This window comes from Solibacillus palustris (assembly GCF_022549215.1).
Taxonomy (GTDB): Bacteria; Bacillota; Bacilli; order Bacillales_A; family Planococcaceae; genus Solibacillus; species Solibacillus daqui.
The window spans coordinates 1-115343 of record NZ_JAKZFC010000002.1 but is presented as its reverse complement, the minus strand read 5'-3'; the positions used below and the strand labels follow the sequence as shown (position 1 = coordinate 115343).

Here is a 115343-nt window from a genome sequence, read left to right as displayed (position 1 = left end):
AGTTGTTTACTTCGACTAACTCACTGCCATCTGCTAACGCACGTTGCGCAGATGATTTTGATTGTACATAAATATCATATAAATGGTAATTGTACGTACCGATATTTTTTACTAATAGTTCACGGTCAAATGCACGTGTTAATAATTGGGGGCGCTCGGTTTCAGCTAACCCTAAGTTTAAAAACAATACAGCTGCCGCCATTACAAAGTAAGCTTTACGAGCATCTTTGCGCACCGGCTTATAGTTTTGTACTTTCGGTAAAAATTTCAATGCTATTAAAATGATGAATACATCTACAAAGTATAAAATATCCATCCAGCTAATAATTGCCGCAGCAGATGTCCCTAATTCCCCAAAGTTACTTGTTTGGAATAATACAGGTAATGTAACAAAGTCATTATAGAATCGGTAAAATGTTACATTCCCATAAAGGATAAACGCAAGTAAAATACTGCCGCCTACGATATAACGATTTTGTGCTTTTGGAGATTTTAAGAATAATGATAGGCCATAGAAAAATAATAAAAAGCTTAGCGGGTTAATAATTAAAATTAACATTTGCATCGCATTTTCTATATCCATATCAAAACTAGTTTCGTAAACAATAACCGTCTTAATCCAAGTTACTATTACAGCAATCGCTAATATCGAATGTTTAGGCCACTTAAGATTTCTCATATCCTATACATCCTCTCTATAGTAGTACTTTTTATTTTATATTAAAAAAATATATTTCTAATTGAAACAAAGTATATATTAGTCCTTTTTGATGCCCTGTGCAACATAATTTCTCACGGCATTAAAAAGTAAATAGTTTCAGGAAATTTATAAGTTACACATTATTAGTTAGTACGTTTGAATAAAAGAAAGGTTTCACAAAATAGTAAAACAGCGAATTTTCCCGCTGTTTTAAGGGAATATTTGTTAAACACATTTATATTCCTCGTAAAACAAACAGCGTAAAACGATTGAAATTATTGATTTTCTATTTTCAGTCTTTGCTCTTCTTGGCGGAGAATTAGTAATGCCATTTGGAAATCTTTTGTATCCATAAATTTTGATTTATACAATTCTTTAATTTCATCTTCCATTAAATTCAAATCACCAATTCGATCCTTCGTATAAATGTATATGCCATATTGTTTTAATAAGTGAATAATATCTAACATTGATTGCATAAATCAGACCTCCAAATCATTGTTCACAAATAACGCTCATGTGTTCTCCTACTAATATATGTACCGGCAGATCATGTGATTCTCGCGGTACTTTGTTTATCAATTGTTCATCAAATGCCAATGCTATTTTCATTCCATTATAGCCTTGTAAATATCGGTCGTAATAACCACCGCCAAAACCAATGCGGTAGCCTCCATCATCAAAAACAACACCCGGTACTACGATGACATCGATTTGTTGTTTTTCTACTGGGTCACAAAATTCTGGAATTGGCTCTAAAATATTTTTATAAGCACGTTCTGTTTGGGCAAACGTGTCAATTTCATAAAATTGCATGGCATGTTCAGGTACTGCACATTTTGGAACAGCAACTTTTTTATTCATTTTCCACAGTTGTTCAATTATAAAACTTGTATCCACTTCCGGTTTGTTTGATAAAGTAATACCAATCATCGTTGCATCAATTATTGCCGGCTGTTGCAATAAATTTTGCGCTATCGCATAAGAACGATCCCGATACTGCTGATACGACATGTCATTTAATTGCTGTAAAACTGTATTTCGAAGTTGTTTTTTATCCATGCAAATCCCCCGTTTCAAATTAGAAAAACACATTTCGCGCCAAATGATGTCTTTACTTGTGTGGATTACATTGAAAAACGAATATTTTCTTATCCACCAAGTTAAAAGCTATTATCATTTTTTACTGTAATATAAAAAATCATAATAAGTTTTAACAAAATGAATGTAAAAAGCCAAAACCAACAAGTGGCTTTGGCTAATTGAGCGATTATTACTTTGTTTCACGGTGAAGAGTGTACTTCTTCTCGCGAGAGCAATATTTTTTAAGTTCAAGACGCTCTGGATTGTTACGCTTGTTCTTTTTTGAAATGTAGTTACGTTCGCCGCAGTCTGTGCAAGCTAAAGTAATGTTTACGCGCATTATTAACCCTCCCACTCTAAATTAAGAATATAAATTTATTTGAGCATGATTTATACGACTTACCTATTATAACACACTCTTCGAAAAAATCTAGCATGATTTATTATTAACTTTTGATATGGTAAAATAAATTTAATATTAGCTGTTCAGGGGGACTACATAATGGAAATTTCATCAATCATTATGATTGTTGGTATAGTTTTTGTCGTTTTATCTTTGTTTTTCAAAGACAAGTCATCTAAATTGGAAAAAGAATTAGATGATTTATCCATTAATATCTATCAGGAAACAAATTCTTTAAAGCGACGTATTAAAACATTAGAGGAAGAATTACTTGTTGAACCAAACTTCCAAGTAAAATCACCAAACTTAAGTCAAAAAAAACAACAAGATGCAATGGGTTCATTTCAACAAGTAGCCGCGCAAGTAAAAGCAGCACAATTCTATGGTGCTCATTCTCAAAATACACCTAAAGCAAATAGTAAACCGATTAACAGTATTTTAGTAAGCCAAGTACTAGCACTTAACGGACAAGGTCTATCTATCGACGAAATTAGCAAACGCTCTACCCTTTCACATGCTCAAATCCAAACGATTATTGCAAATGGAGGCATTCAATGAAAAAGTCTATGCGCGCATTCGGTATTGGAGTTTTTTTAGCTGGTGCAGCGATCGCAGGCTACGATCAATTCTTTCCAGATCAACAAACTGCTGATACACGAGAACTTGAAAAGCAAATCAAAAATTATGAACAACAAATTGAACTATTAAATAATCAGCTCGCTAAGCAAGAGGCTACAGAAGTAGTAGCAACAACTGAAAATGATGAAAAAAAAACAACAGCAGCTTCACAAGAATCAACTAGCTTTGTTGAAACAGTAAAAGATTCATCAGAATCAACTGCGTCTAGTACGGATATTATTGAAGCGACAATCTACATATATGAAAATGTATCGATCTATACAATAGGTAAACAAGCAGAAGATTTAGGGATCGTCAAAAATGGGCGTGAATTAGAGCTTTTCTTAGCAAAACCTGAATATTCTCGATCAATTCAAAAAGGAGCATTCGATTTACACTCGGATATGACGATTGAAGAGATCGCGAAAACATTAACAGGAAAAAAGGTGGACTAAAAATGGGTGGTAGAATCTCAACATTCTATCACCCATTCCCTTTGAAGTATTGCTTAATGAAAGCGATAAACTGCTTTGTTGTCGTTGATAGCAATTGATTATTTACATGGGCAAACCCTACTTCACGTTTACAATTTTCAGCATCTACAGGAATCACGCGTACTTTATATTGTTCAATCCCTTTAATCACTGGGATAAGTGAGATCCCTAACCCACTTTCAACTAAGCCAGCTAACGTATGAACCTCCTCCCCTTCAAAAGCAACATTTAATTCAAAACCTTCTTGACGATACAAATCATCGACCGATTTACGTAAAGAATTTCCCTTTTTAATCGAAATAAACGGTCGCGCAGCAAAATCCTTTACCTTCACCCGCTCTTTTTCAGCAAGCACATCCCCCTCTGGAACAATTAAAAATAGCTCCTCTTCCCACAATCTCTCCCAATATATTGTTGACTTGTAATTTAATGAAGAAATTAAACAAATATCAATTTCACGCTTTTCTAGCTTCTCTAGTAACACCATGGTATTACTTTGTGTTAATTGAAATTGCATGTTCGGATAGACTGTGCGAATATCGTTCATTAGTGACGGAATAACCTGAAGTCCTAACGTATGCATAAAGCCTATCGATACTTCCCCGTGCCCCGGTGACACTAAACTCATTAGATCCTCACGCGCTTGATCATAATCATATAATATTTTTTCCACACGCTTTAAGAAAAAATGACCATAGCGGTTTAATTTAATCGATCGGCCATTGCGATCAAACAGTTCTAAACCTAAGCTCGCTTCAAACTGTGAAATCGACTTACTAAGCGCTGGCTGGGAAATATGAAGCTTTTCTGCAGCACGAGACATATTTTCTAACTGTGCCACCTCTCTAAAATACACTAACGATAATAGCTCCACTTCCAACACCTCTTATAACTTTTATTTATAAGGTACATAAAAACTATGAATTATCTTTATTATGACATGTCAACTATACTTGAAGAAAGTATTTGGACAATAAATAGTCACATTTTCAATGATTGAAGGGATATTTGTGGATTACATACAAAAAGGATCAAAGAATTTTACATTAACGAATTTGGCATTGTTTGCTGCCGGTTTTATTACATTTGCCAATCTTTACATTACACAGCCACTGATGCCGCAATTTACAAGAGATTACGGGGTTACACCAGCAGTAGCAAGTTTGTCCCTCTCTGTTGCAACATGCATGTTAGCATTTAGCCTAATTTTATTTGGTTCACTATCGGAAGCTTGGGGACGTAAAAAATTGATGACGGTTTCGATTTTTGCTGCCTCGATTTTAACCTTAACACTTGCCTTTGCTCCAAGCTTTGAAGTGTTATTATTATTACGTCTTGTTCAAGGCTTTGTGTTTGCGGGTGTACCTGCAATTGCGATGGCTTATTTAGGCGAGGAAATGGAAGCTGCTAGTTTAGGATCTGCAATGGGACTTTATATTAGCGGCAATGCGATAGGTGGACTATCAGGACGTGTCATTATGGGCACGATGACACACTATTTTAATTGGCATGTTGGCATGATTACCCTAGGTGTAATTAGCTTGATTATTAGTGCGGTTTTTGTATGGGCACTACCAGAATCAAAGCATTTTTCTGCGCGCCCACTTCAATTGAAAGCATTAACGAAATCATTAGTACAGCACATTAAAAATCCGGGACTTGTTTGTTTATTTGGCATCGGCTTTACGCTGATGGGGAGCTTTGTAACAATGTTTAATTATATTGGCTTTAAATTAGTTGAGCCACCATTCAATTTGAGTACCGCAATTGTCGGTTGGATATTTGTCGTGTATTTAGTTGGTTCATGGAGTTCAGCTTGGTTTGGTAGCTTGTCGGATCGTTTCGGACGCCAACATGTTTTATATTGTGGTATTGTGATTATGCTAAGCGGTGCATTATTAACATTACCAAATAGCTTAGTTGTAAAAATTATCGGGCTTGTCATCTTTACATTTGGCTTTTTCGGCTCGCATTCAACTGCAAGTGGTTGGGTAAGTGCTGCTGCTAAACAAGATAAAGCACAGGCGTCTTCACTTTATTTATTTGCGTATTACATTGGCTCAAGTATTGGAGGGACTGCTGGCGGAGTATTTTGGACAACATTTGGTTGGACAGGTGTAGTGCTATTTATGGCTAGTGCACTTGTCATTACATTTATTTTAGCTGCAACCATTCAAACGATTAAACATCGTCAAATTATTCATTCTGAAGTGACACCATAAAACTTTGAACAAAACCTATCATGTGAAAGTGCAAAAAATCGGAATTGCCCCTACCGCAATTCCGATTTTTTATTTGAACTGAAACTAATTCTGCCCCAACCCACTTCTATTCACGAACCCAAGTTAATCCAAGTGTACCTTCCCCCGCATGCACACCTACACATGCTGAAAGAGGAGTTGGTTTAAATGTAATGTATGGAAATAGTTGTAATAGCTCTTGCTTCCACTCATTTGCGCCTTGCTCATTATTACAGTTAATAATTGCTACTTCGTTCACTGGTGACTTTTCCATTGCACGCTGTAATTTTTCGATTACCGCCTTTTTTGCACGTTTATCTGCACGAACTTTTTGTACAACTTCAACGCCACCCTCCTTATTGTACTCAATTACTAATTTAATATTTAATAGATTACTTAAAAACATCGCTGTTCCGGAAACGCGCCCACTTTTGTTAAGTTGTTCTAAGCTTTCAGGAATAAATGCTAACTCAGCTTTTTCACGCATCGTTAAAATTTGCTCAACAATTTGCTCTGGCTCAAGCCCTTGTTTTTCTAACTCCATCCCTTTTTCAATCATTACCTGCATTGGGTACGAACCAATTAAGGAATCAATGGGATAGTTTTTAAACCCCGCTTGTTGTGCAGCCATAGGTGAACTTGCTACAGTACCTGATAAACGCTCAGACGTATGAATAGCAATTGCACAGTCATAGCCCTGTTGTTTTAATTGCTCATATAATGCCACATGCTCCCCAAAGGCTGGTTGTGATGTTTTCGGATGTGTATTGGCGTAGCGTAATTTATCATAAAATTCATCATGTGTCATATCTATTGTTTCACGTAATGCACCTTCTTCAAAAACAATATGTAATGGTAATACGTGAATATTATGTTCTTTAATGTAGTCCGGCGATAAATATGCTGCCGTATCTGTAACCCATGCAATCTTTATAGTCATTTAATAGCCCCTCAAGTTTTTTTAGTGGATATGAGCCTCATCAATTTTCCAGAGAAATCGACATAATACAAGATCATTTCACACTATTTATCTTACATTGTTTTTCTAACCTCCAAACAATGTAAGCGGATTCACATTAGGGACAAAGTGACAAATGTCATATTGTCGAAAAAAAATTATTTCATAGACAATATTTCGACACGCATTTTCAAAGTTCTTCAAATTTTAATAGATGACAATCATTTTACAGGCAATAATTTTTCTAGTACGATAAATTTAATTAGTATTTTTGCTCTAAATTTCTTCATAAAGGGGACTTTTTAATGAATATTTACGATATTTCAGTCAAGAATGAACAGGGTGATTCGTATCAATTAGATGCCTATAAAGGACAAGTAATGATGATTGTCAATACTGCGAGTAAATGTGGTTTTACGAAGCAATTTACTCAATTGGAAGCACTCTACGCAAAATATAATAAAGATGGCTTTGTTGTTTTAGGTTTCCCTTCCGATCAATTTAAACAAGAACTAGCAAACGGTGAGGAAGCGGCTCAATTTTGTCGCCTCGATTATGGTGTAACCTTTCCTATGCATGAATTGATTAAAGTAAATGGTTCAGAGGCACATCCATTGTTTCAACATTTAACATCTGAAGCGAAAGGATTACTCGGACAAGCAATCAAGTGGAATTTCACAAAATTTCTCATTGATCGCGATGGCAACGTCGTAAAACGATATGCACCACAAGACAATCCAATTAAAGCTGAACAGGAAATCTCAAAGCTTTTAAAGAATTCATAATTTCCAATGCTTATTAGATGACGGAATGATAGTTTACAGGTATACTATTATTAAGATGTACGCAATGACGTATGTTAATAATAAAATTTTGGAGTGTTTATTATGGGTCGTTTAGACAACAAAGTAGCAATTATTACAGGTTCAGCACAAGGTATGGGTGCAGCACATGCTAAACTATTTGTAGAACAAGGTGCAAAAGTAGTTTTAACAGATTTAAACGAAGAAAAAGGTAACGCATTTGCTGCAGAGCTTGGCGAAAACGCAATTTTCGTTAAACAAAACGTTGCAAGTGAAGAAGATTGGGCAACAGTTGTCGCAAAAGCAGAAGAAGCATTCGGTCCAGTAAACGTTTTAGTAAACAATGCTGGTATTACAATGGCTAAAAACATGTTAGACGTTACGGTTGAAGAATACCGTCGTATCGTTGAAATTAACCAAGTTTCAGTATTTTTAGGTATGAAAACTGTAGCAGCTTCTATGGCGAAAGCTGGCGGCGGTTCAATCGTTAACATTTCTTCATTAAATGGTTTAGTAGCTGGTGCAATCGGTTACACAGATACTAAATTCGCAGTACGTGGTATGACAAAAGCAGCAGCAATTAACTTAGCGCCTATGGGCATTCGCGTAAACTCTGTACACCCAGGTGTTATCGCTACACCAATGGTTGTTCAAGAAGATACAAAAGCGGCTGTTGAAGCATTCTCTAAAATGATTCCATTAAAACGCGTTGCACAACCAGAAGAAGTGTCAAACATGGTATTATTCTTAGCTTCAGATGAGTCTAGCTACTCAACTGGTTCTGAATTCATTATTGATGGCGGTATGTCAGCACAATAATAGTTAAAAAACGAAAGCAGCCGAGGCGATGTTCCTCTGGCTGCTTTTTTAAAATAGAGGTTTTTCTTCGCCTTCCAATTGTAAAAATAATGGAAGCAAGAAATAGATTACAGCTGCATACATCGAAACTCCACATGTAAAAGTAACCCAGAATGGAACCCCAAAATTTACAGGAATTATTAATAATGCACTCATTATACATGTAATAATCCCAGATGCTTGACTTGTCTTTTTTCCATAATACAATTTACCATTACATTGATGACAACGTAGTTCCATTTTAAAGTACATCATTAATTTCCGTTTTTCTTTCCGTGAAAATTCATGCTGACAATGTGGACAATAAGCTTTTTTTACGATATTCCGTGCACCAAATAAAATACTTAAATATGCAAACACGATAACCAATAAATAAATCATGATGATTTTCACTTGCTCTGACAGGATTACAAGTGAGGCGATAACGGTAAAGCTATATAACAAAAACGATACTAAAAATGTTAGAATATAACGCGACTTAATAATGATTTTGCGGATTTTTTGGATAATCGTTTGTTGCCAACGCTTTGTTTTCATAACGATGAGAATTGCCATAAATCCATTAATAATGATACCTATACTAATGGCTAAACTTAGACGCATATGTAATTGCAAATATTTCGAATGGTCTGTTTCTGGTAAGTTACTAGGTTGCAGGGACGCTTGATGAATGCGCGTTCCACTTGACGAATCTGTGAAAATTAACAGCACACAAAACGCAAGTAATAGTATAAAAGCTGGCGCAATAATTACTGGACAATTAAATGTTTTTTTCCGGGCTATGTATTGTTGTTCAAACACGCGTTCTTTTATAATCTTTTTTTGTTCTTTTAATAACTTCAGCTCTAGTAATTCCTGTTTCCACTGCTTGTTATTCATCATATGTCACCTCCCATTGTAACTTTGGCTTTAATTTTGCTCGTGCCCGTTGTAAGCGCGATTTCACCGTTGAAACCGCTACTTCTAAAACTTCAGCAATTTCAAATACTGTCATTTCCTCATAATAATAAAGCAGTAGTACTTCTCGGTCCTTAACTGGTAATGTTAAAACAGCTGCAGTAATTTCCGCGCGTAGCTCCTGTTCTACATATAGTTGTTCTGTCCCTTTTGTAGCACCTTGAAAATACTCGACCAACATATGCTTTTTATTTTTCCAACTGCGTAAATAATCATAACTACAATTGATTGTGATTTTAATTAAATACGTTTTTAATGATGCTTCCCCTTTAAACTGTTCGGAGGTATGATAATATTTCACAAATACATCTTGCACGACTTCTTCTGCTACAAGACGGTCTTTCGTATATATAAACGCTATGCGATATAAATAATCGCTATATGTATCAATTAATAGTTCAATGTCCATTTTGCTACCTCCCTTCACCCGTATAGACGGAGAATATTTCAATTTGGACGCAAAATATTAAAAAAAATATTTTAAAACAAAAACGCCTAACGAGTTTCATTAGGCGTGAATGTTTTATGGTTCAAAACTTCGTAAGGCTTCTTGCGCTAGCTCTATGACATCTTCATCAAATCCTCGCTGCCCAGATGCAATTTGCTCAACCGCCTCTGCTAACACAAGTTTTGAGTAAAACGGCAATTTCGGTACGAGTTCAACTAAACACCAATATACCCACATATCGTCATCACCCGCTAATACTTCATCTATTAACGGTGTAATTTCGGTTGGATACGTTAATAAAAGTTCTACTACAGATTTTGCGACCGGCCAATTCATATCTTGCATCCAAGTCATAAGTTCTGGAAGTAAAGGCACGACTTCATTTGCTGGCTTATTTCTTAATGTCTCGACTTCCTCAATATCAAATTTATTTTTTGGAGTCATACATGCGCCTCAATGTGCTGAAAAAACGCTTGAATCATTTTGTGGCCTTTCTCTGTTCCAATTGACTCAGGGTGGAATTGCAGACCGTAAATTGGGTAATTTTTATGCTGAATCGCCATAATTTCACCATCATCTTTACTCGTGGCAACGACTTCAAATTCATCGGATAATGTACGCGCTTCAATAATTAATGAATGGTAGCGCATTACTTCAATATCATCATTAAATCCAGCAAATAACCCCTTTGGCTCATACTCTAACTCACTTGTCTTCCCATGCATAATATTTTTTGCGCGGCTAACGGTTGCACCAAAAGCTTCCCCAATGGATTGATGACCTAAGCATATCCCTAACATCGGGAACTCCTTATATAGAGCTTGAATCATCTCAATGACAATGCCCGCCTCTTTTGGCTCACCTGGACCTGGAGAAATGACGATTGCTTTTGGCTGCAATTTGCGAATATCCTCTACTGTTAATGCGTCATTTCGAACAATTTTAATATCTTCATAAAACTGTCCAATTTGATGATATAAATTATACGTAAACGAATCATAATTATCGATAAGTAAAATCATTTTCGCACCTCCAATAACGCTTTTGCTTTATTTAGCGTTTCTTCGTATTCAGACTCTGGCACTGAATCATAGACAATGCCTGCACCTGCTTGTACATATGCTTTACCATCTTTTACAATCATCGTACGAATTGCGAGTGCCAAATCCATATTGCACGATGTTGATAAATAACCAATCGCCCCTGCATAAATGCCGCGCTTTCGTTTCTCCAATGCATTTATAATTTGCATGGCACGAATCTTCGGAGCACCCGATACCGTTCCTGCAGGTAAGCTTGAGGCTAATACATCGACTAAATGGGCATTATCACGTAGCGTTCCAATCACTTCTGATACAATGTGCATCACATATTTATATTTTTCAATTTGCATATATTTTTTCACTTCAACCGTGCCAATTTTTGAAACACGACCGACATCGTTTCTACCTAGGTCTACTAACATTTTATGTTCTGCAATTTCCTTAGCATCTTGCAATAACATTTGTGCTATAGCCTCATCTTCCTGAGATGTTTTTCCACGCGGTTTTGTACCAGCTATTGGATTTGTTGTGACAATACCATTTTGCACTTTTACCAAGCTTTCTGGCGATGTTCCTAAAATCGTGTACGGACCGAAATCCATGTAAAACATATATGGCGACGGGTTAGTTGTACGCAATTTTCGATAAAGTGCAAATGGATTTTCATTAAAATTTGCTTCAAACGTCTGTGATAACACAACTTGGAAAATATCGCCGCGTCGAATATGGTCTTTTGCTGTTTCAACCATATCAATGAAACGCTGTTTTTCAATTGTCGGTTCAAAATTTACTTGACTTACTTCTTGTTGTTGAATGACATTTGCAGTCATTTGCGCTTCAATTTGCCGTATTTTTTCGAGCATTTCTTGTTCACTACGCCCTTGTTGCAATAAATCAATCACAACAATGGACACTTGCTGCAGTAAATGATCCATCACAATAAATGTGTCATAGAAAAATACATGCACATCCGGCATATTGTAAACATCACCAATTATTTCACCAATCTGCTCAAAGTGAAAAGCGGTTTCATAACCGAAATAACCAATTACTCCACCAAAAAATGCAAATGGCATTGCTTCCTTTCTAATTGGCAATAGCTCTTTTAACATGGTTAGAACCGGCTTTTCTACCGTTTTTTCCACTTCTTCGCCCAACTTATACGTACTAGTTTTGGCGCCACCTTTTAACTCACCAATTGGGTCTAGTGCAATAAATGAATAGCGCCCACTATCTTTAAATTTCGCATTCGATTCAAACAATACTTTTTGCTTTGCTTGTAATGCCTCATAAATAGCAATCGGCGTTAATGTATCGCCGTTCAATTGCTTCATTACATAACCCTTCATCTCAACTACCATACTCATCTCTCCTCAACTCATGCTTTTGCGCACACAAAAAGGCCCTTTCGTTTGTAAAGGACGAAAGAGCCGTGGTGCCACCTTTATTGACTATACTAAATATAGTCCACTCATTTCTCGTAACGTGAGAGCTACGGCATAGCATTTCCTCTATGCAGCTAGAAAGTCCATTTCGTAAAGTGCATTTACTAACTCCCACCAACCGTTAGCTCTCTAAAAAACACAACCTCACTACTTCTCTTCATCATTGCTTTTATATTAGTTAATATTGTATAACGACTTCGATAGTTTTTCAAACTAATTTAAATACACAGATATTTCTAAACAAAAATCCCCACTTCACAAAATGCAAAATGGGGATTGAGCGTTATTAATTATCACGTTGACAAATCATATCATATATATATTTCGCTTGATCAAACTCAGGCTGTAATGTATACGCCTGCTTCAAGTGGTACTTCGCTTTTTCTGTATCTGTCGTTGAAACCGCATATAACACACCTAAGTTGTAATGTGCATCTGCGTTATTCCAATCTTCTTCAATAACAAAATCAAGCTCTGCTTTGGCATAATCGAACATTTCTAACGTACATAATAATATCCCGTACGTTAAACGAATTTGAATATCCTTTGGCGCAAGTTCTGCTGCACGTTGCATGAATGGTAATGCTAATTTGTACTGCTCACCGCGCTCAAAGCATTTTGCGAGCATATAATAGGCATCTGCACCTTGAATTCCGTGATCAATTGATTTTTGATAAAGCTTTGCTGCTTCTGTATAGCGCTCTGCTTCATAATAAAGATTCGCTAAGCCGTAGTAAGCTGTTGCAGCTGTCTCATCAACTGTAATCGCTTTTTGGAAGAAACGTTCGGCACGTTCAATATCGTTCATTGCTGCAAGTAAAGTACCAAAGTTGACATAGCCTACTGCATCTTCAGGATTCAATTCAATCGCTTGTGTGAATGCCTGTGCAGCATCCTCATAGCGCTTTTCTTGAAAAGCCTTTATGCCAATTTCATTGTAATTTGTATCCATTCTATTCACCTCTAAATTAGAAAAACACAAATCGCGCATTGATGATTGCGCGATTTGCTGTTTTTACCCAACGTACGTTAGTTTTTCACTATTTTTAAATACTTCATTAATTGTACCGCCACCTAGGCACTCTTCACCATCATATAATACAACAGCTTGACCTGGAGTAATGGCACGTACTGGCTCTGCAAATTCAATATAGGCTGTACCGTCGTCACGCATCGTTACTGTAACTGGCGAATCTTCTTGACGATAACGGAATTTCGCCGTGCAATTAAATGTGCCAGTTTTCACCTCTGATGTAAAGCTCATTTTCACTGCCGATAATGCATCTGAATATAACGCATCATGGTGGAACCCTTGTCCTACGATTAATACGTTGCGCGCTAAGTCTTTACCAATTACAAACCAAGGCTCCCCGTCTCCACCAATTCCTAAGCCGTGACGTTGTCCTAATGTATAGTACATTAACCCGTCATGCGTGCCTTTCACTTCGCCATCAAATGTTTCCATATTGCCTGGCTGTGCAGGTAAGTACTGACTTAAAAATTCTTTAAAGTTACGCTCTCCGATGAAGCAAATCCCTGTTGAATCTTTTTTCTTCGCCGTTGCCAGACCTGCTTGCTCCGCAATTTTACGCACTTCTGGCTTTGGTAAATGTCCGATTGGGAACATGACTTTTTCTATTTGTTGTTCTGTTAATTGATTTAAGAAATATGTTTGGTCTTTATTATTATCAATGCCACGTAGCATGCGCACACCGTTTTCATCACGGTCAACACGTGCATAGTGACCTGTTGCTAAATAATCTGCGCCAAGTGCCATTGCATGCTCTAAAAACGCCTTGAATTTAATTTCTTTGTTACACATAACATCTGGATTTGGTGTACGACCTGCTTTGTATTCTTCAAGGAAGTACGTAAATACTTTATCCCAATATTGCTTTTCAAAATTAACTGCATAATATGGAATGCCGATTTGGTTACATACAGCGATTACATCTTCGTAATCTTCTGTCGCTGTACATACACCGTTTTCGTCCGTGTCATCCCAGTTTTTCATGAAAATACCGATAACATCATAGCCTTGCTGTTTTAATAAATATGCGGCTACTGATGAATCTACACCACCACTCATCCCTACTACTACTCGAATTTGTGATGGATCTCTTGTTTCTACCATTTACTATTCACCTTTTCTTAGACAAATCGCGTAAAAGGCGCGAAGTCTTTCTTAAATTTTCTGAGTTAATCGCTTCACAATTTCTGCAGTACGCTTCCCTGCTTCACGAACAAGCTCATTGGTTAATCCTAACCCAAAACTAAAGCGAATGGAACTACGAAGTTCTGGGGAATTTTCACCAAACATTGCTACTAGGACATGGGATGGATCAATCGAACCCGCTGTACATGCCGAACCACTTGAAACTAGCACGCCTGCCATATCTAAATTAATTAAAAAGGACTCGACATTTGTTCCTTTAAACGTCACATTAAACACATGTGCTAACACATCTTTTTGATGACCATTCACTTTAAAATCAATGCCTGCTTGTTGAAATTCTTCCAATAAAATCATTTTGAATGCATTGTACTGATTTGTACGTGTTTGTGCTTTTTCAGCAGCAAGTTCCGCAGCTTTTGCGAATGCAACTGCTGCTGGTACGTTTTCTGTACCCGCACGACGTTTTTTCTCCTGAGAGCCACCATACATAAGGTTTGCTAATTTTACGCCTGTTTTTGCATATAAAAAGCCAATTCCTTTAGGTCCATTGATTTTATGGGCAGACACACTTAATAAATCGATGTTCAATGCTTCAACATCGATTTGATGTAAGCCAAATGCTTGTACCGCATCTGTATGGAAAGTTGCTGGATGATTTTTTAACAATTCTCCAATTTCAGCAATCGGTTGAATAGTTCCTACCTCGTTATTGCCAAACATAATTGTTACTAAAATTGTGTCTTCACGCAACGCCTTTTCAATATCAGTAGTAGCAATACGACCTGTTTCATCAACAGGTAAAAAGGTTACTTCAAAGCCTTCACGTTGTAATTTTTCACACGCATGAAGTACCGCGTGATGTTCGATTTGTGTCGTAATAATATGCTTTCCTTCATGTTGACGTGCATATGCTGTACCGAAAATCGCGTTATTATCAGCCTCTGTACCACCACTTGTGAAAATGATTTCCGTAGTTTTAGCATTAATTTTTTTCGCCAAAGATGCACGAGCTTCGTCTAATGCTTTACGAGCTCGACGTCCTACTGTATGAATACTTGACGCATTGCCACTATCTTCTGCCATTGCTTTTGTCATTACTTCAATCACTTCTGGTGCAACGGGAGACGTAGCAGCATGATCAAGATAAATTGTGTTGTTCAACGTCTTTTTACTCCTTTAATACAAACTAAATATAGAACATATAGCCGTCTGTTACTTCGTTGTTTGTATATTTTGCTAAGTCTTCGATTGTTGTTGTATCTAGTACATTTTTTACTGCATCTCGAATACGCATCCATAGCTCACGTTGAGGTGCTTCTTCATTTTCAATTCCTTCGACTGGCTGAATTGGCCCCTCTAATACGCGAATCACATCGGCTGCAGAAATTTCGGCTGGCTTTGATGCTAGCATATAACCACCATACGCTCCACGTACACTTTTCACTAAGCCTGCATTGCGTAGTGGAGATACAAGTTGCTCTAAATAAGCTTCAGATAAATCTTTTTCTGCAGCGATTTGACGTAATGGAATTGGTCCTTCTCCATAATGCTTTGCTAATTCAATCATAATCGTCAGACCATAACGTCCTTTTGTTGAAATTTTCATTAGTTACACCTCAAATTATTCTAGTCCTTTACTAACATTTATTATAACATAACTCCTTTTAAACCACTCGGAAATACTTTATCATATATTATACAATTCAAATAAAGGAGCGAAATCCCATGCAAAATGAACCGCTCGCTTATAAAATGAGACCGAAACGTATTGATGATATCGCCGGACAAAAACATATTCTTGGTCCTGATACGCCGCTTTATAAAATGATTGAAAAAGGTCATGTGCCTTCCATGCTGCTATATGGGCCACCTGGAGTTGGTAAAACATCGATTGCTAATGCAATTTCCGGCAGCTCAAAGATACCTTTTTTTGCACTAAATGCCACACATGCAGGGAAAAAAGATATCGAACAAGTCGTGATGGATGCACGGATGAGTGGCAAAGTAATTCTGTTCCTAGATGAAATTCATAGGTTTAATAAATTACAGCAAGATACCCTTTTACCTCATGTTGAAAATGGCTCCATTGTATTGATTGGAGCGACTACCGAAAATCCGTTTCATGATGTCAATCCTGCTATTCGTTCACGCTGTGGGGAAATATTGCAATTAGAGCGGCTAACAGAACAAGATGTATTACAACTACTAAAAAAAGCATTAGCTGACGAAGAAAGAGGTTTAGGTAGATTAGCAATTCATGCAACTGACGAACAATTAGAAAGAATTGCAAATGCTGCAAATGGAGATGCACGAAAGGCGCTGACCCTCTTAGAATCCGTTTATTATGCATCTGATGAAATCGACGGTACAACACGATTAAATGACAATGCAATCGAAACACTCGCGAAACGTATCGGAGTATTCGGAGACAAAGGCGGCTCAAACTTTTACAATTTATTATCTGCATTACAAAAATCAGTTCGCGGCAGTGACGTAAACGCCGCACTGTATTATTTAGCGCATTTACTTGAAAGTGGTGATTTAATTGCGGTTTGTCGCCGTTTACTTGTGATGGCTTACGAGGATGTGGGGCTTGCAAATCCAGCAGTCGGCGCACATGTACAAGCAGCTACAGAAGCTGCTGTAAAACTCGGGCTTCCAGAAGCGCGCATCCCACTTGCCGCTGTAGTTGTAGAAATGTGCTTATCCGATAAATCCAATTCAGCCTACCAAGCACTTGATGCTGCAATCCATGCTATTCATGAGGGCAAAACTGGAAATATTCCGAATCATCTAAAGGATGCCCATTATGCAGGGGCGAAAGAGCTAGGTCATGTTGGCTATCACTACCCACACGACACCCCAATTGGAACATTTGGTGGCTGGGTGAAGCAGCAATATTTACCAGATGAGCTAGAAGGAATAGAATTTTATAAACCGGTTATTGCTGGTGAGGAAAAACGAATGGCTGCAATTTATGAAAAACTAAAATCGTTTAAATCCTAACGTAAGAAAGGGGGGTGTCCGAGAAGTGATTCTGGGACACCTCCTTTGCGCCGAGGATGGAGGCCAGCACGATGCTGGTCATGAATGCGTTGTCACACGATGTGACGGTTTTAGCATTCGTTCCTATTTCGACCACCGCAGAAGCACCGCCTGCAGCGGATAATTAATACATGAACGAAGCACTGCGCGAGAAGTATTTACTTTTCGCGCAGCCCCCTTTATTATTTCACAGATAAAAAAGTGCCTGAAACAAGTTGTTCAGACACTTTTGTTTATTCCATAGTTTTTGATAATGCGTAAAACTTTTCAATACATGTATCTGTTTTCTCAGATGTCAAGAGTTCAATTTTTTGACCTACTAGTTGGTCAAGACTTTTTTGAACTTCTGAAAGAAACTCTTCATTATCTTCTATTGAAGCATTTGGTAAGCAACTAGCACTTGTTTTATATAATTCAATAATTTGTGCTGTCGCTTCTTGATCTTCAATAGCAATTAAATGAGATTTTGCTAGACCTGTAAAATACAATAGCTTTGCTACGATATCCATATACAAGACCCAATACGTAGACGCTTTAGGTAACGCACCATCATTTCTTGCCATGTAGCCATTGAGATTTTGCGCACATTTTTGCAATAATGTATTTAATTGCTCATAGGCTTTTGACCAATTTGGTTTCGAATCAATATAATCGAATACGATTGTATCGACCTGTAATTGTAACTGCGGTAAATTTAATAAATCATTTTTTAACTCAATTTTCATCTTTAAAATTCCTCCTTACATCCCCAAACGTATTACAAATACGTACCCTTACTATAGCAAAAAAAAAACGCCTTTCTGTGAAAACGAAAAAATCACTAGAATTCCGCCATATTTTTGACATATTCATCCCTTTAATAGAATATTCTGCAATACGGTGCCAGATTATTCCTTTTCACTTCAGACGATTCACATATTTTGAATAGTATTTTTGATTATATGTGTCAGACTGCACTATCGATGAAAATTGATCTCTATGAATAATATGAAATTGCCCCTGTTCATATTCCTTAATCTTTTGTTTTGAACAATAAAAAACCCAACGATGCGCCTCAACCCATTCGAATAACATTAATTCCTTGTGAGCTAAAAATAGAGGCTTCGCTTGAATAACACCTGCCATTTTGTAAAATCCTTCACTTAATCGATAGCCTTTTGTGACAAAATCATATTCTGGCTCAACGACTTGCTGAGTATCATATACATGCACTGTATTTCTCATGGCATCAATTGCAATTTCAACTGTACTAACAACATCCATTAAGTTGAGACCTTTGTATTCTAACTGTTGAATTTGCATAAGAATCCCCCTTCTAAGCGTTCGTGTTATTATACCATAATAATATTCACATAAAGATAGTGAATAGCCATTCAAAAAACCGTGACAGTCATTTGAAAATAATGTATAAATTAATATATATTGTATATTTTAATTATTTTATCACAATAGCAAGGGAGAGGTTAATTTAATGATTAAGCAGTTAAAAGCAAAAGATTTAATCGAAAAAAACACTATTTTAATGCTTGTTTATGGTATCGCGGCTGTATTAGGAACAGTAGCACAATTATTTATTGACCGCCCTATTGGTGTAGCGCTTTCACTTTTCATCCCTGTCAGTTTTACGTTTGTTTTTTATGGAATTCAACGCAAATTACCTGTGCTTCATGCCTACTTTCCTTATGTCGTGATTGTAGCTGTTGTATTAACTGTTTTAGGAACAATCGTTACAAACAAAGTAACATTAGCAACGATTATTTTAAGTATTTTCGTGTTAATCTTATCAAGTGTGCACAACAAAATAACTGTACTAGTTACTGGATACATTGGCTCAATATTAGGGCTACTTTTTAATTTCATGCTTGACACAGGCGGCTATGCCGTGGATCCAGCAAATGTATTTGTTACACAAACACTTATGTTCGTAGCGATTTTACTTCAAGTTCGCCAAAATCGTTCTTTGCTTAACAATGTCGAAATGCTAATGATCGAGGCTAATGAACATGTTGTACAAGAAGGACAATTACATGATCATCTTGAAAATTCGGTACAATCTATTACATCGAAGCTTTTGCTTATTACCGATAGTACGAATCATTCGAGTGCAGCACATCAGCAAATGCTCGCTTCATTGAAAGAAGTAAGTATTGGCTCGCACAAGCAATCACATTTTGTTCAAAATATTGTGCAAAGTACCGAGCAAACGAATCAATCCATTCATTCCATCGTTTCTGAATTAACAAATATTGTTGATCGTGCAGAACAAGCAAGTACCCGAGCGGTAGATGGCGCAAATTCAATGTCCAAGCTTCAGCAAGAAATTAATAGTTTTACGTCTTTCTTTAACGAATTAAATACGACCTTTCTTTCATTATCAGATAAAATTTCAGAGACAAATGATTTTGCCAATTCGATTCATCAAATTACCGAACAAACGAATTTATTAGCACTTAACGCGTCGATTGAAGCAGCACGCGCAGGTGAACACGGTAAGGGCTTTGCTATTGTTGCCGATGAAATCCGTAAACTAGCTAGTAATACCGACAATATGGTACTAAAAATCGATCAAAATTTAGCACACGTAAATAGCTATAACAAACTTGCCCTTAGCCGATTACAGAACGGGCTTATGCATGTCTCAAACCAAGAACAAACAGTTCAAGACTCAAGTGAAACGTTTAATAATTTATTTGGTGCTATGAAAACTTTGCAGCAAAATTTACAACAGTTTTCTACAAATGTTCAATCAATTGAGCACAATGCAGGGGCAATTGAAATTGCGACGAATGAATTTGCTGCTATTATTGAGCAAAGTACCAATTCAATCGACCAGCTATGTCTGGTACTAGAAAATATCAACGAAGATCAACACAATGTTACAAAAAATATTGAAGAAACATACAAACAAGCTGTACAAATTATTGGTTAATAAAAATCAGCTGTTCTCTACTTTTGAGAACAGCTGATTTTTATTAACCTTGTACGCGAGTAATTTTCACGTCTTTTAAAATGGTATTGATTACCCAACTTGCTGCAATTAAGCCCGCTACAGATGGCACAAAAGCGTTTGACGATGGTGGTAATTGCGCTTTACGGATTTCCGCTTCTGGTTTTCCAACATACTGCGCTACATCAGGACGTACAACGATTGGTGATTCATCTGAAAATACAACTGTTACACCTTTCTTAATCCCCTCTTTTCGAAGCTTAGTTCGAATAACCTTTGCTAAAGGATCTGTATGTGTTTTTGAAATATCAGCAATTTGAAAACGCGTTGGATCCATTTTATTAGCCGCGCCCATGCTTGAAATCATCGGAATATTACGTTTTAAACATTCCTTCATAATATGGATTTTGTACATTACTGTATCTGAAGCGTCAATGACATAATCGATACCTTGCGCAAAAAATTGCTCATACGTTTCTTCCGTATAGAACATATGCATATCAATCACTTCACATTCAGGGTTAATGTCAGTGATCCGTTCCTTCATGACACCCGATTTGGATTGTCCAACTGTTGATAGGTACGCCACTAATTGACGATTGACGTTTGTAATATCTACATTATCTTTGTCTACTAAAATAATACGGCCTATTCCGCTACGTGCACATGCTTCTGCAGCAAATGAACCGACGCCACCTACACCTAAAATGGCAACTGTTGTGCTTTTTAATTTTTCTAGCCCTTCTGAACCTATAGCTAGCTCATTACGAGAAAATTGATGCAACATCTATTTGTACCCCTCAATCTTTATAATTCTACTAGGAATTATAACGACTCCACCCAGTACATGCAAGTAACAATCTAATTTACATTTGAAAAAGCAATTATTTCCTTTCCAATCAATTGCGCCTCGGCGCAATTGCGTCCAGATTTTTTCAAGTTCACTTGAAAAACTCCTCTAAAAAATCTGTGACATCCGCCGGGGCTTGGGCCAACACGATGTTGGTCACTCAGGCGTTGCCGCACGACGCGGCTTTCTTAGCCTGAGTTCCCCCATTCACCCCACTTTTAGAAGTAGGGGACTTTTCGTACCTGTCGCTTCGCTTTCGGTACAAAAAGAATTTGCTGAATCAAGTAAAAAAACTCCTCCACTTTTAAAGTAGAAGAGTAAGAAAATGAATAGACGAACCCCAAATATGCCGTCTTGCTAAAAACATCGTTTTGATCCCGCATCATTAGCAAGGGGGTGCACTAATCGTAGTGTTAAACTTCCCGCTCTAAATGGGGCATGTTTGCTTCTACGGTAATAAGTTGCTCCCGACGATTAAATGTTCGGTCAAATGTGTTTAGTAACAATTTACGTGACAAACATCTTAGGATTCGTGTTACCATCATATTATCATCAATATTCTGATAATTCAAATAAAAATGATATATTACTCGAAAATATTGTTTTTGAACTAGATACATGGAAAAAACTATAAATAAAGCATGACTCACTCTCAGAAATACACAGTTCACACGAATTAATGTATTTTCATATAAGGACCACATTGAAAAGTTAATACATTCCTAACCATTGAAAAAAGCACTAAACGAAATAAATCGCTTAGTGCCTTTTGAACCTTTAATTATTGCTTTGTAACCGCTACTCGTAAGCTTAATTCTTCAAGCTGTGCGTCTGAAACTGGTGACGGTGCGTCAGTTAATAAGCAACTAGCCGTAGCTGTTTTTGGGAACGCAATTGTGTCACGTAAGTTTGTACGCCCCGCAAGTAACATGATTAATCGGTCAAGACCCATTGCTAAACCACCGTGTGGAGGAACTCCGTAGTCAAATGCTTCTAATAAGAAACCAAACTGTGCACGAGCTTCTTCTTCAGAGAAACCAAGTAATTCGAACATTTTCGCTTGTAAGTCTGGCTCATAAATACGTAATGAACCACCGCCTAGCTCATAGCCATTTAATACGATATCGTACGCTTGTGCACGAACTTCTTTCGGATTAGTATTCATTAATTCTAAGTCTTCATCGAATGGACGTGTGAATGGGTGGTGCGCTGCATAATAGCGACCTGCTGCTTCGTCGTATTCGAATAATGGCCAGTCTACAATCCATAAGAACGCAAATTGTGATTCATCGATTAAGCCTAATTCTTTACCCAGTTTTAAACGTAATGCGCCTAATGCATCTGCTACTACAGAAGATTTGTCCGCAACAAATAATAATAAGTCGCCTGCTTCTGCTTCTGTTGCAGAGATAATTGCCGCTGCTGCATCCCCTTCGAAGAACTTCGCGATTGGGCCGTTTAATCCTTCTTCTGTTACTTTTAACCAAGCTAAACCTTTTGCACCGTAGCGACCAGCGTATTCGCCTAACGCATCGATGTCTTTACGAGAATAGTTTGCCGCAGCACCTTTTACATTAATAGCTTTAACTTCGCCGCCATTAGCTACAGCACCTGCAAACACTCCGAATGATGAATCTTTTACGATTTCTGAAAGTTGCTTTAATTCTAAGCCAAAGCGTACATCAGGCTTATCTGAACCGAAACGATCCATCGCTTCTTTATAGCTCATACGTTGGAATGGCGTTACAACGTCGATTCCTTTTACGTCTTTCATTACTTGCGTTAGTAAACGCTCGTTCATTGCAATGATTTCGTCCATTGATAAGAATGACGTTTCGATATCGACTTGCGTGAACTCAGGTTGACGGTCAGCACGCAAGTCTTCATCACGGAAGCAACGAGCGATTTGGAAGTACTTCTCAAAGCCACCCACCATTAATAATTGTTTAAATAATTGTGGTGATTGTGGTAATGCATAAAATTCACCATCATGGACACGAGAAGGTACTAAATAGTCACGTGCACCTTCAGGAGTTGATTTCGTTAAAATTGGAGTTTCCACTTCTAAGAAGCCTTCTGTTTGTAAGAAATTACGAATTGTACGTGTTACATCAGAACGTAATTTAAATGTGTCATACATTACTGGACGACGTAAATCTAAGTAACGATATTTTAAACGTAACTCTTCTGAAACCTCTACGTTATTATCAATCGCAAATGGTGGGTTTTTCGCTTCATTAATAATTGTTAATTCAGAAGCTACTACTTCGATTTCGCCTGTTTTCATGTTTGGGTTTATTTGAGAAGCGTCACGTAAAACAACTTTCCCTTTAACTTCAATAACATATTCACTACGAATTTTTTCGGCTATTGCTAATGCATCTTTTGCTTGATCGCCAAATACAACTTGTACGATGCCTTCGCGATCACGCATATCTACGAAAATAAGGCCACCTAAATCACGACGTTTTTGTACCCAACCTTTTAATACTACTTCTTGTTCTACTTGTGCAGCCGTTACTTGACCACATGCATGTGTTCTTTGTGCCATTGTTTATTCCTCCAACTATTTGTTTTCTAAAACGTACTGTACTAAGTGACCGAATTCTACTTTTGATCGGTCGCCTGTTGCCATTGTTTTCACGTTTACTGCTTGCTCTTCTAATTCTGTCTCACCTAACACAATGACAAATTTTGCATTAGCACGGTCAGCCGCTTTCATTTGGGCTTTCATTTTGCGCCCTGCATAATCAATTTCTGCTGTAATGCCTTTTGCACGGAAAGAGCTAAGTAATTCTACAGCTTTAAGCTTCGCCTCATCATCCATTGCAACAACATATAAATCAAGTGTATCTTTAGTTTCCAGCTCAATACCCTTTGCCTCAAGCGCTAAAAGTAATCTCTCGATGGACATTGCAAAACCAATACCAGGCGATTCTGGGCCCCCAATATCTTCTACTAGGCCGTTATATCGACCACCGCCACAAAGTGTTGTAATCGAACCAAAGCCATCGCCTGTAATCATTATTTCAAATGCTGTGTGGTTGTAATAATCTAACCCACGCACTAAGTTCGGGTCGACTTCATAAGAAATCCCTAAAACATCAAGGTAGCCCTTCACTTTTGTGAAATACTCTGAAGAGAATTCCGTTAAATAGTTCGTCAACGCTGGAGCAGTTGCCATTGCAGGGTGCTTCGCGTCTACTTTACAATCTAAAATACGTAAAGGATTTTTTTCTAAACGACTTTGGCAATCACTGCAAAGCTCGCCAATTACTGTCGTAAAGTGATTCATTAACGCTGTGCGGTGAGCATCACGTGTTTCTTTATCTCCAAGTGAGTTAATCACTAGTTTTAAATCTTTTAAGCCAAGTGATGTGTATACGTCCATCGCAAGTGCCATTACTTCTGCATCAATTGCTGGATCAGCCGAACCAATTGCTTCTACACCAAATTGTACAAATTGACGATAACGACCCGCTTGTTGACGTTCATATCGGAACATTGGACCTGTATAATAAAGCTTTACAGGCTGGTCTGGGTAGCCGAACATTTTGTGCTCCACATACGCACGTACTGCTGACGCTGTACCTTCTGGACGTAATGTTAATGAACGATTGCCTTTGTCGATAAATGTGTACATCTCTTTTTGCACGATATCTGTTGTATCGCCTACACCGCGTTGAAATAATTCTGTCGACTCAAACATTGGTGTACGGATTTCTTTATAGCGGTAAACATGACATAGTTCACGAATTGTTTGTTCTACTTTTTGCCATTTTTCCGTTTGTCCTGGTAAAATGTCCTGTGTTCCTTTAGGTACTTTAAAATTCATGTAAAGCACTCCTTTCATAGCTGTTTAAACCAAATTAGATTTGACAACGGTTTACGTGCCTGTACAACTTTGACAATCATTGAAGGGACCGAAATGGCCGAGGAATTAGCGTAAATGCCGAGAAATTTATTTTGAAAATAAAAAAAGCTTTCGTCCCCTGCAAAAATTTTGCAAGGGACGAAAGCTTAATAGTCTACTTCCGCGGTTCCACCCTAATTGATGTATACGTACATCCTCTCGAACTCGGATAACGGCCGATTCCGTTTTCCCCTACTAAAAAATTTTTTCGAGGAAACGCCTCTCAAGTGTTGTTCACATGTTACATACTGTAGGAAAGATTTCAGCCTGTGTCTTTCCCTCTCTTGTCAGTAGTGGCAACCGCTACTTATTTGGTCATTGGCAATGTTACTTTTTTTAAATTAACACTAATGTTAATGATGTCACTCGCCCTTGTCAACTATTTAAAGAAAAAAAACAAAACTCGCACGAAAATAACATGAGTTGGTGTATTACTTATTTAGATTTCGTTGGAAAATTAATATTATTACACCATCAAAAAAAAACGCTATATTTTTTTCTTATAAATCCTTTTATAATAGAAGCGTATACAATTTCTATAGTTACTTATCAATTTATTACTAAAAAGGAGGCGCCTATGTACAATAAGCGTTTGGCGATTATACTTTCGCTACTTTTAGTATTCACAGCAATTTTTACACTCCCTATAAGTAAAGAGCCTGCTCATGCTGAAGGTGAGCAACTTTATGTGAATGCAGAAATATTATATTTACGTGAAGGTCCTGGCCTTTCGTATCCTATTTTAGAAACATTAAAAGATGGTACAGCCGTTACTTCATTAGGGAAAGATGGTGACTGGCAAAAGGTTCGTGTAGGAAATCAAGAAGGTTTTGTTGCATCTTGGCTCGTAGAATCTGCCAAAAAATCATCTGCTGCAACAAATCAAAAAACTGTCGTTGCTCGAGTTAATACATTGAATTTACGTGCAGAACCATCATTATCTGCAGCTGTTTTGGCAAAAATATCTTCTGGCACTGAAAGTACATTTTTACAGCAAAAAGGGGATTGGATTCAAGTTCAATTTGATGGAATGACCGGCTGGGTATTTGGCGATTACGTTACTATAAAAGAAGCAACTGTTTTGCAAGACCCTTCAACTGATGCCAACGATGACAGTGAAGTAAAAAACATACAGTCCTCCGAAAATGACCCAAACACATTTACGATAAATGTGAGTGCTGTAAACATTCGAAAGAAACCAGACTTAACCGCCAAAAAGTTAAAACTAGCTACAAAAAACGAGCAATTTACGGTAGTAAGTCGTGATCATAATTGGGTGCAAATCGAATATGAAGAAGGTAAAAAAGGGTGGATTTATAGCTTTTACGGGACATTTACAAAGCAAAAAACGACTACAAAACAAAAAGAAACAACAAGAAGCGAAGAAAGCGTCACAATCATTTATAACGGCACAAACTTACGTGAACAACCAACTACCTCCTCCAATGTTGTAGCACGTGTCGATGCAGGAACTACATATAAAATCATAGAGACTGAAGGTGAATGGTACAAAATCGCATTAAACGATGATAATACGGCGTATGTTGCCGATTGGGTTGTGACGAACGATCAAGGAACGGAAAAACCTATTAGTGCAAACAAAGAAAAACGGAAAAAAGGCACATTAAAAGGCTTAACGCTAGTAGTTGACGCTGGGCATGGTGGTAATGACCGAGGTACAACAGGTGTCCGTAATACGGATGAAAAGGATATAACCATTTTAACAGCTGAATTGTTACGTTCAAAATTACAAGCAGCCGGTGCAAATGTTATTATGACACGAGAATCAGACGTTTACGTGGATTTACGAAAACGTGTAGCCGTTTCGCACCAATCAAATGCTGATGCTTTTATTAGTATTCACTATGATGCATTAGAAGATAGCTCGGTACATGGCTTTACAACCTATTACACGAACAGCTATCAACAAGAATTAGCGGAATATATAAACGCTGGCATTGCCGAAAAAATATCATTAAAAGATCGTGGCGCACGCTTTGGTAACTATTTGGTATTACGTGAAAATCGTCAACCCTCTGTACTATTAGAACTTGGTTATTTAAGTAATCCGACAGAAGAACGAACGATTACAACGGATTATTTCCGTGAACAAGCAACACTTGGTATCTATCAAGGATTACTCGATTATTTTGATGATCAGTTAGAGAAATAATTTCAAACAAGACAGGGCATGTTCGGATAATAATTTCCGTACATGCTCTTTTAATTTCCTAGTAGATTACAATTTTTTGATCCCCTCAACAATGATTCTATTTTCTAAATGCTACCGAACTACTCGTGCTAATATACAACGTTTAATTAAGCAGTTTAAATCCTTTGTTACAAAAATAGCCACGCACTTTATTAGTACAATATGTGCTCCATGTGCAGATAAAAAAGCGTAATGTTCACAATATAGCAACATTACGCTTCCCCTTTATTGTTTTATTAGTTGATACAGATAAAACATTTCATCTTTATTCACTATTTTCGGTACCGGATAGAGTGGATTTGCTTCTTGTAAAGCACGTTCTACCATTAGCGGTACATCGTGATTATCGATACCTTGAATTTTATTTGGAATATTCATTTTTGCATTTAGCTGTTCGATTGCTTCGATAAAGAGCTGTGCCTTGCGTTCATCACTATCAGATACTTTGCCAATCCCTACTAAATTGGCTAGCTCAGCTAACGGTTTTGCCACGCTGTCCCCATAATACTTCAAAACATGCGGTAAAATAATGGCATTAGCATAACCATGCGGAATTTGATAAAAACCACCTAATGTGTGCGCAATTGCATGCACGTAACCTACATATGCACGAGTAAAGGCTAGTCCTGCTAAATACGAAGCGCGTTGCATTTGAGCACGAGCTTCAATATCTGTACCATCTTCATATGCTCGGTATAAATATTTGAAAATCAAAATGACTGCTTCTCGTGAATATTTACGAGTTTCCTTCGTATTACTACGGCCAATATAAGCTTCAATTGCATGCGTTAAGGCGTCCATGCCAGTAGTTGACGTAATATGTTTAGGTAAATTTATTGTTAATAATGGGTCCAATATTGCATAATGAGGGATTAATGATGGGTCCATAATGGCAAACTTTTCAAGGGTTTCACTGTTTGATACAACTGCAGCAATCGTCCCCTCACTCCCTGTCCCAGCAGTAGTCGGAACAGCAAAAAAAGGTGGTATTTCTTTACGTACCTTAAATAAGCCCTTCATGTCAGCTAATGATTTATCTGGACGTGCTAGACAAGCTGCAACTGCTTTTGCACAATCTATCGGTGAACCACCACCAAATGCAATAATCCCCTGGCAATTATGTTCGCTATACAAGGCAAGTGCCTTTTCAATATTCGTGAATGTAGGATTAGGAACCGTTTCGTCATAAATAACAAATGAAATATGAAGTGCTTTCAATTGTGTTAATAAGGGATTCATTAAGCCAATCTTTTGTATGCCATTATCTGTCACAATCAGAACTCGTTCAAGTTGTAAATCTTGAATTAGCTCTGGTAGTCTTAATAAACTATTTTCCCCTTCTACAATCTGCGGCGTTCTCCAATTAAGAAATTTCATACCCAAACGCATTGTTCCTTGAAATGTCCGACAATATGCGGTGTACATAATAACACTCCATTTCTCTCTATTTTAACTGGATATTATTAAATGATTCGATTAAAAACAGAAAAGTCCTTTAAATACAAAAAAACACCCCTATTAATTGTGTTTATCCATCGAGGGGCATTTCAGTATGAAATTATCGTTATTATTCATTGGCAAAGTATACTTTTTGTGCAAATGGAATGGGTTGTGCTTCAAAATCGATTTCACTCATCGCAATAACCGAAATATCAATGTCAAGTTTCTCAAAACGTGCGGCATAATCTTCTTGTATTAGCGATTGGTAGTCATTAAATAGATTATCTGTAATGATTAAAACATCGCGCTCATTACACGCTGTATCCGCTTTAAAAATTGCTAAAACTTGCTCAATCGCAGGTACAATTGTAGCTTCGTTATCCATATATTCATTTATAAAGCGGTCAAATAACCCTAATTGAAGTGAACCTTTTATAAAAATCATCGGCTCTTGTACTGTTTCACTAAACGGAATAATAATTAAATCACGCTTTTGTGTCGCACATAAATGAAAGAATGGCATAATCGTCCCTTTACAAAAAGTTTCGTATGCCTTCAAAGTTTCTGATTGTTGCATTAGGATAATCATTGGTGAAAAGATGTTTTCATCTTCATTGAATGGAACAAAGTAGACATTGCCCTTAACAACACTACGTTCTTTTAATAAGTGTTTTTGCTGTTCTAACGGAAGTAAATAATCATTCTCTCGCATTTTTGGCATTGTTGCCTCAACTTCTTGAATAATTTCCTGAAGCGACATGGAAATTTCCAAAATCTCTACAAAATTTTCGTCTTGACCGAAACGCTCTAATAATTGTTGCTGCTCGGTTTTACCTAAACCTTGAAAGGATGCATTTTTATATAAGAACTGAAGAATTTCATCGCTTAAAAGGGTCTTTTGATCTTTTGCCATGTGAAATCCCTCCTTAATTTTTTTCGATAACGCTAGTATAGCCAAAACTCATATAGAAAAGTAGTAACATGATTTGAGTATAATTTCTTTACTCGCAAAAAAACGACATCCCAATTCGGAATGCCGCACCATACAAATGTATGTAATTAAAGTTTTTCAGTTAAGCCGTGTAATGTATCTTTTAATTCACGGTCGTGGTTCGAAAGCTCGATTAAGTTTTCTAAACGCTCATGTAAAATTGGACGCTCGATTACTAATTGCTCATCTAATACTTGTACGAATAATTCTAAAAGCATACGGTTTTGAATTAATAATGCTTCTTCTACACGCTCAGGAGCGATTGTTACTACTCTCTTTTTTTTCGCCATTGTTAAAACAGCCTCCCTTTTGATTATACAACGTTATTTTAGCACAAGGAGGAACAACTTTGTGAAAATATTTCAAATTCATCATTAGTTTTAAGCAAATCTCGTCAATTATACATCTTTTTTAACATTATAATAACAAATTTAGCGCATAGATTCCCGAAACATAGTCTTTATCTTCTATATAAAAGTAAATTAGTTCGTTGAGTCAAAATCATTGAGAAGCACAGATTGCCCCAAGATAGCGCGGACACCATTTCGTATGTAAATATACAAGAAAAATTCACACTTAATCATCCACAAAAAATCTCTTTTCAAGATAGTTCATATGTTATAATCATTTATACCTAGTATTACAATTCAATTTGAATTACTGTTTTACTATTTCTGAAAGGAAGATTCTATTGCAAACAATAATATCACAAATAGACTATGAAATTCGTTTAGTACGGTACCTACTTTCGAATCGTTTTTTACGTACTGAAAATGGGAAACTTGTAACATCTCGTTCGATTTCAGATGAATCAGTTGGATTTGAAACAGAGGATAGCTTATGTCGTGAATGGTTATTATCTATCTATAATAGTTACCACTTTTATAGTGGCTTCGAAACGCTTGAATTATGTCATCAATATATCAAATCTACTAATTATGAGAATAAATTGTATCGAATCGTTCAATTTAATAATCAGTTTTATGCTGTTGTTTATGAAAACGCACAACACCAACAAGTAATCGGAAAAGAATTATCTTATTTCACAAAAAACAATATGTTTCTTTGTGCCAAACGTCCTCCATCAAATTTAATGATTAAAGATCGTAACAAAATACCACCGATTCCACTGATCTATTATGAATTACATGCGTTTGATCCAACTTTAATAATTTATCAACTGCACGTAGAATCCAATTTATATATGGAAGTTCCAATACTAGAAGCTTTTGAATACGCTGTGCTATTGGGGATTAGCTTTAAAGACATTTGGTATGTATGCGATACGCCACATGCGATTGCTCACAATCGAGCTTTACTGAATTTATACTTCAGCCAAGGTCATAATTTAACATTGTTCGGTAAATATTCAAAGGCAATTGCTATTAACCCCTTTCAACGTCTAGTCTATTTACAAAAAGGTAGAATTAAGCATTTCCAAATGGACGTAGAAAACCCTCATTCACTGCAACGCATAATTCCTTATCGGGAAGTCCGACGTCTTCAAGAAAATATGCGTACACGTCCCGTTCATTTTGAAGATTCGCAGCAACCGTTAAAAGAAAAACACATTTTGCGCCAAACAAGTAAGGTTTGATGTCTTTAATTATTTGGATTACTTTGAAATCTCATCTTAATTAATTGCGATTCTTAGATTTAATTACATATTAAAAGTCGATTCACACTAAAATAGTATGAATCGACTTTTTTAGTGCCCTTGAAAAGTTTAGGTCACTCTTCTTATTCTATAGTTAGATTTGCTGTTCTTTTATTTTGGCTAGAATTTTTTCATATACTGGAATCATGTGCTGTTCAGTACATTTTTGTTGAATTTCATCCGTTTGAATCCAGCCAACCGCGCTATTTTCATCTAACTTTGCTTTAAATTGCACATCATCCTGCACTTCAAAAACATATGTCGCATTTAAATGTAGATGTGGCGCTACGTATTTACCTTTTTTCATATGACCGATAACGGGTAATATATCGAGCGAAATCATTGCCTCTTGAATAGCCATTACTTCACTTAGCCCAGCCTCTTCCTTTAACTCCTTCTCAGCTACTTGAAGTAAATCAGGGTCACCATCGGCATGTCCACCTGTCCAACTCCACGACTTATAAATATTGTGGTATACCATTAATACTTTTGAACGATCTGGGTTGACAGCAAACGCAGAAGATGTAAAATGCAAAATTTCATTATTGCGCGTCAATACATCGGATAATGTGACCATTGCACGCAAAATTAAATCACGGTCTTTCTTTTCTTGTTCATTGTATGGTTTGTATAACGTAATTTGATCATGTAAATTCATCGGAAATCCTCCCTATGTACCCATCGATAACTAAATTGTACCGTATCGGTTTAGAAAAATATAGAAAAAAAGCTTTACAAAATGGGTCATTTCGTAAAGCTTTTTTGAACTTAAGAGATTAATGCTTTAACAACTTTCGACATTGTCGCGCCATCAGCCTTACCGTCTAATAATGGTTTCGCAATTTTCATCGCATCGCCCATATTCATGCCGGAAGTAACACCCGCTGCTTGTAATTCTGCCGCGATTTCTTCTTCTGATAATTGCTTTGGTAGGAAATTTTTTAAAATTACTAATTTTGCTTCTTCTTTTTCGATTAAATCCAAACGTTCAGCTTGCTTTGCACCGTCTAAAGCTTGATTTGTTTGTTTCACTTCACGATTAATAACCGCGATTTCTTCTTGTGGTGTTAGCTCTGCACCCTTTTCCTTTTCTGCAGCATCAAGTGCTGACTTAACAAGAGTTAATACACCTTTTGCTAGTACATCTTTATTTTTCATCGCTTGCTTTAGTTGATCGAATACAACTGTTTTTAACATTTTAAAAGCCCCTTTACAAATGAATAAGCATCGTAACTTATTCGAGTTGTTCTTATTGTAACATGTATACAGGGCTTGCATAAATTAATTTGTCACTAATTGTAATAGGAAGCTTTCGATTTTCCGCCACCTTTTTATATTGTAAAAGATTCCCAAATACAATATGTTTCAATAAAACAAAAAGCTACACGAATTTTTTCGTATAGCTTTCACATTAATTATTTAGTTCATAGTGCTTGCCTTTTACAAGATAAAACAAATGCTCGGCAATATTCGTCGCATGGTCGGCTGAACGCTCAATACAGCGGCAAATGAATGATAAATTCGTCACTTGTGCAACATGCTCATTTGAAATCGAAAGCTTCATTAAATTACTAATCGTATTGCCAGTTAATTCGTCAACCTCATCATCTAGCTGAGCGATTGCCTTTGCCTTCACTGTATTTTCTTCGATAAAAGCTTCAACAATTTGACGTAGCATCGAAATCGTTTTGTGGAACATTTCTTCAATTGGCTCCATACTCGTAATAAACGGCTCCTTGCCAATTCGAATCGTTTCTTTTGCAATATTGACCGCATAATCACCGATACGCTCCATATCAGTTGCTGCTTTAATGACTACGATTAATCGACGTAAATCAGTCGCAACAGGCTGCTGTTTAGCGATTAACAAAATAACACGATCATTAATTGTTTCTTCTAGACGATTAATTTTTACATCCTGTTCAATTACTTGAAGCGCTAAATCAACATCCTTTTTCATTAACGACTCAAATGATAGTTTTAACGCGCCAATACTTGCATCACAGAGCTCCATTAAATCTTGCTGGACACTGATTAAATCATGTTCAAATCGTTCTCTTATCATATTTGACATCTTGCACTCCTTATCCAAATCGCCCTGAAATATAGTCTTCTGTACGTTGATCAGATGGTGTTGAGAAAATAACATCTGTTTTATCATATTCCACAACCTCACCATTTAAGAAGAAGGCTGTTTTATCAGAAATTCGCGCGGCTTGTTGCATATTATGCGTAACAATAACAATCGAATACTGTTCTTTCAATTCTTGTACAAGCTCCTCTACCTTTAACGTAGAAATTGGGTCAAGTGCACTTGTTGGTTCATCCATTAAAATGACATCTGGCTCAATTGCTAAACAGCGCGCGATACAAATACGTTGTTGCTGACCACCAGATAAGCCGTACGCATTTTGGTTTAAACGATCCTTCACTTCATCCCAAATAGCTGCTCCACGCAGAGATTTTTCAACAATCTCATCTAAAATCTTTTTGTTTTTGATTCCATGAATTCGTGGACCATAGGCAATATTATCATAAATTGATTTTGGGAATGGATTCGGCTTTTGGAACACCATCCCTACTTTTGTACGTAGCTCTTCCACTTCATAACCTGCTCCAAAAATATTGCGTCCACGGTAATTTATTTCACCCGCAGTTTTTACGATTGGTACTAATTCAACCATACGATTTAGTGCCTTAATGTACGTTGATTTCCCACAACCAGAAGGACCGATAATCGCTGTTACTTCATTTTCCTTCATATCTAAATTGATATCCTTTAACGCATGGTGCTCTCCGTACCATAAATTAAATTGATTCGACTGCATCACGATGGCTTTATGATCAGCTGTTACTATTTGCTGTTTCGCCTCAATTTGCTTTGATAAAACTTGAACCATATTTTTCACTCCTAGTATCGTTTTTGGAACTTATTACGAATGAAAATCGCAATTGAGTTCATCGTTAATAACACAATCATCAACACAATAATGCCGGCCGAAGCTACATATTGGAACTCTTCTTGTGGACGTTTTGCCCAGTCAAAAATTTGCATCGGTAATGCTGTAAATGTATCTAAATAGCCAGTAGGTAAAAACTGTAAAATCACTGGAATACCGATTACTACAAGCGGTGCCGTTTCACCAATTGCACGAGATAAAGCTAAAATACTCCCTGTCAATATACCTGGAATCGCCGCCGGTAACACAACACGTACTATCGTTTGCCATTTCGTTGCTCCCATGCCGTACGAAGCTTCACGCTGTTCTTTTGGTACAGCACGAATTGCTTCTTGTGAAGATACAATAATGACCGGCAATATTAGTAAACTCATCGTTAAACCCGCAGCTAAAATACTTTTGTCGAAACCAAACAGACGCACGAAAATTGTTAAACCAAGTAAACCAAACACAATTGAAGGTACACCTGCTAAATTCGAGATATTCATGCGAATAAAATCATTCAATTTATTTTGCTTTGCGTATTCCTCTAAATAGATTGCGGTACTAACACCTAAAATGATAGATACCGGTGCAACGACACTCATTAACCAAAGCGAACCAATAAGTGCCGCTTTAATTCCAGCGTTTTCGGGAATACGTGATGCAAAGCTCGTTAAAAACTGCATATCAAAGTGACTAACACCTTGCGATAAAATTCGTCCAAGTAGCATTGCCAATGAAACAAGCGCAAAGCTCGTCGCTAAAATGAAGATTAATTTCCATATTTTATTAGCCGAAAGTCGCTTCGACATACGTTTCATAATTACATCTTCCTGAATATAGCGCATGTTAATACTCCTCTCGGAAGCGTTTTGAAATATAGGTTGCTAGTAAATTCATCGTTAACGTAAAAATGAATAGTGTAAAACCTACTGCGTAAATTGAGTAATAAATCGTTGTACCATAACCTGCATCACCTGTCGTAACTTGAACAATATAAGCAGTCATCGTTTGGATTGAATCCGTAAAACCAAAATCAAATTTTGGTGTGGATCCTCCCGCAAGTGATACAATCATCGTTTCCCCAATTGCACGAGAAATACCAAGAACAACTGATGCCACAATACCTGATAGCGCTGCTGGTAATACTACTTTTACGGCAACTTCAAATTTCGTTGCCCCTAAGCCTAGTGCACCTTCACGAATCGAGCGTGGTACAGAGCTCATTGCATCTTCAGACATCGACGTAATCATTGGTAAAATCATAACGCCTACAACAATCCCGGGACTAATCGCATTGAAGATTTTTAAATTTGGAATTATGACCTGTAATAGTGGCGTAATAAACGATAATGCGAAAAATCCATATACAATTGTCGGTACTCCTGCAAGCACTTCTAAAATCGGTTTTACTACTTTTCGAACACCCTCTGATGCATATTCACTTAAATAAATAGCTGCCCCTAAACCAAATGGTACTGCCACGAGAATAGCTATAGAAGTAACTTTTAGCGTTCCTAATATTAATGGTAAAACTCCGTACAGTGGCTCTTTTCCAGAAAACGGTAGCCACTCCTTACCAAATAAATAATCTGTTATAGATACACGAGTAAAAAATTCAACCGTTTCAAAAATAAGCGTAAAAACAATTCCAAATGTTGTTAATACTGAAATCGTAGCAGCTAAAAATAATAAAACCGGAACGCACTTCTCTATGATTTTCTTTCCTTTGCGATTGCGTGCCTGTTCAATTAAATGCTGTACACTTTGTCGCTCCTGTTGTTTGAGCGTCATAGGAAAACCCCTTCCACAAATAAATAAAAATCGTGCATGGTGCGAGGCCCACACACGATAACATATCAATTACACCTCGGCGAAATTGCGTCCAGATGTTTTTTCGAGCTGGCTCGAAAAACTCCTCTAAAAATCTGTGACATCCGCCGGGGGCATTAAGTCAACACGAAGTTGATCACGAATGCGTTGGCAAAGGACGTGACGCTTTTAGCCTTCGTTCCCCTATTCAGCCGAGGTTCCCCCCAAATGAAAGACATACTTGGGCATTCATCCCCCACTTATAGAAATGGAGGACTTCAGCTGAAACAAGTTAACTTACTTTAAGCCTTCTAATACTTTTAAGCTAGCTTCGTATTTATCAGCAGGTAAGCTTACATAACCTACAACTTCTGCCATTTCACCAGCATTCTCAAGTGTAAATTTCATAAAGTCATATGTTGCTTCATTGTCTTTTAGTGCGCTGTTTTTCACGTATACAAATAGTGGACGTGATAATGGTGAGTATTCACCTGATTCAATTGTTTCATTTGTTGGCTCAACACCATCTACTGAAACAACTTGTAATTTATCTTTATTTTCTAAGTAGTAAGCATAACCAAAGTAACCAATTGCGTTTACATCACCAGTTACACCCTGTACTAAAACGTTATCATCTTCTGAAAGCATAGCGTCTTTTGCGATATCTTCACCATCTAAGATCACTTCATCAAAGTAGTCATACGTACCAGAATCAGAACCTGGTGAGTAATAAACGATTTCTTCAGCTGGCCAAGATGGGTCAATATCAGACCATTTTTTCTTAGTACCATCTTCAACCCAAATTTTCTTTAATTGATCAACTGTTAGATTTTTCGCCCATGTGTTATCTGGGTGAACAACAACCGATAATCCATCATAAGCTACTTCAAATTCCGTGTATTCTATGCCTGCTTTTTTTAATTCTTCCGCTTCTGTTTCTTTAATTGGACGTGATGCGTTTGAAAAATCTGTTTCACCATTGATGAATTTTTCGAAACCGCCGCCTGTACCAGATACACCAACTGCTACACGCACATCTTTTTGTACTGCTGCATATTCTTCAACTAATGCTTCTGTAATTGGCGCTACTGTTGATGAACCATCACCTACTACATCGCCTGTTAATTGTGCTGTACCAGTCTCAGCTTGCTCTGTGCTATTTTCAGCTGATGTTGATGAAGTATCTTCACTGTCGCCACATGCTGCTAAAAATAATGCCGATCCTAGTAATGCTGTTGATGTTAAGTACTGCCACTTTTTCATTTGTTTTTCCTCCGCTTGTTTAAAGAATTGTTTTCCTTACAATTCAAACTATAAAGTGAATTTATTGAGTTCATATATTCGATTGGTAAAGTGAATGTAAATGATTGTAAACAAAAAAGACAATTTGCAAATTTCTTTAGCAAATTGTCTTAATCATTTAATAGTTTATCGTTTATTGTAAATATTTTAATAGATTGTATTGTTTTAAGTTACATAATCCTATTACTGAATCTTCTTCACGTCTTTTATATCGATTAACTTTACTTCATGCTCCGTAACAGTTGATGCAACTTTTTTAGTTTTTACTGTATGTACGTTTAATAAGATCGTTTTAGCATCTCGTTTGTTAGCATAGCCTTCGAATGTTACGTTGTAATAAATAGTTCCATCACGTAATGTAACAGTTGCTTTTTTTGCATCTTTTAAATCCCTATAAAATGAATATGCCTGAACATTTCGCTCACGTTCAGCACGTACAAGTCTTGGCTCTAGCACGTATAATAGAACTTGGAAAATAGCGACATAAAGTATCGTCATCACGATTATTAACCAAATCGACATTTCCATGACAGCTAAAATAATCGCATTACTAAGTGCACCAATAATAACAATTCCTTGCATTACCTTTTTACGCATAATACTCTCCTTAAAAAAGCTCCTGTAGCATATTCACTACAGGAGCCCTGTTATTTATTCAGTAACTTTTTCTACTTCTTCATCCTCAGATAATTTTTCATCTGAATCTTTAATAATTGGTTTTTCAACTTTACTAGTAGAAATACCTTCTTCTACATATTTATTTTTCAATTCAAAATACGCATCTAAAAACTCTCTTGCTGTCAAATTCGCATGAGGTAAGTAATTACTATCACTAAAATTCGTCGTTGCCCACGGATAAATAATCGCATACGCAATTTCTGGATCCTCAAACGGTGCATATCCTACATTAACGATATTAATCGTATCCGTACCATATTTCTCTTTTTGAGGTCCATAATAAACTACTTGTGCTGTACCAGTTTTACCGGCGGCTGTGTAATCTGCAGTTTCAAATTGTCTACGTGCTGACCCTTTTGAGCCAAAATAAACGCGACGTAGGCCTTCTTGAACTTGTTGAATTTCTTCTTCACTATTTTCAATACGGTTTAAAATTGTAGGTGTTACTTCATCAACTACTTGACCTAAATTTTCACCATCTGGAGAAGGTTTACGAATTTCTTTTAGCAAGCGAGGTTGAATGCGATAGCCTCCATTGGCAATCGTCGAAATATACTGCGCTAATTGCATCGTTGTATACGTATCAAACTGACCGATTGCTAAGTTTAATAATTTTACATCTGTATCTGGATCAGCTTGATAGCCGATTGCTTCACCAGGTAAATCAATACCAGTAGGAACACCTAAGCCAAACTGTGCATATTGATTTCTCATTGTTTGCAATGTACCTTTATCTAAACTAAAACGTGCGCCAGGTGTATACGTACGCCCCCCTATACCCATTGCAATTTTAAACATGTAAACATTTGATGAACGCTCAAGTGCAGTTAAATCGTCCACCATCACACTGCCTGTTTTGTTGAATAATGAGTTTAATGTTATATTCCCGATATGCATTGGAGCATCGAGCATGACAGAACCTGGTTTAATCACGTCTTCATTATACCCCATTAATACCGTTGCAGCTTTAACAGCAGAGCCCGCCTCATAAGCAGTTGTAAAAGTACCATAAGAATAGTCGACAATATATGGCTTGCCAGTTTCTTTATCCTTTTCGATTTTCTTACCCACTACTGAGAGCAGTTCACCCGTTTTTGGATTCATAGCTACCATAAAAGCACGATCTAATAAATCGGAGCCCCCTCTAGATTTTAATTCTAGTAATTGGCGCTCAACAATCTCTTCCGCTTTTTTTTGTAATTCATTGTCAATTGTTGTAACTAAGTCCTTGCCTGGTTCCCCTTCGAACGTCGTCATCGTCTCCACAACTTGACCTTTTTTGTTTGTTATGTTCTTTACAACCGATTTTTCACCTTGTAAAATCTCTTCGTATTGTGCTTCAAAATAAGATTCTCCAACACGATCATTTCGAGAATAATCGCGTGCTAAATAGTGATCTAACTGCGATTTAGGAACCCCTTTATTTGGGGTTGTTGTACGCCCTAAAACTGCAAGTGGCGTTAATCGAACACGCTTCCAATCCGTTGTTGTATTGACACCTGGTAATTCAGAAAGCTGCTCAGAGACACGTGCAAACTCTTCATCTGATACATTTTCACCTTTAATAATCTGTGGTGATAAACTGTAACCTGTCATCATTTCACGATAAATGGCTAACACTTCTAAATCAAAATCAGATAACTGTGCAAGCTCTGTATCAGTAATACGTTCACGAATACGTTTGTCATATTCCTGATTGATTTCTTTTGTTTCCAATTCTTCATTTTGATTTCGGAATTCCGTCATTTCTTGTTCTGTTACCTTCGCCTTGGCATCATCAGGGTTGCGTAAAATCCAAAAATCCAGTTTATCACGTTGTGTTACTTTTTCAGTTGGCTGATCGATTAACTGTGCAAGCTGTTCTGCGATTTCAAGCATTTCAGATGATTTTGTCGATTGCATTTTTGTGTAGGTAATAGCATTTTCGGGCTGATTATCTACTAAAATACGGCCATAGCGGTCAAAAATACGCCCACGCGGTACACTTGTATTGACGCGCACTTCTTCTTTACGCTCAAGTTCGAGCACATAATCTTCACCTTTTACAATTTGTAAATATCCTAAACGGAAAATTAAAATAGAGAAAAGGACAAATATCGAAAAGAAAAGGACGTTCATCCGAAATGTTAGACTAGCACGTTGTTGCGCTTTTGGATTCGGCTTACGATTTTGCGTTATTTTTCGCAAAAGAAACTCCCCTTTCTTAGTTGTGTATTAGCTGTTTAATACTTAGTCATACCTTTAAGTATAACACCCGAAACAGCTTGAAAAAAGAGGTGACTTCGCAAATGTTCACCTTTTAGACGGACTATATAAATAAAAGTTTCCATTTTGAATCAACTTGCGAGAAAATAATCATAATGAGGTGATTAAATTGAATAGTTTCGCTGTTGGAATTGGTGGTATGCTCGGCTCCATGACACGTTTTATGCTTAGTGACATCTTTCCGTCAAATGGAGGATTTCCATACATAACCATGCTCATTAACTGGAGTGGTAGCCTGTTATTTGCGTTTATTTTTGTAAAACTATCTACAAAAAAGGAATGGCTAAAGCTCGGTGCTACTACCGGCTTTTTAGGTGGCTTTACAACTTTTTCGACGTTTAGTGTTGAGACAATTCACTTAGTAGAGCAGCAGTTACTTGGACAAGCACTTTTATACTGTTTAGCGAGCATAATTGGTTCAATTACTTGTTGTTATTTTGCTTACTGCTTCGTTACTAAAGGAGTGAAAACAGATTGATTGCAGTAGCAATTGGTGGATTTTTTGGCGCTATTTTACGTTTTAAAGTGAGCCAATGGAATCAAAAGAAATTAAAGCAAGAAAAGTTTATTGCGACATTTTTGGTGAATATCATAGGCTCTTTTTTACTTGGGATATCCGTTGGAGGGGCATACAATAATTTTATTACACAGCTCATTGCTATTGGCTTTTTAGGCGCTTTTACAACATTTTCAACTTTTTCATTTGAGGTCGTGCAATTACTAGAAGCACGGAGAGTGAAAACCGCGCTTCTTTATGCTATTAGCTCGTGCATTGTGAGTATTGCTTTTGCAAGTATTGGATATCTATTTTAAAAAAGGAAGTGACATTTACAAAAGTCACTTCCTTTTTCACTATAAATTACGTACAACAAGTACATCGCATTTTGCCATATGAACAATCGATTCTGAAACAGAGCCCATTAAAATTCGTTCTACCCCACCTTTTCCTGTTACCCCACAAATGATTAAATGGATTTGCTTTGCCTTTGGGATATCTCTCGCAATAATTTGGCGCGGGGCTCCGAATTCTATAATCATTTCCACATTTTCTAAACCTGCTTCTTTTGCCATTGCAATATGCGAGTTTAGCAATTCAGTCGCAATATCGTATGCCCTGTCGACCATATTTAAGTTGTATGATTCATAGAAAGCAAAAGACCTCGTATCAATGACATGGACAACATATAACTTCGAATTGAAATTATTAAGCGCAACTTGAATTGCACGCTTAAATGCAAGCTTCGATTCATTTGATTCATCAACCGCAACCAAAATATTTTTGTATGTCAAGCTCATAAAAACGCCTCCTTTTACTCAATACTAATTAAGTACCCTATGAGATTTATATGTGAAACGTTTATAAATTACGCCTCGGCTAACTTTTGTCCAGATTTTTTCAAGTTCGCTTGAAAAACTCCCCTAAAAAATCTGTGACATCCGCCGGAGCTTGGGCCAACACGATGTTGGCCACTCAGGCGTTGCCACACGACGTGGCGTTTTAAGCTTGAGTCCCCTTATTCAGCGCTGAAACAAGTATTAAAAAGAAAAAAATGCTTGTCCAGAAGTGATTTCTGAACAAGCATTTTAAGCCGAAGTTGGAGACTAGCATGAAGCTAGTCATGAATGGATCGTCACAGGAAATGAGGATTTTTGCATTCGTTTTTTTACTTACTTCTACCGCGAAAAGCAGCCTACATCGGATAATTAAAACATGAATGGAGCACTATCCAAAAAGTAATCACTTTTTGGAAGTACCCCTCTTCAAATAATATTAATAAGTTGTCCAACCTGCATCGGCAGTAATGATTTGACCGTTAATAAAGCTCGAATCGTCAGAGCCTAAGAATACTGCTAATTTCCCGATTTCTTCCGGTTGACCAACACGTGGGATTAATGCAGAACCTTTTTGCTGCTGAGCTGCACCATATTGACTAATACTTTGCATCGATTGTTGAATATTTGTCATTACTGCACCTGGTGCGATACCGTTTACACGAATACCAGATTGAGAATGCATGAATGCTGTATTTTTCGTTAAACCAACTACCGCATGTTTTGAAGCTGTATACGCTGCACCCGCACGACCACCATTTAAACCACCAGCCGAAATATTGTTTACAATGACACCTGAACCTTGTTGTAGGAACATATCCATTGCAATACGCATTGATTTCATTACTGCAGTTGTGTTCACTGCAAAAACTAGATCCCAGCGCGCGTCAGTAGTTTCGTTTACTGGCTCAAAACCATCCATAATTCCTGCATTGTTTACTAAAATATCTAATTTTCCATAGTTTTCAACCGTAGCATCGAATAATTTTTGCAAATCTTCGTCTTTTGCTACGTTCGTTGTGATTGCAAATGCAGTACCACCGTTTGTAACAATTTCATCTGCAACAGCTTTTGCACCTTCTTCGTTCATATCAGAAACTACTACTTTTGCCCCTTCTTTTGCATAGGCTTCTGCAATTGCTTTTCCCATTCCAGATGCTGCACCAGTTACGATTGCTACTTTATCTTGTAATTTCATGTAAATATTCCCCTTTTCGTTGAATTTTATTGTACAACTGTTCAATAAAAATTATAATCGAAGCAATATACTTACACAAACAACATAATATTTGATTTATGTTCATTATTAAACACTTTTTCTAACTTCTGTACAAAAAGGAGAAAAATAATCTTTATGGATTTACGTGTAAAAAAGACACATTATAATATTCAGCAAGCCCTTCTCGTTTTATTAAAACAAAAGTCACTCGAGGATATTTCAATTGCAGAACTTTGTCGCATCGCTGAAATTAATCGCGGGACGTTCTATTTACATTATAAAAACGTTCATGCTGTATTTGAACGCTATTTTAATGAAATTGTGGATGATTTAAAAACATCGTATGAGCTGCCATACGATTTAACACGAGATAACATTTCAAATATCACACCTGAAATGATAAAAATTTTTCACCATGTGAATAAGTATGAAGCCTTTTACCGCATTGTATTTGATGAAAAAATTCCGCTGAACTACTACAAAATGCTTTTTGAAACAATTCGTTCGTTTATAAAATCGTATCACAACCATCATTTAATCAATTTAACCGATGATGAGCTTGATTTTTTCTTAAGCTTTACTGCCAATTCAATAATAGGGGTTATTTTACAATGGCATAATAATGATTACAAGCAATCACCAAAGCAGCTAAATGAAATATTAATGAAGCTTATAAAACTTAAACAATTTGATTTAAACTAAAAACAAGTCGCCTAATTTTTGGCGACTCGTTTTTGTTTAACGTGCAAGTTCTTTTTCATACAATGTAATCCATTGCTCTAGTGTTATCTTTTGACAAAGTTGTCCGATTAATTCATACGGAATATGCTTTGTTGATGTCCAGCGAATACAGCTTTTTCCCATATTTAACTTTGTCGGAACTACTTTGGCATATTTCTCTTGAAACCATGTAAGCAATTGTGGGTCACTATAGATTCCCATATGATACAACGCAATATGACGTTTCTGTGGTGCAATCGCTAAAAATGGTAGTGGTGTATTTGGTGTACAGTGATAACCGTTTGGATAAGTAGCAAGTGGTACACTATAGGCCATCATATTCCGATCCAATGATTTTTCAAAGCCTTGTGGTAAATTTTCTTCAATTGTTATCATTAGTTTCACGAAGGCATCATGCCATTTTTCATCAATTTGCGCAATAAATTCATCGAACAATTTCAACACCCCAATTCTTATAGTAAATTGAGCGTATCAAAAAATTTGCATTCTGAACAGAAAAAACGCATGAGAACGAAATGTCTCATGCGTTTTGAATAGGTGTTATTTTGCACCTGTCATTTCAGCTCTCGGTACAAAACTACATTCATTTTGCACCTGTCGCTTTGCTTTCGGTGCAGAAATAATTACATTTGAAGTTTCAAATATAATTATTTAGCAGCGTTGAATTTAGCTTCAACAACATCCCAGTTTACAACGTTCCAGAAAGCACCGATGTAGTCTGGACGACGGTTTTGGTAGTTTAAGTAGTAAGCGTGCTCCCAAACGTCTAAGCCTAATACTGGCGTTTTACCTTCCATTACTGGAGAGTCTTGGTTTGGTGTAGAAGTTACAGCAACACCGTCACCGTCTACGATTAACCAAGCCCAGCCTGAACCGAAACGAGTAGTTGCAGCTTTTGCGAACTCTTCTTTGAAAGCGTCGAAAGAACCGAATTTAGCATCGATAGCAGCAGCAACGTTACCTACTGGTGTGTTAGAACCGCCTGGAGCGATTACTTCCCAGAATAATGTGTGGTTAGCATGTCCGCCACCATTGTTACGTACAGCAGTTTGTTTGTCAGCTGGTAAAGCGTTGATGTCAGCGATTAATTCGTTGATGTCTTTGTCAGCATATTCAGTACCTTCTACAGCAGCGTTTAAGTTTGTTACGTAAGTGTTGTGGTGTTTAGAGTGGTGAATTTCCATTGTTTGTGCATCGATATGTGGTGCTAAAGCATCGTATGCGTAAGTTAATTCTGGTAATTTGAATGCCATAATTTATTCCTCCCTGGAACAATAAGTTTAATGTTGATTACAGTACTAGGTTATCAAAAACTGACATGGCATTCAATGAAAAAATAAACAATTCAGCCTTTTGACCGAAGAAGCTTTTTCATTAAACCCTTACCCGTTAGTAATCCTTTCCATACCTAGTGTATGCTAAGTATCAACTACTTTTCAAATAATAGGCTCACATTATATGGCAATAAAGAAAATGACGAGCATAATCACCTGTAAAATCCCTTTTGTTGCAACTGAGGTCAGAAAACCAACAACCGATCCTACCCCAACCTTTACTGCCTTCTTAAAATCCGTACGATCTACAATTAATTCGCCAATGATTGCGCCAAGAAACGGCCCTGCAATAATCCCAGCAAACGGAATTACAAATGGACCGATAAGTAATCCAATAGTTGATCCCCACATTCCCGCCTTGGAACCACCGAATTTTTTTACCCCAACTAAATTAGACACTGTATCTGCCACAAATAATAGAGCGACAAACAGTAATTCAATTAGCCAAAACCACCATGGTAGCTCACTAAAACTATTAAACAATCCGTACACAATAAATCCACCTAATAAAAACAGTACAGATGGAATAATCGGATATATTAAACCAACAAATGCAATAATAAACAGCCCAATGATGAGTGTCCATGAAACAATCTCCAAAACAACACTTCCTTCAATAAATAGATTTCACTTACTATACGAAAATCGAAAAGAAAAGATTCAATTTTCATGTCTTTTGTTTAATTGGCGAATTTTTCATGTTAAACTGTTTGTTAAAGGAGCTCGAGAATACATATGAAAAATATTTCGCACATGCAGCTATTCCTAGATAGTTTAACCAACCCTAAAAAATTAGGTGCATATCGCATCCTTTCAATCGGAAAAGTGATGCAATATGCATTTTTAATGATTGCTTTACTTACTGCATTTTCTTTTGGCCAATTTGTCAACGGCGGGACGGATGCAATCTTTGGCTATTCAGAAATAGAACAATACGCAGCCGATATTCAATGGATTGTATATCCTATTGCCGTAGTCTTTTTATTTGTACTTAATTCGAGTGTATACTTCATTAAAGTGAGCTTATATGCACTTGCTGGACAATTTTTCGTCAAACCAATGAAACGCCGTGGTGAATATCGTCAAGTATGGCGAAGTGCAGTATTTGCCTGTACTTGGGCAACATTATTAACGATGATTGGAAATCTATTTCCGATTTCAGCAAACATTATCACGCTTATTAGTATTTTTATCACGATGTTATTTATTATCATCGCGATTACAAAATATCCACTTACTAAATAATAATACGCTTTCCTCCAACATATGATTGAATTATAGATGCATATATTGGAGGGATTTTTTTGCGCTTTTTCATTGTGTCAGTCATTATATTAATTCTTGCCTTTGTGATTAAAGTTGATTTGCAACAAGGTACAATTTCTATGGCTTCGTTTTATCAAAACGAGGAAAAATGTGAGCAACAAGAAGAATTACAATATGTAGCGGTTCAAATTCAGCAAGATGATACCATTTATAGTCTATTTGCAGCAACACCCTCTCCCGTTAAAACAACATTTCCAGAACGATTATCCCAATTTTACAAACTAAACCCTCATTTACAATTACAAACGCTCATTCCCGGAAATACTGTCCTTATTCCGCTTATCTCAAATACAACAAAAATATGTGCAAATTGATTTCCTAGCGTTTCTTCCTTGTTCTTCTATTAAGACACTGATAAAATAAGGAACAGTGACGGCTTACATATCGTTTATATCTATGAAAGATAAAAACAACATTAAAAGGCCTGAAAAGGAGAGAATTTTTCATGAGTGAAATCGTTCACCGCACAAAAACGCGTCCAGTACGTGTCGGTAATTTAACAATTGGTGGCAATAACGAAGTCGTAATTCAAAGTATGTGTACGACAAAAACACATGATGTTGAAGCAACAGTTGCAGAGATTTTACGTTTAGAAGAAGCAGGTTGCCAAATCGTGCGTGTTGCCGTTCCTGATGAGCGTGCAGCATTAGCAATTCCAGAAATTAAAAAACAAATTAATATCCCATTAGTTGCGGATATTCATTTTGACTACAAATTAGCATTAAAAGCCATTGAAGGCGGTATTGATAAAGTACGTATTAATCCAGGAAATATCGGTCGTCGCGAAAAAGTAGAAGCGGTTGTTAATGCAGCAAAAGCAAAAGGGATTCCAATCCGTATCGGCGTCAACGCTGGTTCGTTAGAGCGTCATATCCTCGAAAAATATGGCTACCCTACAGCAGATGGTATGGTTGAGTCTGCATTGCACCATATTAAAATTTTAGAAGATCTAGACTTCCACGATATTATCGTATCGATGAAAGCTTCAGATGTAAACTTAGCTATTGAAGCATATGAAAAAGCAGCAAAAGCTTTTGATTACCCATTACACTTAGGAATTACAGAATCAGGTACATTATTTGCTGGTACTGTTAAATCAGCAGCTGGACTTGGTGCAATACTTTCTAAAGGTATCGGGAATACATTGCGTATCTCATTATCTGCTGACCCAGTAGAAGAAATTAAAGTTGCTCGTGAATTATTAAAATCATTCGGCTTAGCTTCAAACATGGCCACATTAATTTCTTGCCCTACATGTGGACGTATCGAAATCGACTTAATTTCTATTGCCAATGAGGTAGAAGAATATATTTCAAAACTTAATGTACCACTAAAAGTAGCTGTACTTGGCTGTGCGGTAAATGGCCCTGGTGAAGCGCGAGAAGCAGATATCGGTATCGCAGGCGCTCGCGGTGAAGGTCTGTTATTCATGAAAGGGAAAACTGTTCGTAAAGTACCCGAAGAAACAATGGTAGAAGAACTAAAAAAAGAAATCGATAAATTAGCAGCTGAAATGGCTGAAAAGCGTGAAGCCGAAGCAAATGCTAACGCCAACGCGTAAAGAAATGGAGTAATGGAAATGACGAACTTAAAGCATCGATTTGGCATAGATATTGATGGAACAGTTACATGCCCTGCTACATTGATACCTCATATAAACAAACAGTACAATATAAATATGAAGTTAGACGATGTAACTGAATACGACTTTTTAAGCGGCTTTCCATATCCGATAGATCGCAATGAATTCAACATATGGTTTAAAAAAAATGAACCGCATATGTATGAAGTGAGTGAACTTGCAGCTGATGCACAATCTGTATTAACAAATTGGCAAAAACAGTACGAGTTATTTTACATTTCTGCTCGCGGTGAAAACGTTTTTGACATTACAAAAAATTGGTTTGACACTTATAATGTCCCGTATGACCATATAGAATGTATCGGTAGTCATAAAAAAATTGAAATTGCAAAAAAACATCAAGTAGAAGCCTTTTTTGAGGATAAGCATGATAATGCGGTGGAAATTGCTGAGGAACTAAAAATTCCAGTTGTACTATTTGACACACCATATAATCGATTATCGGTTCCTAATAACGTCATCCGCGTTGCAAACTGGCAACAAGCCAATGAATGGATTCGAAAAAATTTCTAAGTAAATCAATTACGCCTCGGGGTAATTTCGTCCAGATTTTTTTCGAGCCAGCTCGAAAAACTCCACTAAAAAATCTGTGATATCCGCCTGGGGCAATAACTTGATGCAGCCCGGATTGACTCCCCACTTTTAGTAGTGGTGGACTTCTATACCTGTCGTTTTGTTTAAGGTACAAAAAAAATTTGCTGAAACAAGTTAAAGGTGATGGAATCTTATTGAATCCATCACCTTTCTTCATTCATGAAAATAAACTTCCATAGCCCGAAATCGTCGTTGCTAAATCTTCTCGATAATGATCATCTAACGGGTTAAAGCTATTCACATTTACTTCATTGCCACCCAATGACGAATGAATGTATTGCTCATCCCCAATATACAATGCTACATGCCCTGGGAAGAATATCAAATCCCCCCGTTTTAAATTTTCACGCGCAATTTCTCGCAACGGAAATCCTTCCATTATATTGGCATCGCGGTATATATACGAGCCATTTAACATATATGCCATCGAGCATAAACCTGAGCAATCAATACCAAGTGGCGACTTTCCACCCCAGCGATACGGTGTTCCTAAATAACGAAACGCGGTTTGTACAACTTGTTCTCGAAATAGGTCTTCATTAGCGGTGTAAACTTTTACACGCTTTTGAATCCAACCAGTACGTACATAGCCAAATTGCCCTGTAACAAGCTGCACTTTCGTCCATGATGGTTCTAATCCTGCTTCTTCAACTATCTGAATAAATGCACCGCGCGTCAATGTGATGATCTTATCGCTTTGAATTTCTGGTCCTGTTAATACATCCGCAAAGCTTTGGATCACTACAAAATTCGCATCTGCAATCCAGCTTGTAACGATTTCTGTACCAATTGCAAAATTTGATTTTAACATGTAACCTTCATAGCGATAAAATGTGCGAACTTTTACCCACGATTCATCGATATCTTCCAAAATCTCTACCGGCATGCCGAATAGTGCTTCATCAACTAATTCAGAATGGCTATCCGATTTTTCATGTAAATTGGCAATCATTACTTTTACAACTGCATTCATTTACTTGACCTCCATTTGACTATTCGCCTCATAAACTACTTTTGAAATTTGACCTATTAAACGCTTTGCTTGCTCATTATCAGTTACTTCCGTAATGAAAACCCCGATAAAGTATGCACCTTTGTTATGGAAAACTATGCCACAATCATGATCTACCGAATCTAGCCCTCCTGTTTTATGGGCTATTATTACATCGTCCACAATATAACGTTTTAATGATTCATGACTTCGCTGACGACATAAAATATCGAAAGCGACAGCCGTCCATGTGGCGTCTAACAATTTTTCGTAATAAAGCGCTTCAAAAAGTTTTTGCATATCACGGGCTGTTGTTTCGTTATCAAAGCCTTGCTTTTGCCGGTCGAAGTCCATCATTTTACGCTGCACTTTTGTATCATGTAAACCAATCTCTTTAAAATAAGTATTGCACGCATCCATACCTAAATAATCAATACATGCATTCGTAGCTGTATTATCACTTGTGATGGTCATCCACAATAGCAATTCATGTAGGGATACATGATTTTGTCGTTGCTCTGTAAGTACACTAAAATCCACAAAATTTTCATCAGTAATGGCAATCAGTTGCTGTAAATCGCCTTTCGTCATTTGTAAATGCTTTAAAACGGCGATTAAAATGGGCACTTTTATGACGCTTGCACTACTAAAAACATCTGAAGCAAGCTGCTCAAATAATTCGTCATTTTCATAGTGTTGCACTGAAATATGAACTTTAAACGGGCATTTTTCAATGATATTTATTAATTGTTCCATTCCCCTTACCCAACAACTTCAATCGTTTTATTTGTCGTATTGATTGTTACTTTTTTCCCTAAAGGAAGTGACATTGTCGGTAATACGTGCCCACAAGTGACATCAGCTAATATCGGAATATTTAGTGGCGCTAAAATTTCATCAAATACTTGCTGAAGCGATAAGTTGTTTTCAGGAATTTTCGTATCAAGTGGTCCACAATCCGTCCATGCACCTAAAATAATACCAACACACGCATCTAATTTACCCGCTAGCTTTAACTGTGTTAGCATTCGATCAATGCGCTGTACATTTTCATCAATATCTTCTAAAAATAATATTTTTCCGGTTAAATCAATCTCGTAAGGAGTGCCTAGTGATGCTGTAACTAAAGTTAAATTACCACCGGATAATATCCCTGTTGCATTTCCAGATGTAATGGTCCTCATCGCTTCTCCTGGTTTATTTTCCAGGAAATAATGCTTCCACTCTGTATTTGTCACACTGTTCACAAAATAGTCCCACGTGTATTCATCCATCGCCGGTTTAATAAATTCTGTTGAAGGCATCGGTGTATGATACGTTACAAAGCCACATTGTTGATTGAACACAATATGTAATGCTGTAACATCACTATAGCCAGCAAATACTTTTGGGTTGTTTTTAATCATTTCTAAATCAAGCATCGGCAAAATACGTGTTGCGCCATAGCCCCCACGAATGCAAAAAATACCGTCAATTGCTGGATTCGCAAACATATCATTTAACTCTTTTGCACGCAGCGCATCACTACCAGCTAAATAGCCGTGACGTGTGCGACAAGTTTCACCGACAACTACGTTATATCCTAATTTTTCTACCGCTTCAATCGCAGGCTGCAAACGCTCTGATGGTGTAGCTCCTGAAGCACTAATTAACGCAACGGTGTCACCCTTTTTCAATGACTTTGGAATAACTAAACTCATACTTTTGCCTCCTGACGTTTGATAACTGCACGGTACTGTGCTTGTTCCTCTTTATTCGCTAATACAAAATGTCCTTCCTCAATTTCAACAAACTCCGGTGGGTCTGTCTCATATTGGTGTACAGTTGGATCATATACTTGTAATTTTTTCTGCCGTTCTTTAATTGGGTTGGGTTCTGGAACTGCCGCTAATAACGCCTTTGTATACGGGTGAAGTGGGTTATTAAATAGCTTTTCCGTTTCACCTAGTTCAACAATTCTCCCTTTATAAATTACGGCTGTTCGATCTGTAATAAAGCGTACAATAGATAAATCATGAGCGATGAATAAATAGGTTAAATCGCGCTCTTTCTGTAAGCTAGATAGCAAATTCAGCACTTGCGCACGAATCGAAACGTCTAATGCTGAAATCGGCTCATCAGCTACAACAAATTCCGGCTCCATTACTAATGCACGCGCAATTCCAATACGCTGACGCTGCCCACCTGAAAACTCATGCGGGAAACGTGAAGCAAACTCTGGCAACAAGCCTACTTCTAGTAATGCTTTTTTTACTTTTTCAATGCGCTCTTGCTCATTACTAAATTTCTTATTATTAATGATGCCTTCTGAAATAATGTAATCTACTTTTGCACGCTCATTAAGTGACGCACCTGGATCTTGGAAAATCATTTGAATTTTTTGTGTAATTTCTTTATCCCATGCGCTTGAAATACGACCATTTATTTTTTTACCATGGAATAAAATTTCACCATTTGTTATCGGGTTAATACGCATAATGGCACGGCCGATTGTCGTTTTACCTGAACCTGATTCTCCTACTAAGCCAAACGTTTCCCCTTTATAAATATCGAAGCTGACATTATCAACAGCTTTGAATTCCTTTTTACCGCTACCAAAAATAATATCAATATTCTTTACTTCAATTAGTTTTTCGCGTTCATTACTCATGCATATATCGTCTCCCTTCCTCGAAAAATGCTTGTAACACTTCTGGAGGCTCGACTTTTGGTGCTTTCGGATCAAGTAACCATGTACGAGCAAAATGCGAGTCAGTCACTTGGAAAAATGGTGGGCGTTCAACAAAATCAATTTTCAATGCATATTGATTGCGTGGAGCAAATGCATCACCTTTAATTTCTTTAAACAAGTTTGGCGGGGTTCCTTTAATAGAATATAACTCCTCGCCTTTAACCCCAAGCTGCGGTAATGAAGAAATTAACGCCCATGTATAAGGGTGCTTCGCATTAAAAAACACTTCATTCGTCTCTCCCACTTCAATAATATCCCCGGCATACATCACAGCAATTCGGTCTGCCACTTTAGCAACAACCCCTAAATCATGCGTAATGTAGATCGTTGTTAATAAATATTTTTCTTGTAGCGTCGTTAACAGCTGTAAAATTTGTGCCTGAATTGTTACGTCAAGCGCAGTTGTTGGCTCATCACAAATTAATATTTGTGGATTACATGCAACTGCAATGGCAATAACGATTCGTTGACGCATCCCACCAGAAAATTCATGTGGAAATTGCTTGTATCGGCGCTCTACATCATGAATTCCAACATCACGCAAAAGCTGTAATGTTGTTTCATAGGCAGCCTTACCTTTTAACCCTTGGTGAAGCACGACACTTTCTTCGATTTGCTTACCAATTGTTTTTAACGGATTTAGTGATGTCATGGGATCCTGTGTGACCATCGCAATTTTTTTGCCACGAATTTTTAACCAATCTTCTTCGGTTTTAAACTGCGCTAAATCATGACCATCATATAAAATCTTGCCTGAATCGATATAACCGTTTTTATCAAGTAAACCCATAATTGATTTTACTAATACCGATTTCCCAGAACCAGATTCCCCTACAATCGCAAGACTTTCCCCTTTATACAAATCTAGTGAAATATCACGAATGGCCGTTAATGTTTGGCCGCGCAATTTAAATTTAATAACTAGATTTTCAATCGACAAAATCTTTTCTCGTTCCATATAACGCCATCCTTCCTACACGTGGTTTTTCGGATCCGCCGCATCAGCAAATGCATTTCCGATAATATAAAAGGCAATTGTAATGACACTTAGCACAATACTAGGGAAAATTAATTGATAACGTAAATCTGGTGACATCATCAACACGCGACCTTCGTTAATTAAGTTTCCTAATGACGGTTCACTTACTGGTAAACCTAAGCCGATATATGTTAAAAAAACTTCCGCACCAATCGCAGCAGGAACCGCTAAGCTCATACGCAGCATAATGACTGAGATTAAATACGGCAATAAGTTTTTCAAAATAATTTTATAGCCTGGTGTACCTAATGTTTTTGATGCTAAATTGTACTCTCGGTCACGCAAAATAACGATTTGGTTCCTTAAGAAACGCGCCATCTCAACCCAGCCGGTAATACACATCGCGATAATTATTGTCGAAATACCCGGACGTAAAATATAAGCCATTAATATTAATACAATCGTCGTTGGTATATTATCAACAATGTTATACAGTTGCGTAATCGGCATTTCTAATTTTCGTGAATAGCCCCATAAAGCTCCGACAGTAAAGCCGATGATAACTTCAATAATAGCAACTGCAAAGCCGATAAATAGTGAAGTACGTGTACCTTGCCAAATACGCGACCATAAATCTTGACCAATCGAGTTTGTTCCGAAAATATATTCTTCATTTGGGGCTACATTTCGGTCCTGCATACCCGTCTCTGAATTAAGATAAATTTGCGTTGGTGATTTTTGATCTGGTAAATAAGGTTGGATAAATGTAAACGCAATTAATAACACTACAAAGAATAATAAAAATACTGCAATTTTATTTTTTGTAAAGGAACGGAACGTCGAACGCCAATATGAATAATTCGAATAGGCTGTTTCTTCTGCTTTCGCATCGTCTACACCAGCAAATTCAAATAAGTGCTCGTTCGATTTATCCGAAATATTTTGAATTTCTTTCGTAAATAAGCCCATTAGCGCACACTGTCTCCCTTCCCTAGCTTAATTCGAGGATCGACAACTGCCATCAATAAGTCCCCTAAAATAAGCCCTATAATCCCTAACGAAGAAAACACAAGAACTAATCCTTGTACGACATTATTGTCTTGACGTTGAATGGCGTCAACTAATAATCCACCCATACCAGGAATAGAGAATAACGATTCAATGTAAATCGAGCCTGTAATCGTAAATAAAATTGTTGCTGGTAAATATTGTGCCATCGGAATAAACGCATTTCGCATGACGTGGCGGAACATGATGGTACGTTCCTTTACCCCTTTTGCGCGCGCCAATTTAATGTAATCTTTGTTCAATTCATCCACCATATAACGACGCATCCACATCGAATATGACGCAATCGGTCCAAGTGCAAGACAGATTAATGGTAATATAAAGCTTCTCGAATCGTATTCATCAAATAACATCGGTAATCCGAGCCAATCTGAAATATACATTTGAATCATTAAGAAATACACCATTGCCGGTACCGCTACAATAATAACGATATAACCCGTACCCAGACGATCTAGCCAGCGCCCTTTAAATTGCGCCATTAATATTCCAAGTGGTACTCCTACTAACAGCGAAAGTGCTACTGCCCCTAACCCAAATGAGATAGAATACATCATTTTATCTGCAATAATATCTACTACTGGTACATCCGTACGATATGTAATCGACTTCCCTAAATCCCCTTGGAATAAATTCACGTAAAAGTTTTTCAGCTGTACAATGAGTGGATCACGTAGACCTAAATTTGTTAAATAAACTTCTTGTTGTTCTGGCGACATTTTTTCTGCCGCTGACCCTAAATAACCTTCATCTGGCATTAGGCGTAGCAGGGAGAAAACAATCGTAATAATAATAAATAGCGTTAAAATCGATTGAGCAATACGTTTGGCAAGATACTTTAACACGCGATTCCCTCCTTACATTTAAAATACGAAAGGAGATGCAGAAATAATTCTGTCATCTCCTGACGTTACTACTGGTTAAAGCCCATAAAAAACTTACTTTGAAGCGTTCGCTAAAGCTTCAGCACGTTCTTTTTCCCATGCCTCTTTAGCTGATTTATACTCTTCATTGCTCATTGGCTTTTCTAGGATTGACTGACCTTTAAATTTCTCAGATGTTACACCAAATGGCGAATATTGTGATTCAAATGGATTTAATTTTGAAGCAACATAACCTCCACCGCCAACAGCGTAAGGAATTACGAATGCTTCTTCAATTAAGAATGCTTCTGCTTTTGCAAATAGTTCATAGCGTTTTGCTGAATCAACTTCTGCTTTTGCAGCTTCTACTAACTTATCGTATTCACCGTTATATCCTTCAGCTAACTCAGGCTTGTTGTAAGTACCACCTGCAGTGAATGGATCTGTGTACGTTGATGGGTCAGCAAAGTCTGGACCCCAGTTTGCTTCGATCATCGCGAATTTACCTGGACGACGAACTTCACCTAAGAAGCCTGTCGCTGGACCAGCATATAATACTATATCGATGTAATCTGCACCTAATAAGTTTTCAAGTTGTTGCTCTACTACTTGCGAACGGTTTGCCCATTCAGGTGAACCAGAATTGTATGGTAGTACTAATTTTACTGGGAATGTTGCTTTTCCAGCTAAAGCAGTCATTGCCGCTTCTTTATGCTTGATTGCTAAATCTTTGTTAAATGAATCTGTTTCAGTAATTGCTTTTAAAGGCTCTAAAACTGTGTAATCTACACCTTCAACGTCTACGAAGTTTTTCGGTGTAATTGTGTTTGATAATAAATCTTGTGGGTTGTATGGCTCAATTGTTAACATCGCCGATACTCGGTCTAACGCATGGTAAAGTGATTTACGGAAATCTTTGTTGTTCACTGCTACTTTCCAGTTTTCTGGCTGATTCTCTGCATCAAATTGTGGATCGAAGTTTAATGCATAGAAGTATGTGTAGAAGTTGTTTGTATTTTGACGAACTAAATCTTTTTTGTCATCCGCATTTAACCACTCATCTAAAATAGATGTTGGGATGCTTGCGCCGTCAATTTCGCCACGTAAGAATAATTCAGGTGCAACTGTTGCTGCCTCTTTATTATACTTGTAACGAATGCGGTCAATTTTTACATTATCTTTATCCCAGTACGTATCATTTTTCACAAGTACTCGCTCGTTTTGTGGCTCGAATTTGTCTAAAAGATAGGCACCGTTATATAAGAATGCTTCAGCAGTTGTACCGAAAGTTTCTCCTTTTTCTGCTAAGAACTTTCCGTTAACCGGGAAGAAACATACATAGTTCAGCATTGATAGGAAGTAAGGTGTAGAGCCTTCTAATGTGTACTCTAACGTATACTTATCTATTGCCTTTACACCAACTTGTGAGAAGTCTGTTACTTCACCGTTGTAGAAAGCATCACCGTTTTTCACAACAGTGGCAATCCATGCTGTTGAAGATTCATTTTTTGCATCAAGTACGTAGTTTAAACCGTCTACGAAGTCTTGTGCCACAACATCAGCAACTTCTTTCCCTTTATTGTCTACCCACTTCACGCCTTCGCGAAGTTTGAATGTCCAAACCGTTGCATCTGCATTTGGCTCCCAGCTTTCTGCTAAACCTGGTTGTACAACACCGTATTTGTCATACTCAATTAAGCCGTCTACTAGGTTTGCAGCAACTGCAAATTCATTTGTTTCTGAAGTTTTTAAGTAGTTTAATGTTTTGATTTCACCAGAATACACTGTGCGGTACTCTTGTGGTTTGCCTGAATCGCCATCTTTACCTGAATCCGCAGAATCATCGCCACAAGCAGCTAAAACTAATGCAAACATACATGCTAAAACTAATAAATATTTTTTCATGTACTTTTCCCCCATCCTTTTTCTTTTTCTTGGCTGCTTTTAGGAGCCTATAGTTAAAATCCTAAGCCTGCGCGCTCAATCATTTGAATGGTTTCCCCTTCAAAAATCGGCCCACCTACTATCGGATCTTTAACACAAAGACTAGGTCCATCTAAATCGACCTTTGTAACGATTTTGTGAGCTGCCGCAAAATGAGCTGCCGCGCTAACACTAATTTTCGTTTCTAACATACAGCCAATCATACATTCCACACCACTAGCCTGTGCAATATTGGCAATTTGCAGCGCCTTTGAAATGCCACCCGTCTTCATAAGCTTAATATTTATTAAATCCGCAGCACGCTTTTCGATGACTTCGATTGCCTGCTTCGGTGAAAACACACTTTCATCTGCCAAAATCGGAGTGAGTGTATGATTTGTCACATACTGCATACCTGCCAAATCACTATAATGTACAGGCTGCTCAACTAACTCCATTTGCACCCCTGCATCTTCTAATTGACCAATTATGGATACTGCCTGTTTCGGAGTCCAGCCTTGGTTAGCATCAATTCGAAGTACAATATTTGGACCTACTGCTTCGCGAATTTTTAGTATGCGGTCTACATCTCCAGCTGGATCTTTTCCTACTTTTACTTTCAAAATTGAGAAACCGCGCTTTACTGCTTCTAGGCTATCTTGAACCATTTCTGCATGATCATTTACGCTAATGGTAATGTCTGTCGTTAACGATTTTTGATAGCCTCCGAGCAATTCATAAAGTGGCGCATTGTATTTCTTCGCCCATAGATCATACAGTGCAATTTCAACAGCAGCCTTTGCACTTGTATTTTGATACAAACAACTATCTACACGGTCACATATTACCGCAATTTCTGCAATATCCATGCCATTGATTAGCGGTGCAATTACTTGTTCAATTGCAAATTGGATTGAACTAATTGTTTCACCTGTAATCACATGTGTCGGCGCTGCTTCACCAATGCCTATTTGGCCATTATCCGTGTGAATTGTCACCATGACATTTTGTATACTATGTACCGTTCGTAAAGCCGTCTTAAATGGGGTAATAAGTGGTGCTTCTACTAAACCTACTTTGACATTTGTAATTTTCATGCTGCCACCTACTTTATGTTAAAAATTGTAATAAGCGTAACACTTCGAAAAAATCATCCGTTTCAAACGCTACGGTATTATGTTCCTTAAATGTTGCACCTGGATAAAACGAATTGCGGTAGGCTTTAATATGATCTTTATAAATAATTTCTACGTTAAAATGCTTCGGCAATTCGAGTTGAAGTTGTTGTCGATCTATTTTCATAGCTTGCTCGATTAGTGCTTTTGTTTCTTTTAAGGTCTTCTGTGGACTAACATTTATCGTCGCATGCCCCACCCCTTCTTTTGTTGCAAACGTAACGATGGTTTCATTATAGCGAGCGATATGTTCAGTCAATGCTTGATCACCACTTACAAAGGCAACTGGCACATTGTGAAGTGCTGCTGCATAGGCATTAATAATAAATTCACTTGCATACTCACCATTAATTTTCACATCGGCTAATAAGCTTAGTGTATGCGCAAGCGGATTTTTTGCACTGCCTCCTTCACTGTGATATCCGATAAAAATAGCTCGGTCAAAGCTTTCATCTAGACCCGCCACCATACACATTGGTTCTTGTGTCCATCCGCGAATAATTTTCACATTCTCCGGCAATTCTTCTATTAAAATATTACGCGCTGAATCATGTGCATCTTTTAATAAGATTTCAGTAGCCCCACCTGCAACCGCGCCTTCAATTGCGGCAAGCACTTCCCTTGTCATTTGCTTTTGAAACTGTAAATAGTCAGGTGAATTTAATTCCGTTTCACTCCAAACAGTCGTTCCTGTAATCCCTTCGATATCTGCGCTAATGTATACTTTCATTTGTATCGATACTCCTTTAGCTCATGTTTTTTAATATTAGCAATGATTGGTCCATAGATTGCATTTGGCAATTTTGATTTTCTAGCCCATGTCACATTCCCAAAATCATAATGCCACCATTCTTCTTCATAATTGTGAAAACCTACATTGGTCATGCTATGAAATAAGATCCGACGATTATTAAGGGCTTCAGTATTTTCTGCTAAATGACTTTCGAAATAAGCTGTTGCTGATTGAGCAGATGTTTCATCAAATGCCGTTCCTAAATCAAGTGGATTTCCTTTTGCATCGCCTAATGTCAAATCAATTGCTCCTCCAGTTAGATGGGGGGCGGGATATTGTGAATCCATACTTGGAAATGCTACATATTTTAATGTTTCTTCTTCAATTTGCTGCATGTTCCAGCTCGGATATTTCTTCGTTATTTCAAGCTTAATTTGATCAAACAGTACTTGCTGAACTTGTAGTGGTCTGAAACCGTCATAAACAATCAAGCTATATGCTAGAGGCAAATGATTAAGTGCTTGTAACAATCGATTCAATGCTTGCTCTCGTAAATATATGTCTTGCAAACTATTGGCAATACCTTGATTAAAATAACTAGATTCGATAAAAAGTCGATTTTTTATTGGCACAAGCTTTACCAATGGCTCTTGATTCTCAATAATCGGTGGTCGCTCACCTGCACTAGCTGTTATTGTAATAGGCTGTAAATATTTTTCTAAAATCGTTTTGCACCTCTTTATATGTAACGTGGAATAACATCAGAAGAATGCTAACATTTTGATTTTTCAGTATATTCATATAAAATACCATATTTTTTTCCAATGAGGAAGTTTTTTCTTGGGAATTCATTGCTGTTTATAAAAATAAAGTTCTATTTCTGGTTTCCACTAAAACTCAAAAGTTACATTTATATAAAACAATTAAATTCATAATATTATGAATAAAATGGATATTTTTTTACGCAATTACCTTGTCTTCCGATCGTTGTTTCAGATTGCACAAGTGAATTAATAATGGCTTCTTCGGTAGCTTCTGCAGCTGCAGAAAATAGCAAATTCATAATCGGCTGATCATCTCGTAATTGCATGCGTGTTTCGAGAATTGCTTCACTTTGATGGGAGATTTTATGAGCTATTGTAAATCCAATCACTATATCGCCACTGCCATTTGAGAAATGACTACCAGTACGTCCAAGACCAATTCCACATCGCTTTATCACACGTTTCAATTGGCGATCACTTAACGGTGCATCTGTCGCTAACACAATAATGATTGATCCATCTGTTGGCGCAATCGTTGAGTCCTGTGCCTGTGTGTTTACCTGATAACGTTCCTTCATAAATTCCTCACTCGTACCAAAATTACTTAAAACGAGGCAACCTACTGTATAGCTTGCATGTTCACATTCAACAATTCGCGAAGCACTGCCTATTCCGCCCTTATAACCAAAACAAACCATTCCCTTTCCTGCTCCGACCGCTCCTTCAAGTGCAACATCTGTCGTCGCATTTTCGATTGCTTCTATGGCATGCTCTGGCTTTACTGCGCAATGTCTAATTGAATTCAGATGGCTATCATTACATTCCCCTACAACAATATTTACCGTTCCTGTCGACAAGCCAATTTCTTCATTTTGCGCTAACAAATATTGTAAAGTCCCTTGTGTAACAGCTGGCACACTAAATGTATTCGTCAACATAATTGGTGATTCTAGGACACCAAGTTCATCGACTTGTACAAGCCCAGTTGTCTTCCCAAAACCATTAAGAACATAGCTAGCAGCTGTCACTTTTTCGCGAAATAGGTTACCTCCATGCGGTAGAATAGCCGTTACACCTGTGCAAGCAACATCTCCGTCATTATTTAAAGGATAATCCAATGTCACATGCCCTACTTTGACACCTGTTACATCCGTAATACAATTTTTTTTACCTGTCTTCAAATTGCCTAACTTTACGCCTAATTGTTGAATTTTCATATAGTTCTCCTTTTAATATGTAAATTAAATCCATATCCATCTTAATCAACAATAGCTAATTTGAATAGTGATTAGAAAATACAAAATACATTTTTCACCAAATCACGAAACATGATATCTTTTCATATGTAGATTTCCTTGAGAAATTTATTCTTTTCCGAACTAAAAAAAGAATTTGCCCAAAAATAATTCAGACAAATTCCTTTACGTTTCTAGAAATGTTATTTGATTCAATGCCAACATCATCATAAATTAAATTTCCAATATCCCTCTCGACCAACGATCTACAAAACTTTCGAACGTAATGCCGTATTTGTTATACACTTCATGATATACAAAATAAATGCCTAGTTTATCTAATAATTCATCATTAATTTTCACCGTAACAACTCCTTTAACTTTTCTTATGAAAATGATGATTTTTTCCACTTCTTTGCGATACAGTAATACTTCATTTTTACCCCAAAATTCAATTTATTATTCACTTTAAAAAGTCAGTAATAAAAATTCATCATTTTCTATCCCCCCTTCTCCTCGTTACAAATTTTTCACATTCTACCCAGAAATCCACCACTTAAAGTGCTTGCATTTTAGTATGATAAATTTATGGATAATGTTTATTTGGAGGGACTGGAATGAGAAAGTTAATTCCGCTGCTACTGGCAGTCATTTTATTAATAGGATGCAGCAATACGATGGAAGATATTAAGAATGCTGCTTCTGGTATTAATTCTAAAGCAAATGAAGCAGCAACAGCCATTTCGATTGATGTACATACAATTCGAGCAATTGAGTTAGAATTTGAAGACGAATATGTGACAATTAACGACTTATTTAAAACTATTTTACGTGATGTTCAATGGCATTATGACGAATCGATGAACACATTAAAAATTACAGGAACATGGAAGGACAACCAGCTATTTTCCGAACAAGGTTTTACTGAACAGCAAAAACAGGATTTAGTTGAAAACGGTAAAGTTACGATACAATTAAATTTTGTCGACAACAATTTAACTAAAAACGATACAACCGCACAAATGACCTTACATAACAAGCTGTTAGTAGATCAGCAAGGCGAACAATTATTACAACATTTTTATGATGTTTTTAAAAACTAATGCATTAGGTGAGGTAGAATCCATCATCCTTTTAACCCAAAATTGCCACTAAAAGGCGACTTCGTCTATGTGCATGAATTTTTTCCTAAAACTTTAACAGACCTTTACAATTATCTTGGAGATTATGTAAGAAATAACAACGGAATTTCAACTGTTTTAACAAAATAAAAATTATAGTGGCAAAAGATCGACCGTTATACCGGACTTCATTTCAGTTCTAAAGTATTATATTCATATCTATCAACCTATTATTTTGATAATAATTCCAAAATACAAACATAATTTATACCATTTTTTACTCACTATTAGGTATTTAGACCTTTTATACGTAATTTTTTTCAAATTCCCATAAATTTTGTTTTAATTTATAGTAATTTTGTTATACTTTAATTAATTCCAACATTTTATTAAGGGGGAAATTTTATGCAACTTAATCAATTACCGCCCCTATCAAAAGATCAATTACTACATTGGCTCATCACCTTCAGTAATCAGCTTTCGAAAGGAACGTTCATTGTTGATATTCATGATCGTAATCTATCAATTTTACACGCAAATGACTATCTTCTTCGTTTAACAAACTATGAGTTGCATGAGCTTATCAATCTAAATTTATCGATTTTTAACGGTAGTCGCACGAACAATGATTCCATAACGGAATTAATAACGAATATTCGATTAGGTCTCGCAAAAAAATTTACGGTTTTACATTATACGAAAAATGGTTCAGCTTTTTGGAACTCCATTACCATTCACCCTATTAAAGATTCAGAACAAACGATTCAATATGTATTATTAACATGTGAAGATACAACCGAAGCAGAATTAAATAAAATGGTTTACAAATTAGAACATGAAGTTTACGAAGCGATTGACAATGAAGATAATTTACAATCGATTTTGTCACTCATCTCAAAAAAAATTGAAAAATTCTATATTTATGATGTGTATTGTACAATTCATATTTACGATAAAAATTACGAAATTAAATCACTCGGTTCATATAACTTACCAGTTGATGTTATTCATGAACTTGATTTATTAACTGTAACACCTAATATGAGCCATAATCCACGTGCTGTTTATGTGAAAGATATTTCAGCTAAAAGCACGGAAAGTAAGGATATAAATTTTAATATAATAAAAGGTTCATGGACAAAGCCCATTTTAACTTCACAAAATGAAACAATTGGGATATTAACATTGTTTTTACAAGATGATTTAGAATTAAAGCAATCCGATACGAACTATTTAAATCGCCTAGCGCTATTAATTCAACTTTCAATTAAATATGCCGAACAAAAAATCGAGCTGAGTTACCTTGCTTTTTATGATATAGAAACAAAATTGCCGAATTTACAGTTCTTTAAAGGTGAGTTGGCGAAATGGATTGACGCGGGATTTACGGGCTATGTTGCAGTTATTCACCCTACAGAGTTCAACAAAATTATAGATTTATATGGACGAAATGCTGGAGCTGAGTTATTACGACAAATGGCTGATCGCATGTGCAAATTTTTACCCAGTGGAGATGAAATAATAGCACGGTTTTCAAATTCCATTATTTTGGCAAAAAAGGCGCCACTAAATTCCTTCCATTCGCATCGCAAACATGTCGAACCATTGACACAAGTACCTTTCGTCATTAATGGTGAGGAAAATTATATAACATTAAAAACTGGCTATACAACATTTACCTCCACAATGACAGTTGAGCAATGTATCCACCAAATAGACATTGCATTAACAAATGCGAGAAAAATCAATGGTACGAGCTTTTCTATGTACGAGGAAAACAGTATCAATCAACTAACGGAAGAAATGAATATATTCAATCAATTGACGTATGGCATTAATAACAAAGAATTTGAAGTGTATTTGCAACCAAAAATTAATTTCAAAACAAATGAGGTTGAGGGCTTTGAAGCTTTATCTCGCTGGAATTCTAGCAAACTTGGCTTCGTTTCACCTATCAAATATATTTCTATTGCTGAACAATCGGGTAAGATTAAAGATATCGATCTATTAAATTTAACTAACATATTACAATGGTTACAACAACGTATCGATACAGGTAAAAAAATTGTACCTATTGCATTGAATATTTCACCTGATCATTTCTATGAGCCTTATTTTTTAGATAATATAATCCATACATTTAATCAGTTCCGAGTACCACCGAAATATATTAAGCTTGAAGTTACGGAAAGTATTGAACTTGTAGACTTTATTAAAGCAAAGTCGATTTTAGAAAAATTGAATGAACTGGGCATTGAAAGCTCGATTGATGACTTCGGTGTTGGTTTTTCATCATTAAGTTATTTACCTAAGCTTCCTTTTTCTGAAATAAAAATTGATAGAAGCTTTGTCAATTCGATGAACGAACCCGGAATGTATGCTGTCGTACAAACTATTATTCAATTAGCCAATAATATTAATATGCGCCCGATTGCAGAAGGTATCGAAACTAAAGACCAGCTAGCAATGCTCCAACAACTAGGCTGCCCAGCAGGACAAGGCTATTATTTCTATAAGCCAATGACAAAACAAGACGCCGAAATATTACTCGATCAATCCAACAGCTAACCTATTGTTAGCTGTTTTTTCATATGTATAGAAAAGGAGGAAATTTTATCTTTGTAACGAAAGTAATACGTAATCCCATTTTTTACAGTCGATACAACGGTGGTTTACTTTTTATCGATTTAAGAAAGGGTTAACGGAACTCTACCTATTTAGATTGGGGGATTTAATAATGAATTGGGATTTAGAATATGATGTTGTAGTCGTTGGTTCAGGCGCATCTGGTTTTGCTGCTGCCATTACGGCTAAAAACGAAGAATTAAATACACTATTAATTGAAAAAGAAACATATTTCGGTGGTGCTTCTGCTCTTTCTGGTGGTGGTATTTGGATTCCAAACAACCGTTATTTAGTGGAGGCAGGTGCTGCTGACAGTTACGAAGAGGCCAAAACTTATTTAGATGCTACTGTTGGTAATGCTGTAGCTGAAGATGTTAAGGAAGCTTATTTAAAACGTGGCATCGAAATGTTAGATTACATGCATGACCTTAGCCCGTTTATGCGTTTTTCATATGCAAAAAATTATTCTGATTACTACCCTGCTCTACCAGGTGGCAAAGGGACAGGGCGTTCGATTGAACCACTATTATTTGATTTAAATGAATTAGGAGATTGGAAGGATAAGCTTCTTCCCCCTACAATTGATACAAAAGGCTTTGTCATGACTGGTCAAGATTTCGTAAAAGTAAATATGATTTCCCGTACTACCGTGGGGAAAATCCGTTCTTTACGACTTGGCTGGCGTTTAATGCAACATTTAGTGATGAAAAAGAATTTTGCCGCGCTTGGTCAAGCATTAATTGCGCGTTTGGCATTAACATATAAAAAAATTCAAGGCGAAATTTCGCTATCGACTGCGTTTGTGGACTTCGTGTATGATAACGATCAAATTGTTGGAATTGAAGTAATTAAAGACGGCAAAAGTCTATTCATTAAAGCCGAACATGGTGTCATTTTTGCTTCTGGCGGTTTTTCACGCAGCCAAGAATATCGCGAGAAGTTTTTACCAGCGCCACAGAATGCTGACTGGACGAGCTCACCAGAAGGACAAACTGGTGACATTATTGCTCCTTTCGGAAAGCTCCATGCAAAATTTGGACTTATGGACAAAGTTTGGGGTGCCCCGACGATTATTGATCATACTGGAAGACCATTTTTCTTAGTTGCTGACCGCGGAATTCCAAACATGATTATTGTCGACCAAGATGGCAAACGCTATATTAACGAGCCGACACCATATCATGAATTTGTCGACAAAATGTATGAGCATAATGAAGCAACAGGTGGCAAAGCGATTACATCTTGGATTATTTTAGATGGACGTGCAAAAAGTCGCTACTTATTTGCAGGGTTATTCCCAATGCAGGACTTCCCAAAAGATTATTACAACAATCAGATTGTTTTCAAAGCGGAAAATATCGCAGATTTAGAGCGTCAATTAAATATTCCATTTGGTAACTTACAAAAAACAATTGAACGATTTAATGGATTTGCCCGCAATGGTGAAGATTTAGACTTCCACCGAGGCGAAACACCTCACGACAAATATTACGGTGATCCAACCCTTAAGAATCCGAACTTACTTGAAATTAACAGCGCGCCATTTTACGCACTAAAGGTGTATCCTGGTGATATCGGTACGAAAGGCGGCGTTGTCATTGATCGTGATGGCCGCGTGATACGTGAAGACGGTACTGCGATTGAGGGTGTTTATGCTTGCGGAAACTGCTCGGCATCCGTAATGGGGACGGCTTATCCAGGACCAGGTGCAACGCTTGGCCCAGGCATGACATTTGGCTATTTAGCTGCCCTTGATTGCAAAGTTAATAAAGCACTAGCTAAATCAAAAATCAATTATGCCGAGGTTTGAACCCCAACTCTATGAAGGACACAATTAACACTTATAGAAGGGGAGGACTTCTCCTAAAGCAAGTAAACTTCACTGTAAGAAAAATACCAGCTGACATTTTCACGTCAGCTGGCTTTTTAATTAGTTTAGTGTTGTCGGTAAATCTTCTGCTAAGAAGGCAATTAAATCGCGTAAGTTTTCTGAACTCACACCATGCCCTACTGGATAGGTTCTAAAGGATACATTAGTTCCATAATCATTGAAGAAACGTACCGCATGCTCTGCCCATTCAATCGGGAAATCATAATCATATTCACCATGTGAAATGAAGATTTTTGATGCATCCATTGTTTTTTTACTATATTCTAGCGCTGCAAACTCCGGTAAATATCCACTTAATGCAGCTGTTCCACGTAATTTATTACCCATGATCATTGCAAGTGACTGAGCCACTGCTGCCCCTTGATTGAAACCAACTACATAAAGCTGTTTTTCATCCAAATCAAATTCTTTTACTGCCTCAGCAATAAAATTTTCTACACCTTTTAGCACTTTATCAAAGATATGACGCTCTGGTTTACCCTCTTCTTCAGCAAACGTATAAAATGCATAACCGGGGCGATGCTTAATCGGACCTTGCAAACTGAAAATATGGCATTGCGATGAAAATGAATCTACTAATTGAAGTAAATCTTTTTCGTCACTCCCTAAACCGTGTAACAAAAAAATAGCAGGTTGCTTTATCCCTTGTACAGCTGGTGCTTTGTGTAAGTAAATAAATGGTGTATTCATATAAAAACTCCTTTTTAAGAAAGCGTCATTTTATTCACGATCTGATCACTATGATATGCAATATAACCGTCAATTATTTTTAACGTTTCTTCGATATTTCCTTGTGTTAAAATTGTCGCATTTTTTGAAGTTACTAATGTGACGAAATCGACACGTAATGCATGGTCAACAGATGCATATGCATAATCGTAAATAACATCCTCGTCCTCTACTTCCAATTCCTCATACCGCTTATGGAAATCGGCTGTATAGGCATCCATATTTTCTGCGACATTGTTGCGAACACGCATTTGCTGCGCCATTAATTCATTTTCTAGAAAGCTGATTTTTGGCACTTGACCTTTGCCGTATGTATCACGAACAATCGTTTCCCATGCCATCTTATTTTCAACGAAGTATGCCATATTTAACATTAAACGATCATAAAATTCGACTGTTGATGTTGCAGATTCTCTTTTTTGGCTCACGTTGTCTTGAAGAATCTTTTGAAAGTTATTAATATCTACATTTTTAGTAAGTAAAAAAAGGGTTTGTTCAATAAATTTGGTAATCTCTTTTTGTAATTGTTCTGTTGTCATAATTGGTTCACTTCCTTGTATTTTTACTTTCTTTGCCACTGTCTATCGTACCATTCATTTTCTAAGAAAGCACGTACTTTAGAACAGTTGAATTTATTGATTACAAGTAATTTTTGTTCATTTATCAAATATGGAGCAGTTCTAAAAGTATTTACTTTGATATTCTCCATTCCATATGTAATTCCCCCGCTATAGTCGATGCTTTTGCGGTAGCCGCAAGTAAAGAACGAATGATAAAAACGTCACGTCCTGTAACAAATTATTAATGAAAATTTTCGTGCTAGCCACCATCCCAGACAAAAAGGACTTGCCCAGAAATCACTTTCCAGTCAAGTCCTTTATTGATTGAATTATAGTGCTTTTACTTTCGCTACTACGTTTTCTACTGAGAAGCCGTACTCTTTTAATACTACTTTTTCTGGAGCTGAAGCACCGAATTGATCGATTGCTAATACATCCCCCTCGAAGCCAACGTATTTATGCCAACCGAATGATGCACCCATTTCGATTGCTAAACGTTTTGTTACAGCTTTCGGTAATACAGATTCTTTGTATTCTTTTGATTGCTTTTCGAAACGGTCCATTGACGGCATCGATACTACTGAAGCGTCAATTCCATCTGCTAATAGTGCTTTTTGTGCTTCTATTGCTAATGAAACTTCAGAGCCTGTTGCGATTAATATTACATCTGGTGTTGCTTTAGTTGCTGGAGAAACAACATAAGCACCTTTTTCTACACCTGTATAAACCGTTTCAATAGAAGCGTCTAATACTGGTAAGTTTTGACGAGATAAAACTAATACTGTTGGTGTTGAAGTGCTTTCTACTGCTAATTTCCAAGCTGCTACGGATTCGTTTGCATCTGCAGGGCGAATGACTGATAGGTTTGGCATAGCGCGTAAAGAAGCTAAATGTTCGATTGGCTCATGCGTTGGACCATCTTCACCAACAGCGATTGAATCGTGCGTGAATACATACGTTACTGGTAAGCCCATTAATGCTGATAAACGCATCGCTGGACGAACATAATCAGAGAATACGAAGAACGTACCACCGAAGACGTTTAAACCACCGTGTAATGCCATACCGTTCATCGCAGCTCCCATTGCGAACTCACGTACACCGAACCAAATATTACGGCCTTCTGGAGTTTCTGCAAAGAAGTCTCCTGCGCCTTTGATTGTTGTTTTGTTTGAACCTGCTAAGTCAGCAGAACCACCGAAGAATGATGGTGTTGTTTTTGCGATTGCGTTGATTGCATCACCTGAAGAAGAACGTGTTGCAACTGATTTACCGGCTTCATAAACTGGTAATTCTGATGCAAAGTTTTCTGGTAAGTTGTTGTCCATAGCATTAACAAATTGTGCTGCTAATTCAGGATATTCGTTTTTGTAGCCTGCGAATAATTCGTTCCAAGCATTTTCAGCTTGTGTACCTTGTACATCAGCTGCCGCTTTGAATGTTTCGTAAACCTCTGTTGGTACGTGGAAAGGTTCATGCTCCCAAGCATAAGCTGCTTTCGTTAATGTCACTTCGTCCGTTCCAAGTGGAGCACCGTGAGAATCTGATTTACCAGATTTGTTTGGAGAACCAAAGCCGATTACAGTTTTCACTTCGATAATCGTTGGGCCACCTGTATTTTGTTTTGCTGCTTCGATTGCTGTATTAATCGCAGCAATCTCTGTACCATCTTGAACTTTTAAGTAGTTCCAACCATATGATTCGAAACGTTTTTGGATGTTTTCTGAGAATGACTTTTCTAAATCACCATCTAGTGAAATATCATTTGAATCGTATAACACAATTAACTTGTCTAATTGTAAGTGACCAGCTAGAGAAATTGCTTCTGCTGCAACACCTTCCATTAGATCACCGTCTCCACATAGTGCAAATGTATAGTGGTCTACTACATCATAGCCTGGTTTGTTGTAAGTAGCTGCTAAATGACGTTCAGCCATTGCCATACCTACAGACATTGCAATACCTTGACCAAGCGGACCTGTTGTTGCTTCAACCCCTACCGTATGACCGTACTCAGGATGACCTGGAGTTTTTGAACCCCATTGACGGAAGTTTTTAATTTCTTCCATTTCTAATCCGTAGCCACCTAAGTGAAGTAAGCTATATAGAAGCATAGAGCCGTGCCCCGCTGATAATACAAAACGGTCACGGTTATACCAATTTGGATTTTGTGGGTTATGACGTAATTGCTTTGTCCATAATGTATAAGCCATTGGAGCTGCACCCATTGGTAAACCTGGGTGACCAGAATTTGCTTTCTCGATTGCGTCGATTGATAATGTACGGATTGCGTTAATTGCTAACTGATCCATTTGTTGTGTCATTATGTGACATCCTTTCTCGTACTTAATTTATACAATGTCTAGTTTAGACAAAATCATCAAAGAAAACAATGGTTATTCGCAACGTTCTTCAGAATATGTCATACTTAATGATAAATGTGACATATTAATCAATTATCCCTCTTCGTAATTGTGTCTAGATTTATTCGAGTCGGTTTGAAAAACGCCTTTAAAAATTTGTGACATCCGGTTGGAGGAGTAGGTCAAAACGAAGTTGATCACGCAGGCGTTGTCTCAGGACGTGATGTTTTTAGGCTTCGCTACCTATTCATCTTGAGCCCATGCCGAATGAAAGACATACTTGTCATTCATTCCCTCCTTAGAAATGCGGAGGACTTTTGCTCAAGCAAGTTAATCAAATTAATTCAAGAACCCTTTTTGTGCCTTCACTTGCTTTAATTTTTCTGGTGTTACGTCGTTACCTTCTTCATCTACTACTTTTACATGTTCAATTGTGTCACGCATTGTCGAACGGAACACATCTAAATATTCCTTGCGTAGTGCTGTACGCTCTTTCGCTAATTCCTCTGTTAGTTTTCCTTCTTTAGCTAATTTTGATAACTCATTTATACGAGCGATTTTTTCTTTTGATAACATGTTGTTCTCACCTTTCTTATATCCAATACTACAAAGGTATAAAAAAACGACTTGAAGGGCAAGTGATTACTCTTCAAATCGTTCCATATATTCAATATAACGGCGGTGAACAGTCGCTTTACTGATAGGGATACCAAGACCCTTTAATGTCATGGCAATTTCAGCAAATGTTAGTCCTTTTTGACGCAATTGCACAATTTCTTCGATTGGTACCTCTTTTCGCTCTCGCCCTTCAATATTACCTCGATTTTTTAAATTATTTTGAGGCATGTAACCATTTTCAACTGCACGGCGCATACCTCGACGTATTTTGGCATTGTGCATACGACGTTGATATTCTTCAACGATCGCTAATATTTCAAGTAGCATCGTATCCATTTCATTTAATGCAATTGGGCCAGCATCATTTAATGTATAAACTGTTGCTTCATATTTTTGAATTAAATGAAGAACTGCCATTCGTGCATTACCTCGACCTAAACGGGTTTCATCTTGCACAAATAAGACCTTCACCTGTTGGTCTTTCATAAAATCGAGCATATCTAATAAGCCATCTCGGTCTACTTCATAGCCACTATGCTGATCTTTGTAAACGCTAAGTTCTGTATAACCTAACGATTTGGCATAGCTCGTTAATTCTTCCTGCTGGCGAACTAACGATGTTTCTTGCGTGTCTTTTTCGGTGCTAACACGACAATATAATACTGCTTTAGTTTGATCCATTACTTCTCGCTACCTTAACTGTCTTTTCGTTCGTTGAATCGTTTTGATTTAAATTGGCAATATAGTATGATTCCTTCTCCACAGGTACTACTAATACTTGGCCGTATAATACCTTTTCATCTTGTAAGCCATTTTCTTCTTTTACAAAGTTAATCCAATCGTTCTTAGCCATTTTACCACGATATGTTTCTGCTAACGACCATAAAGTATCACCTTGTACAATTGTCACTTGTTCGTATTTTTCGATTTTCTCATCTTCAAAAATTAAAAATGTAAATAATAAAATAGAAAATGCTAATAACATTGATGTGAAGCTGTTTAGTTTGAATTTTTTCATCGTAGAAACCCCTTTTAGAGAATATATGTTCGCAATATTTGCCTTAATAGTAATACGAACATATGTTTTTGTCAACTCTTTTTCGAACCTATGTTTGCATTTTTGTTCGCATACTGATATAATGTATCTAAGAAAATAGCATTATAAAGAGGTGAGTTCGTTGACACAAAAAATTTCAAAAAGGCAGCAAGCTATACTAACTTTTATTAAAGAGGAAGTTCGTGCTAAAGGTTACCCACCATCAGTTCGTGAAATTGGAGAGGCTGTTGGTTTAGCTTCTAGTTCAACTGTCCACGGGCATTTAGCTCGTTTAGAAAGTAAAGGGCTTATTCGTCGTGACCCTACAAAGCCACGTGCAATTGAGGTATTAGATCAAGAAGAGTTAACTATCCCAAAATCAGGTGTTATTCATGTTCCTTTAATCGGGAAAGTAACAGCTGGATTACCAATTTCAGCAATCGAAGACATCCAAGAATATTTCCCACTTCCTGATACGTACGGCTCATCAGAAGACGAATTGTTTATGCTTGAAATTATGGGTGAATCGATGATTGAAGCAGGTATTTTAGATGGGGACTATGTCATTGTCAAAAAAACAGCTACAGCCAATAACGGAGAAATTGTTGTGGCAATGACAGAGGAAGATGAAGCGACCGTCAAACGCTTCTTCAAAGAAAAAACACATTTCCGACTTCAACCTGAAAACAGTTCAATGGACCCTATTCTTGTCAACCAAGTTTCGATATTAGGTAAAGTAGTAGGATTGTATCGTAACGTTCATTAACTTTAAAATCCTCCATCAACTACATGATGGAGGATTTTTTTATCCTTTATATTGAACAGCAGCTTCGATAAAGCTTTTAAATAGTTTTTCTGAAGGTTGATCATTTTGTAGCCCTTCTGGATGCCATTGCACACCAATACAGTATGGATGCTCTGGATGTTCAATTCCTTCGATAACACCATCTTTCGCTTGGCCATTTATTAAAAAACCTGGCGCAACGATATCAACTGCTTGATGATGAAAGGAATTTGTTAAAATCGTTTCTTGTCCGATAATTTCCTGTAATTTGGATGGGAACAATTCAACCGTATGCGTTAATTCATGACGCATAGACGCTTGAGTATGCTTCAAGACATTCTTTACTTGAGTATCTATATCTTGAAGTAACGTCCCTCCAAAAGCAACATTCATCACTTGTTCTCCTCGGCAAATTCCAAGGATAGGCATATTGCATTCAAAAGCTTTTTTCGCAATTAAAATGTCACTTCGATCGCGCTCATCAATAACGGTTCCCAACTTATAATGTGGTTCTTGATTAAAAATGAGCGGGTTAACATCATATCCTCCAATTAATAATATTGCGCTTAAACCATTGAGTACCGTGTCGACTGTTTCTTCATCCATATAAGGAACACAAACTGGGATACCCCCAGCGCGTTTAATCGCTTGAATATACGTATTATTTATTTCCATTTTCCCTTCGACTGGATGCATCGTTAATCCAATAATTGGTTTCATCGTTTTCCTCCAACAACAGTCGTTTTGCATGCCTCAACAAAACTTTTAAATAATCGTTGTGCGTGAGTATTACCAAGTGGAGCCAATTCTTCTGGATGCCACTGCACTGAAATACAATACGGATGACCCTCGTGTTCAATTGCCTCAATTATGCCATCCTTTGCAATTCCCGATAAAACAAGCCCTTCTCCTAGCATTCCAACGGATTGATGATGAAATGTATTTACGCGGAACATGTCATCTTCAAAAATAGCTTTCATTTTTGGTGTTAGCACTTCAACACTATGTGCCAATGCACCACGCTTTGATTGCTGCTTATGGCCAATTGCACTTTCGATTTGGGTTGGAATGTCTTGAATAATCGTCCCACCAAAAAAGACATTCATAATTTGCATACCACGGCATACACCTAAAATCGGCATACCTCGTTCAAATGCGCGCTTCATAAACAATAAATCACTATCATCACGCTTCCGTACAACGCGACCTATATTTTGATGTGGTTCCTCACCAAATAGCTCTGGGTCAATATCTTCTCCACCAATTAAAATAATGCCATCCACACGATCTAGAAGCGCATCCACATGCTCCTCTGACGCATTAGGCAAACAAATTGGGATACCACCTGCAATTTCCACCGAATCTAAATATGCATTATTAATATCCAATTTTTTATCAATATCATACATTGTTAAGCCAATAACTGGTTTCATCTCACTATCCCCTTAGAAATATAATAATAATTCTAACTATTCAAATTATAATACTATATCACTATGAATTACTAGTATCTTAATAGTAGATGATGAGACATATTTTAGATGGTAGCTACATTTATCATGGTTTTCATTTAATACCTTACAACGTCAACCCATTGATTAAACGAATGAAAAAATCCAAACCACTTTAAGCACAACTTTAGAAATCAAAAAACCACCCAATATTTAGTAGTTGGGTGATTTTTTTATATTATTTTTTTTATATTATTTTTTTTATATTATTTTTTTGCTAATAGCTCCATAAAATACGCTTGAATTTCTCGCCAATTGTGAACGCGTTTATAGCCATCTTCTGCCGCATTATACGGCATTGAGTAAAGCAATCCCGTACCACTAAAGGCTTCTAATTGTCGTGGGCTATCATCGATTAAAAAGTCCGTATGTATTACGGCTTTATTGCCACAGAATACGATGTTTTGCGTTTTTATAAATGGCATATGCTCCATTAACCAATCATACTTCGCATTAAATGAACCCGGCACATCCATTGCAGCTGTGGCAATATAAATTTCAAAATGTTCTTGTAGCCCTTTTATGACCTCAATACAATCTGGATCTAGTACTTCTAAATCACGGAAGAAATCTGGCTCATTTAATAGCCCAAATAATTTTTTAGCATCTTCTTGTGATAAATCACGTTGTGTTGTTAATAAAAATTCGTCTTTTGTAAAATTCGCCCCAAAATTTTTATTGTATGTGTCGCATAATTTTAAATAAAAATCTGCTAACACTTGGTCCATATCAATTGCAATACTCGGTTTCATCATATGCCTCCTCAAACATTCCCTATTTTTAGTTTATACAAAGCACTCAAAAAAAAACAAGTGTTAGCCTTAGCAGCGAACATGTTTACGCTTAAAGCCGATTCGGTCCTTTTCTATTTGCTTTTCAATTTCTAATGCAGCATGTAAAATCCCTGGTTTCTTACCTTCACGTTGCATTTCAACAGGGCCAATTTCATGTGCGATTTTTAATGCTTCCTCATGGAGTGGTTTAAACGAAACGCCAACTGTCATGACAAAGTTATTCATTGATGCTTGTGTTCTTGGCGGCGCATGGTGAATCTCTTTCTTTACTTTCTCAAGCATGCCCTGAATTTTCTGAGCTTCAAAATATTCATCTTTACGATTTCCTAATAGCCAACAATAACAACTCCAGCCAGCTGACATTTTCAATTCATGGCCACTTGCAATCCATTTATCACTTACTTGCTGGGCAATATCCGATTCTGCCAGTGTTACCGCCACAACATAATCTGAAATCATGTAAAAATAAGCGCCGTCAATCCAGCGGTCATAATCTTCCTCAGTCATCGCATTTGGATCTGCAATTACCCCTGCAAAATACATCGCATCATAATTACCCGATGCATATAATTGTTCCGCTAATTGTTGGTCAATTCTAATTTGCTTTCTATATGGCTTCATCGACCCTGTTGTTACACCGAACACAGGCTCCACAGCTCCATTACCCATATATATCTTTTTTGTCCGCTCTTTCCCGAGTGCCTCTAATTCTTGCATCATCGTTTGAAATTCCATCTATAGTCCTCCATTCTGCTTATCTATTTAAATAATGACACCTTATTTTAATACAATAATCTATTTTTTCCATTCTGTCATTTTCATTACGTTTACAAAAGATTAAATCCAAATACTAAATTTCTCACAGTTAAAATAAAGAGGTTATCTCAATCGATATGCACTCAAGATTGTCCAAACTTTTAATTTTGATTGCTCTCATACTTTATACTCTAAAAACTTTTTAAGGATAACGAGCTAACATTTTCTCATACTACTTTTATAACTAAGTTAGGATGTGATCAATTTGGTCAAAACAAAATTCGCAAATCTTGGACCTGAGCAGCTAAATGAATTAAAAAGTCTTGAAGAAAAATTAGGTGTAACTTTACTTGCATACGACCACTTCGCCACTGAGGAACAATCCGAAGAAGAAAATAATTCGAGTACAATAAATCCTTCGTAAAATTAGAATGTCGACACAAAATATTGTACTGAATTAGTTGTTTAAAACACACATATTCACCTAATTAGGCTACTTATTTCCCGATTTCAAGGAAAGTTAAGTAGCCTAATTTATCTTGTATCCATTCTCCATTATAGTCTCCCATATATTCTCTTTCATGTGATCTTGTCACTTCATTGGTGAAAGAATGATGCTTTACTCATGTTTAGAAAGTATAGCATCTTGTTTATTGGTTAATAGTAATAATGGTGTAATAACACCAAATAACTACGATGGAGGGATTTTATATGAACAACATTCGTGAAGGTTTAATCCCAGCTATTTTAGGTTCTGCTGTTACAGTGACTGGACTTGCTCTAAAGCAAAAAAATGGTCCTAATAACATGATTGCACACACTGTATTTGGATTCGGTTTAGCCCATATCTTGTTGGGTGCAATTGACCTTGTAGAACACCGTCGTTAGTAATTGAAGAGCACAATTTTGTGCTCTTCATTTGTTTCAAATCATATTAGTTAGAAGAAAGTAAAATGTGATAAAATCCCTAAAGGTTTTACAGGCAGTGTTACGGTTGATAACATAGACCGCGTTTATTACGTAATACACTTTAATTATAGGCTTTGTTAAATAGTATTGTTGTTTTTCAGGCAAAAAATATGGGAACGTCTGATTTGGACGTTCCCGTTCTTATTCCGTTAAAGCACCCGTTAATGAAATAAGGTAATTTATTTATTATAATCTTACCAGTGTACTTGAAGTTTATTACCATTTGGGTCATAAAAGTGGAAAAAGGCATGACCATTATCTTCTTTTATATCCTCAACCTTAACTTGATTATCAATTAAGTGTTGATGAAATTTAGATAATTCTGGACTTGTAAAGCCAATGCTAAATTCTTGTTCATTATCAATTGTAAAATGTGCAAATGTTTCATCTTCGGTAGGAACTAAGATAAGTAAGAAAGGTCCTTCATTTACTTTTAATATTGCAAGTTCCTCAGTATTGTTTAGTAACTGGAGCCCTAATACATCTCTATACCATTGTGCAGACAGTTCTAAATCTTTTACAGGAATTCTAATATAATGTACTTGTTCAATAAATGATTTACTCATAGCCTTCACTCCTTTATTTAATCCGGTATATCAAATAGTTCCCTTTCTATCTACCTTTTTCCTTCCGATTATTGAATTAACCTGCCCTTAAGTTACGTTAACTGAGAAAGAACAACTGTCTAAAACCATTTTGGTTATTGTAAAGTTATCTTTTATATGTTTGAAGGTGTCTAAGAATTGGAACCAGCTCAAATAATGGTCTAGATATTTAGTCGCTACACCATTAAAACGTCCATCTAGCTCTTTAAACGGCTTTGATAACTATTCACATTCCGGATATGATAAATCTCTTTAAGAGAAAAAACAATAAAAGCACTCCAATGAAGGTACTCATATAAAGTAGCTTTTCATTGTATAGTCAAGTATAATTATATCGACATAATTATACTTATTAGTATTTCAAATGAGTAGAGTTACTTAAAGCAACAAGAGAGAGTCTTAATATACATTTTAAAAGTGGGGAATTTTATTTTGACTGAGAAGTACTTTAAAATAATCGGATTACTTGTTTATGGCTTAATTCTAAGTGGGATAATTGGTTCTATTTCTTCTGTTTTTTTAATTTTAGTTAATGGGTTGACAGATTTTTTATGGACTGACATATCCAATAATTTAAATACACCCTTCATCTATACATTATTTTTATGTATTTTTGGTGGTATTTTAGTAGGTTTTAGCAGGTATAAGTGGGGAAATCTGCCTAAAACAGCTAATGATTCTATTATTGAATTAAAAACAACTCAAAGAATTGACTATTCATATGTATGGCTCAATTTTTTAATTGCTTTTTTTATTTTAATCTTTGGTGCAAGTGTAGGTCCCGCAGCAGCCATATTAAGTTCTGTTATTGCGTTATCGGTATGGCAGGGAGATAAAATGCGTTACTTTTATTTTTCATACAACGAATGGAAAAAGGAATCTTGGTTAATTAGACTGAAAAAATTAGCATTACCTCATAACTACCTCATTTCCTATGATCCTGATCGGGCTCCTAAAGAGAAAAAGCTGCTTTTATTTAAAAAATTTTTATATATGGTATTTATTGTTAACGGTATGGTTGCCTTTATGTTTTTAATAAAAATATCAGACCAACCCCCTTTTGTGACAAAATTAGGGGAAACTAATTGGGGTTTGGATGAATTGGTTCTTTTTATTCCTTTAATATTGTTTGGTATTTTGTTTAGTAAACTATATGAACTAATAGAAAGAACATTGAATAAATTCTTTTCTAAAATCAAAAATAAAATTATTTTATGTGCTTTTATCGGTGGTATTGGTATTGGTTTGATGTCTTTAATTGCTCCTAATCTACTTTTTTCCGGCCAACTTTCTATGCAAGCTTTGCCTAGTTTAGTACCGACACTTTCGATTGCTACATTAATTTTGGCTTCTGTTTTAAAACTGGTTTTAATGGAGTTTTGTTTAAAGTCAGGTTGGGTTGGTGGAAATATTTTACCAGTAATATTCGCTTCCATATTACAAGGCTACGCTATCGCGACGCTGTTTCCACAACTAGATATGCTCTTTATCGTAGCTGTTATAGGTAGTAGTGCTTCGATCTCTATTTTAAAGACACCTTTACTAGTAGGACTGTCTCTAATGCTATTTTTCCCGAAAGAGTTAGCCCCGATTATATTAATCATTGTGATTATATTTATTGGGTTAAGTAAAATGAGTAATAAACTTCCACAAAAAATAACTGCTTCATTTTAGTTAGAGACGCTGGGTAGTTAGATATTTGTGGAATAAAGAGATTTAAAATAATCAATCTTTTTTATAAAAAACAGTTATTAAAAATAAAATAAAGCTGTCATTTTGATTAATCTTTATTCAAAACGACAGCTTTTTTAAGTAAAATTTATGCAAAATAAAAATGTGAAACATTATATATAAGCCATTATTTAATAAGGTTTAAAGTACAATTACTTGTACTTTATCTTACAGAGTACCCCTCATTTCTCAAATATAGCTTTGGTTTTGCTAAACGGGTGGAAGGAACGCCTTTTTCCTACTTATATCTAGACCGTTTTTGAGCCTCGCGAGACCCGCAGGCTTTTTATATTTCGCTAGGAGAACCTAAATTTATTTCTATAGAATAATAAATGCAACAAAAAAGACGACAAAGCATGAGCCACATCGCCTGTCGTTATGTTGTTTGATAAATATTGCTCTAACACAATTCCCCTGGTTTACACATTAAATATCATATACATCACATTTACATATCTCATATTCTGTTAACCTCTACTGCACTTTACAAATTCAGTAATACCAACTCTTTAAGATGCTTTATACTTTTGAGATTTACAAGTTCAAATTGAGTAAATGTTATTCGCGCACTAAAGTGTGAAATCAATGTGAAACGTTTTTCACTTCCTAAAAACAACAAAATAAAAGCACCCTGAAAATTACAAGATGCTTTACACATTAACATATTCACTTATTAATTTTAGGCTGATCCTTGTTACAGAATTGCGCCCGATTGTTGAAGATCACAAAATATAAAAAGTAACGAATGCATACATACTTTGTAATGAAATAAACTAAACTAATAAAGAACAACTGACTTTGTGCTTTGTTAGTTTAGTTTGACTCACTGACTTTTAACAAAAGTGAATAAAACAACTCATAAACAATGTTCATAAGAAAAGCCACGAACGCTGATTTAACAACATTCATGGCATTTAAGTCTGTTTCCTAACTTCGATTTGGGAACATTATTTCTATTGTATATGTATATTTAATCAGTTTTATTTAAGTTCTCCCATTCACTTAAATACATACGGTTTGTGATATTACGGGGATTCGGTAGTTTACAAATCAACTCAATACTGTTGCCATCTGGATCATCAAAATGTATTTTAGCATGAGCATAATCATTACGTGCCATAACGAAGGGTTCTACAGGCTTAAATCCGAATGCTTCTCTTGCATATATATCCTTTTCTTTTAACCATTCAACAACCACTTTCAAATCCTCTAGTTCCACTTGAAAAGCTAAATGTCTAATAGATGGGTGGTATTCGATATTTACTTTATCTGTTTCCCAAAGTCCTATCCAACTTTTGTTTTCCTCAACCCAAAGAAAGGCAATTTTATTATCTACAATATGGTCTAAAATCAAACCTATTTTTTTATAAAAAGCGATAGACTTTTCTAAATTACTTACTGGTAAATGTGCTTCATAAAGTCCCTTAATCATTTCATCAACCCCTTTAAATTAAATATACATTAAATGCAAATAAGAAAACCTCATTCATTTGACTGAAAATTTTTAAGTAAGCATTCCAATAACCTTCCCAAAGCGTCGTTTGGTAAAATTGCATAAAAGACTGTTACTCCACAATATGGCCCGATTATTGAACACAAGTTAAACAACACTATAAAACTAACCTGCCCCTTTAGTTCAATAAGAAAAAAGAGCTGCCTAAGCAATTCAATGATCTTCAAGTAAAGCTCCCGTTAGCTTAATTAGTTAGTATCAAGTAATAGTATTTTGTATCTTGTAATAATCCAATTAAATCAAATGATGATTTGAAGGCAATATATATTGCAATACCTGATAATATAGTTATAACTACACCGCTATCTTTAAGCGTTTTTCTATTTTTCTTATAAAGGAAAAGCGTTGTTATAATAATTATTAATAAGTATGATACCGATGTAATTAGTTTTGCCAATACCAATTTACTATCATTTACAGCATTCATGTAATTTACTAAATCTTCTTGATTGGCAGCACACTCTTCGATAATAGATATATCTCCTTTGTAGCCAATCTCCCAAAAAAATCTATTTTGTTCTTTTGATACTGTGTACTCATAACCCAAAGTTTGTTCATCACCAATAATCCCTGCATATTCCTCTGTGTCTTCCTCAGTTTGGGAACAAGCAGATAAGATTAAGGTGAAGCTAAATAACATTAGCAGAATACATTTTTTCAAATGAATATCTCCCATCTTTCGGTAAATTCATTATTGCCTTCTTCAACTAAACTGCCCCGTTAGTTCAATAAGAAAAAAGAGCTGCATATGCAACTCAATGATTCTCAAGTAAAGCCCCCGTTAGTTAAATTAGATACAGTGTATCGAGACTCATTTTTGAATTTTCACTACCGAAACCCCATCTGTTGTTACATGAAAGGTTATTGTAATAGGACCTTCAGGTGGATTAAAAGGACCTGTATACGTATCATATTTTACTTTCACAGTAAAATCATATTGAGAATACCCGCCAGTTAGTCGCTTTACTTCTAATATTTCTGCATTCCAAAGTGCATAACTACGATTTGGGAATTCCTTATTAATTACTTTTCTTGCTTCAGGGTCTAATAAAACTAATAATACATCATATAAATCAGAGTGTTTTTTTTCAGCACCAACATTCTCAGCTTCAGCTGTATCTTTGTTCGATAACATTACTCCCGTAGCAAATAACGTCAATAACACAACGAATAAAGCCAAAATAAAGATAAACTGTTTGTTTTTCATATTATTAATTACCACCTTATTTAATCACTTAAGGTAGTTTGCCCAGTTTATAAAAGTTATCTATTTGTTTAACTAAACTGCCTCTTTAGTTCAATAAGAAAAAAGAGTTGCCTAAGCAACCCCACGATCTTTACTAAAGCACCGATTACGGAATATTGGTAATTGCAAACAAAGTAACTATTTTAATCCATTTGAAATATGTTCAGTTAATAATTTCGCCCTTGTTTTTGGCTAAATTTTTGCGCCATTCACTTCGCTCCGTAGTTGTCAGTTTCGTCCACTCAGTTTCTTCACCAATAATTCTTAAAGGTTCTTGAGAACGATAAGATCGTGTTAAGTTACCCGGGAACTTTTTGTCAGTAACATTTGGGTCGTTTTCAAATTCACCTGTTGGTTCTATTTTATAAACGCGTTCTCTTCCTTCTCCTTTTGCTAATGCTGCTGCAAGTCCTGCACCATTGGCATTAGCAGTGAAATAAATGTGGTTCATTTTAAGCCCAGGTTTGTAATTTGAATTTCCACCAGCTGTCAGCAAATCACCAACCTGTAAATCTGCCTTTGTCCCATGATAAAATGGTCCTTCATCAGAAGGTGTACCGTTATATGAGTTTGACAATTCATAATTTCTTTTTGCATTATCAGAATCACACAACTCCTCATAGCATTTGGCAATGTTTAAATATAACGTTGAGTATGCACTCTTAACATTATCATCATTTAAATTTAGTGCACACTGTAAAGAGGTTTCCATCCATTTCAATTTGTCTGTAATACTCTTTTGTTTACGAGCCAAATGATAAGCTGCAATAAACCTTTCATAGTCGTCTTTTGCTTCGTGCCATGCTTGATGAAACATCTTGGTTGCACCTTCAACATTTCCGCCATCTTCCATGTTCATCCCACTCATACAGAGTTTAATAACGACGTTGTTTTGGTCAAATTTTATATTCATCTAATCTTACCTCCAAATTAATGAAATCACATTTTTGAACTACATTTCTCCAAAACCCTTTATTTAAACGACCATGCCTTCCCTGTGAAATTAAAAAAATAAATTTCTTTCACTAAATGTCCCGTTTGTTGAACAAAAGTTAAGCAATTCTTTACCTGTATTTTACCATAATTATAGCTTATCCTTCTTGCACTAACCTGCCCCGTTAGTTCAATAAGAAAAAAGAGCTGCATATGCAGCTCAATGTTCTTCAAGTAAAGCCCCCGTTAGTTGAAGAACTAAGCTTATTTGTGTTCCTCAATAGTTTCAATATCACAAAGAAAAATTAAATCATTTCTTTTTATCGTGTATCTTACGAAGTATGTCTTATCTTTCTGAATTAAATTCATTACCATTGGTTCCCTAACAATTACTTTAATCACTTCATGATGTCCCACTGGGGCATTGGGGTTAAATCCCTTTATCCATGCTTCATTGTTATCGTTAGAATACCCTTTTTCAGTGACAGTAAAATCAGTTACAGTTAACAAAGACGAAAAAGAATTATAAATTAAAAAAACAATCAAAAAGGCAACAGAAATTGTTATAGCCGACAATAAAATTCTTTTACTCTTCATAAAATTCCCCTTCCTTCACTATCCTGCCCCTTTAGTTCAATAAGAAAAAATAGCTGCCTAAGCAACTCAATGATCTTCAAGTAAAGCCACCGTTCGTTCAATAAGACATATCCAAACAATCTCCATAAAAAGCCAACTTAATAAAAATCCACCTTAATGCAGGAGTGACTTCATTTTTTATTGTACTAATGGGTACATTTTATCTATGGCTAGTATAATCATAAATGAATCGGTGTACTTTTTTGTTTGTCATTTTTATTTCTCTTCTAATGCTTTTTGAAATATGGAATTTAACTGCTTTACTTCTTCCGAAGATAAATTTCCCCAAAGTTTTTTGATGATGTCTTCCCCCGTCTTATCTATCACATTTAAGAAATGTAGTCCCTTTTGAGTAATTTGTAATAATATGAGGCGTCGGTCTGATTCAGAGTGAATACGCTCTATATAGCCACCGTCCACTAGCTTTTTTGATAAATTTGTAACAGCGGGCAATGTAATTTTAAAGAATTGAGCCAACTCAGTACTACTCTTTTTGCCTTCATTTCTCAGAATCTCTAGAATTAAATATTGGGAATTAGATACCCTAGCTTCTTTGGCTTCCGGTGGTGTAGTATAAGCCATTGTGAATTTTCGCAGCACCAGCAAGGATAATTCCTCAAGTTTTTTAAAATTTAAATCTTCATCATGGTACATTGTTCTTCACTCCTTATAAAAAATCATTAAGAAATTATTGTTAAAAGATATTAATTGTTAAAATCACTTAACTAACATGCAATTGATTTTACAATTATGCAATTAAAATATGAAAAGGTGATATTATGACAAAAAGCTTTAAAGTTGAAATTCCAAGAATCCCATCAGATTTAGAAAAAGCAAATTTTCAAGATATTTATTATGAAGAAGAACCATATTTATCGAACTGTATTATTACTAACGTAATAATTGATAATGAGGAAATTGATAAAGTAGTTCTGTCCAAAGTCATTTTTAAAAATGTTACATTCGTACATGCTCATTTTAAAAGAATTGATATGACAGATATTGTTTTTGAAAACTGTGACCTGTCTAACTCTTGTTTTAACGAAGGTATCATACACAGAGTTACTTTTAAAGGTTGCAAATTAATGGGTGTAGATTTTTCTGAAGCCACTCTTGGTAATGTTTCGTTTGAAAATTGCATGTTAAATTTGAGTGGTTTTGTAGATGCTCGTTTAAAACAGGTGATATTTAATCATTCGTCTTTGCAAGGTGCTAACTATTACGATTGTAAATTTAACAAGGCAAAGTTTGATCAATGTGATATTAACGAAGTTGATTTTTCTGAAACATCCCTTAAAGGAATAGATATTAGTACATGTAAATATGACCGACTCAATGTTGATTTGGAAAGTTTGGACGGTTGTGTAGTTTCTGCTCAACAAGCAATTGGATTTTCAAAGTTAATAGGTTTGGTAGTTAAACAATAAATGTAAATCAAAATAATCTGCTCGAAAATCAGGTATATGAACAAAACTTGTATCGCAATTGTTAAAAGAACTTTCTCACTGTTGGATAAAAATTAAAAAGAATCAGGAGGAGTTTAAGACGAAAAGTGTTAAAAACGTGTAAAAAAACTTTTCGTTTTAAATTTCTTATCCTTAAAACCATTAATTAAGCCTAAAATCACAGTCAAAACAGGTAAATCTGTGATATTCATACGCCTTAACCTTCTTTTTTATTTTCAGCATAAGCGAAAAAAATTTTATTTCATATATATAATATTCTCACCGTATAGAACTAATCTGCTCCGTTAGTACAAGAAGAAAATGGTACCCGGCATAAAAGACAGGTGCCATTTATCGTCAATGCTAGATTGATGTGGACCTAGTTTTTGAATGCTTGAAGGCTAATTTACGTTTCACTCGAATTACTGTCCGAGATAAATGGAAGGTTGAAAACGAAATGAATAATGACCATGAATTTACAAACATTCATGGTCAACAACTAAAAGATATGAAGATGATTATAGAAATATCGCCAAAAGTGAAATGGAGCTCTTTGCGTTAGTTGAAGCAAGTTTTGTCCCAGCCTCAAAATTTAGATTAAAAAGTTTTTTGCGTGTTTGATAAATTTAATACTTCATTTTCTGATACATCTGATTCTACGTTATATTTTGGTTTAAATTTAATAGCAATGAAGAATAAGGTAAATTCTATAACAGCGAACACAATTAACATCTTAATTAATAGCTCATATGAGTGATTAATATTATAAATCAATCCCGCCACTATTGGGGCCAAAGCTGCACCTAGAGAAATAAATAAAGATATTGTTCCATATTTTGAACTGTAGTCTTTTTCGCCAAAAAGCACTCCTGTAAGATAAGCTGGTGTTACTGTAACAGCTGTAGAACCTAAGGCTGAAAATACCGCAAACAGTATTCCAGGAATTAATAAGTTCCCTTTCATTAAAAATAAGAAACAGATTATATCGGATGCAACAATAATAGCTAAAGTTTGGATTAATCCTAACTTATCATATAGTCTTCCCACTAATAGTTTCGCAACAATTATCATCATAGCGGCCAATGATAATAGCATTGCTGCTCGCTGGGCTGTCGAACCTATATCTGTTAAATAAGGGACCAAATTAAGCATCATACTATTAACTACAATCCCACCTACAACGATCGCTAAGCAAAGGCTCCAAAACGATACCGACCTAAATGCTTCCTTTTGAGTTACTCCTTGTAACCCTTTCATTGCTATACTTTTTGAAATATTTCCTTCACCTAATGGTAATAGGCCTTTGTCAGCTGGGGTTAATTTTATAACAAATAAAACCAACGGAAGAATTATGACAAATATTAAAATTGCAATAAATAGATAAGCAGTTCTCCACCCGTATGCTGTTATGATCCAAGTAACTAAAGGATTTAGAATCATACTCCCAAAACCAGTTCCGGATAAAGCAATCCCTAAGCTTAATCCACGTTTTACATTAAACCAGTTTGTTATTAGAACGGAAACAGGAATTAATCCAGCCCCTACAAGAGCCATCCCCATTGGTACTGCAAATATAAAGAAATGAGATAGCTTTGTTGCAAATGAAAACCCAATATATGCCCCTGCACCTAGGAGAGTGAATAAAGTCATATATATCTTTATATTCATTTTTTTCATTAATACTCCAGCGATTGGAGCTATAATCATTCCTGAAATCGCACAAACCGTGAAATACATAGTAAACTCAGCTCTGCCAATTCCAAGGTCCTCTGTAACAGGTTTAATAAAAATTGAGACTAGGTTTGCAATTGGAGCGTACAAAAAAGTCATAATCAAAAATCCCGATACCAATATCCACCATCCATAAAATATATTCCGGCCTTTTTCCATAAACAACACCCTTTTCTATTATATTTTTAACTGAAAACAATACAAAGACAGTCATTTTCGCAGTAATTACAACTAGGAATTTTGAAATTGTAAGCTTAGAATGGTACACATTACAAAATCGCTTTTCAGCAAGGTAGAACTTAATAAATGTACTGTTCTCCATCCAACCGTTCTTTCCATTCAGCTTTTGCCTTCTCTATTATTTCTGGGTTCTCCATTATTTGAATGGCTGTAGATGCAATAATTTTTCCCGCATGAAGCATACCTTTATGAGCAATAGGCATTCCACCTTGTGATACTACTTGCCAAGTGTGTAGTGGTGTTCCAAGTGCCCAACACGCTGTGACACATTGCATTGTCGGAACGAACCAACTAACGTCCCCGACATCAGTGGACCCTGACAAAGTAATTTCTGGACCAAGAAGTGGAATTTCATCTGCAATGTCTTTATCTATTAATTTCTTTGCTGTCTCTTTATCTACATCTACTAAAGCAGCCTTAAGCTCCTCTGGGGTAAGGGTAGCACGAATTTCTTTTGCAAATTGATAGTCAAATTCATCATAGGTTGGAACTTCTAGAGCAGTTAAATTCTCGTACATCACATTCGCTAATGTATCATTTGAAACTAAGTTTGAAACTGAGCCCTCAATTGTATATTCCATTGTAGTGCCAGTCATTAAGGCTGCACCTTTAGCAATATCATTTACACGTTCTACTATTTCCTTTGCTTGACTCTTTTTGGGAGCACGGATAAAATAAACAACTTCTGCATACGGTTGAACAACATTTGGTGAAGTACCGCCTGTGTTCGTTACAGCATAATGAACTCTTGCCTCAGGAATAATATGCTCTCTTAAATAATTGACACCTACGTTCATAAGTTCTACAGCATCTAAAGCACTTCGACCTAAATGAGGAGCAGCTGCTGCATGTGCACTAATTCCTTTATACCGATAAGTAACACAATAGTTTGCAAGTGAACTAATATTCCAAATTCCAGGAGTTGTTGAAGGATGCCAAGAAAGTGCTATATCTGCATCTTCAAATAATCCAGCACGAGCCATAATTACTTTTCCTCCACCACTTTCTTCAGCAGGGCAACCATAGTAACGAACCGTACCTTGCAAGCCCTTCTGTTGAATATAGTCTTTGACAGCAACCGCTGCTGCAAAAGAACCTGCTCCAAGAAGATTGTGTCCACACCCATGTCCATGACCACCCTCAACTATTGGGTCATGCTTAACAACCCCTTTTTTTTGACTTAAACCCGTTAAGGCATCAAACTCACCTAAAATGGCTATTACTGGCTTACCGTTTCCGAAACTTCCGATAAAACCTGTTTTTAATCCCGCTACGTCTCTCTCAACCTGGAATCCCTCCTCCTCTAAAGAAGTACATAAATATTCCGAGGATTTGAATTCTTGAAAGTGAATTTCTGGAGACTCCCAAATTTTATCGCTTAGTTCAATAATTTTATCCCTTTTTTGTTCGATTAATTTAGAAATGAACGCTTGTAATTCCATTAATAGATCTCTCCTTTTCTCTAGGTGCAGTAGAGTTCGAGTACAAACTAAACAAAAATCATCTCGTTTTATCATGCCTTTAAGAACTTATTAATAATGTAACCGCTTTAAAAAATCTCCAAAAAAGTTATAACTGACGGAATAGTCCAACTTTTAAAGGTATAAATGGAGTAAACCTTGCAAGTTATTACCATTATGTTTCAAAAAACATTATTAATTCCGGATGTATCTTAGTTAAATAACCTCTATTTTATTTCGATAGATTCACATATATTATCCAATAAATTAAAGAGAATCGAATGTGCACCTTTATGCAGATCCAGTCTGTTTAAAAATTCCTCGGGCTTCTGGATAAATGCTCCACCCGTTAATTCATGACCTATTTTTTCTACGACATTATTGAGCGTATTTTCTGTGAATTCAGGATGAAATTGTAACCCTATCACATAATTCTCAAACATGAATGCTTGGTTCAAACACGCCTTGCTTTCCGCTATGCGAACAGCTCCCTCTGGTAAATCAAAAGTATCACCATGAAGCTCAAAGACTGTAAACTTTTCTGGTAGACCGTTAAAAAGCTGCAAAGATTCTCGTTCTTTTGTGCGTTCTAACTGCCACCATCCTATTTCCTGCAAAGTATGAGGGTAAACAGGACTTCCTAAAGCGCTAGCAATTAACTGTGCCCCTAAACAAATCCCGAAAACAAATTTCTCCTTACGAATTGCTTCAGAAATATATTCTTTTTCCAATTGTAACCACGGATATTGTTCTTCCTCATAAGCGCCCATTGGACCACCTAGAATAATGAGCAAATCATATTCATCTGTAGAAAGAAAATTGCTATCGTTATACACATGTGTTGTCGTAACAGAATAAGCATTTTTACTAATCCAGGTTTCAATCGCTCCAAGCCCTGCTAAAGGGTCATTTTGCAAACAATAAATTCTCATATATATAGCCTCACTTATTCATTATTATTTTAGGTTGATTTATGGCTATAACCTAAATTGATTTTATTTTAATATTTTTGGTACGTCAAGATATATTTTCAGAAGATTATCAATACTGAATTTATGGTTTTCTGACAAGATGAACTATAACTCTGATATGAGGATTGCCAGGAGTGCGCTTGACTAAAAGGTTTATAGACTTTCAAGCAAAAATAAGAAGGTGACTCAATCATGTCGTTTAACTAAACAACAGATGAGTTACCTTCTTACAATAAAACACGATATATTTTTCTTGGTCGCCCACGTGGATGTGGCGTTTCTTCAGCAATTTCTTTTGCAAACCCATTTTTCAAAAGTTGGTCCAAGATTCTCCGTGCACTTCTTGGCATGATTTGTAAATGTTGACCAAGCTCATGAGCCGTAATTTCTGATTTTCCTATTTTCCCTAATATAGAATCTACTTTGCTTATAGTAGCAACGCTTAGTAGGGTCCTTTCACTAATTGCTTGGTACTTCTTGGATTCATAAGTATACGTAATTTTTTCTGGTTTCCCTAAAGGACCATTAATTGTTTTATTATCTAAAAAAACCATCCAAGCCCCATTTTTATATTCTTTGGCATGCAAGAGGGCTTTTCCTGCATTGATTTCAGCCTCATATGCAGATTGACCGATTCCGATTCCACATGTTATATCCTGTTGACTTAGTTGCTTAATTTCCTCTACATCAGGAACAGTCGTAAAGTTTCCAGTAATATCAGACAACTCACCTCGAGTGGAGAAAATAACATATCTCCCCGGGCCTACTGTTTTAAGTGATCCTTGAACTTTTTTAGAATAAATGAGTAACTTTTGAGTAATCCCTATTTCTTTATTATATATTTCATCAGAAGAATACATATTTTTAGATAAACCAAACATATTATTAATTTCGAACATCTGTACAGCAATTTGTTTATTTTTAAAAAGGAGCATTTCATTTGTACGAAGCGCCAAATTCAAGGTTGTTTGAATTGCTGATTTCGTCGGTGTGACACGGAATACTGGCACACCCATTTTTTTCAACTCATTCGACACCGCCCATACACATGTAACAGCTGCCTTAGTCTTTCCTGTTTTCCATAATTCATAATGGTGCTTTACTAAAAGTTCAGCAGATCCTTCATACATTTTTAAATGATTTGAGGTGAAACTAACAGCCAACTCTTCAAACACTTGCTTCAATTCTGATGGGGTGAAACAATCAAAACTTAGTTCATTCATATTCAAGTTATGTTGATATAACGCATAGTACAACGTTTTGTATAAACTTGAACCTGGATACTTAACAAAAAACATCGGCTTCTCTACTTTCCCCCATTCTTTTGCAATTAAGTATGGTGTGTAACCCGAAAAAAGCCACATATCAATATCATGTTGATGAGATTCTAATATATCTATAACATCTTCCGAGCGAGTATGCAGAAATAACGAATTAGTGAACTCCGAATATTCACTTGCAACAGACCCCATCAATTCCAAATTATCTTCTACACCTATTATTCCTAATCGAATTCCCATGGCCAACCTACTTTCATTAAATTTCTATATCCTAACCCTCTATTATGTAAATGTTCACCACAAATGTCGAAACGTATATTACTTATATAATAACTAATTATTCAATAATAAATCTGCTTGGTATCGATAATTTTTCTTTTCTATGTTCATTTTTCTATTTCATACTAAAGATTTTAACATATTATAACAATCGAAAATTACAAACTCCACTATTTGCTGAATTTTTGGAAAATAATAGTTTTGTTATCAGCTTAACTTTCAATTTCTTTTTCATATTACCAATAAATTCTGGTATATCGCCATAATCTCTAAAATATTCAGCAATGTCTAAGACTCTTAAAAAAGCCCAAACTTCTGAATCTATATTGATTTTATAGCTATTCGTTCATTTGTATAATCTCCCGACTTTAAATTTATATCAATACCATTTACCGTCATTACTTCGTTCTTTAAATCAAATGAAATTCCCATACGTTCTAAATAAAACTTCAAATCAGTGTCTGTAAATCCAATTCTAACGTCATTTTATTCCTCCATAATTTAGATGTTTTTCTACATAATTTCTTAACATGAAGCCAGAATTGGGGACAACGGCTTGGTGCTAAAAATAGTTGACTATTTTAAAAGAACAACAAAAGAAGCTATTCAACTAGCACTTACAAGATACTCGCATAGTTCAGGAAAGCGTAATTTTGGGTATTTATTTATGTATGGATTTGTAAAATGCATGATTTCTAACAGTAAACTTACCTATCTCATTCTTCCCCAAATATTTCTTGTAATTCGTTATACGCGCCTTACAAGGAGCGTATACACGTATCCTTTTCTATGAGCAACTTGAATAACAATTACAATGTGGAATGTCCTCTACAATAACCGGTAACTATTTAGACCTTACTCCAAACCTTTCATTTAGTTGCTTGCACCAATGAAGAAATATCATCCTTTCAAAATCAAATACACCTTAGCCCTACCTATGCCATACTCTTTTGCTATATCAGTAGCATTTTCTCCTGCTTCAAACAACGTACGCACATGCTTCTTAGTCTTTTCATCAATAGCAGGTTTGCCGCAAACTCTTCCTCTATTACGGGATATTATTCAGCAAATACAGATATCAAACATAGCTTCCCTGTCATTCCCCAATGAAAAGAGCTATTTTCGAATTTATGTTTTCTACTGGTTGTCGAATTGGAGAAATAGTTACTTTAGAAAAGAACCATATTAATTGGTCCAATCAATCCACGATTGTTAGAGGGAAAGGTGATAAGGAGAGGGAAGTTTATTTTAATATACGTTGCGACATATGGCTTAAACGGTATATTGAAAGTCGGAATGACAATAATCCTGCCATCTTTGTAACAGCAAGGCAGCCACATAAAATGAGTGTTGCCCAAATGCGATACATCATCAAGCGGATCTCCAATCGTGCTGAAATTAATAAAGAGATTCATCCACACCAACTTAGACACAGCTTTGCAACTCACTTGTTGAATAATGGCGCTCCTATTGAAGTCATTCAAAGTCTTATGGGGCATGAGAAAAGTGAAACCACAAGGATATACGCTCAATTAAGCGGTAAACTACGGAAAGAGTATTATCAAAAGTACTTTTAAATGTAAAATGAGCAACCGTTAGCCATCCATGTAGCGCAAAAACCAACGCCACAACACAAAAGATGAAAATGTACTCAGAACGGGTATTGAATACTACGGCTGGGAGAGGAAGGTCGATAAACTATGGTGCTTTGAGCCCTTCCGTTAGTCTGACTCCAACGATCTGGTATCGGACGATGCCTATATTACTTGATTGAAGGCTTTCTTTACTTTGTTCACATCTTCTAATCAACCATTTCCCAAAATTGAGACGCTGCTTTGGAAATTCGTTGGTCTTTTAATTTTACTATTACAGGCTCTAGATGAAAATCAAATTGTTTCAATTCTAAAAGTGTTGTATGTTCTAAAAATGGTGATGTGTAATCCATTCTTGGAATAACGGATAATCCTAGTCCTCTACTAACAAGTGCTACAACCATCCTTATATCTTTACACTCAATAATGATATTTGGCTTGACTTGATGTACATCAAACGCTTTGAAGAGGTCTTCATTGAAAGAGAGTCCTTCCATTGCTCCTAGCATAATGAATGGGAACTGGGCAATTTGTTCAATCGTCACATGCTGAGATGAAAACGATGTTGCCCAACTTGTTGGGATAATCACAGTGGTTGGTTGTTTTTTTAATATTTTCATCTCATATTGTTCACTATTGCCCAATCGTAAAAGTAAGGCAACATCAATTTCTCTTTGTTCTAGTCTTTTTAATAATTCTTCTGAATTTCCTGTTACTATATTCATTTTAACATTTGGATATTGTGTTCTAAACATACTAGCATAATCAATGAGCATATTCGAACATGTAGACGATACACCGATACTTACTGTTCCTCCTATACCTTGTTCAACTTCTTGGATTCGCTGCTTTACATCTTTAATTTGCATTAGCATTTCATTGGCATATTGGTATAGTATTTCACCTGTTTCTGTAAGCTCCCATTTTTGACGATATCGATGAATTAAAGTTGTGCCAAGATCATTTTCAAGCTTTTTTAACAACTGACTAAGCGGCGGCTGCGCGATATGAAGCACTTCTGCTGCTTTAGAAATACTTCCTTGTTGCACAATTTCTTTAAAGTAATGTAATTGTCGAAAATCCATTTCATCTCTCCAATATATGTTTTTTGATATGATTAGTTTATCATATATATATTTTTCATATCTTGAATTTGACGTTATAATCCTATATCTAGAGTGTTTATATTAATAATATTAAGTAGGAAGTGAGAGATATTATGAATCATAGGTGCAGAACATTGAAGCGTATCATCTTGTACGTGCTCGGGTTATTTTTTATGTCGATTGGCATAAGCCTGTCGATTCAAGCAGGATTTGGGGTATCGCCTGTGTCATCATTAGCATATGCAAGTACGCTAACGACTGGTTTATCGGTTGGTCTGACAACGGCGCTTGCAAATGTTTTATACATTATTATTCAAGTAATACTAAGTAAACGAATGGAGTTAAATGAATTTGCAGGTCAATTCATTATTTCGTTTTTATTTGGGTTATTCATGGATGCAGCGCTCTTCATTGTACAACTTTTCCCTACACCTGAAACCATCTTTGCTCGAATTGCATATTTAATTGTTAGTTTATTTGTAATAGCAGTCGGTTTAATGGGCTATACAACAGCGAAGCTTCCATTAATGCCTTACGATGCGTTAACTTATGTAATTAGTGAAAAGTTTAATTTGAAATTCGGTCAAGCAAAAATTTCAAGCGATTTAATAAATATTTGTGTGGCTGGTACAATCAGTGTAATTTTCATTCAATCATTAGGCTCAATCGGAATAGGGACACTAATTGCTGCCTATTTTATCGGCAAAATTTTGGGGTGGATGATCCCAAATTATCAACCAACTCTTCTACACTGGGTATTTATAACAGAGAAGACTGCCTAAGGAAACAATGCCAATCAATTTTATATCGTTTTTGATCAAGGTAAAAATTCTTTTAGTTTTATTATAATCAGCTTCCACAATTAACCTGCCTCGTTAGTTTAACAAGAAAAAAGAGCTGCATATGCAACTCAATAATCTTCAAGTAAAGCACACCGATAGTTCAATATGAGGTTAGATGAAAAAGGACTTACTATTAACAGTAAGTCCTTTTTGTATCTTATAAGAATATCTCGTCACAACTTAAGAAGTTTATCATGTACATCGAGGGTTTACGTAGTACATCATTAACCCTGAAGTTGACCTTCATCTAAACTAAATTCAGTTACTTTCTTAAGGTCTTTATTTACATTAACTAAACACGTTTTTCCTCCATCATATTTAAAATAAAAATGATAGTACCAATCTTCTTTTGAATCTTTAGCTGTATTTACTTCTTTACTTGGTTCTTCTAAAAATTCATAGCTTTTACCATCTAATATGTTATTCTCTTTAACAAAGTTAGTTGCTAAATTTTTTGCTTCATCATAAGAAAAATTCTTATAATTTTGATTTTTAGCTTCTCCTGGATGATACTGTAGACTTACTATCTTATTAGTTTCCGCGTCTAATATTGCACTATATTGAATGGCTGTATTTCCATTTATAAATTCACTATTTTTATTACTCCATCCTATTGTATAAAATTTATGTCCGTCTATCTCATAAAACTCATTTTTTCCTTCATAAAAGTTTTTAGTATCTACTGTTTCATTAAAATTCTTTGGAAAAGCATCAAGTGCTACTTCTTTAAATTTATTTTCTTTGTAACTGTCTTGTTCAACAGCCTGTTCAGTCATTACTGTATTCAATGGCACTATATTATTTGATGCATGTGCAATAGCTGTAACACCTCCAGTACCCAATATCCCAACTAACGCTAATCCCAATATTTTCGTTGATTTCATAATATTTTTCCTCCTGTAATCGCAAGTTTTAAATTTGTTTTACTTCCTTGCTATAACTGAAGTATAGTAGATAAATCTTAAGAATCTCTTATTATTATTCTTAAGAAAATATAAATATTATTAGTATCAAAATGAGAAAGCGAATCATTAAGCTTATGTGCATTAACTATTCAACTTAACCCCTTGTTCAACTAAACTGCCCCGTTAGTTCAATAAGAAAAAAGAGCTGCATTTGCAACTTAATGATCTACAAGTAAAGCCCCCGTTAGTTTAAGTGTATTTATTCACAAACTTCCATATATCATTTTAATTACTTCTATAAATTCAGTCTACACTGAACTACTTAATTAAGTAAGTATCTTCTTGCTAGTCCATTTTGAACGTTCCCTATGACTTATTTGGGAACATTATTTAGTTTTATTTTGTATAATTATAATTCATTACTAACTATAAACTTTTCATCAGCTTTGTTAGTTTGTTTATCCATAATATATAGCTTTTGGGTCGTCTTTTTTCTAATAGCTATTCACTATAGTTACCACTTATTATGATTCTTATAGCTTTTTTCGTGAATGTAAACTTCATTTTCCATTCGTAACCAATTACTAATAGCAGTTATAATTACTACAAAAATCCCGAGTAAAATAAAAGATATACTATAATGTCCTAAAAAAAATAAAATTAATCCAGCAATTAGCAGTAATATCACTAAAATTATTGACCATATTTTTAATTTTTCCTTTTTCTTCATAATATCCCCCTTCTTTAAACGTTAATACCTCATTAATATTTTGTATTATTTTACCATATATTTATGTTGAAAATGTCCCCAAAGCGCCGTTTGGTAATAAATCTTTCCTTAACGTCGTAAATATGCATAAATCTGGAGATACCCCTTATTGAACTAAACTGCTGCGTTAGTTAAAAAAAAGAGCTGTATATGCAACTCAATGATCTTCAAGTAAAGCCCCCGGTAGTTTAAGTACATTATTTCACATAGTCAAAAGAGTTATTGAAATGATGTATTTTATAATAGCTGTTGTTTTACAAAAAGCTTAGTGTATTCTCATCTTTTTATACAGCTTATAGCTCTTTCTTATGCAAACTTTAAAAAGTAAATGTAACAAAATAATAAACTCTAAATTCTTTTAGATAAATTAAAAAGGCTTAAGTCAGATTACGTAAGGACTTAAGTCTTTTTATTTATTTATATAAAACATTCACTAGTATTACTGAAATTACTTTAACTTGTCTTTTTCGGCGTAAACCATGTACTAATGAAAGCTATTATAGAGATGACAAACATATAGAAGTAAGTGTTACTCGCGGCACTAACATAACCAGTATTTGATTCTAAAGAAACATTCGATAATTGAATTGTATAGATCGTCATAATAATTGCTGTACCAATTGCTCCAGCTAGTTGACGAATTGTATTGTTTATCGCCGATCCATGAGATACTAATTCCTTTGGTAATCCATTTAAAGCAGCAGTGTTTAAAGGCATCGTAATAAACGCTAAACCAATACGTAATAAAATTGTACGGACTAAAATATATGCTGTTGTAGTTTCTGGTGATAAATCAATAACTGCAAGCATCGATATTGCGATTAAACCTGTTCCTAGAATGAATAAAGGTTTCGCCCCATATCTATCGAATAGCTTACCGGTTACTGGGGAAAGTATTGCATTGATAATTGCACCCGGTAATAATAACAATCCTGCATCAAGTGCTGTAAACCCCCGTCCATCCTGCAAATAAATCGGCAGTAATATTAAATCGGCATACATTAAAATGGTAGTTGTTATATTAACAATCGTAGTCATCGTAAATATTTTAAATTTGAAAACATTTAAATTCAGTAAAGGTTCAGTAGACTTTATTTGTCTATGACAGAATAATATCATAACGAGCAAACCAACAATAACGGATGTAATGACCATTAAATCATCCCACCCTCGGCTACCTGCAATACTAAAACCAAAAAGAACAAAACCAAAACCAACCGTTGAATAAACTACACTTACTATGTCGAGCTTTACTTTTGACGTTTCAGCAACATTAACTAAATATTTACTTGCTAGGATGATAATCACTACTGCGAATGGAATTATGATGATAAATAACCATCGCCAAGATAAATACTCTAAAATAAATCCTGCTAATGTTGGTGCTATGGCTGGCGCAAAAATAATGGCGAAGCCAACCTTCCCCATAATCGCTCCTCGTTTTTCCGCTGGGTATAGATATACAATTACTGTCATCATTAACGGGATGATAATCCCGGCACCTACCGCTTGAATCATTCTACCTGTTAATAGTACGCCGAAATTATTCGCACCTGCTGCGATAATAGAGCCAATTAGTAAAAATAACAACGAGCTAATAAATAACTGACGTGTTGAAAAACGTTTCATTAAGTAAGCTGTTATAGGTACTAACACACCATTTACAAGCATAAATCCAGTTGCTAACCATTGAATAGTTGCGGTATTTACATCGAAAACAACCATTAAATCACTAAATGCAACGTTTAACAATGTTTGATTTAAAGTAGAAAAAAAGGTTCCTGTTATCATAATGATAATTAATAACTTTTTAGTACTACTCGATATTTCATTTTGCATATTAAAATCCTTCCCATATAATACATATTATCGACAAAGTGTCTAAAAAATATAATAGCAAAAGAATTAAAACTTCTATATACAATCAGGTCCGTTCTGTCTATTAATAAACAATTTAAAATGAAAAAGGAATGATTTAAATGACTTATAAAGAAGATCCCCGTACCATTCGTACACAAGAAATGCTTAAAGAAGCCCTACTCACACTTTTACAAGAAGGTCACTCTTTTCACCAAATTTCTATTCAAAAATTAACGAAGAAAGCAAATTTGAACCGGACCACCTTTTATTTACACTATCAAAATATAAATGAGTTAAAGGAACATTTAACAAATGATATTTTACAAGTCCTAACTGACAAAATAGAAAATTTGACCTCCATTTTTGATACGAATCGCAAAGATAACTTGATACAGCTATTGGATTATCTTCTTGATCAAAGAAATCACATACTTGCTTTAGTACAGTTTGAACAAGTTGAAAAACATTTACATTTATTGATGAAAGATTTAATAGTAACCCGTCGAAGTCACTCTAAAAATATTGGAAGAAAAATCATTGTAGATACAGATGTTAAAACTGCCTCTATTATCGGTGTTATTATGTGGTGGTTAAAAAATGGATTACACCTGGATTCAGCATATATTGCAGACCAAATTAATCTTATGTATCGATCTTAATTATGTTTTCTATTAAAACATGAAATGTCAAAACATTGATTGCACAACGTTTTGGCATCGAATAGATATAATTATTTTAAATAAACAATAAATCATATCTACAATACTCTCTTAAAATCAATTCTAAACCATTCAATAGGCAATCCGCTAATCGCATTTATTGAATATGTAATCTTACTATTTCTGGGGATATCATAATTAGGTTTTAGTGATTATTAAAATAATATTAAATTTCACATTATCAATCAATGACGCTTGTACAGTCGCGCGTCTCCTTTTTATTGCACGGTATAAATAATACGAGTTCTTGAAAAAAGGTTTCAATAAAGAAAAGTCTTCTTCAACTAAACTGCCCCGTTAGTACTAGAAGAAAAAGCTAACCTAAAGGTAGCCTCGTTCTGCTAAAGCCTCCGTTAGCTTAAGTACGTTAGTTCACAGAGACTTCTTATAAGTAACAAAAAAAGGGGCCATCAAAGAACCAATTATAAAAATAAAAATAGCTATTCCAAGTATTACAAAACCATTTCTATAAGGGGGCGGGGAATAAGCTAAGATGAGCATTGGAAGAATAGTAAAAGAGACAAAAATTAATCTGCCTGGGACTGTTATCTTATGTGTTGTATCGCATTCGTTACATTTAATCGGTTTATAATTCCGCCAACAGGATTTAGAGATTTCACTCCAACTGAAATGTGCATTGCATTTCTCGCACTTTTGCAAAGCTAATCACCTCCATTATAATTTCTAAATCTTCTAAGTCATTGATTTATTAACCTGATGCTTTAGTTCAATAAGAAAAAAGAGCTGCATATGTAACTCAATGACTTCAAGTAAAGCCTCCATTAGTGAAATAAAAAAACTTATTACCAATCTGGTCCATCATTACTATCAGCGACTTTAAGATTAAATGAATTGGAATCTAGTTTGTTATTTTCAACTGATTCAAAGAAAATTGATTTTACCTCTTCCTGTACGGATTCAGTTGCATCTTTAATTTCTAAGATATATTTCACCCGAATATCATCTTTTGAATAAACTGCAAGCAACATTTGAAAAGCATAACCTTTATCTTTTAATTTGTTGTTTACCTGTTCAAAAAAGCCCCCCTCTTGATAAAGTAGAGTTTTAATTTCTTCGGCTTCTTTTATTATCTTTTCATTTTTACCATGTAGTTCAGAACTTATTGAAGGGGAAGTTTCAGTTATTTCTCCTTTAGTTGAGACGTTATAGATGAATAGAAAAGCCACAACAAATAAAATCACAATGGTTCCAATTAAAGTGATTTTGCCCTTTTTTATTCTGTACACTTCCTTTTTTACTATAAATATATGGCTGTATTAAAGGTTTTAAACATGCTTAAGTTCTTCAACTAAACTGCTCCGTTAGCTCAATAAGAAAAACATACTAAGATTAGTAGTGCAGACCAAGGCATTGGTTCGTACTACTATTTTTTTATATAGTAGAGGTGAAGAATAGGTCGGGCAGCTCTTTGGATCTTGAATCCGTAAAAAAAACTGACCTACTTCACAACCTTATTTGAATCAGGTTTAAGTATGTTGGATCCTTTGAGATCGTGTATTTCGGCAATCCATTTTCCAAGTGATTTTGCTGCCTCTTCGTATAAATCATTGTTACCTAGACTTGCACCACAATAAACTGAAATATTCAAATTCTATTCCTCCTTTATGCTATCATTATAGAAGTATAAGGAGTGATTTTCATTGAATATTTTTGAATACCAAAAGTGGATAACAGAATTTTATAAAAAACGTGGCTGGTATGACTTAAATGCCTTTATTCGTGTAAATTTTTTAACGGAAGAGGTTGGTGAAGTTTCAAAAGCCATTCGAACAATTGAAATTGGGCGTGATCGTCCGGATGAAAAAACTCTACCAAGAGAAAACCAAATTGAGAATTTAAAAGAAGAACTAGGAGATGTTCTTGATAATTTATTTATTTTAGCTGATAAGTACGAAATTGATTTAACTGAAATAATGTTAAGCCATAAAGATAAATTAACCAAACGATATCAATAAGAATGCATCTAACCTTTAAACAGCCCCTAAATAAAAGGTCTAAAAATAACAAAACCACCTGAATCGTTGTCATATCAACGTTCTGGTGGTTCTTTTCAAAAGCTGCACTTACTCATGAATACGTTTCATCGAAGCTAATATTAAATTGTATTACTCCTCTTCTCTTTGACCATCAATCTATAGTTAATAGATAAAACAAAGACCGTATTCAACTAAACTGCTGCGTTAGTACAATAAGTTCAATAAAAAAGACCATCAAAAATGATGGTCCTAATTCACAAACCACCATACAGTCATTGAAAACAAAGGGAATTTTAGTTAATAAAATCCTTCATCTTTAATTTTATTGTTCCATAATATTTCTAACAAACAATTGCTTATTTTTATGAGCAATTGTACTTACTATCGCAAGTAATAGCCCCGAAATGACGAATACAATTCTAATTCCTAACAAATCTGCTAATACTCCCATAACAAGAGAACCAACGCCAAAAACCCCAGTTCCGATAGCACCTAATGAGGTATAAACCGTTGACAACTGTTCTTTTGACACACTAGTTTGTATTACCGTTTGTTGAGGAATTTTTTTAATTTGTCCAAAAAGCCCTACACAGAGCGATAAAAGTAAGGAGATCATTGGAATGCTGTTTAGGCTAAATAATATTGTAAATAAGAAACTTGCGAATGAACCTACAAAAATAAAGGTTCCTATTTTCTTTTCAACAAAAGAAGAATATTTAATACAATAAGCACTTCCTAAAATCAAACCTAAAAAGTTAGCTCCATTGATAAATCCCCACCATTTTTCATCAACATTCAAAGCATCGTTGACAAACACATATAAAATAGCGGCTATCCAAACTGTTGCTGCAATTGTTTCCAAAAATTCTATCCAAGCAATCCTTCTTAACACTTGAGTGTTAGATAAAGTTTTCCAACCCTCTTTAATCTTTTCTAATTTCCCTTTTAGCTCGGTTGTTTCATGATTGTTTACACTTTCTAAAAGGCAAAGTAAAATGCTTGCAATTACAAATAAAAATCCAACTAACCAAATAAGTTGTTGAGAACTCATAAGAATTAGCAATGAACTTCCTACGAACCACATACCTGCTTGGATGACCTGCGTAATAGTTTCTGAAATTCCATTAGCTTGAATTAGATGTTCAGGTTTAACATAGTAAGGAGTCAATGTCTGTCTTATTGGATTTGCACATCCGTCAAAAAAAGCAATCAATCCTATTATTAAAAAGATAATATAATAATTAGCTGCTGTTAAACCAATTAACATAAACCCTAGAATAAAGAGTAAAATCGTTTTTGCAATTTGTGACCCAGCAAGTAACCATTTAAGATTTAATTTTTCAACCAAAAGAGGTGTCAGCAGACTGGATATAAACATAGAAGAAGCGATCGTAAATGGCACAAACGATGCTGCAATTGCAGAACCTGTTAATACAAAAATTGTACTTATAACACTGACTATATAAAATACATCGCCTATATTAGCGAGTGACTGACCTATTAGTAATAAAGAAAAATTTCGATTCAATTTCATTATATATCCCCCGATATTTCCTTTGAATTTTGGCTTAATAGGGGGAATATTAGATTGGACTATTCATTAAAATTGAACTCCTATCATTTATCGGACAAATCTGGGGGATTTAGATTTATCACAAGTTTTGTATCATCAATAAATATTTATTTGAATTTTAGCGTTGCTTTTCAATATATTACACTATACAGTAATTAATAACCATATATCCCTCCCCTTACCATTCTTTTATTTTTTTTAATATATTCTCCATAAAAATAAAAGAACCCTACTTCCGCTAAACTGCTCCGTTAGTTTAACAAAGAAATTAGGAAAAACATTCAATTATTATACTTTAAATTCGGTATTTCCTAATCTAACTAATCATTTCCTTCAAATTTATCATCACTTTCGTTAAAGAGGAAATAGAGGTTAGTGTGTCATACTTTTCATTATCTAACGAATGGTTTGCCCCCTGTATTACTTTAATGTTAAAAGAGGTTTGCTGTGCCAGTTGTTCGACTTGTTCTGAGTTATAATGAGGGTCTTTATCACCAATGACTAACAATCCTACGTGATTACTCTTTAAAATTTTTTCATAAATTCTATCGAGTTTCAGTAAAGGGGTAAGTAATATCATTTTGGACTCACTAAAAGCTTCTTTTCTCATAATTTCACTAATAACAGGTATTGTTCCAAGTGATTTCGCAAGGAAAATCTTTTCATTGTAATGAAAATTAGCTAGAACATTGTTTATAACAGGGTTAACATCATTCATAATGATATTAGTTATATCTTCGAAAGGTTGTTCGAATAATTCTTTTTGATATGAATAGTGGATTTGAACAACATCAAATTGATTTTCAAGCATTACCATAGTAGCGTAATAAAGCAAGGGTTTATCGTAGGTATAACCAGTACCCGAAAACATAAAGCAAATATTTTTAGAACCTGTTTGAATATGTGTATATTCTATCTGTTTAAGACTATCATTTGTATCTACTGAAATTTTTGTAGCCTTCATTGGAATTCTCCCTCGCCTTAATTATTGATAATTCATTTTTATCTTTGCCTTTTCAAATTAACTAATTCCCTTAATTACGACTCTATGCTTCTCCATCGTTGCTTGAATAATTTACTGTTTAATTACAACTTCGATATTCTTGCAAAAAAACCTTCTTATTCAACTAACCTGCCCCGTTAGTTCAATAATTTCAACAAAAATGAACGTTAATCCTTCTTGGATCAACGCCCTCAGTAGTTGAAAAATAACTCTAACTTTTTTATCACTAAAATAACTGATTACATCATTTATTGGAATATCCATTCATATTGAATATCAGGTAAATTTTCTTCATTTTCATGACCTCTACCTATAACTTCAAATCCATGTTTTTCATAAAATCGTTGTGCATTTTCATTTACTTCAAATGTGTGCAATGTTAATCTTCCACTTGATTGTGCTTTAACTTTATCTAGTAATTTTTGACCTATTCCGATTCCTTGATAATCTACATGAATATATAGTTGGCTTATTTCCCGTTCATTATAAGCAATCACTCCAACTACCTTTTCATCAATTAACGCTAAATCTATTTGAAACTGTTCAGGTAATATATGATTTAAAAAGTAAACGTGATTTTCAAAACTGTGAATTTCTTTTTGACCAATAGCCTGTTCCTTACTATCTCGCCACATATCCACTGTTTGTTCAGCGTATTTGGAGTTATACTGAGTAATTTTCATTTTGTGTTGGTTCACTATAATACCTCCCCAAGTTTTGTTTACTGCTTTATTGTTTTTTTCTTGTTCTATATTCGATGAATACTACCTATTGCAGGTATTTTAGCTTTTAAAAAGTTTCTTCCTATCCACTTTCAATAACCTGGTGTGTAAGTACAATAAAAGTTAAAAAAAGAGCGTTAATCCCTCTTCAATCAACGCCCTCCGATAGCTCAATGAGGAATATACACCATTAATTCTTTTAAGTAATCATTTAAGTTCGCTAACATTGTCCTCTCCTAGTCATGAATTTTCTTAGTTAATTTTATTAGATTTCTAGATAGGAATTAGATTTCCCTTCTTCCACTAACCTGCCCCATTAGTTCAATAAAGAAAAAAGAGCTGCATATGCAACTCAATGATCTTCAAGTAAAGCCCCCGTTAGTTTAAGTGAAATATTTCACAGTGTATTTTTTCAGTGATATACAATTCAAATTTTTATCATCTATATGGAATCGTTATTTCTACCCACGAATAATCGGGTATCGTTGCAATCCATAGCGTATCTCCCATACTATCCACATCCGAAACAACGAACTCAACCGCATCTAACACTTTTTCAGGTTTTATTCCATCTTTCGTGGGGATGGAATAAATAGCTTCCCCACGATGTGTATAACCGAATAATTTCTCACCTTTTTTAATAAATTGAACTATCACTTCATCCACTTGAATTTTTCTCCAAATTTCCTCTTTAAGATCTCGAATCCAAATTCCGCTTTGTGTGGTAATGAATAGCCGATTATTAATGACTTTCATATCTAAAGGTTCATCATTACTATTGGGCATAGTTATCTCGTTCCAGCCATCATTTGCCTTTTGCAAAATCTTGCTTTCTTTTGTGAGTGCCAACAAATCACCATAATCCGTTATTTGAACCTCATAAAATGGTTCAGGAGCTATAACTTTTTCCCACCTCTCCCCTTGGTTGGTCGTATAATAAACCTTTTCACTTGATAGCACAGCTATATGATTGTTGGTTGAATAAGCTACTTTCTCAATCGGTTGGTCTAATGAAAGAATTTTCGTAGCTTTACTTTTGGATGTAATACCTGCCCATAATTCTTTCTCCGTAGCTACATATAATTGATCATTCTTATTAAACCACGCGTGTGTTACATAATTATTAACCTGGAGTTCTGTCCATGTTTCTCCGTTGTCATGACTCCATTCCATAAAAGGTTGCTTGGTTGTACTAAATTGGGTTGGCTTTTTGTCTCCCCATACCACTAAATACTTGCTTTCAGCGATAACCCCCATAATTGCCATGCCTTTTTTTGATGTTTCAGATTCAGCAGATCCTAAACGTGTCTTGATCACTCCTCCTCCTACTGGCACTTTGTGTCTGGCAGCCACTATCTCGCCTTTTTTTGCATCGAAAGTTATTCCTGTAAAAAGACTATTCTTATCAATTCCTAAAACCTTTACAGTATGTTTATCTTTTTCACCATCAAACGTAAAATGGTATCCTGTTGCCCAATCCACACTTTTTCGTAAACCATATATTTCCTTTGCGATTTTCACTAAATCAGGACTATCAAATTTTATATCCTCTAATTTTATTACTCCAAGACTAGGTCCATTTCCGTTATAAGTTCCACTTATTTCTCCTTTTGAAATCAATACAAAGAATTGTTTCTCTATACCAGGAGCCTCAAAAATCAAATTCCAATTATATCGTTTCCCTGTTTCTCCCCTTGTTCCACCCATATCTTCATCCACACTTGTTAGAAACGTTAAATACGCATGCTCATTCCATTTTTTCGCTCTATCTAAACCAAGATGAATAGCCTCTTTTAGCGTAATTTCACCATCTGAAGCGATTCCTACATGACCAATCAAATTTGCAATAAGTAAAAAAATCAATAACAAACAAGCGATGATTTTTAAAAACCTCAAAACGTCCACCATCCTATGACTCATGTGTCTATTTAGGATGTGGTAAATACTTCGTTATATGCCTTCTTAGATCCGAACGATAAATTGTACCGTTAGTTTAATAAGAAAAAAACTTTACTCCTAATTGAAGTAAAGCACCCCGTTAATTCAATAAGGCGAAACTCTAATAGTCAATTTTAATGCTTTTAGGTTTCGACAATCCAGCCCGATTGTTAAACACAGGTTAAACAATCGGGCTAGTAGTTGTTATTATCTATTGCTGATAAAAGAACGGAGATAAAAGTAAACCTAATAGAAATAGTACTGGAATCGAAGATACGATTAAAGCTAAAATTTTTAATATTCCTTTTTGGCTAAAGCATGCTGTTATAAATGAAGCTGCTACTAATGAAATAACCACAATGTCCCCAACTTCTGAGGTTCCGTTCACTACGATTGGTTTAATAAAAGCAAAAATAATGAACAAAGAAAATAATAATAATGAAATAATACTTAAATATTTTCTCAACACAATTAACTCACTTTCTCGAGTTTTTTTACAATTAATTATATTTATTTTTTTACATTAAACTGCTCATTTAATTGAATAAAAAAATCGTTCCCAAACCGTCATTTGGTTATATTTCTTAACTTAGCGTTGTGAAGCCCATAATTTTGAAGGTACTCCTTGTTGCACTAAACTGCCTCGTTAGTCGAAGAAGAAAAGCCCCCAAAGCGTCCTTCATTTGGGAACGTTTTTTGTTTTATAATGTTTGGATATGTAGCAATTTTTTTGCGAAAGTTATGATGAATTTTGTTTTATCCCATTTTCTCAATTATCGTATAATCTTTGGTTTTATGATAAGGCACAGCATTTTCTTCGCAAAATACGATTAAATCTTCATATACATCATCTGGTTTAAAATAAGCTACTCGAATAGGAATACCTTTGTGTACTTTTATGGCAGCTAATTTTGATTTCCAGCCTATTCGTTTAAAAATAATTTTTTTTATATTGGAAGGAACGATTTCTTTACTATAAATAGTTAGACCAAAAAGTTGAATGGTATAACGAATTGTATGTTTGTTTAATGCTACTTGATACGTTAAAAAAGCATTTAAAATACAGAATACAATTACGGTTAACGATACCCATTTTACAGATGGAATATGCCATATCGGTATACTTACAGCAAGAAATAAAATTGCCATTGATAGAATAAGTTGACGTTGTGAAGTTGCACTATATTTCATCTTATCCCTCCTGAAACTTTACTTAATATACAAATAACACCTATATTTTTTTATTCTCTACCTAGTATTGATAACCCTTTATAAAGTCTCCAAAGCGTCGTTTGGTCACATTTCCTAACTTAGCGTTGTAAATCCCCATAGTTCTGAAGGAACTCCTTGTTGCACTAAACTGCCCCGTTAGTAAAAACATTCCATATGTCTATTATTCTATTAAATTGGTAATAATTCCATTAATATCACTTTATTAGGGGGAATAGAATTGTTACTGTCAAAAGCATGGACTTTGTTTGAAGCTGATAAACGAATAGAGGGTTTTTCTCCGCAAACATTGAAGGCATACCAGTTACAGTCTTTGCTACTAATTGGTTATTTTAAGGATGTAGAGATGGAATTGCTGGATACAAATCAATTGAAGGAATATCTCGCTATATCCGGAAAGCATTTAAAACCTGCCAGTCTTGCACATCGAATTCGCTTTATGAAATCGTTTTTTCGTTGGTCTCATGAAGAAGGCTACCTGAGTAAGAATCCAACTTCTAAAATTAAAGAACCCAAGGTAGGTAAGAGGATACCCGAGTATTTAACCGAACGGGAGATCGAACACCTTCGTGAATCCTGTCATTCCCCAATGGAAAGAGCGATTTTTGAATTTATGTTTTCTACTGGTTGTCGAATTGGAGAAATAGTTACTTTAGAAAAGAACCATATTAATTGGTCCAATCAATCTGCGATTGTTAGAGGAAAAGGTGATAAGGAGAGGGAAGTTTATTTTAATACACGTTGCGACATATGGCTTAAACGGTATATTGAAAGTCGGAATGACAATAACCCTTTCATCTTTGTAACAGCAAGGCAGCCACATAAAATGAGTGTTGCCCAAATGCGATACATCATCAAGCGGATCTCCAATCGTGCTGAAATTAATAAAGAGATTCATCCACACCAACTTAGACACAGCTATGCAACTCACTTGTTGAATAATGGCGCTCCTATTGAAGTCATTCAAAGTCTTATGGGACATGAGAAAAGTGAAACCACAAGGATATACGCTCAATTAAGCGGAAAACTACGAAAAGAGTATTATCAAAAGTACTTTTAAATGTAAAATGAGCAACGTCTTAAATGACGTTGCTCTACTTTACTAAAGCCCCTGTTAGTTGAAGATCATTAAGAACATAATGAAGATTAATAATCAAATCAATAAGAGAAGATGAAACTTATAATAACCAGTAATTACTCTCCTAAACCTTCTAAATGTATTAGGTCACTTTGTAAATCAGATGTATCCCACCCTTGTTGGATAATATCACTTTTATTACGGGCGAAATATTTATATTCCACTAGTGGTTCAGTATCAAATATTACGCCTATATAATATGGATTCAGGTGTTTATAGCCGTCCACACGATGAGGCACTGTCCTATATTCCCACGTTTCCCCAGGGTACTGTTCTTCCAAATGTATCTGTATATAACCTACTTTTTTTTCAATTTGCATATCAATCCAATATGGACGTACAAAATAAAAAATACCAAAAGACAACAAAAGTAAAATAGCCAATCCTTGAATAATTTTTCTCCATTTTCCTTTCAAAATAAGAGAAACTAATAGAATAACAAGTAAAATCCCACCGACTATGCTCAATTCAATTAGTTCAGCTGGATGCAATGAATACCCCCCTTTTTTTGAAACAGTTAGAGTTAGAGTTTGTTCTTCAACTAACCTGCTCCGTTAGTTAAAAAAGAAAAAAGAGCTGCACATGCAACTCAATGATCTTCAAGTAAAGCACTCCGTTAGTTCAATAAAGAAAAAGGCTAGGTTATAAGAAAAGGTTGATTTATAACGTTAAGGAATCCCCTGTATTTGCAGGATTTTATTCAAAATATGACCCAGTGCAATTTCTTTTGAACAGCATTGAAAGTTTTGTTGTATCTTAGTTCAAACGATAGTGCATAAAAAGGTGTATTTGAACGAAATACAGAAAAACACTTAATACATTGGTATGACAACGTTTCAAGTGTTTTATTTCGTCCCAAAACTTTGATTTGGGAACGTTTATTCAATGTGAAATGCATATTTATTTTGTTGAATGTGCATTTTGATAGGCTTCTTTTATCAGTGGCAAAACAGCTCTAAAATTTACGATTAAGTCATCCATTGTTTTTATAGGTTTGATAAACCCTATTTCGTAAACGCCCCATCTGTCTTCTTCTGGCTCTATACAAACAGATATTGAAGGTTCTTTTTCTAGTCCCCATATTATGCCTGCTCTACTACCGTCTGGTGCTTGAACAAATCCATCTCCAGAAATGCAAGCATCCCCATTTTCAAAGTAAAAATGGTCAGTTATTTCACCGTAAATAAAACCATCCGTTTCGGTTTCTTTAACAAGTTCAAAATCACTATAACAAAGTTGTCCCATATATCTTCACTCCTCTAGAAAATTCTAACTCAACTAGTGTGTGGAATCAAAAATAACGTTACCAATCTAGGTTTGGGGACTTACTGATTATAAGCAGCAAAAAGCAAACACCTCATTACAATTAAATGGGGTGTTTTATTCCCTAACTTCCATTTGGGAACGTTATTTTGTATGTGTTTGTATATATTATTAAATTTCGTTGTACTTAATATCTATGCGAATTACTAAAAAATTTGTGTATACTGTTTAATTATTTGAAATTCAAGTTCTCTAATCATTGTATTGGTTTCAGCATCTAAAATCTTTAGTTCAATGATGGTATTGTCCCAATCTTCTAAATGATGTCGCTTTACGCATTTTTGAAATCCTCTAACACCAGAAAATTTCTCCAAATACAGAGGCTTTTCATTAGATAAATTATAAATACTATCATCAATTCTCCATTGACCGAATTGAATATTTATATTTTTATCAAATTTATTTTGAGTATCAAAACAAAAAAACATTTCGTCTGTTGCTTCGTCAAAGTAAATTCTCATTATTTCCAGATAAAAATCGTTATCATTCATCAGCAATATTTGTATGCTTACATAATCCTTTTCATCTCCATTATACTCCTGCCACTGTTCTTTAGTCCACGAGTCCATTTTAGTTGTATCAAATGTTTTCATTGGTAAAACGAAGTTAACAATATCTTTTGACATTCCTAAGCACATCCTCCCTAATATTTGGTAGTTAAATTGTAACATACTCGAAAATAAATCTTCCCAAAGCGTCGTTTGGTCACATTTCTTAACTTAGCGTTGTAAATCCCTATAATTTTGAAGTTACTCCTTCTTGAACTAAACTGCCCCGTTAGTTTAAGTACATTTCTTCACAATCCTTACAATTACATTAATGTAGCTTTGAATTAAAGTTTGATTAAATTGACTCTATAGACCTTGATAAAATGGTAAATAGAAAAAGTGCGTTTTGAAAAAAAGATTGATCAAAACACGCTTTAACTATATTCAATTAAACCATTCGTTTATAAATAAGTTTGATCATTTCTTGATCCTTGTGCCATTATACCGCCCGATTGTGAAATTGGTAAAGGCAGTCTAATTATCGAATAGTCCTCTTCCTCTCAGATTTGCGGAAACAGGCTCCTTTCCTATTTCACGTGCCCATATAGATAACTGGCCGATATGGTGGATTTCGTGGACAATGACATGACGTAGGATCTCTCCATGTGTACATTCAATGACTCGGCGCCTGATTGGTACGTCTCTAGAGCTAATTGGTTCTTTATTGAAATCAGCTTCTGAAAGTTTCCGAGAATCCATTTCATTTGTCCAAGATGTCACAAATGGCTTCACTTTCTCCTGGTATTGAGCTGAAAGATTTTTCACTTTTTGTAAATTAGCATAATCTTTAAACAATGGCTCCTCAGGCACTGGTTCACCCCGCAGACCTAAAATCCACATATATTCCACATCCACAATGTGAAATAGGGTATGTAGGATACTGCCGAACCCACCGACCCGTTTCTTTAATAGTTCTTCATCCGGTATGTTTTTGCACAATGTAAACCAATCATCACGAACTTGCCAGTTATATTGAAACAGCTTCAACATCACATCAACCTCCATCTTTTAAATTAATATTTAATATTCACCAAAAGACTTCAAAATCCCTATTTAAATAATAACTCTAAAAATCCAGTTAAAATCCTCTACAAGCAGGCTCTTTAATTGAACATTCTAGATGAAATTAAAGGGTCAAAAGAAAACCCCTAACATACAGGGTTTAATCAAACTTTGTTTTAAATTATCAATCTTTTTATATATCAACAATTAACATAAATATCCAGTAAAAAATCATCTAACCTCTATGAAATCTACAGAGGAAAGATGATTTTAATCAAACTTTATTATAAATTTATCTTAAGGTAACGATATTCAAACATATGTAAATTAAGAGTTCAAACATATTATATATATCAAATGTGTTCGAACTCTTTTGATGTTGCTTTGTAAAAAAATGATTATTTCGGAAAGCGAATATTCAACTAACGCACCTCGTTAGTTTAAGTGCATTTCTTCACAAATAAAAATATAACCTTATATAGTAGCACTCCGTTTGATAAAAAGGTTGAACGAAAAAAGGGTTAAACCAGTTTATACATAAGTATATCATCCACATAAAAGTCATCACTAAACTTAACTTCTTTAATTTTACGTCCTTCTTCAACAAATCCCATACTTTTGTACAATTCGATAGCTCTTTGGTTTGTTGATAATACACCTAAACTAACTTTCTCTATTAATGTATTATGTTCCGCCCAGTTTAAAAGTTCTTTTATCAGCAGTTTACCAATGCCCTGATTGCAATACTCTTTTTTGACCATTGCCGTAAAAGAACCAGTGTGAGAAAGCCTTTTAGTACTTTTTGAGCGAAAAACAATCATACCAACAATCTGCCCTCTGCTTTCCGCTACGACTAGCTTTTCTTTATTATTCTCTAAAATTTTCTCGATCCAGTTTCTTAGTTGCTCCGACGTTTATTCATACTCTTCTATTACCGAAATCATATGCGAATTATCGTATTTCATTACTTTGCATTTGCACCAATTCTTCATTTTCCTCCCACAATAAAAAGGACATAAATATTGTATTTATCACTCCAATTAATCCATAACACCATAATGGTAATTTAATAATTTCATACCAAGTTATATTTATTAGGTACATACCGATAACTATAAACAATGAATTAATAATAAAGGTAAATAAGACTTTTTTAGCTACAAACAATATGTTTAAATTCCAAATAGAAACAATTAAAGAAGCAATGCTCGCCATAGTCAAAGACATTATCGCAATTGAGCGTAAACTTTGTTGCTGATGAAAAACTTCAGGCGTAGAAAAGAAATTATTAAACATATTTGTAATAAAATAAAACCCAGATAAATAGATAGAACTAACTAAAAATGAGATAGGAATCCATTTCAAATATATAATACCCCATTTTTTACTTTTACTTGATTTCTTTCTTCTTTCTTGTATAGATTCAGCAAGAGGCATAATGACCATAATTAATCCAAGTAAATACAAATCAGGTTGAGGTAATTTTCCTTTATAGATGTCCAATAAAAAAAGGAAAGCCTCTTTCATTTCAATTAACATTAAATTATCAAACCTTTCATTATGTATTAATTGAGATATCAACGGTTTCCATCACTTCGTGATTTAAGAAAAGCGTATTAATTCCTACAAACTTTACAGCCATAATTACGATTATAACAATAACACTTAATACAATCCCGCTAGCTTGTTTTCCTGAAATAGCCATGTTATCACCTTTCCTTAAATCATATTTCTTCATCAAACGATAAATTTATCGGCTCATCCAGCAGTTCACCATGCACCTCCAAATTAGTTGTTGGAATACTTTCATTCACTTCTTCAAAAATAAATTGATCTGCCCATACCGTACCTTGTCCAGCCAGAATAATACCAAACGAAATAACAGCACTTTGAACTGGTACATCTAAAATAATGGAATAACGGTTCCAATTTGTGTTGCCCTTAATAGGGCGGTTACTCATATTATCAAATTGAAGAACATCTCCCATTGTGTCGTCTACTCGCATCCACATTCCAGTGTACGTGTCTACATCTTTTGTACGGATGAAACAAGAGAGTCGAATACGTTTCCCAACAAACTGATTCGCCTTAAATGTTTGCATCATAGTAGAGAATTCAGTTGAATCTAATACTGTTTTGGATTTTAAATAACCTGATGCCACTCCCTGATGAACAACTTCATGATCAATTCCCATTTCATAATTAAATGGATTTGACCCACTCAAAAACCAACCTTTCACCTTTGTTTCCATATTTGATTCCTCCTTATTTTTTATCACGTCAGACATCATTCTGCGATATTTGCCAGGTGGCAGCCTGTAAACTTCTTTAAATGCTCTCGTAAATGATTCTTGTGATTCAAATTGATAGTATATAGCAATGTCAAGAATGCGTTCACTTGTGTAAAGCAAAGCGGAAGAAGCATTAGCCAATCTTCTTAACCGAATGTATTCATTTACCGTCATACCAACCGTGGATTGGAATATTCGATGAAAGTGGTATTTTGAAAAATTTGATTGTGAAGCAATGTTTTCTAAAGTAAGAGGCTCATGTAAGTTTTCTTCCACATACATAATAATTTTTTTAATTATAATTTCGTAATTATACAACAAAGGCTTCCTCCTTTACCTATAGGGTATCAAGGTTCTCCATTTATTTTTTGATATATCTTGCGGAGTAATCATTTCTTCATAAAAGCTTTGTTCAGACTTTGGCAAAACTGAAATTTGTAAAAAGTCATATAACAATCTGGCCCGATTGTTAAACAACACTGTTCAACTAACCTGCCCCTTTAGTTCAATAATAAAAAAAGAGCTGCATATGCAACTCAATGATCTTCAAGTAAAGCCCCCGTTAGTTTAAGTATACAAATTCCAAAACTTAGTTACTCTTACATTGCACATAAAATCAGTCTCTTCACTATAGGAATGTTGCTCTTTAATAACTTAAAAGTACGATTCCTTAAAATGAAGAATCAACTTTTTTGATGAATTAAATCATTTAGTAACCTTATCAACCCTATTTGTCCATATATACCCCTGATATCCTTCTGGAATTTTTTCGAGGCTTTCTTTTGTATCAAATCCTTCTGACCATTTACCATTTCCCTCTACCATTACGACTCGTGTGTTGACAGACTCCATTCTATCAATAAATTTATTTGGCCAACCCCATAAGTACTTCGCATATTTTAAAGGTAAATGTAGCTCCATATTATACAATTCTTTCGGAATATATCCCGTCCAACCTATTAATTCATATTTTAATAGTGCATTTATCATCATTGTTTTCGTTAACAATTTCATCTCTACATGCTTTGAACGTAAGTAATCAAATCCTTCGCCGTCTACATCACCATAAACTGTTATTTTATTTAATTGTCCCCTAGACATTTTACTTAAATATGAATCCCACAATACTTTTGTTGTTTCCATATCTCCATCTTTGTCATGAATTAAAAACTCTTTATTAGGAAAAGCCGCAAACACCTCATCTAAGCTTGGCATCATACCAATACCTTTGCCACGAAACGGATAGCTCCCTCCATTATCAGCCGTATATCTATAGCCGACATCTAGTTTCTTCAATTCGTTCATCATATAATCTTTGACTTCACCTTTACCATTTGTTCTATACTCTAAAGCGAAATCATGAAAAACAGCTAATTGATGGTCCTTCGTTAACTTAATATCTAATTCCACTACGTCAGCACCATTATCAAATGCTGCTTTCATAGAAGGAATTGTATTTTCTAAATAGGGATGCTCAGGTGGATAAATGATTTCAGCTGTATTCGTATCATACTCTACCTTTGAAATATCAAAGGTTTGAGCCAACCCTCTATGAGCTAGAATCTTATAATTTGTATCTTTCGAATAAAATAGACTCGTATTATTCATCCAAATCATAACAACCAAAAGGGTTATTACCCCCAAAATGATATATGTTCTTTTATATTTTCTTTTTTTCATTTATTGTTCCTTTCTTTTCTTACTTTAAAATGAATTTACAACGTTATATCCTTTTATAAGCGGATACTAAACTGCCCCGTTAGTTCAATAAGAAAAAAGAGCTGCATATGCAAGGCACTGACTACCCTTTTTGAGACAAGAATAAAACACCCTTTTATGCAGCCAATTGACGGTATTGAACCGGCGATTGGCTGTTTAGTTTCGTTTGAATAAGGATATTGTTATAATAAGTAATGTATTCTTCGACAATCTGTATCACACGTGCGTTCGTTGTGCGATAGATATCGTCGAGATAGAACGTTTCAGACTTTAGCGTGGAATGAAACGATTCGATTGGGGAATTATCAA

Annotated in this window: 123 protein-coding genes, 1 other RNA gene, 4 pseudogenes and 2 other annotated features (1 of these 130 running past the window's edge); of the genes and pseudogenes, 30 read left to right on the top strand and 98 right to left on the bottom strand. The window is 35.5% G+C overall.

Annotated features, from left to right (window positions below; genetic code table 11):
- The 4 genes from LZ480_RS07480 to rpmG all read right to left on the bottom strand — a co-directional run.
- Window positions 1-679: the beginning of an LTA synthase family protein gene (locus LZ480_RS07480; protein WP_241368790.1), read on the bottom strand. It extends 1214 nt beyond the left edge of the window; the window shows 679 of its 1893 coding nt (coding positions 1-679); the start codon lies at window positions 677-679; its stop codon lies beyond the left edge, outside the window.
- 296 nt (window positions 680-975) lie between these two features.
- Window positions 976-1179, bottom strand: a complete 204-nt coding sequence (locus LZ480_RS07475) for a YqgQ family protein (RefSeq protein WP_241368789.1) — start codon at window positions 1177-1179, stop codon at window positions 976-978.
- 16 nt (window positions 1180-1195) lie between these two features.
- Window positions 1196-1762, bottom strand: a complete 567-nt coding sequence (locus tag LZ480_RS07470) for a 5-formyltetrahydrofolate cyclo-ligase (RefSeq protein ID WP_241368788.1) — start codon at window positions 1760-1762, stop codon at window positions 1196-1198.
- A gap of 211 nt (window positions 1763-1973) precedes the next feature.
- Entirely contained in the window at window positions 1974-2123 is a 150-nt protein-coding gene (rpmG, locus tag LZ480_RS07465; RefSeq protein ID WP_008408521.1) for a 50S ribosomal protein L33, read from the bottom strand.
- A 162-nt stretch (window positions 2124-2285) separates the two neighbouring features.
- Between rpmG and LZ480_RS07460 the strand changes: the two genes are divergently transcribed.
- Complete coding sequence (locus LZ480_RS07460) at window positions 2286-2744, top strand: hypothetical protein (protein WP_241368787.1); 459 nt, start codon at window positions 2286-2288, stop codon at window positions 2742-2744.
- A complete protein-coding gene (locus LZ480_RS07455; protein ID WP_241368786.1) occupies window positions 2741-3259 on the top strand; it encodes a hypothetical protein in 519 nt (172 codons plus the stop codon). Before LZ480_RS07460 ends, LZ480_RS07455 begins: the two co-directional genes overlap by 4 nt.
- 28 nt (window positions 3260-3287) lie before the next feature.
- On the opposite strand, the gene LZ480_RS07450 is transcribed toward LZ480_RS07455, so the two are convergent.
- Window positions 3288-4172 carry a LysR family transcriptional regulator gene (locus LZ480_RS07450; RefSeq protein ID WP_241368785.1) on the bottom strand — a complete coding sequence of 295 codons (885 nt, stop codon included), beginning with the start codon at window positions 4170-4172 and terminating at the stop codon, window positions 3288-3290.
- Window positions 4173-4308: 136 nt separating this feature from the next.
- Between LZ480_RS07450 and LZ480_RS07445 the strand changes: the two genes are divergently transcribed.
- Window positions 4309-5520: an MFS transporter gene (locus LZ480_RS07445; RefSeq protein WP_241368784.1), complete on the top strand. Its 1212-nt coding sequence runs from the start codon at window positions 4309-4311 to the stop codon at window positions 5518-5520.
- 106 nt (window positions 5521-5626) lie between these two features.
- Here the strand turns inward: LZ480_RS07445 and LZ480_RS07440 are convergent, their stop codons facing one another.
- A complete protein-coding gene (locus tag LZ480_RS07440) occupies window positions 5627-6478 on the bottom strand; it encodes a DegV family protein (protein WP_241368783.1) in 852 nt (283 codons plus the stop codon).
- Between the two features lie 323 nt (window positions 6479-6801).
- Here LZ480_RS07440 and LZ480_RS07435 point away from each other — a divergent pair, with 323 nt between their 5' ends.
- A complete protein-coding gene (locus LZ480_RS07435; RefSeq protein ID WP_241368782.1) occupies window positions 6802-7281 on the top strand; it encodes a glutathione peroxidase in 480 nt (159 codons plus the stop codon).
- 102 nt (window positions 7282-7383) lie between these two features.
- On the top strand, window positions 7384-8118 hold the full coding sequence (locus LZ480_RS07430) for a glucose 1-dehydrogenase (protein WP_241368781.1): 735 nt from the start codon (window positions 7384-7386) through the stop codon (window positions 8116-8118).
- Between the two features lie 48 nt (window positions 8119-8166).
- Here LZ480_RS07430 and LZ480_RS07425 read toward each other — a convergent pair whose 3' ends face one another.
- The 9 genes from LZ480_RS07425 to cymR all read right to left on the bottom strand — a co-directional run bounded on the left by LZ480_RS07425 (window position 8167) and on the right by cymR (window position 15832).
- Window positions 8167-9039: a TIGR04104 family putative zinc finger protein gene (locus tag LZ480_RS07425; protein WP_241368780.1), complete on the bottom strand. Its 873-nt coding sequence runs from the start codon at window positions 9037-9039 to the stop codon at window positions 8167-8169.
- Window positions 9029-9523: an RNA polymerase sigma factor gene (locus LZ480_RS07420; protein ID WP_241368779.1), complete on the bottom strand. Its 495-nt coding sequence runs from the start codon at window positions 9521-9523 to the stop codon at window positions 9029-9031. Before LZ480_RS07420 ends, LZ480_RS07425 begins: the two co-directional genes overlap by 11 nt.
- Window positions 9524-9637: 114 nt before the next feature.
- Complete coding sequence (locus LZ480_RS07415) at window positions 9638-10006, bottom strand: DUF5071 domain-containing protein (RefSeq protein WP_241368778.1); 369 nt, start codon at window positions 10004-10006, stop codon at window positions 9638-9640.
- The gene (locus tag LZ480_RS07410; RefSeq protein WP_241368777.1) at window positions 10003-10584 is read right to left on the bottom strand and encodes an anthranilate synthase component II; all 582 of its coding nucleotides are present in this window, start codon (window positions 10582-10584) and stop codon (window positions 10003-10005) included. Before LZ480_RS07410 ends, LZ480_RS07415 begins: the two co-directional genes overlap by 4 nt.
- Entirely contained in the window at window positions 10581-11966 is a 1386-nt protein-coding gene (trpE, locus tag LZ480_RS07405; protein WP_241368776.1) for an anthranilate synthase component I, read from the bottom strand. Before trpE ends, LZ480_RS07410 begins: the two co-directional genes overlap by 4 nt.
- 53 nt (window positions 11967-12019) lie before the next feature.
- Window positions 12020-12223: a binding site (T-box leader), on the bottom strand.
- Between the two features lie 113 nt (window positions 12224-12336).
- Window positions 12337-13002 carry a tetratricopeptide repeat protein gene (locus LZ480_RS07400; RefSeq protein ID WP_241368775.1) on the bottom strand — a complete coding sequence of 222 codons (666 nt, stop codon included), beginning with the start codon at window positions 13000-13002 and terminating at the stop codon, window positions 12337-12339.
- A 63-nt stretch (window positions 13003-13065) separates the two neighbouring features.
- A complete protein-coding gene (gene mnmA / locus LZ480_RS07395) occupies window positions 13066-14184 on the bottom strand; it encodes a tRNA 2-thiouridine(34) synthase MnmA (protein ID WP_241368774.1) in 1119 nt (372 codons plus the stop codon).
- Window positions 14185-14235: 51 nt separating this feature from the next.
- Window positions 14236-15387: a cysteine desulfurase family protein gene (locus LZ480_RS07390; RefSeq protein WP_241368773.1), complete on the bottom strand. Its 1152-nt coding sequence runs from the start codon at window positions 15385-15387 to the stop codon at window positions 14236-14238.
- 25 nt (window positions 15388-15412) lie between these two features.
- Window positions 15413-15832: a cysteine metabolism transcriptional regulator CymR gene (gene cymR / locus LZ480_RS07385; RefSeq protein WP_241368772.1), complete on the bottom strand. Its 420-nt coding sequence runs from the start codon at window positions 15830-15832 to the stop codon at window positions 15413-15415.
- A 119-nt stretch (window positions 15833-15951) separates the two neighbouring features.
- Between cymR and LZ480_RS07380 the strand changes: the two genes are divergently transcribed.
- Complete coding sequence (locus tag LZ480_RS07380; RefSeq protein ID WP_241368771.1) at window positions 15952-17232, top strand: replication-associated recombination protein A; 1281 nt, start codon at window positions 15952-15954, stop codon at window positions 17230-17232.
- Window positions 17233-17504: 272 nt separating this feature from the next.
- Here LZ480_RS07380 and LZ480_RS07375 read toward each other — a convergent pair whose 3' ends face one another.
- Both LZ480_RS07375 and LZ480_RS07370 read right to left on the bottom strand, forming a co-directional pair.
- Window positions 17505-17996, bottom strand: a complete 492-nt coding sequence (locus LZ480_RS07375) for a GTPase (RefSeq protein ID WP_241368770.1) — start codon at window positions 17994-17996, stop codon at window positions 17505-17507.
- Between the two features lie 172 nt (window positions 17997-18168).
- Entirely contained in the window at window positions 18169-18573 is a 405-nt protein-coding gene (locus tag LZ480_RS07370) for an aminopeptidase (protein ID WP_241368769.1), read from the bottom strand.
- Between the two features lie 169 nt (window positions 18574-18742).
- Here LZ480_RS07370 and LZ480_RS07365 point away from each other — a divergent pair, with 169 nt between their 5' ends.
- Window positions 18743-20200: a methyl-accepting chemotaxis protein gene (locus tag LZ480_RS07365; protein ID WP_241368768.1), complete on the top strand. Its 1458-nt coding sequence runs from the start codon at window positions 18743-18745 to the stop codon at window positions 20198-20200.
- 43 nt (window positions 20201-20243) lie between these two features.
- On the opposite strand, the gene LZ480_RS07360 is transcribed toward LZ480_RS07365, so the two are convergent.
- The 4 genes from LZ480_RS07360 to hisS all read right to left on the bottom strand — a co-directional run bounded on the left by LZ480_RS07360 (window position 20244) and on the right by hisS (window position 24903).
- Entirely contained in the window at window positions 20244-21005 is a 762-nt protein-coding gene (locus tag LZ480_RS07360) for a tRNA threonylcarbamoyladenosine dehydratase (RefSeq protein WP_241368767.1), read from the bottom strand.
- Between the two features lie 396 nt (window positions 21006-21401).
- Window positions 21402-21601, bottom strand: a non-coding RNA gene (ssrS, locus tag LZ480_RS07355) — 6S RNA.
- Between the two features lie 248 nt (window positions 21602-21849).
- The gene (gene aspS / locus LZ480_RS07350) at window positions 21850-23619 is read right to left on the bottom strand and encodes an aspartate--tRNA ligase (protein WP_241368766.1); all 1770 of its coding nucleotides are present in this window, start codon (window positions 23617-23619) and stop codon (window positions 21850-21852) included.
- Window positions 23620-23634: 15 nt separating this feature from the next.
- Entirely contained in the window at window positions 23635-24903 is a 1269-nt protein-coding gene (gene hisS, locus LZ480_RS07345; RefSeq protein WP_241368765.1) for a histidine--tRNA ligase, read from the bottom strand.
- Between the two features lie 170 nt (window positions 24904-25073).
- Window positions 25074-25309 (bottom strand) — a binding site (T-box leader).
- Between the two features lie 249 nt (window positions 25310-25558).
- Here hisS and LZ480_RS07340 point away from each other — a divergent pair.
- Entirely contained in the window at window positions 25559-27154 is a 1596-nt protein-coding gene (locus LZ480_RS07340) for an SH3 domain-containing protein (protein WP_241368764.1), read from the top strand.
- 264 nt (window positions 27155-27418) lie between these two features.
- Here LZ480_RS07340 and LZ480_RS07335 read toward each other — a convergent pair whose 3' ends face one another.
- The 3 genes from LZ480_RS07335 to LZ480_RS07325 form a co-directional block, all read right to left on the bottom strand.
- Window positions 27419-28618 (bottom strand): iron-containing alcohol dehydrogenase, encoded by a 1200-nt coding sequence (locus LZ480_RS07335; RefSeq protein ID WP_241368763.1) that lies wholly within the window; start codon window positions 28616-28618, stop codon window positions 27419-27421.
- Window positions 28619-28760: 142 nt separating this feature from the next.
- Window positions 28761-29546 (bottom strand): hypothetical protein, encoded by a 786-nt coding sequence (locus LZ480_RS07330; protein ID WP_241368762.1) that lies wholly within the window; start codon window positions 29544-29546, stop codon window positions 28761-28763.
- 146 nt (window positions 29547-29692) lie between these two features.
- A complete protein-coding gene (locus LZ480_RS07325; RefSeq protein ID WP_241368761.1) occupies window positions 29693-29914 on the bottom strand; it encodes a phosphate-starvation-inducible protein PsiE in 222 nt (73 codons plus the stop codon).
- 401 nt (window positions 29915-30315) lie between these two features.
- Here LZ480_RS07325 and LZ480_RS07320 point away from each other — a divergent pair, with 401 nt between their 5' ends.
- On the top strand, window positions 30316-31221 hold the full coding sequence (locus LZ480_RS07320) for a hypothetical protein (RefSeq protein ID WP_241368760.1): 906 nt from the start codon (window positions 30316-30318) through the stop codon (window positions 31219-31221).
- Window positions 31222-31375: 154 nt separating this feature from the next.
- Here the strand turns inward: LZ480_RS07320 and LZ480_RS07315 are convergent, their stop codons facing one another.
- The 9 genes from LZ480_RS07315 to LZ480_RS07275 form a co-directional block, all read right to left on the bottom strand.
- On the bottom strand, window positions 31376-31939 hold the full coding sequence (locus tag LZ480_RS07315) for an NUDIX hydrolase (RefSeq protein WP_241368759.1): 564 nt from the start codon (window positions 31937-31939) through the stop codon (window positions 31376-31378).
- 110 nt (window positions 31940-32049) lie between these two features.
- A complete protein-coding gene (locus LZ480_RS07310) occupies window positions 32050-32478 on the bottom strand; it encodes a GatB/YqeY domain-containing protein (RefSeq protein WP_241368758.1) in 429 nt (142 codons plus the stop codon).
- Between the two features lie 214 nt (window positions 32479-32692).
- On the bottom strand, window positions 32693-33346 hold the full coding sequence (phoU, locus tag LZ480_RS07305) for a phosphate signaling complex protein PhoU (RefSeq protein WP_241369157.1): 654 nt from the start codon (window positions 33344-33346) through the stop codon (window positions 32693-32695).
- A gap of 19 nt (window positions 33347-33365) precedes the next feature.
- The gene (gene pstB, locus LZ480_RS07300; protein ID WP_408641608.1) at window positions 33366-34109 is read right to left on the bottom strand and encodes a phosphate ABC transporter ATP-binding protein PstB; all 744 of its coding nucleotides are present in this window, start codon (window positions 34107-34109) and stop codon (window positions 33366-33368) included.
- A gap of 83 nt (window positions 34110-34192) precedes the next feature.
- Window positions 34193-35071: a phosphate ABC transporter permease PstA gene (gene pstA, locus LZ480_RS07295; protein ID WP_241368756.1), complete on the bottom strand. Its 879-nt coding sequence runs from the start codon at window positions 35069-35071 to the stop codon at window positions 34193-34195.
- A 1-nt stretch (window position 35072) separates the two neighbouring features.
- Window positions 35073-36017: a phosphate ABC transporter permease subunit PstC gene (gene pstC, locus LZ480_RS07290; protein ID WP_241368755.1), complete on the bottom strand. Its 945-nt coding sequence runs from the start codon at window positions 36015-36017 to the stop codon at window positions 35073-35075.
- Between the two features lie 315 nt (window positions 36018-36332).
- Entirely contained in the window at window positions 36333-37298 is a 966-nt protein-coding gene (locus tag LZ480_RS07285; protein WP_241368754.1) for a PstS family phosphate ABC transporter substrate-binding protein, read from the bottom strand.
- A gap of 222 nt (window positions 37299-37520) precedes the next feature.
- The gene (locus tag LZ480_RS07280) at window positions 37521-37934 is read right to left on the bottom strand and encodes a response regulator (RefSeq protein ID WP_241368753.1); all 414 of its coding nucleotides are present in this window, start codon (window positions 37932-37934) and stop codon (window positions 37521-37523) included.
- A 54-nt stretch (window positions 37935-37988) separates the two neighbouring features.
- Window positions 37989-40202: a peptidoglycan D,D-transpeptidase FtsI family protein gene (locus LZ480_RS07275; protein ID WP_241368752.1), complete on the bottom strand. Its 2214-nt coding sequence runs from the start codon at window positions 40200-40202 to the stop codon at window positions 37989-37991.
- Window positions 40203-40389: 187 nt separating this feature from the next.
- Between LZ480_RS07275 and crcB (LZ480_RS07270) the strand changes: the two genes are divergently transcribed.
- Window positions 40390-40758, top strand: coding sequence for a fluoride efflux transporter CrcB (gene crcB / locus LZ480_RS07270; protein ID WP_241368751.1), 369 nt, complete (start codon window positions 40390-40392; stop codon window positions 40756-40758).
- On the top strand, window positions 40755-41093 hold the full coding sequence (crcB, locus tag LZ480_RS07265; protein ID WP_241368750.1) for a fluoride efflux transporter CrcB: 339 nt from the start codon (window positions 40755-40757) through the stop codon (window positions 41091-41093). Before crcB (LZ480_RS07270) ends, crcB (LZ480_RS07265) begins: the two co-directional genes overlap by 4 nt.
- A 39-nt stretch (window positions 41094-41132) precedes the next feature.
- Here crcB (LZ480_RS07265) and LZ480_RS07260 read toward each other — a convergent pair whose 3' ends face one another.
- Both LZ480_RS07260 and LZ480_RS07255 read right to left on the bottom strand, forming a co-directional pair.
- Entirely contained in the window at window positions 41133-41576 is a 444-nt protein-coding gene (locus LZ480_RS07260) for a universal stress protein (protein ID WP_241368749.1), read from the bottom strand.
- A gap of 475 nt (window positions 41577-42051) precedes the next feature.
- Window positions 42052-42810, bottom strand: a complete 759-nt coding sequence (locus LZ480_RS07255) for an SDR family oxidoreductase (protein WP_241368748.1) — start codon at window positions 42808-42810, stop codon at window positions 42052-42054.
- Between the two features lie 156 nt (window positions 42811-42966).
- Between LZ480_RS07255 and LZ480_RS07250 the strand changes: the two genes are divergently transcribed.
- The gene (locus LZ480_RS07250) at window positions 42967-43533 is read left to right on the top strand and encodes a TetR/AcrR family transcriptional regulator (protein WP_241368747.1); all 567 of its coding nucleotides are present in this window, start codon (window positions 42967-42969) and stop codon (window positions 43531-43533) included.
- A 36-nt stretch (window positions 43534-43569) separates the two neighbouring features.
- Here the strand turns inward: LZ480_RS07250 and LZ480_RS07245 are convergent, their stop codons facing one another.
- From LZ480_RS07245 to LZ480_RS07235, 3 genes are all read right to left on the bottom strand, one after another.
- Complete coding sequence (locus tag LZ480_RS07245; protein ID WP_332844022.1) at window positions 43570-44016, bottom strand: DUF1801 domain-containing protein; 447 nt, start codon at window positions 44014-44016, stop codon at window positions 43570-43572.
- Window positions 44017-44219: 203 nt separating this feature from the next.
- A complete protein-coding gene (locus LZ480_RS07240) occupies window positions 44220-44825 on the bottom strand; it encodes a superoxide dismutase (RefSeq protein WP_241368745.1) in 606 nt (201 codons plus the stop codon).
- A 201-nt stretch (window positions 44826-45026) separates the two neighbouring features.
- The gene (locus LZ480_RS07235) at window positions 45027-45506 is read right to left on the bottom strand and encodes a DUF456 domain-containing protein (protein ID WP_241368744.1); all 480 of its coding nucleotides are present in this window, start codon (window positions 45504-45506) and stop codon (window positions 45027-45029) included.
- 135 nt (window positions 45507-45641) lie between these two features.
- Between LZ480_RS07235 and LZ480_RS07230 the strand changes: the two genes are divergently transcribed.
- The 4 genes from LZ480_RS07230 to LZ480_RS07215 all read left to right on the top strand — a co-directional run bounded on the left by LZ480_RS07230 (window position 45642) and on the right by LZ480_RS07215 (window position 48387).
- Entirely contained in the window at window positions 45642-46151 is a 510-nt protein-coding gene (locus LZ480_RS07230) for a DUF1189 family protein (protein ID WP_241368743.1), read from the top strand.
- Window positions 46152-46210: 59 nt separating this feature from the next.
- Window positions 46211-46546, top strand: coding sequence for a hypothetical protein (locus LZ480_RS07225; protein ID WP_241368742.1), 336 nt, complete (start codon window positions 46211-46213; stop codon window positions 46544-46546).
- A gap of 131 nt (window positions 46547-46677) precedes the next feature.
- On the top strand, window positions 46678-47793 hold the full coding sequence (ispG, locus tag LZ480_RS07220) for a flavodoxin-dependent (E)-4-hydroxy-3-methylbut-2-enyl-diphosphate synthase (protein ID WP_241368741.1): 1116 nt from the start codon (window positions 46678-46680) through the stop codon (window positions 47791-47793).
- A gap of 18 nt (window positions 47794-47811) precedes the next feature.
- Window positions 47812-48387, top strand: coding sequence for a 5' nucleotidase, NT5C type (locus LZ480_RS07215; protein WP_241368740.1), 576 nt, complete (start codon window positions 47812-47814; stop codon window positions 48385-48387).
- Window positions 48388-48625: 238 nt separating this feature from the next.
- Here the strand turns inward: LZ480_RS07215 and LZ480_RS07210 are convergent, their stop codons facing one another.
- The 13 genes from LZ480_RS07210 to LZ480_RS19860 all read right to left on the bottom strand — a co-directional run bounded on the left by LZ480_RS07210 (window position 48626) and on the right by LZ480_RS19860 (window position 61293).
- Window positions 48626-49441: a C40 family peptidase gene (locus LZ480_RS07210; protein ID WP_241368739.1), complete on the bottom strand. Its 816-nt coding sequence runs from the start codon at window positions 49439-49441 to the stop codon at window positions 48626-48628.
- Window positions 49442-50215 carry a serine hydrolase gene (locus LZ480_RS07205; RefSeq protein ID WP_241368738.1) on the bottom strand — a complete coding sequence of 258 codons (774 nt, stop codon included), beginning with the start codon at window positions 50213-50215 and terminating at the stop codon, window positions 49442-49444.
- A gap of 5 nt (window positions 50216-50220) precedes the next feature.
- Window positions 50221-51159: a S66 peptidase family protein gene (locus LZ480_RS07200; RefSeq protein WP_241368737.1), complete on the bottom strand. Its 939-nt coding sequence runs from the start codon at window positions 51157-51159 to the stop codon at window positions 50221-50223.
- Window positions 51156-52109, bottom strand: coding sequence for an oligopeptide/dipeptide ABC transporter ATP-binding protein (locus tag LZ480_RS07195; protein ID WP_241368736.1), 954 nt, complete (start codon window positions 52107-52109; stop codon window positions 51156-51158). Before LZ480_RS07195 ends, LZ480_RS07200 begins: the two co-directional genes overlap by 4 nt.
- On the bottom strand, window positions 52102-53148 hold the full coding sequence (locus tag LZ480_RS07190; protein ID WP_241368735.1) for an ABC transporter ATP-binding protein: 1047 nt from the start codon (window positions 53146-53148) through the stop codon (window positions 52102-52104). Before LZ480_RS07190 ends, LZ480_RS07195 begins: the two co-directional genes overlap by 8 nt.
- Before the next feature lie 15 nt (window positions 53149-53163).
- The gene (locus LZ480_RS07185; protein WP_241368734.1) at window positions 53164-54138 is read right to left on the bottom strand and encodes an ABC transporter permease; all 975 of its coding nucleotides are present in this window, start codon (window positions 54136-54138) and stop codon (window positions 53164-53166) included.
- Window positions 54138-55082, bottom strand: a complete 945-nt coding sequence (locus LZ480_RS07180; protein ID WP_241368733.1) for an ABC transporter permease — start codon at window positions 55080-55082, stop codon at window positions 54138-54140. Before LZ480_RS07180 ends, LZ480_RS07185 begins: the two co-directional genes overlap by 1 nt.
- A gap of 93 nt (window positions 55083-55175) precedes the next feature.
- On the bottom strand, window positions 55176-57005 hold the full coding sequence (locus LZ480_RS07175; protein WP_241368732.1) for a peptide ABC transporter substrate-binding protein: 1830 nt from the start codon (window positions 57003-57005) through the stop codon (window positions 55176-55178).
- 53 nt (window positions 57006-57058) lie between these two features.
- Entirely contained in the window at window positions 57059-58120 is a 1062-nt protein-coding gene (locus LZ480_RS07170) for a dipeptide epimerase (RefSeq protein ID WP_241368731.1), read from the bottom strand.
- A gap of 13 nt (window positions 58121-58133) precedes the next feature.
- Window positions 58134-58928, bottom strand: a complete 795-nt coding sequence (locus LZ480_RS07165; protein ID WP_241368730.1) for a M55 family metallopeptidase — start codon at window positions 58926-58928, stop codon at window positions 58134-58136.
- Window positions 58925-59575, bottom strand: a complete 651-nt coding sequence (locus LZ480_RS07160) for a M15 family metallopeptidase (RefSeq protein ID WP_241368729.1) — start codon at window positions 59573-59575, stop codon at window positions 58925-58927. The genes LZ480_RS07165 and LZ480_RS07160 overlap by 4 nt, the downstream gene beginning before the upstream one ends.
- A 293-nt stretch (window positions 59576-59868) precedes the next feature.
- On the bottom strand, window positions 59869-60912 hold the full coding sequence (locus LZ480_RS07155) for a DmpA family aminopeptidase (RefSeq protein ID WP_241368728.1): 1044 nt from the start codon (window positions 60910-60912) through the stop codon (window positions 59869-59871).
- Between the two features lie 252 nt (window positions 60913-61164).
- Window positions 61165-61293 carry a hypothetical protein gene (locus LZ480_RS19860; protein ID WP_274307420.1) on the bottom strand — a complete coding sequence of 43 codons (129 nt, stop codon included), beginning with the start codon at window positions 61291-61293 and terminating at the stop codon, window positions 61165-61167.
- Between the two features lie 254 nt (window positions 61294-61547).
- On the opposite strand from LZ480_RS19860, the gene LZ480_RS07150 reads away from it, so the two are divergent.
- The 3 genes from LZ480_RS07150 (at window position 61548) to LZ480_RS07140 (ending at window position 66486) form a co-directional block, all read left to right on the top strand.
- A complete protein-coding gene (locus LZ480_RS07150) occupies window positions 61548-62033 on the top strand; it encodes a putative periplasmic lipoprotein (protein ID WP_241368727.1) in 486 nt (161 codons plus the stop codon).
- Between the two features lie 423 nt (window positions 62034-62456).
- Window positions 62457-64619: an EAL domain-containing protein gene (locus tag LZ480_RS07145; RefSeq protein ID WP_241368726.1), complete on the top strand. Its 2163-nt coding sequence runs from the start codon at window positions 62457-62459 to the stop codon at window positions 64617-64619.
- Between the two features lie 169 nt (window positions 64620-64788).
- A complete protein-coding gene (locus LZ480_RS07140; RefSeq protein ID WP_241368725.1) occupies window positions 64789-66486 on the top strand; it encodes an FAD-binding protein in 1698 nt (565 codons plus the stop codon).
- Between the two features lie 120 nt (window positions 66487-66606).
- Here LZ480_RS07140 and LZ480_RS07135 read toward each other — a convergent pair whose 3' ends face one another.
- The 6 genes from LZ480_RS07135 to yneA form a co-directional block, all read right to left on the bottom strand.
- Window positions 66607-67257, bottom strand: a complete 651-nt coding sequence (locus tag LZ480_RS07135) for an alpha/beta hydrolase (RefSeq protein ID WP_241368724.1) — start codon at window positions 67255-67257, stop codon at window positions 66607-66609.
- A gap of 14 nt (window positions 67258-67271) precedes the next feature.
- Window positions 67272-67835, bottom strand: a complete 564-nt coding sequence (locus LZ480_RS07130; protein WP_241368723.1) for a DNA helicase — start codon at window positions 67833-67835, stop codon at window positions 67272-67274.
- Window positions 67836-68185: 350 nt separating this feature from the next.
- Window positions 68186-70180 (bottom strand): transketolase, encoded by a 1995-nt coding sequence (gene tkt / locus LZ480_RS07125; protein WP_241368722.1) that lies wholly within the window; start codon window positions 70178-70180, stop codon window positions 68186-68188.
- A gap of 378 nt (window positions 70181-70558) precedes the next feature.
- Entirely contained in the window at window positions 70559-70795 is a 237-nt protein-coding gene (locus LZ480_RS07120; RefSeq protein WP_241368721.1) for a DUF896 domain-containing protein, read from the bottom strand.
- A 66-nt stretch (window positions 70796-70861) separates the two neighbouring features.
- On the bottom strand, window positions 70862-71518 hold the full coding sequence (locus tag LZ480_RS07115) for a YneB family resolvase-like protein (protein ID WP_241368720.1): 657 nt from the start codon (window positions 71516-71518) through the stop codon (window positions 70862-70864).
- Window positions 71505-71855 (bottom strand): cell division suppressor protein YneA, encoded by a 351-nt coding sequence (gene yneA, locus LZ480_RS07110; RefSeq protein ID WP_241368719.1) that lies wholly within the window; start codon window positions 71853-71855, stop codon window positions 71505-71507. The genes LZ480_RS07115 and yneA overlap by 14 nt, the downstream gene beginning before the upstream one ends.
- A 160-nt stretch (window positions 71856-72015) precedes the next feature.
- Here yneA and lexA point away from each other — a divergent pair, with 160 nt between their 5' ends.
- Window positions 72016-72639, top strand: a complete 624-nt coding sequence (gene lexA / locus LZ480_RS07105; RefSeq protein ID WP_241368718.1) for a transcriptional repressor LexA — start codon at window positions 72016-72018, stop codon at window positions 72637-72639.
- Window positions 72640-72678: 39 nt separating this feature from the next.
- Here lexA and LZ480_RS07100 read toward each other — a convergent pair whose 3' ends face one another.
- The 4 genes from LZ480_RS07100 to LZ480_RS07085 form a co-directional block, all read right to left on the bottom strand.
- Window positions 72679-73377, bottom strand: a complete 699-nt coding sequence (locus LZ480_RS07100) for a gamma-glutamyl-gamma-aminobutyrate hydrolase family protein (protein WP_241368717.1) — start codon at window positions 73375-73377, stop codon at window positions 72679-72681.
- On the bottom strand, window positions 73374-74090 hold the full coding sequence (locus LZ480_RS07095; protein WP_241368716.1) for a gamma-glutamyl-gamma-aminobutyrate hydrolase family protein: 717 nt from the start codon (window positions 74088-74090) through the stop codon (window positions 73374-73376). Before LZ480_RS07095 ends, LZ480_RS07100 begins: the two co-directional genes overlap by 4 nt.
- Window positions 74091-74374: 284 nt before the next feature.
- Window positions 74375-74920 carry a 5' nucleotidase, NT5C type gene (locus LZ480_RS07090; RefSeq protein ID WP_241368715.1) on the bottom strand — a complete coding sequence of 182 codons (546 nt, stop codon included), beginning with the start codon at window positions 74918-74920 and terminating at the stop codon, window positions 74375-74377.
- Window positions 74921-74989: 69 nt separating this feature from the next.
- A complete protein-coding gene (locus LZ480_RS07085) occupies window positions 74990-75697 on the bottom strand; it encodes a DNA alkylation repair protein (RefSeq protein ID WP_241368714.1) in 708 nt (235 codons plus the stop codon).
- 286 nt (window positions 75698-75983) lie between these two features.
- Here LZ480_RS07085 and LZ480_RS07080 point away from each other — a divergent pair, with 286 nt between their 5' ends.
- Window positions 75984-76142: a hypothetical protein gene (locus LZ480_RS07080; RefSeq protein ID WP_241369177.1), complete on the top strand. Its 159-nt coding sequence runs from the start codon at window positions 75984-75986 to the stop codon at window positions 76140-76142.
- A gap of 287 nt (window positions 76143-76429) precedes the next feature.
- Entirely contained in the window at window positions 76430-76606 is a 177-nt protein-coding gene (locus LZ480_RS07075) for an asparagine synthase (RefSeq protein WP_241368713.1), read from the top strand.
- Between the two features lie 275 nt (window positions 76607-76881).
- On the opposite strand, the gene LZ480_RS07070 is transcribed toward LZ480_RS07075, so the two are convergent.
- Window positions 76882-77253: a VOC family protein gene (locus LZ480_RS07070; RefSeq protein WP_045516608.1), complete on the bottom strand. Its 372-nt coding sequence runs from the start codon at window positions 77251-77253 to the stop codon at window positions 76882-76884.
- Between the two features lie 87 nt (window positions 77254-77340).
- Window positions 77341-77549: pseudogene (locus LZ480_RS07065) on the bottom strand (IS1595 family transposase); the annotation flags it as partial.
- Window positions 77550-77724: 175 nt separating this feature from the next.
- On the opposite strand from LZ480_RS07065, the gene LZ480_RS07060 reads away from it, so the two are divergent.
- On the top strand, window positions 77725-78966 hold the full coding sequence (locus tag LZ480_RS07060) for a chloride channel protein (RefSeq protein ID WP_241368712.1): 1242 nt from the start codon (window positions 77725-77727) through the stop codon (window positions 78964-78966).
- A gap of 1027 nt (window positions 78967-79993) precedes the next feature.
- On the opposite strand, the gene LZ480_RS07055 is transcribed toward LZ480_RS07060, so the two are convergent.
- The 7 genes from LZ480_RS07055 to LZ480_RS07025 form a co-directional block, all read right to left on the bottom strand.
- A complete protein-coding gene (locus LZ480_RS07055; protein WP_241368711.1) occupies window positions 79994-80455 on the bottom strand; it encodes a VOC family protein in 462 nt (153 codons plus the stop codon).
- A 265-nt stretch (window positions 80456-80720) separates the two neighbouring features.
- Window positions 80721-81197 (bottom strand): hypothetical protein, encoded by a 477-nt coding sequence (locus tag LZ480_RS07050; RefSeq protein WP_241368710.1) that lies wholly within the window; start codon window positions 81195-81197, stop codon window positions 80721-80723.
- A 150-nt stretch (window positions 81198-81347) separates the two neighbouring features.
- The gene (locus LZ480_RS07045; protein ID WP_241368709.1) at window positions 81348-81743 is read right to left on the bottom strand and encodes a DUF3888 domain-containing protein; all 396 of its coding nucleotides are present in this window, start codon (window positions 81741-81743) and stop codon (window positions 81348-81350) included.
- Window positions 81744-81945: 202 nt separating this feature from the next.
- Window positions 81946-82695: an NAD(+)--rifampin ADP-ribosyltransferase gene (gene arr / locus LZ480_RS07040; RefSeq protein ID WP_241368708.1), complete on the bottom strand. Its 750-nt coding sequence runs from the start codon at window positions 82693-82695 to the stop codon at window positions 81946-81948.
- Window positions 82696-82754: 59 nt separating this feature from the next.
- The gene (locus LZ480_RS07035; protein WP_241368707.1) at window positions 82755-82949 is read right to left on the bottom strand and encodes a hypothetical protein; all 195 of its coding nucleotides are present in this window, start codon (window positions 82947-82949) and stop codon (window positions 82755-82757) included.
- A 30-nt stretch (window positions 82950-82979) separates the two neighbouring features.
- Window positions 82980-83312, bottom strand: a complete 333-nt coding sequence (locus tag LZ480_RS07030; RefSeq protein ID WP_241368706.1) for a hypothetical protein — start codon at window positions 83310-83312, stop codon at window positions 82980-82982.
- Window positions 83313-83567: 255 nt separating this feature from the next.
- Entirely contained in the window at window positions 83568-84005 is a 438-nt protein-coding gene (locus LZ480_RS07025; protein WP_241368705.1) for a MarR family winged helix-turn-helix transcriptional regulator, read from the bottom strand.
- Window positions 84006-84130: 125 nt separating this feature from the next.
- Here LZ480_RS07025 and LZ480_RS07020 point away from each other — a divergent pair, with 125 nt between their 5' ends.
- Window positions 84131-84778: a pentapeptide repeat-containing protein gene (locus LZ480_RS07020; RefSeq protein WP_241368704.1), complete on the top strand. Its 648-nt coding sequence runs from the start codon at window positions 84131-84133 to the stop codon at window positions 84776-84778.
- A gap of 355 nt (window positions 84779-85133) precedes the next feature.
- Window positions 85134-85358 (top strand): annotated as a pseudogene (locus LZ480_RS20145) (hypothetical protein); the annotation flags it as partial.
- 35 nt (window positions 85359-85393) lie between these two features.
- On the opposite strand, the gene LZ480_RS07010 reads toward LZ480_RS20145, so the two are convergent.
- The 5 genes from LZ480_RS07010 to LZ480_RS06990 all read right to left on the bottom strand — a co-directional run bounded on the left by LZ480_RS07010 (window position 85394) and on the right by LZ480_RS06990 (window position 91777).
- A complete protein-coding gene (locus tag LZ480_RS07010; protein WP_241368703.1) occupies window positions 85394-86686 on the bottom strand; it encodes an MFS transporter in 1293 nt (430 codons plus the stop codon).
- Window positions 86687-86826: 140 nt separating this feature from the next.
- Window positions 86827-88209: a M20 family metallopeptidase gene (locus LZ480_RS07005; protein WP_241368702.1), complete on the bottom strand. Its 1383-nt coding sequence runs from the start codon at window positions 88207-88209 to the stop codon at window positions 86827-86829.
- 245 nt (window positions 88210-88454) lie between these two features.
- On the bottom strand, window positions 88455-89159 hold the full coding sequence (locus LZ480_RS07000) for a type 1 glutamine amidotransferase (RefSeq protein ID WP_241368701.1): 705 nt from the start codon (window positions 89157-89159) through the stop codon (window positions 88455-88457).
- A 266-nt stretch (window positions 89160-89425) separates the two neighbouring features.
- Window positions 89426-90718 (bottom strand): helix-turn-helix domain-containing protein, encoded by a 1293-nt coding sequence (locus tag LZ480_RS06995; protein WP_241368700.1) that lies wholly within the window; start codon window positions 90716-90718, stop codon window positions 89426-89428.
- A gap of 939 nt (window positions 90719-91657) precedes the next feature.
- Window positions 91658-91777, bottom strand: a complete 120-nt coding sequence (locus LZ480_RS06990; protein WP_408641607.1) for a helix-turn-helix domain-containing protein — start codon at window positions 91775-91777, stop codon at window positions 91658-91660.
- Window positions 91778-91851: 74 nt separating this feature from the next.
- Between LZ480_RS06990 and LZ480_RS06985 the strand changes: the two are divergent.
- Window positions 91852-92334 (top strand): annotated as a pseudogene (locus LZ480_RS06985) (tyrosine-type recombinase/integrase); the annotation flags it as partial.
- Window positions 92335-92558: 224 nt separating this feature from the next.
- Here the strand turns inward: LZ480_RS06985 and LZ480_RS06980 are convergent.
- Window positions 92559-93434 carry a LysR family transcriptional regulator gene (locus LZ480_RS06980; protein WP_241368698.1) on the bottom strand — a complete coding sequence of 292 codons (876 nt, stop codon included), beginning with the start codon at window positions 93432-93434 and terminating at the stop codon, window positions 92559-92561.
- A gap of 134 nt (window positions 93435-93568) precedes the next feature.
- Between LZ480_RS06980 and LZ480_RS06975 the strand changes: the two genes are divergently transcribed.
- The gene (locus LZ480_RS06975) at window positions 93569-94237 is read left to right on the top strand and encodes a YczE/YyaS/YitT family protein (RefSeq protein ID WP_241368697.1); all 669 of its coding nucleotides are present in this window, start codon (window positions 93569-93571) and stop codon (window positions 94235-94237) included.
- Window positions 94238-94521: 284 nt separating this feature from the next.
- Here LZ480_RS06975 and LZ480_RS06970 read toward each other — a convergent pair whose 3' ends face one another.
- The 3 genes from LZ480_RS06970 to LZ480_RS06960 all read right to left on the bottom strand — a co-directional run bounded on the left by LZ480_RS06970 (window position 94522) and on the right by LZ480_RS06960 (window position 97810).
- Window positions 94522-95181 (bottom strand): hypothetical protein, encoded by a 660-nt coding sequence (locus LZ480_RS06970; RefSeq protein ID WP_241368696.1) that lies wholly within the window; start codon window positions 95179-95181, stop codon window positions 94522-94524.
- A gap of 535 nt (window positions 95182-95716) precedes the next feature.
- Window positions 95717-95932, bottom strand: a complete 216-nt coding sequence (locus tag LZ480_RS06965; RefSeq protein WP_241368695.1) for a hypothetical protein — start codon at window positions 95930-95932, stop codon at window positions 95717-95719.
- Between the two features lie 492 nt (window positions 95933-96424).
- On the bottom strand, window positions 96425-97810 hold the full coding sequence (locus tag LZ480_RS06960; RefSeq protein WP_241368694.1) for a DHA2 family efflux MFS transporter permease subunit: 1386 nt from the start codon (window positions 97808-97810) through the stop codon (window positions 96425-96427).
- A gap of 140 nt (window positions 97811-97950) precedes the next feature.
- Here LZ480_RS06960 and LZ480_RS06955 point away from each other — a divergent pair, with 140 nt between their 5' ends.
- The gene (locus LZ480_RS06955) at window positions 97951-98490 is read left to right on the top strand and encodes a TetR/AcrR family transcriptional regulator C-terminal domain-containing protein (RefSeq protein WP_241368693.1); all 540 of its coding nucleotides are present in this window, start codon (window positions 97951-97953) and stop codon (window positions 98488-98490) included.
- A 432-nt stretch (window positions 98491-98922) separates the two neighbouring features.
- Here the strand turns inward: LZ480_RS06955 and LZ480_RS20050 are convergent, their stop codons facing one another.
- The 3 genes from LZ480_RS20050 to LZ480_RS06945 form a co-directional block, all read right to left on the bottom strand.
- The gene (locus tag LZ480_RS20050) at window positions 98923-99210 is read right to left on the bottom strand and encodes a TIGR04104 family putative zinc finger protein (protein ID WP_408641600.1); all 288 of its coding nucleotides are present in this window, start codon (window positions 99208-99210) and stop codon (window positions 98923-98925) included.
- Between the two features lie 143 nt (window positions 99211-99353).
- Window positions 99354-99752 (bottom strand): hypothetical protein, encoded by a 399-nt coding sequence (locus LZ480_RS06950; RefSeq protein ID WP_241368692.1) that lies wholly within the window; start codon window positions 99750-99752, stop codon window positions 99354-99356.
- Window positions 99753-100009: 257 nt separating this feature from the next.
- Complete coding sequence (locus LZ480_RS06945; protein WP_241368691.1) at window positions 100010-100159, bottom strand: hypothetical protein; 150 nt, start codon at window positions 100157-100159, stop codon at window positions 100010-100012.
- A gap of 52 nt (window positions 100160-100211) precedes the next feature.
- Between LZ480_RS06945 and LZ480_RS06940 the strand changes: the two genes are divergently transcribed.
- Entirely contained in the window at window positions 100212-100526 is a 315-nt protein-coding gene (locus LZ480_RS06940; protein ID WP_241368690.1) for a MazG-like family protein, read from the top strand.
- 343 nt (window positions 100527-100869) lie between these two features.
- Here the strand turns inward: LZ480_RS06940 and LZ480_RS06935 are convergent, their stop codons facing one another.
- The 6 genes from LZ480_RS06935 to LZ480_RS06910 form a co-directional block, all read right to left on the bottom strand.
- Complete coding sequence (locus LZ480_RS06935; protein WP_241368689.1) at window positions 100870-102081, bottom strand: MFS transporter; 1212 nt, start codon at window positions 102079-102081, stop codon at window positions 100870-100872.
- 355 nt (window positions 102082-102436) lie between these two features.
- The gene (locus LZ480_RS06930) at window positions 102437-103084 is read right to left on the bottom strand and encodes an alpha/beta family hydrolase (protein WP_241368688.1); all 648 of its coding nucleotides are present in this window, start codon (window positions 103082-103084) and stop codon (window positions 102437-102439) included.
- A 287-nt stretch (window positions 103085-103371) separates the two neighbouring features.
- Complete coding sequence (locus LZ480_RS06925; RefSeq protein ID WP_241368687.1) at window positions 103372-103821, bottom strand: GNAT family N-acetyltransferase; 450 nt, start codon at window positions 103819-103821, stop codon at window positions 103372-103374.
- A 462-nt stretch (window positions 103822-104283) separates the two neighbouring features.
- Window positions 104284-105741 (bottom strand): beta propeller repeat protein, encoded by a 1458-nt coding sequence (locus LZ480_RS06920; RefSeq protein ID WP_241368686.1) that lies wholly within the window; start codon window positions 105739-105741, stop codon window positions 104284-104286.
- Between the two features lie 253 nt (window positions 105742-105994).
- The gene (locus tag LZ480_RS06915; RefSeq protein WP_241368685.1) at window positions 105995-106249 is read right to left on the bottom strand and encodes a histidine kinase; all 255 of its coding nucleotides are present in this window, start codon (window positions 106247-106249) and stop codon (window positions 105995-105997) included.
- Between the two features lie 290 nt (window positions 106250-106539).
- The gene (locus LZ480_RS06910) at window positions 106540-106974 is read right to left on the bottom strand and encodes a hypothetical protein (protein WP_241368684.1); all 435 of its coding nucleotides are present in this window, start codon (window positions 106972-106974) and stop codon (window positions 106540-106542) included.
- Between the two features lie 259 nt (window positions 106975-107233).
- On the opposite strand from LZ480_RS06910, the gene xerA reads away from it, so the two are divergent.
- Entirely contained in the window at window positions 107234-108073 is an 840-nt protein-coding gene (gene xerA / locus LZ480_RS06905; RefSeq protein WP_241368683.1) for a site-specific tyrosine recombinase/integron integrase, read from the top strand.
- A 134-nt stretch (window positions 108074-108207) separates the two neighbouring features.
- Here xerA and LZ480_RS06900 read toward each other — a convergent pair whose 3' ends face one another.
- From LZ480_RS06900 to LZ480_RS06855, 10 genes and pseudogenes are all read right to left on the bottom strand, one after another.
- Window positions 108208-108642 carry a hypothetical protein gene (locus tag LZ480_RS06900; RefSeq protein ID WP_241368682.1) on the bottom strand — a complete coding sequence of 145 codons (435 nt, stop codon included), beginning with the start codon at window positions 108640-108642 and terminating at the stop codon, window positions 108208-108210.
- A gap of 409 nt (window positions 108643-109051) precedes the next feature.
- The gene (locus LZ480_RS06895) at window positions 109052-109396 is read right to left on the bottom strand and encodes a 3-deoxy-8-phosphooctulonate synthase (RefSeq protein ID WP_241368681.1); all 345 of its coding nucleotides are present in this window, start codon (window positions 109394-109396) and stop codon (window positions 109052-109054) included.
- Between the two features lie 224 nt (window positions 109397-109620).
- Window positions 109621-110100, bottom strand: coding sequence for a hypothetical protein (locus LZ480_RS06890; RefSeq protein WP_241368680.1), 480 nt, complete (start codon window positions 110098-110100; stop codon window positions 109621-109623).
- A 396-nt stretch (window positions 110101-110496) separates the two neighbouring features.
- Window positions 110497-111012: a DinB family protein gene (locus LZ480_RS06885; protein ID WP_241368679.1), complete on the bottom strand. Its 516-nt coding sequence runs from the start codon at window positions 111010-111012 to the stop codon at window positions 110497-110499.
- 533 nt (window positions 111013-111545) lie between these two features.
- A pseudogene (locus tag LZ480_RS06880) lies at window positions 111546-111923 on the bottom strand (N-acetyltransferase family protein); the annotation flags it as partial.
- Between the two features lie 52 nt (window positions 111924-111975).
- On the bottom strand, window positions 111976-112563 hold the full coding sequence (locus tag LZ480_RS06875; protein ID WP_241368678.1) for a hypothetical protein: 588 nt from the start codon (window positions 112561-112563) through the stop codon (window positions 111976-111978).
- Window positions 112564-112582: 19 nt separating this feature from the next.
- Window positions 112583-112729, bottom strand: a complete 147-nt coding sequence (locus tag LZ480_RS06870) for a hypothetical protein (RefSeq protein ID WP_241368677.1) — start codon at window positions 112727-112729, stop codon at window positions 112583-112585.
- Window positions 112730-112748: 19 nt separating this feature from the next.
- Window positions 112749-113597 (bottom strand): helix-turn-helix domain-containing protein, encoded by an 849-nt coding sequence (locus tag LZ480_RS06865; protein WP_408641606.1) that lies wholly within the window; start codon window positions 113595-113597, stop codon window positions 112749-112751.
- 423 nt (window positions 113598-114020) lie between these two features.
- A complete protein-coding gene (locus LZ480_RS06860; RefSeq protein WP_241368675.1) occupies window positions 114021-114995 on the bottom strand; it encodes a glycerophosphodiester phosphodiesterase family protein in 975 nt (324 codons plus the stop codon).
- A gap of 154 nt (window positions 114996-115149) precedes the next feature.
- The coding region (locus LZ480_RS06855) for an IS3 family transposase (protein WP_241368674.1) at window positions 115150-115343 on the bottom strand (194 nt) is incomplete at its 5' end.

Coding starts and splice junctions, on each gene's coding strand:
- LZ480_RS07475 (WP_241368789.1), bottom strand. CDS start 1,179: ATGCAATCAATGTTAGATATTATTCACTTATTAAAACAATATGGCATA.
- LZ480_RS07470 (WP_241368788.1), bottom strand. CDS start 1,762: ATGGATAAAAAACAACTTCGAAATACAGTTTTACAGCAATTAAATGAC.
- rpmG (WP_008408521.1), bottom strand. CDS start 2,123: ATGCGCGTAAACATTACTTTAGCTTGCACAGACTGCGGCGAACGTAAC.
- LZ480_RS07460 (WP_241368787.1), top strand. CDS start 2,286: ATGGAAATTTCATCAATCATTATGATTGTTGGTATAGTTTTTGTCGTT.
- LZ480_RS07455 (WP_241368786.1), top strand. CDS start 2,741: ATGAAAAAGTCTATGCGCGCATTCGGTATTGGAGTTTTTTTAGCTGGT.
- LZ480_RS07440 (WP_241368783.1), bottom strand. CDS start 6,478: ATGACTATAAAGATTGCATGGGTTACAGATACGGCAGCATATTTATCG.
- LZ480_RS07435 (WP_241368782.1), top strand. CDS start 6,802: ATGAATATTTACGATATTTCAGTCAAGAATGAACAGGGTGATTCGTAT.
- LZ480_RS07430 (WP_241368781.1), top strand. CDS start 7,384: ATGGGTCGTTTAGACAACAAAGTAGCAATTATTACAGGTTCAGCACAA.
- LZ480_RS07425 (WP_241368780.1), bottom strand. CDS start 9,039: ATGATGAATAACAAGCAGTGGAAACAGGAATTACTAGAGCTGAAGTTA.
- LZ480_RS07420 (WP_241368779.1), bottom strand. CDS start 9,523: ATGGACATTGAACTATTAATTGATACATATAGCGATTATTTATATCGC.
- LZ480_RS07415 (WP_241368778.1), bottom strand. CDS start 10,006: ATGACTCCAAAAAATAAATTTGATATTGAGGAAGTCGAGACATTAAGA.
- LZ480_RS07410 (WP_241368777.1), bottom strand. CDS start 10,584: ATGATTTTACTTATCGATAATTATGATTCGTTTACGTATAATTTATAT.
- trpE (WP_241368776.1), bottom strand. CDS start 11,966: ATGGTAGTTGAGATGAAGGGTTATGTAATGAAGCAATTGAACGGCGAT.
- LZ480_RS07400 (WP_241368775.1), bottom strand. CDS start 13,002: ATGGATACAAATTACAATGAAATTGGCATAAAGGCTTTTCAAGAAAAG.
- mnmA (WP_241368774.1), bottom strand. CDS start 14,184: ATGGTAGAAACAAGAGATCCATCACAAATTCGAGTAGTAGTAGGGATG.
- cymR (WP_241368772.1), bottom strand. CDS start 15,832: ATGAAAATTTCAACAAAAGGACGTTATGGTCTGACGATTATGATTGAA.
- LZ480_RS07380 (WP_241368771.1), top strand. CDS start 15,952: ATGCAAAATGAACCGCTCGCTTATAAAATGAGACCGAAACGTATTGAT.
- LZ480_RS07375 (WP_241368770.1), bottom strand. CDS start 17,996: ATGAAAATTGAGTTAAAAAATGATTTATTAAATTTACCGCAGTTACAA.
- LZ480_RS07370 (WP_241368769.1), bottom strand. CDS start 18,573: ATGCAAATTCAACAGTTAGAATACAAAGGTCTCAACTTAATGGATGTT.
- LZ480_RS07365 (WP_241368768.1), top strand. CDS start 18,743: ATGATTAAGCAGTTAAAAGCAAAAGATTTAATCGAAAAAAACACTATT.
- LZ480_RS07360 (WP_241368767.1), bottom strand. CDS start 21,005: ATGTTGCATCAATTTTCTCGTAATGAGCTAGCTATAGGTTCAGAAGGG.
- aspS (WP_241368766.1), bottom strand. CDS start 23,619: ATGGCACAAAGAACACATGCATGTGGTCAAGTAACGGCTGCACAAGTA.
- hisS (WP_241368765.1), bottom strand. CDS start 24,903: ATGAATTTTAAAGTACCTAAAGGAACACAGGACATTTTACCAGGACAA.
- LZ480_RS07340 (WP_241368764.1), top strand. CDS start 25,559: ATGTACAATAAGCGTTTGGCGATTATACTTTCGCTACTTTTAGTATTC.
- LZ480_RS07335 (WP_241368763.1), bottom strand. CDS start 28,618: ATGTACACCGCATATTGTCGGACATTTCAAGGAACAATGCGTTTGGGT.
- LZ480_RS07330 (WP_241368762.1), bottom strand. CDS start 29,546: ATGGCAAAAGATCAAAAGACCCTTTTAAGCGATGAAATTCTTCAGTTC.
- LZ480_RS07325 (WP_241368761.1), bottom strand. CDS start 29,914: ATGGCGAAAAAAAAGAGAGTAGTAACAATCGCTCCTGAGCGTGTAGAA.
- LZ480_RS07315 (WP_241368759.1), bottom strand. CDS start 31,939: ATGAATTTACATGATCAAATTACGTTATACAAACCATACAATGAACAA.
- LZ480_RS07310 (WP_241368758.1), bottom strand. CDS start 32,478: ATGTTAAAAACAGTTGTATTCGATCAACTAAAGCAAGCGATGAAAAAT.
- phoU (WP_241369157.1), bottom strand. CDS start 33,346: ATGATAAGAGAACGATTTGAACATGATTTAATCAGTGTCCAGCAAGAT.
- pstB (WP_408641608.1), bottom strand. CDS start 34,109: ATGCAGTCGAATCAATTTAATTTATGGTACGGAGAGCACCATGCGTTA.
- pstA (WP_241368756.1), bottom strand. CDS start 35,071: ATGCGCTATATTCAGGAAGATGTAATTATGAAACGTATGTCGAAGCGA.
- pstC (WP_241368755.1), bottom strand. CDS start 36,017: ATGACGCTCAAACAACAGGAGCGACAAAGTGTACAGCATTTAATTGAA.
- LZ480_RS07285 (WP_241368754.1), bottom strand. CDS start 37,298: ATGAAAAAGTGGCAGTACTTAACATCAACAGCATTACTAGGATCGGCA.
- LZ480_RS07280 (WP_241368753.1), bottom strand. CDS start 37,934: ATGCGTAAAAAGGTAATGCAAGGAATTGTTATTATTGGTGCACTTAGT.
- LZ480_RS07260 (WP_241368749.1), bottom strand. CDS start 41,576: ATGAGCTTGACATACAAAAATATTTTGGTTGCGGTTGATGAATCAAAT.
- LZ480_RS07255 (WP_241368748.1), bottom strand. CDS start 42,810: ATGAAATTACAAGATAAAGTAGCAATCGTAACTGGTGCAGCATCTGGA.
- LZ480_RS07250 (WP_241368747.1), top strand. CDS start 42,967: ATGGATTTACGTGTAAAAAAGACACATTATAATATTCAGCAAGCCCTT.
- LZ480_RS07240 (WP_241368745.1), bottom strand. CDS start 44,825: ATGGCATTCAAATTACCAGAATTAACTTACGCATACGATGCTTTAGCA.
- LZ480_RS07230 (WP_241368743.1), top strand. CDS start 45,642: ATGAAAAATATTTCGCACATGCAGCTATTCCTAGATAGTTTAACCAAC.
- ispG (WP_241368741.1), top strand. CDS start 46,678: ATGAGTGAAATCGTTCACCGCACAAAAACGCGTCCAGTACGTGTCGGT.
- LZ480_RS07215 (WP_241368740.1), top strand. CDS start 47,812: ATGACGAACTTAAAGCATCGATTTGGCATAGATATTGATGGAACAGTT.
- LZ480_RS07210 (WP_241368739.1), bottom strand. CDS start 49,441: ATGAATGCAGTTGTAAAAGTAATGATTGCCAATTTACATGAAAAATCG.
- LZ480_RS07205 (WP_241368738.1), bottom strand. CDS start 50,215: ATGGAACAATTAATAAATATCATTGAAAAATGCCCGTTTAAAGTTCAT.
- LZ480_RS07200 (WP_241368737.1), bottom strand. CDS start 51,159: ATGAGTTTAGTTATTCCAAAGTCATTGAAAAAGGGTGACACCGTTGCG.
- LZ480_RS07195 (WP_241368736.1), bottom strand. CDS start 52,109: ATGAGTAATGAACGCGAAAAACTAATTGAAGTAAAGAATATTGATATT.
- LZ480_RS07190 (WP_241368735.1), bottom strand. CDS start 53,148: ATGGAACGAGAAAAGATTTTGTCGATTGAAAATCTAGTTATTAAATTT.
- LZ480_RS07185 (WP_241368734.1), bottom strand. CDS start 54,138: ATGGGCTTATTTACGAAAGAAATTCAAAATATTTCGGATAAATCGAAC.
- LZ480_RS07175 (WP_241368732.1), bottom strand. CDS start 57,005: ATGAAAAAATATTTATTAGTTTTAGCATGTATGTTTGCATTAGTTTTA.
- LZ480_RS07170 (WP_241368731.1), bottom strand. CDS start 58,120: ATGAAAATTACAAATGTCAAAGTAGGTTTAGTAGAAGCACCACTTATT.
- LZ480_RS07165 (WP_241368730.1), bottom strand. CDS start 58,928: ATGAAAGTATACATTAGCGCAGATATCGAAGGGATTACAGGAACGACT.
- LZ480_RS07155 (WP_241368728.1), bottom strand. CDS start 60,912: ATGAAAATTCAACAATTAGGCGTAAAGTTAGGCAATTTGAAGACAGGT.
- LZ480_RS07150 (WP_241368727.1), top strand. CDS start 61,548: ATGAGAAAGTTAATTCCGCTGCTACTGGCAGTCATTTTATTAATAGGA.
- LZ480_RS07145 (WP_241368726.1), top strand. CDS start 62,457: ATGCAACTTAATCAATTACCGCCCCTATCAAAAGATCAATTACTACAT.
- LZ480_RS07140 (WP_241368725.1), top strand. CDS start 64,789: ATGAATTGGGATTTAGAATATGATGTTGTAGTCGTTGGTTCAGGCGCA.
- LZ480_RS07135 (WP_241368724.1), bottom strand. CDS start 67,257: ATGAATACACCATTTATTTACTTACACAAAGCACCAGCTGTACAAGGG.
- LZ480_RS07130 (WP_241368723.1), bottom strand. CDS start 67,835: ATGACAACAGAACAATTACAAAAAGAGATTACCAAATTTATTGAACAA.
- tkt (WP_241368722.1), bottom strand. CDS start 70,180: ATGACACAACAAATGGATCAGTTAGCAATTAACGCAATCCGTACATTA.
- LZ480_RS07120 (WP_241368721.1), bottom strand. CDS start 70,795: ATGTTATCAAAAGAAAAAATCGCTCGTATAAATGAGTTATCAAAATTA.
- LZ480_RS07115 (WP_241368720.1), bottom strand. CDS start 71,518: ATGGATCAAACTAAAGCAGTATTATATTGTCGTGTTAGCACCGAAAAA.
- yneA (WP_241368719.1), bottom strand. CDS start 71,855: ATGAAAAAATTCAAACTAAACAGCTTCACATCAATGTTATTAGCATTT.
- LZ480_RS07100 (WP_241368717.1), bottom strand. CDS start 73,377: ATGAAACCAATTATTGGATTAACGATGCATCCAGTCGAAGGGAAAATG.
- LZ480_RS07095 (WP_241368716.1), bottom strand. CDS start 74,090: ATGAAACCAGTTATTGGCTTAACAATGTATGATATTGATAAAAAATTG.
- LZ480_RS07090 (WP_241368715.1), bottom strand. CDS start 74,920: ATGAAACCGAGTATTGCAATTGATATGGACCAAGTGTTAGCAGATTTT.
- LZ480_RS07085 (WP_241368714.1), bottom strand. CDS start 75,697: ATGGAATTTCAAACGATGATGCAAGAATTAGAGGCACTCGGGAAAGAG.
- LZ480_RS07075 (WP_241368713.1), top strand. CDS start 76,430: ATGAACAACATTCGTGAAGGTTTAATCCCAGCTATTTTAGGTTCTGCT.
- LZ480_RS07070 (WP_045516608.1), bottom strand. CDS start 77,253: ATGAGTAAATCATTTATTGAACAAGTACATTATATTAGAATTCCTGTA.
- LZ480_RS07055 (WP_241368711.1), bottom strand. CDS start 80,455: ATGATTAAGGGACTTTATGAAGCACATTTACCAGTAAGTAATTTAGAA.
- LZ480_RS07045 (WP_241368709.1), bottom strand. CDS start 81,743: ATGAAAAACAAACAGTTTATCTTTATTTTGGCTTTATTCGTTGTGTTA.
- arr (WP_241368708.1), bottom strand. CDS start 82,695: ATGAATATAAAATTTGACCAAAACAACGTCGTTATTAAACTCTGTATG.
- LZ480_RS07030 (WP_241368706.1), bottom strand. CDS start 83,312: ATGAAGAGTAAAAGAATTTTATTGTCGGCTATAACAATTTCTGTTGCC.
- LZ480_RS07025 (WP_241368705.1), bottom strand. CDS start 84,005: ATGTACCATGATGAAGATTTAAATTTTAAAAAACTTGAGGAATTATCC.
- LZ480_RS07020 (WP_241368704.1), top strand. CDS start 84,131: ATGACAAAAAGCTTTAAAGTTGAAATTCCAAGAATCCCATCAGATTTA.
- LZ480_RS07010 (WP_241368703.1), bottom strand. CDS start 86,686: ATGGAAAAAGGCCGGAATATATTTTATGGATGGTGGATATTGGTATCG.
- LZ480_RS07005 (WP_241368702.1), bottom strand. CDS start 88,209: ATGGAATTACAAGCGTTCATTTCTAAATTAATCGAACAAAAAAGGGAT.
- LZ480_RS07000 (WP_241368701.1), bottom strand. CDS start 89,159: ATGAGAATTTATTGTTTGCAAAATGACCCTTTAGCAGGGCTTGGAGCG.
- LZ480_RS06995 (WP_241368700.1), bottom strand. CDS start 90,718: ATGGGAATTCGATTAGGAATAATAGGTGTAGAAGATAATTTGGAATTG.
- LZ480_RS06980 (WP_241368698.1), bottom strand. CDS start 93,434: ATGGATTTTCGACAATTACATTACTTTAAAGAAATTGTGCAACAAGGA.
- LZ480_RS06975 (WP_241368697.1), top strand. CDS start 93,569: ATGAATCATAGGTGCAGAACATTGAAGCGTATCATCTTGTACGTGCTC.
- LZ480_RS06970 (WP_241368696.1), bottom strand. CDS start 95,181: ATGAAATCAACGAAAATATTGGGATTAGCGTTAGTTGGGATATTGGGT.
- LZ480_RS06965 (WP_241368695.1), bottom strand. CDS start 95,932: ATGAAGAAAAAGGAAAAATTAAAAATATGGTCAATAATTTTAGTGATA.
- LZ480_RS06960 (WP_241368694.1), bottom strand. CDS start 97,810: ATGCAAAATGAAATATCGAGTAGTACTAAAAAGTTATTAATTATCATT.
- LZ480_RS06955 (WP_241368693.1), top strand. CDS start 97,951: ATGACTTATAAAGAAGATCCCCGTACCATTCGTACACAAGAAATGCTT.
- LZ480_RS06935 (WP_241368689.1), bottom strand. CDS start 102,081: ATGAAATTGAATCGAAATTTTTCTTTATTACTAATAGGTCAGTCACTC.
- LZ480_RS06930 (WP_241368688.1), bottom strand. CDS start 103,084: ATGAAGGCTACAAAAATTTCAGTAGATACAAATGATAGTCTTAAACAG.
- LZ480_RS06910 (WP_241368684.1), bottom strand. CDS start 106,974: ATGAAATATAGTGCAACTTCACAACGTCAACTTATTCTATCAATGGCA.
- LZ480_RS06895 (WP_241368681.1), bottom strand. CDS start 109,396: ATGGGACAACTTTGTTATAGTGATTTTGAACTTGTTAAAGAAACCGAA.
- LZ480_RS06890 (WP_241368680.1), bottom strand. CDS start 110,100: ATGTCAAAAGATATTGTTAACTTCGTTTTACCAATGAAAACATTTGAT.
- LZ480_RS06885 (WP_241368679.1), bottom strand. CDS start 111,012: ATGTTGAAGCTGTTTCAATATAACTGGCAAGTTCGTGATGATTGGTTT.
- LZ480_RS06875 (WP_241368678.1), bottom strand. CDS start 112,563: ATGTTAATTGAAATGAAAGAGGCTTTCCTTTTTTTATTGGACATCTAT.
- LZ480_RS06870 (WP_241368677.1), bottom strand. CDS start 112,729: ATGGCTATTTCAGGAAAACAAGCTAGCGGGATTGTATTAAGTGTTATT.
- LZ480_RS06865 (WP_408641606.1), bottom strand. CDS start 113,597: ATGTATGTGGAAGAAAACTTACATGAGCCTCTTACTTTAGAAAACATT.
- LZ480_RS06860 (WP_241368675.1), bottom strand. CDS start 114,995: ATGAAAAAAAGAAAATATAAAAGAACATATATCATTTTGGGGGTAATA.